General features: G+C 30.6%; 105 protein-coding genes, 1 tRNA gene, 2 other RNA genes, 2 riboswitches and 1 other annotated feature (2 of these 111 only partly in view). Of the genes, 17 read left to right on the top strand and 91 right to left on the bottom strand.

Annotated elements, in window-relative coordinates; translation table 11 throughout:
* Together K292_RS0101700 and K292_RS0101695 are read right to left on the bottom strand one after the other, a co-directional pair.
* Positions 1-972, bottom strand: partial view of a methyl-accepting chemotaxis protein gene (locus K292_RS0101700; RefSeq protein WP_027398392.1) — the 5' portion only. Its footprint begins 444 nt before the window's first position; 972 of the gene's 1,416 nt are visible here — the first part of the coding sequence; the start codon lies at positions 970-972; its stop codon lies beyond the left edge, outside the window.
* A 292-nt stretch (positions 973-1,264) separates the two neighbouring features.
* Positions 1,265-1,828: an NADPH-dependent FMN reductase gene (locus tag K292_RS0101695; protein ID WP_027398391.1), complete on the bottom strand. Its 564-nt coding sequence runs from the start codon at positions 1,826-1,828 to the stop codon at positions 1,265-1,267.
* 406 nt (positions 1,829-2,234) lie between these two features.
* On the opposite strand from K292_RS0101695, the gene K292_RS0101690 reads away from it, so the two are divergent.
* On the top strand, positions 2,235-2,570 hold the full coding sequence (locus tag K292_RS0101690) for a PadR family transcriptional regulator (RefSeq protein ID WP_330364875.1): 336 nt from the start codon (positions 2,235-2,237) through the stop codon (positions 2,568-2,570).
* Positions 2,563-3,240: a DUF1129 domain-containing protein gene (locus tag K292_RS0101685; protein WP_027398389.1), complete on the top strand. Its 678-nt coding sequence runs from the start codon at positions 2,563-2,565 to the stop codon at positions 3,238-3,240. Before K292_RS0101690 ends, K292_RS0101685 begins: the two co-directional genes overlap by 8 nt.
* A gap of 97 nt (positions 3,241-3,337) precedes the next feature.
* Here the strand turns inward: K292_RS0101685 and K292_RS17600 are convergent, their stop codons facing one another.
* The 4 genes from K292_RS17600 to K292_RS0101660 all read right to left on the bottom strand — a co-directional run bounded on the left by K292_RS17600 (position 3,338) and on the right by K292_RS0101660 (position 7,418).
* Positions 3,338-4,435, bottom strand: coding sequence for a stalk domain-containing protein (locus K292_RS17600; RefSeq protein WP_051280133.1), 1,098 nt, complete (start codon positions 4,433-4,435; stop codon positions 3,338-3,340).
* A gap of 485 nt (positions 4,436-4,920) precedes the next feature.
* A complete protein-coding gene (locus K292_RS0101670; protein ID WP_156900438.1) occupies positions 4,921-5,595 on the bottom strand; it encodes a hypothetical protein in 675 nt (224 codons plus the stop codon).
* Between the two features lie 243 nt (positions 5,596-5,838).
* Positions 5,839-6,183: a hypothetical protein gene (locus K292_RS0101665; RefSeq protein ID WP_027398387.1), complete on the bottom strand. Its 345-nt coding sequence runs from the start codon at positions 6,181-6,183 to the stop codon at positions 5,839-5,841.
* A gap of 2 nt (positions 6,184-6,185) precedes the next feature.
* Positions 6,186-7,418 (bottom strand): MBL fold metallo-hydrolase, encoded by a 1,233-nt coding sequence (locus tag K292_RS0101660; RefSeq protein WP_027398386.1) that lies wholly within the window; start codon positions 7,416-7,418, stop codon positions 6,186-6,188.
* A gap of 523 nt (positions 7,419-7,941) precedes the next feature.
* On the opposite strand from K292_RS0101660, the gene K292_RS0101650 reads away from it, so the two are divergent.
* Positions 7,942-8,835 (top strand): hypothetical protein, encoded by an 894-nt coding sequence (locus K292_RS0101650; RefSeq protein ID WP_027398385.1) that lies wholly within the window; start codon positions 7,942-7,944, stop codon positions 8,833-8,835.
* A 3-nt stretch (positions 8,836-8,838) separates the two neighbouring features.
* Entirely contained in the window at positions 8,839-9,624 is a 786-nt protein-coding gene (locus K292_RS0101645; RefSeq protein WP_027398384.1) for a hypothetical protein, read from the top strand.
* A gap of 470 nt (positions 9,625-10,094) precedes the next feature.
* Here the strand turns inward: K292_RS0101645 and K292_RS0101640 are convergent, their stop codons facing one another.
* The 5 genes from K292_RS0101640 to K292_RS17595 all read right to left on the bottom strand — a co-directional run bounded on the left by K292_RS0101640 (position 10,095) and on the right by K292_RS17595 (position 14,159).
* Positions 10,095-10,796, bottom strand: a complete 702-nt coding sequence (locus K292_RS0101640; protein ID WP_027398383.1) for a hypothetical protein — start codon at positions 10,794-10,796, stop codon at positions 10,095-10,097.
* An 82-nt stretch (positions 10,797-10,878) separates the two neighbouring features.
* Entirely contained in the window at positions 10,879-11,487 is a 609-nt protein-coding gene (locus tag K292_RS0101635) for a recombinase family protein (protein WP_027398382.1), read from the bottom strand.
* A 271-nt stretch (positions 11,488-11,758) separates the two neighbouring features.
* Positions 11,759-12,406: a hypothetical protein gene (locus tag K292_RS0101630; RefSeq protein WP_027398381.1), complete on the bottom strand. Its 648-nt coding sequence runs from the start codon at positions 12,404-12,406 to the stop codon at positions 11,759-11,761.
* A 30-nt stretch (positions 12,407-12,436) separates the two neighbouring features.
* Complete coding sequence (locus K292_RS0101625) at positions 12,437-13,495, bottom strand: zinc ribbon domain-containing protein (protein WP_027398380.1); 1,059 nt, start codon at positions 13,493-13,495, stop codon at positions 12,437-12,439.
* A 100-nt stretch (positions 13,496-13,595) separates the two neighbouring features.
* Positions 13,596-14,159, bottom strand: a complete 564-nt coding sequence (locus K292_RS17595) for a hypothetical protein (protein WP_027398379.1) — start codon at positions 14,157-14,159, stop codon at positions 13,596-13,598.
* A 147-nt stretch (positions 14,160-14,306) separates the two neighbouring features.
* On the opposite strand from K292_RS17595, the gene K292_RS0101615 reads away from it, so the two are divergent.
* The gene (locus K292_RS0101615; RefSeq protein WP_027398378.1) at positions 14,307-14,516 is read left to right on the top strand and encodes a helix-turn-helix domain-containing protein; all 210 of its coding nucleotides are present in this window, start codon (positions 14,307-14,309) and stop codon (positions 14,514-14,516) included.
* A 461-nt stretch (positions 14,517-14,977) separates the two neighbouring features.
* Here the strand turns inward: K292_RS0101615 and K292_RS0101610 are convergent, their stop codons facing one another.
* The 8 genes from K292_RS0101610 to K292_RS0101575 form a co-directional block, all read right to left on the bottom strand.
* Positions 14,978-16,117 (bottom strand): hypothetical protein, encoded by a 1,140-nt coding sequence (locus tag K292_RS0101610; protein ID WP_027398377.1) that lies wholly within the window; start codon positions 16,115-16,117, stop codon positions 14,978-14,980.
* 526 nt (positions 16,118-16,643) lie between these two features.
* On the bottom strand, positions 16,644-18,383 hold the full coding sequence (locus K292_RS0101605) for a DEAD/DEAH box helicase family protein (RefSeq protein ID WP_027398376.1): 1,740 nt from the start codon (positions 18,381-18,383) through the stop codon (positions 16,644-16,646).
* A 16-nt stretch (positions 18,384-18,399) separates the two neighbouring features.
* Positions 18,400-18,612, bottom strand: coding sequence for a DUF5659 domain-containing protein (locus K292_RS0101600; RefSeq protein ID WP_027398375.1), 213 nt, complete (start codon positions 18,610-18,612; stop codon positions 18,400-18,402).
* A 17-nt stretch (positions 18,613-18,629) separates the two neighbouring features.
* Positions 18,630-18,845: a DUF5659 domain-containing protein gene (locus K292_RS0101595; RefSeq protein WP_027398374.1), complete on the bottom strand. Its 216-nt coding sequence runs from the start codon at positions 18,843-18,845 to the stop codon at positions 18,630-18,632.
* Positions 18,846-18,980: 135 nt separating this feature from the next.
* Positions 18,981-19,568: a hypothetical protein gene (locus tag K292_RS0101590; RefSeq protein ID WP_027398373.1), complete on the bottom strand. Its 588-nt coding sequence runs from the start codon at positions 19,566-19,568 to the stop codon at positions 18,981-18,983.
* Between the two features lie 6 nt (positions 19,569-19,574).
* Entirely contained in the window at positions 19,575-20,108 is a 534-nt protein-coding gene (locus K292_RS0101585) for a hypothetical protein (RefSeq protein WP_027398372.1), read from the bottom strand.
* A 41-nt stretch (positions 20,109-20,149) separates the two neighbouring features.
* The gene (locus tag K292_RS0101580; protein WP_027398371.1) at positions 20,150-20,407 is read right to left on the bottom strand and encodes a hypothetical protein; all 258 of its coding nucleotides are present in this window, start codon (positions 20,405-20,407) and stop codon (positions 20,150-20,152) included.
* A 231-nt stretch (positions 20,408-20,638) separates the two neighbouring features.
* The gene (locus K292_RS0101575; RefSeq protein WP_027398370.1) at positions 20,639-21,241 is read right to left on the bottom strand and encodes a hypothetical protein; all 603 of its coding nucleotides are present in this window, start codon (positions 21,239-21,241) and stop codon (positions 20,639-20,641) included.
* 271 nt (positions 21,242-21,512) lie between these two features.
* Between K292_RS0101575 and K292_RS0101570 the strand changes: the two genes are divergently transcribed.
* Entirely contained in the window at positions 21,513-22,529 is a 1,017-nt protein-coding gene (locus tag K292_RS0101570; protein WP_027398369.1) for a hypothetical protein, read from the top strand.
* Between the two features lie 1,132 nt (positions 22,530-23,661).
* Here the strand turns inward: K292_RS0101570 and K292_RS0101565 are convergent.
* The 9 genes from K292_RS0101565 to K292_RS0101525 form a co-directional block, all read right to left on the bottom strand.
* Positions 23,662-23,946 carry a hypothetical protein gene (locus tag K292_RS0101565; protein WP_027398368.1) on the bottom strand — a complete coding sequence of 95 codons (285 nt, stop codon included), beginning with the start codon at positions 23,944-23,946 and terminating at the stop codon, positions 23,662-23,664.
* A gap of 11 nt (positions 23,947-23,957) precedes the next feature.
* A complete protein-coding gene (locus tag K292_RS0101560; RefSeq protein WP_051280131.1) occupies positions 23,958-24,893 on the bottom strand; it encodes a tyrosine-type recombinase/integrase in 936 nt (311 codons plus the stop codon).
* Positions 24,894-25,022: 129 nt separating this feature from the next.
* Positions 25,023-25,107, bottom strand: a tRNA-Leu gene (locus tag K292_RS0101555).
* Positions 25,108-25,264: 157 nt separating this feature from the next.
* Positions 25,265-25,822 carry a hypothetical protein gene (locus K292_RS0101550; RefSeq protein ID WP_027398366.1) on the bottom strand — a complete coding sequence of 186 codons (558 nt, stop codon included), beginning with the start codon at positions 25,820-25,822 and terminating at the stop codon, positions 25,265-25,267.
* A 236-nt stretch (positions 25,823-26,058) separates the two neighbouring features.
* Positions 26,059-27,663: an ABC transporter substrate-binding protein gene (locus K292_RS0101545; protein ID WP_027398365.1), complete on the bottom strand. Its 1,605-nt coding sequence runs from the start codon at positions 27,661-27,663 to the stop codon at positions 26,059-26,061.
* A 14-nt stretch (positions 27,664-27,677) separates the two neighbouring features.
* A complete protein-coding gene (coaE, locus tag K292_RS0101540; protein ID WP_027398364.1) occupies positions 27,678-28,271 on the bottom strand; it encodes a dephospho-CoA kinase in 594 nt (197 codons plus the stop codon).
* Positions 28,272-28,288: 17 nt separating this feature from the next.
* Complete coding sequence (polA, locus tag K292_RS0101535) at positions 28,289-30,973, bottom strand: DNA polymerase I (RefSeq protein WP_027398363.1); 2,685 nt, start codon at positions 30,971-30,973, stop codon at positions 28,289-28,291.
* A 30-nt stretch (positions 30,974-31,003) separates the two neighbouring features.
* Positions 31,004-32,014 (bottom strand): anti-sigma factor family protein, encoded by a 1,011-nt coding sequence (locus K292_RS0101530; RefSeq protein ID WP_027398362.1) that lies wholly within the window; start codon positions 32,012-32,014, stop codon positions 31,004-31,006.
* A 65-nt stretch (positions 32,015-32,079) separates the two neighbouring features.
* Positions 32,080-32,658, bottom strand: a complete 579-nt coding sequence (locus K292_RS0101525; protein WP_027398361.1) for an RNA polymerase sigma factor — start codon at positions 32,656-32,658, stop codon at positions 32,080-32,082.
* A 335-nt stretch (positions 32,659-32,993) separates the two neighbouring features.
* Here K292_RS0101525 and K292_RS0101520 point away from each other — a divergent pair, with 335 nt between their 5' ends.
* The gene (locus tag K292_RS0101520; RefSeq protein ID WP_027398360.1) at positions 32,994-33,794 is read left to right on the top strand and encodes a histidinol-phosphatase HisJ family protein; all 801 of its coding nucleotides are present in this window, start codon (positions 32,994-32,996) and stop codon (positions 33,792-33,794) included.
* 107 nt (positions 33,795-33,901) lie between these two features.
* Here K292_RS0101520 and K292_RS0101515 read toward each other — a convergent pair whose 3' ends face one another.
* From K292_RS0101515 to K292_RS0101490, 7 genes are all read right to left on the bottom strand, one after another.
* Positions 33,902-34,864 carry a P1 family peptidase gene (locus K292_RS0101515; RefSeq protein ID WP_027398359.1) on the bottom strand — a complete coding sequence of 321 codons (963 nt, stop codon included), beginning with the start codon at positions 34,862-34,864 and terminating at the stop codon, positions 33,902-33,904.
* Between the two features lie 12 nt (positions 34,865-34,876).
* The gene (locus K292_RS0101510) at positions 34,877-36,535 is read right to left on the bottom strand and encodes an OPT/YSL family transporter (RefSeq protein WP_027398358.1); all 1,659 of its coding nucleotides are present in this window, start codon (positions 36,533-36,535) and stop codon (positions 34,877-34,879) included.
* A 72-nt stretch (positions 36,536-36,607) separates the two neighbouring features.
* A complete protein-coding gene (locus K292_RS0101505; protein ID WP_027398357.1) occupies positions 36,608-37,453 on the bottom strand; it encodes a bifunctional 5,10-methylenetetrahydrofolate dehydrogenase/5,10-methenyltetrahydrofolate cyclohydrolase in 846 nt (281 codons plus the stop codon).
* Positions 37,454-37,488: 35 nt separating this feature from the next.
* Positions 37,489-39,168: a formate--tetrahydrofolate ligase gene (locus K292_RS0101500; RefSeq protein ID WP_027398356.1), complete on the bottom strand. Its 1,680-nt coding sequence runs from the start codon at positions 39,166-39,168 to the stop codon at positions 37,489-37,491.
* Between the two features lie 99 nt (positions 39,169-39,267).
* Positions 39,268-39,446: non-coding RNA, 6S RNA (gene ssrS / locus K292_RS18145), on the bottom strand.
* A gap of 136 nt (positions 39,447-39,582) precedes the next feature.
* Positions 39,583-40,569, bottom strand: coding sequence for a stalk domain-containing protein (locus K292_RS17590; protein ID WP_051280129.1), 987 nt, complete (start codon positions 40,567-40,569; stop codon positions 39,583-39,585).
* 11 nt (positions 40,570-40,580) lie between these two features.
* Positions 40,581-40,665: riboswitch (cyclic di-GMP riboswitch) on the bottom strand.
* 233 nt (positions 40,666-40,898) lie between these two features.
* The gene (locus tag K292_RS0101490; RefSeq protein WP_027398355.1) at positions 40,899-42,260 is read right to left on the bottom strand and encodes a putrescine aminotransferase; all 1,362 of its coding nucleotides are present in this window, start codon (positions 42,258-42,260) and stop codon (positions 40,899-40,901) included.
* Positions 42,261-43,332: 1,072 nt separating this feature from the next.
* Here K292_RS0101490 and K292_RS19490 point away from each other — a divergent pair.
* Positions 43,333-43,476 carry a putative holin-like toxin gene (locus K292_RS19490; RefSeq protein WP_408605241.1) on the top strand — a complete coding sequence of 48 codons (144 nt, stop codon included), beginning with the start codon at positions 43,333-43,335 and terminating at the stop codon, positions 43,474-43,476.
* Between the two features lie 175 nt (positions 43,477-43,651).
* Here the strand turns inward: K292_RS19490 and K292_RS0101485 are convergent, their stop codons facing one another.
* From K292_RS0101485 to K292_RS0101465, 4 genes are all read right to left on the bottom strand, one after another.
* Positions 43,652-49,147, bottom strand: a complete 5,496-nt coding sequence (locus tag K292_RS0101485) for an AAA family ATPase (RefSeq protein WP_027398354.1) — start codon at positions 49,145-49,147, stop codon at positions 43,652-43,654.
* Between the two features lie 274 nt (positions 49,148-49,421).
* Positions 49,422-49,775, bottom strand: coding sequence for an RsiV family protein (locus tag K292_RS0101480; protein ID WP_084145854.1), 354 nt, complete (start codon positions 49,773-49,775; stop codon positions 49,422-49,424).
* 345 nt (positions 49,776-50,120) lie between these two features.
* Positions 50,121-50,852 carry a YebC/PmpR family DNA-binding transcriptional regulator gene (locus tag K292_RS0101470; RefSeq protein WP_027398352.1) on the bottom strand — a complete coding sequence of 244 codons (732 nt, stop codon included), beginning with the start codon at positions 50,850-50,852 and terminating at the stop codon, positions 50,121-50,123.
* A 181-nt stretch (positions 50,853-51,033) separates the two neighbouring features.
* A complete protein-coding gene (locus K292_RS0101465) occupies positions 51,034-55,260 on the bottom strand; it encodes a 2-hydroxyacyl-CoA dehydratase (RefSeq protein ID WP_037372121.1) in 4,227 nt (1,408 codons plus the stop codon).
* Positions 55,261-55,379: 119 nt separating this feature from the next.
* On the opposite strand from K292_RS0101465, the gene K292_RS15530 reads away from it, so the two are divergent.
* A complete protein-coding gene (locus K292_RS15530; RefSeq protein WP_051280124.1) occupies positions 55,380-55,955 on the top strand; it encodes a hypothetical protein in 576 nt (191 codons plus the stop codon).
* Between the two features lie 37 nt (positions 55,956-55,992).
* Here K292_RS15530 and K292_RS0101455 read toward each other — a convergent pair whose 3' ends face one another.
* The 11 genes from K292_RS0101455 to K292_RS15520 form a co-directional block, all read right to left on the bottom strand.
* Positions 55,993-58,020: a YcdB/YcdC domain-containing protein gene (locus K292_RS0101455; RefSeq protein ID WP_027398350.1), complete on the bottom strand. Its 2,028-nt coding sequence runs from the start codon at positions 58,018-58,020 to the stop codon at positions 55,993-55,995.
* Between the two features lie 122 nt (positions 58,021-58,142).
* Positions 58,143-59,540: an MATE family efflux transporter gene (locus K292_RS0101450; RefSeq protein WP_027398349.1), complete on the bottom strand. Its 1,398-nt coding sequence runs from the start codon at positions 59,538-59,540 to the stop codon at positions 58,143-58,145.
* 341 nt (positions 59,541-59,881) lie between these two features.
* Positions 59,882-60,232, bottom strand: an RNA gene (gene rnpB / locus K292_RS17610) — RNase P RNA component class A.
* An 11-nt stretch (positions 60,233-60,243) separates the two neighbouring features.
* Positions 60,244-61,041 (bottom strand): Nif3-like dinuclear metal center hexameric protein, encoded by a 798-nt coding sequence (locus K292_RS0101445; protein WP_027398348.1) that lies wholly within the window; start codon positions 61,039-61,041, stop codon positions 60,244-60,246.
* A gap of 23 nt (positions 61,042-61,064) precedes the next feature.
* Positions 61,065-61,814, bottom strand: coding sequence for a tRNA (adenine(22)-N(1))-methyltransferase (locus K292_RS0101440; RefSeq protein ID WP_051280122.1), 750 nt, complete (start codon positions 61,812-61,814; stop codon positions 61,065-61,067).
* A 59-nt stretch (positions 61,815-61,873) separates the two neighbouring features.
* Positions 61,874-63,022 carry an RNA polymerase sigma factor RpoD gene (gene rpoD, locus K292_RS0101435; protein ID WP_027398346.1) on the bottom strand — a complete coding sequence of 383 codons (1,149 nt, stop codon included), beginning with the start codon at positions 63,020-63,022 and terminating at the stop codon, positions 61,874-61,876.
* 2 nt (positions 63,023-63,024) lie between these two features.
* Positions 63,025-64,833, bottom strand: a complete 1,809-nt coding sequence (dnaG, locus tag K292_RS15525; RefSeq protein ID WP_037372118.1) for a DNA primase — start codon at positions 64,831-64,833, stop codon at positions 63,025-63,027.
* Positions 64,834-64,995: 162 nt separating this feature from the next.
* Positions 64,996-66,006 carry a deoxyguanosinetriphosphate triphosphohydrolase gene (locus tag K292_RS0101425; protein WP_027398345.1) on the bottom strand — a complete coding sequence of 337 codons (1,011 nt, stop codon included), beginning with the start codon at positions 66,004-66,006 and terminating at the stop codon, positions 64,996-64,998.
* 23 nt (positions 66,007-66,029) lie between these two features.
* A complete protein-coding gene (locus K292_RS0101420; RefSeq protein ID WP_027398344.1) occupies positions 66,030-67,022 on the bottom strand; it encodes an inorganic phosphate transporter in 993 nt (330 codons plus the stop codon).
* Positions 67,015-67,638: a DUF47 domain-containing protein gene (locus tag K292_RS0101415; RefSeq protein WP_027398343.1), complete on the bottom strand. Its 624-nt coding sequence runs from the start codon at positions 67,636-67,638 to the stop codon at positions 67,015-67,017. Before K292_RS0101415 ends, K292_RS0101420 begins: the two co-directional genes overlap by 8 nt.
* A 126-nt stretch (positions 67,639-67,764) precedes the next feature.
* The gene (locus K292_RS15520; protein WP_037372115.1) at positions 67,765-68,994 is read right to left on the bottom strand and encodes a catalase; all 1,230 of its coding nucleotides are present in this window, start codon (positions 68,992-68,994) and stop codon (positions 67,765-67,767) included.
* Between the two features lie 204 nt (positions 68,995-69,198).
* Here K292_RS15520 and K292_RS0101405 point away from each other — a divergent pair, with 204 nt between their 5' ends.
* Positions 69,199-69,687 (top strand): DUF134 domain-containing protein, encoded by a 489-nt coding sequence (locus K292_RS0101405; RefSeq protein ID WP_027398342.1) that lies wholly within the window; start codon positions 69,199-69,201, stop codon positions 69,685-69,687.
* A 29-nt stretch (positions 69,688-69,716) separates the two neighbouring features.
* Here the strand turns inward: K292_RS0101405 and K292_RS0101400 are convergent, their stop codons facing one another.
* From K292_RS0101400 to K292_RS0101380, 5 genes are all read right to left on the bottom strand, one after another.
* Positions 69,717-70,352, bottom strand: a complete 636-nt coding sequence (locus K292_RS0101400; protein WP_027398341.1) for a GntR family transcriptional regulator — start codon at positions 70,350-70,352, stop codon at positions 69,717-69,719.
* A gap of 132 nt (positions 70,353-70,484) precedes the next feature.
* Entirely contained in the window at positions 70,485-71,198 is a 714-nt protein-coding gene (locus K292_RS0101395; protein WP_027398340.1) for a DUF169 domain-containing protein, read from the bottom strand.
* 38 nt (positions 71,199-71,236) lie between these two features.
* On the bottom strand, positions 71,237-71,860 hold the full coding sequence (locus K292_RS0101390; RefSeq protein ID WP_027398339.1) for a DUF1847 domain-containing protein: 624 nt from the start codon (positions 71,858-71,860) through the stop codon (positions 71,237-71,239).
* Positions 71,861-71,965: 105 nt separating this feature from the next.
* Complete coding sequence (locus tag K292_RS0101385) at positions 71,966-72,385, bottom strand: iron-sulfur cluster assembly scaffold protein (RefSeq protein WP_027398338.1); 420 nt, start codon at positions 72,383-72,385, stop codon at positions 71,966-71,968.
* A 38-nt stretch (positions 72,386-72,423) separates the two neighbouring features.
* A complete protein-coding gene (locus K292_RS0101380) occupies positions 72,424-72,819 on the bottom strand; it encodes a metal-dependent transcriptional regulator (protein ID WP_027398337.1) in 396 nt (131 codons plus the stop codon).
* A 215-nt stretch (positions 72,820-73,034) separates the two neighbouring features.
* Between K292_RS0101380 and K292_RS0101375 the strand changes: the two genes are divergently transcribed.
* The 7 genes from K292_RS0101375 to K292_RS0101345 all read left to right on the top strand — a co-directional run bounded on the left by K292_RS0101375 (position 73,035) and on the right by K292_RS0101345 (position 78,022).
* Entirely contained in the window at positions 73,035-73,292 is a 258-nt protein-coding gene (locus K292_RS0101375) for a DUF5320 domain-containing protein (RefSeq protein ID WP_027398336.1), read from the top strand.
* A 60-nt stretch (positions 73,293-73,352) separates the two neighbouring features.
* Entirely contained in the window at positions 73,353-73,718 is a 366-nt protein-coding gene (locus tag K292_RS0101370) for a DUF134 domain-containing protein (RefSeq protein WP_027398335.1), read from the top strand.
* 121 nt (positions 73,719-73,839) lie between these two features.
* Complete coding sequence (locus K292_RS0101365) at positions 73,840-74,196, top strand: NifB/NifX family molybdenum-iron cluster-binding protein (RefSeq protein ID WP_027398334.1); 357 nt, start codon at positions 73,840-73,842, stop codon at positions 74,194-74,196.
* Between the two features lie 17 nt (positions 74,197-74,213).
* A complete protein-coding gene (locus K292_RS0101360) occupies positions 74,214-75,071 on the top strand; it encodes a nucleotide-binding protein (RefSeq protein WP_027398333.1) in 858 nt (285 codons plus the stop codon).
* Positions 75,049-75,912 carry an ATP-binding protein gene (locus K292_RS0101355; protein ID WP_027398332.1) on the top strand — a complete coding sequence of 288 codons (864 nt, stop codon included), beginning with the start codon at positions 75,049-75,051 and terminating at the stop codon, positions 75,910-75,912. Before K292_RS0101360 ends, K292_RS0101355 begins: the two co-directional genes overlap by 23 nt.
* An 18-nt stretch (positions 75,913-75,930) precedes the next feature.
* Complete coding sequence (locus K292_RS0101350) at positions 75,931-76,752, top strand: MBL fold metallo-hydrolase (protein WP_027398331.1); 822 nt, start codon at positions 75,931-75,933, stop codon at positions 76,750-76,752.
* A 31-nt stretch (positions 76,753-76,783) separates the two neighbouring features.
* Complete coding sequence (locus K292_RS0101345) at positions 76,784-78,022, top strand: iron-sulfur cluster carrier protein MrpORP (RefSeq protein ID WP_027398330.1); 1,239 nt, start codon at positions 76,784-76,786, stop codon at positions 78,020-78,022.
* 116 nt (positions 78,023-78,138) lie between these two features.
* Here the strand turns inward: K292_RS0101345 and K292_RS0101340 are convergent, their stop codons facing one another.
* The 36 genes from K292_RS0101340 to frr all read right to left on the bottom strand — a co-directional run.
* Positions 78,139-78,507, bottom strand: coding sequence for a NifB/NifX family molybdenum-iron cluster-binding protein (locus K292_RS0101340; RefSeq protein WP_027398329.1), 369 nt, complete (start codon positions 78,505-78,507; stop codon positions 78,139-78,141).
* A gap of 88 nt (positions 78,508-78,595) precedes the next feature.
* Positions 78,596-78,934 (bottom strand): C-GCAxxG-C-C family (seleno)protein, encoded by a 339-nt coding sequence (locus tag K292_RS0101335; protein ID WP_027398328.1) that lies wholly within the window; start codon positions 78,932-78,934, stop codon positions 78,596-78,598.
* 44 nt (positions 78,935-78,978) lie between these two features.
* Positions 78,979-79,395, bottom strand: a complete 417-nt coding sequence (locus tag K292_RS0101330; protein ID WP_027398327.1) for a sulfurase — start codon at positions 79,393-79,395, stop codon at positions 78,979-78,981.
* Positions 79,396-79,447: 52 nt separating this feature from the next.
* Entirely contained in the window at positions 79,448-79,945 is a 498-nt protein-coding gene (locus tag K292_RS0101325) for a flavin reductase family protein (RefSeq protein ID WP_027398326.1), read from the bottom strand.
* 143 nt (positions 79,946-80,088) lie between these two features.
* Positions 80,089-80,595 carry a dCTP deaminase/dUTPase family protein gene (locus K292_RS0101320; protein ID WP_027398325.1) on the bottom strand — a complete coding sequence of 169 codons (507 nt, stop codon included), beginning with the start codon at positions 80,593-80,595 and terminating at the stop codon, positions 80,089-80,091.
* A gap of 87 nt (positions 80,596-80,682) precedes the next feature.
* Entirely contained in the window at positions 80,683-81,936 is a 1,254-nt protein-coding gene (locus K292_RS0101315; protein WP_027398324.1) for a M16 family metallopeptidase, read from the bottom strand.
* 53 nt (positions 81,937-81,989) lie between these two features.
* Entirely contained in the window at positions 81,990-82,733 is a 744-nt protein-coding gene (locus tag K292_RS0101310) for a polysaccharide deacetylase family protein (RefSeq protein ID WP_027398323.1), read from the bottom strand.
* Between the two features lie 43 nt (positions 82,734-82,776).
* Positions 82,777-85,149: an S-layer homology domain-containing protein gene (locus tag K292_RS0101305; protein ID WP_169515402.1), complete on the bottom strand. Its 2,373-nt coding sequence runs from the start codon at positions 85,147-85,149 to the stop codon at positions 82,777-82,779.
* Between the two features lie 234 nt (positions 85,150-85,383).
* The gene (gene thiC / locus K292_RS0101300; protein WP_027398321.1) at positions 85,384-86,697 is read right to left on the bottom strand and encodes a phosphomethylpyrimidine synthase ThiC; all 1,314 of its coding nucleotides are present in this window, start codon (positions 86,695-86,697) and stop codon (positions 85,384-85,386) included.
* A 48-nt stretch (positions 86,698-86,745) separates the two neighbouring features.
* A riboswitch (TPP riboswitch) is annotated at positions 86,746-86,845 on the bottom strand.
* Between the two features lie 129 nt (positions 86,846-86,974).
* Entirely contained in the window at positions 86,975-89,077 is a 2,103-nt protein-coding gene (locus K292_RS0101295; protein WP_037372110.1) for a polyribonucleotide nucleotidyltransferase, read from the bottom strand.
* Between the two features lie 121 nt (positions 89,078-89,198).
* Positions 89,199-89,465 (bottom strand): 30S ribosomal protein S15, encoded by a 267-nt coding sequence (gene rpsO / locus K292_RS0101290; RefSeq protein WP_027398319.1) that lies wholly within the window; start codon positions 89,463-89,465, stop codon positions 89,199-89,201.
* Positions 89,466-89,633: 168 nt separating this feature from the next.
* The gene (gene aroA / locus K292_RS0101285) at positions 89,634-90,905 is read right to left on the bottom strand and encodes a 3-phosphoshikimate 1-carboxyvinyltransferase (protein ID WP_027398318.1); all 1,272 of its coding nucleotides are present in this window, start codon (positions 90,903-90,905) and stop codon (positions 89,634-89,636) included.
* A gap of 32 nt (positions 90,906-90,937) precedes the next feature.
* Positions 90,938-92,059, bottom strand: a complete 1,122-nt coding sequence (locus tag K292_RS0101280) for a bifunctional chorismate mutase/prephenate dehydratase (RefSeq protein WP_027398317.1) — start codon at positions 92,057-92,059, stop codon at positions 90,938-90,940.
* Positions 92,046-93,146, bottom strand: coding sequence for a chorismate synthase (gene aroC / locus K292_RS0101275; RefSeq protein WP_027398316.1), 1,101 nt, complete (start codon positions 93,144-93,146; stop codon positions 92,046-92,048). Before aroC ends, K292_RS0101280 begins: the two co-directional genes overlap by 14 nt.
* Before the next feature lies 1 nt (position 93,147).
* Positions 93,148-94,221, bottom strand: coding sequence for a 3-dehydroquinate synthase (gene aroB / locus K292_RS15515; RefSeq protein WP_051280119.1), 1,074 nt, complete (start codon positions 94,219-94,221; stop codon positions 93,148-93,150).
* A gap of 2 nt (positions 94,222-94,223) precedes the next feature.
* Positions 94,224-95,237 (bottom strand): 3-deoxy-7-phosphoheptulonate synthase, encoded by a 1,014-nt coding sequence (aroF, locus tag K292_RS0101265; RefSeq protein WP_027398315.1) that lies wholly within the window; start codon positions 95,235-95,237, stop codon positions 94,224-94,226.
* 72 nt (positions 95,238-95,309) lie between these two features.
* Positions 95,310-95,570 (bottom strand) — a binding site (T-box leader).
* Between the two features lie 71 nt (positions 95,571-95,641).
* A complete protein-coding gene (locus K292_RS0101260) occupies positions 95,642-96,565 on the bottom strand; it encodes a bifunctional riboflavin kinase/FAD synthetase (protein ID WP_027398314.1) in 924 nt (307 codons plus the stop codon).
* Between the two features lie 113 nt (positions 96,566-96,678).
* The gene (gene truB / locus K292_RS17585) at positions 96,679-97,716 is read right to left on the bottom strand and encodes a tRNA pseudouridine(55) synthase TruB (RefSeq protein ID WP_051280117.1); all 1,038 of its coding nucleotides are present in this window, start codon (positions 97,714-97,716) and stop codon (positions 96,679-96,681) included.
* A gap of 9 nt (positions 97,717-97,725) precedes the next feature.
* Entirely contained in the window at positions 97,726-98,682 is a 957-nt protein-coding gene (locus K292_RS0101250) for a DHH family phosphoesterase (protein WP_027398313.1), read from the bottom strand.
* Between the two features lie 4 nt (positions 98,683-98,686).
* A complete protein-coding gene (gene rbfA, locus K292_RS0101245) occupies positions 98,687-99,085 on the bottom strand; it encodes a 30S ribosome-binding factor RbfA (RefSeq protein ID WP_027398312.1) in 399 nt (132 codons plus the stop codon).
* A 3-nt stretch (positions 99,086-99,088) separates the two neighbouring features.
* A complete protein-coding gene (infB, locus tag K292_RS0101240; RefSeq protein WP_027398311.1) occupies positions 99,089-101,521 on the bottom strand; it encodes a translation initiation factor IF-2 in 2,433 nt (810 codons plus the stop codon).
* 25 nt (positions 101,522-101,546) lie between these two features.
* Entirely contained in the window at positions 101,547-101,852 is a 306-nt protein-coding gene (locus K292_RS0101235; protein ID WP_027398310.1) for a L7Ae/L30e/S12e/Gadd45 family ribosomal protein, read from the bottom strand.
* Entirely contained in the window at positions 101,836-102,111 is a 276-nt protein-coding gene (gene rnpM, locus K292_RS0101230; protein WP_027398309.1) for an RNase P modulator RnpM, read from the bottom strand. Before rnpM ends, K292_RS0101235 begins: the two co-directional genes overlap by 17 nt.
* A 41-nt stretch (positions 102,112-102,152) precedes the next feature.
* Complete coding sequence (nusA, locus tag K292_RS0101225) at positions 102,153-103,298, bottom strand: transcription termination factor NusA (RefSeq protein WP_027398308.1); 1,146 nt, start codon at positions 103,296-103,298, stop codon at positions 102,153-102,155.
* Between the two features lie 19 nt (positions 103,299-103,317).
* Positions 103,318-103,800, bottom strand: coding sequence for a ribosome maturation factor RimP (locus tag K292_RS0101220; RefSeq protein ID WP_027398307.1), 483 nt, complete (start codon positions 103,798-103,800; stop codon positions 103,318-103,320).
* 296 nt (positions 103,801-104,096) lie between these two features.
* On the bottom strand, positions 104,097-107,861 hold the full coding sequence (locus tag K292_RS0101215) for a PolC-type DNA polymerase III (RefSeq protein WP_027398306.1): 3,765 nt from the start codon (positions 107,859-107,861) through the stop codon (positions 104,097-104,099).
* A 17-nt stretch (positions 107,862-107,878) separates the two neighbouring features.
* Positions 107,879-108,808 carry an SPFH domain-containing protein gene (locus K292_RS0101210; RefSeq protein WP_027398305.1) on the bottom strand — a complete coding sequence of 310 codons (930 nt, stop codon included), beginning with the start codon at positions 108,806-108,808 and terminating at the stop codon, positions 107,879-107,881.
* A gap of 29 nt (positions 108,809-108,837) precedes the next feature.
* Positions 108,838-109,290, bottom strand: a complete 453-nt coding sequence (locus tag K292_RS0101205) for an NfeD family protein (RefSeq protein WP_027398304.1) — start codon at positions 109,288-109,290, stop codon at positions 108,838-108,840.
* Between the two features lie 24 nt (positions 109,291-109,314).
* Positions 109,315-110,403, bottom strand: coding sequence for a flavodoxin-dependent (E)-4-hydroxy-3-methylbut-2-enyl-diphosphate synthase (gene ispG, locus K292_RS0101200; RefSeq protein WP_281168520.1), 1,089 nt, complete (start codon positions 110,401-110,403; stop codon positions 109,315-109,317).
* Positions 110,404-110,428: 25 nt separating this feature from the next.
* On the bottom strand, positions 110,429-111,436 hold the full coding sequence (gene rseP, locus K292_RS0101195; protein WP_027398302.1) for an RIP metalloprotease RseP: 1,008 nt from the start codon (positions 111,434-111,436) through the stop codon (positions 110,429-110,431).
* Positions 111,437-111,465: 29 nt separating this feature from the next.
* On the bottom strand, positions 111,466-112,602 hold the full coding sequence (locus K292_RS0101190) for a 1-deoxy-D-xylulose-5-phosphate reductoisomerase (RefSeq protein ID WP_027398301.1): 1,137 nt from the start codon (positions 112,600-112,602) through the stop codon (positions 111,466-111,468).
* 161 nt (positions 112,603-112,763) lie between these two features.
* On the bottom strand, positions 112,764-113,132 hold the full coding sequence (locus K292_RS0101185) for an ACT domain-containing protein (protein WP_027398300.1): 369 nt from the start codon (positions 113,130-113,132) through the stop codon (positions 112,764-112,766).
* A gap of 79 nt (positions 113,133-113,211) precedes the next feature.
* Positions 113,212-114,003, bottom strand: a complete 792-nt coding sequence (locus K292_RS0101180; protein ID WP_027398299.1) for a phosphatidate cytidylyltransferase — start codon at positions 114,001-114,003, stop codon at positions 113,212-113,214.
* Positions 114,004-114,005: 2 nt separating this feature from the next.
* Entirely contained in the window at positions 114,006-114,716 is a 711-nt protein-coding gene (locus tag K292_RS0101175; protein ID WP_037372109.1) for an isoprenyl transferase, read from the bottom strand.
* Positions 114,713-114,904 (bottom strand): PASTA domain-containing protein, encoded by a 192-nt coding sequence (locus tag K292_RS0101170; RefSeq protein WP_027398297.1) that lies wholly within the window; start codon positions 114,902-114,904, stop codon positions 114,713-114,715. The genes K292_RS0101175 and K292_RS0101170 overlap by 4 nt, the downstream gene beginning before the upstream one ends.
* A gap of 4 nt (positions 114,905-114,908) precedes the next feature.
* Positions 114,909-115,343, bottom strand: partial view of a ribosome recycling factor gene (frr, locus tag K292_RS0101165; RefSeq protein ID WP_027398296.1) — the 3' portion only. 123 nt of this gene lie beyond the right edge of the window; 435 of the gene's 558 nt are visible here — the last part of the coding sequence; the start codon falls outside the window, past its right edge; it ends in the stop codon at positions 114,909-114,911.

Here is a 115,343-nt window from a genome sequence, read left to right as displayed (position 1 = left end):
CTCTTCTATATTAGCAATAGAAATAGAGATTCCATTTATTGAATCGCTGATTCTTTTTAATTCTTCAGCAGATCTTGATAGATTTTGTATATCTTCATTAACCGACTCAAGAGCAGTTGATGATTCTTGCAATGATTCGTTTATTACTTTACTTGTTTCTGCTGCTTCGGAAATACGACTTGTAATACTACCGGTTGCACCTGCACTTATCGCCATAACATCTGATACTGATTCTATACTTCCACTAATCTTTCCAATAGAGCCTATTGTCTTTTCTACGCTGCTTTTACTTTTATTTGAAGCATTATTCATCTCAATCAGAAGTTCATCAATATTGACAGTCAATTTCTTTGTTGTATCAGACAAAGTTCTTATTTCATCTGCTACAACACCAAAACCCTTTCCATATACGCCAGCTTTTGCAGCTTCAATTGATGCATTAAGAGATAAAAGCTTTGTTTGATCAGAGATTTTATTTATACCCTTTACAGCTTCATTTATCTTATGTATTACAATAAGAAGATCTCTAATACTTTCATCCATATCATTAGAAAAAACCATCATCTCTGTATTTTCCGACTTAATGCTCTTTAGTATTTCGTTACTTTTCTCTGTATTCTCATTAAGTATTTCCGCATCTTCTGATATCCTACCAATAGTATCAGATAATTCAGAGTTAGAGTTAACTATTTGATTAGTAGAAATCGAAATTTCTTCAGAAGAATATGCGACTTTCGAAAACATGTTACTTAAATTATCAGATGAATCTTTAATTTTACCACTAAAAAAAGAGAGTCTAAGATCAAAATCACTTATCATGGTTGCAATATTAAATACTCCCTTAAATATATGTGCTGCTTTTTTGTTTGCATCTCTTGCCATTTTTATTTTAGAATTTGTATTAAGTCTTTTGTCAGAAGAGATCTTGGGCTGGTTCTTTTGTTTTTCCGTTTTTTGCTTAGTAAATAACATTATTTTATCCTTCCTTTTCATAGTCTGTCTTTTTTATTGTCTGATTTTTGGAATTTACCTCATAAAATTTTATCATACTTCATCTTCTTATTTGTAGTCTCTGTAAAGATAAATTTCAAAATACAATATTTATCATACCCTCTTCCAATATTCTTCAGTTATTCTAATTTCTGAAAAAATATGATGTACTATTATTATATATCCACAAAGCTAACAACACAACATATAATTAAAGTATAAATAAGAAGGTTTATGAGGTAAAATTTTTATTTAAAAACTAATTAAATAAGGCTTAAAATCTTTTACTCTGTATGAAATTTATAAAAGCATCTGCTTGCTTTTGTAAATAAGGAGTGCTATCTGTCAACTCAAGCCTGTTATCTTTATTAATCTGCTGTAATGCATTTGGTATTGTTAATCTAGGCGAATTCATTACATTCATATTTAAAAAACTTATTAGTGTTACTAAATGGTCCTGTGCGATACCTGTTCCGGACATACCAGGGGTAATACCACTTACAGCAGCTGGTTTCCCCTTAAGCACCTGTGCTTCATTTTTACTTATAGGTCTTGATAACCAATCAATAAGATTTTTCAGTACACCTGAAAAGAAATGATTATATTCCGGCGTAAAGAACCATATACCATCTGCTGATTTAACAATTTCACGTACACGTTTTACAGATTTAGGCGTTGGAAATTCAATATCCTCATTAAAAAGTGGTATATCTGCATAATCAAGCAGTTCAAACTCAGCAATATCATTGACCATTTTCTTAGCTGTTGCTGCCAACTGACGATTATAAGAGTCTTTTCTTAACGAACCTACAATTGCGACTATTTTTAGTTTCTCCATATTATTTATCCCTTCTTTATTACAATTTTAATATTAATAATTATAACTTTTTATTTTCTTTTCATCTTTCTGATACTATCTGCACATTTTATATATTACTTTAGCTATTAATAATATCTCTTTATATAAAATACCCATAACTTAAAATATAAACAACAAAATAATAATATAAGTTGAAAATTATTATTTTTTAAATATAAAAGTTTAGTTCAATTTATTTTTAATTTATACATGAACACATTCAAAAACATAAATTCAATATTTCAAATATATTAACCAACAAAATAAAAAATTGAATATGGAAGCTTTAATGTTATATTTAAAAATCTTGACAGGTTATCTACTATGTATTACAATATAGATAGTATATTGCAATACATAATAGTGCTGAAAGAGGTGAATAAATTTGATTCCATCACAAATGCTTAAGGGAACATTAGAGGGATGTATTCTTAAAGTTATAAGCCATAAAGAAACTTATGGTTATGAAATTTCTCAAGAATTACAAGAATATGGCTTCTCAAATATTTCAGAAGGGACAATTTATCCCCTTTTATTAAGACTTGAAAAAAATGAATTGATTACAGCACAGTATAGAGAGTCACCACTTGGACCTAAACGTAAATATTTTTCTATTTCACAAGCAGGTAAAAAAGAATTGGATAATTTTTATAAAAATTGGCTGGAACTTGAAAATGCTGTAAACATGCTGTTTGAAAAGGGAGAAGATAATAATGAATAAACAAACAAGAGAGTTAAATCGTATCAACAATGAATTAAACAAACAAGTAAATTATGAAAACAAGGAAGCCTTTACCGATATAGTTTGTTATTTACGTGGAGCAAATATATCAGAATACAATCAGGAACTAATACGGCAAGATTTACTAGAAATGATCTTATCTGCACAAAAAAGAAGTGAAGATATTAAAGCAGTCATAGGAGAAGATTATAAAGTTTTTTGTGATAATATCATTGAAAACTTACCACCTAGAACTATAAAGGAAAAATTCTTAAACTTTATTGATATCATCTGCTGGTGTATATCTATTCTTAGCGCAATAAATATTATTATTTCAAATGATACAATATCTTTAATACGTAATCTCATAAAAGGAGGACCTGTAAATTTCCAACTTTCAGTCTCTATAGGAAACGTAATCTCTGCAGTTATTATTGTAGCTGCGGCTTTTATTATAGTTGAAACTATTTTAAAAAACTCTTTTAAAATAGGCAAAAATAAAAGTATTAATAAAGTAAAAGTATTTTTAATATGTGCAAGTATTATGGCAATATTTTTATTAATTGCTTGGCTTGGAAAAACCACATTGTTTACTGTGAATATATTTACTGCATGTACTTTTACTCTTATACTATATATAATTCACAAGATACTTTCAAGAATTCAGTAATTTTATATACTTTATTCTATTACGTTAGTATAAAAACCTTGCAGTTTTAATAGTTGCAAGGTTTTTATATTAAAATAAGTTAATATGTTTGTCTGCGTTAATTTTCATTTTTAGTATCTAATCTTATTGCTCCGTAATAACATTTGTCAAAATATACATTCGACATATTACTGATTTCAACACTTCCACCAGACTGCGGAGAATGAATAAACTTTCCGTCACCTATGTAGATTCCCACATGACCAATTTTGTTTGAACTAACAGAAGATTCAAAGAAAACTAAATCACCCAATTGTAAGTCCGTCTTTTCAATTCGAATACCACAATAATACTGTTCACTGGAAGAATGAGGAAGATATCCATCAAAATGTGCAGCTACATACTGTGTAAAACCTGAGCAGTCAAAACCCTCTGGAGTTGTACCTCCGTAAGCATAAGGAACTCCAATATATTCTTTTGCATATTCTACAAATTCCTTTGCTGTACAACCTAAAGAAATGGTTCTTTCTCCACCTCTTGAAATTATCTTAGTTTGTGGATCTGTTTTGCTTTCAGATTCTACCTTTGATGCAGGCAAGTCATCTTTCTTTGCCACTAACGATAAAGGAATATTAAGCTGCTGATCAATTGTTAGCTTGTCCGGATTCAATCCAGGATTTACTTCTAATATATTTTCAATACTCACACCATATGCCAAAGCAATGTCCCAAAGGGTATCTCCCGCTTTAACATTATAGACTGTATTGTTATTCTCTGTAGAAATCAATACGCTATTTTGTGAAGAGTCCCAATTAACTAAAGCTCCAAACTGTTCTGAAACAAATCTCAGTGGAACCATTGTTCTGCCATCTACGATTAGAGGGGCCACATCCATAGAATTTGTAACTTCATTTTTTACCACTTCAGTACTTCCAATAACTAATTTTATATTATCAGACCCTTTAGTTATAACAACCATCCCAGTATCACTTTTCCAATCTACAGAAGCTCCAAGCTCTTCTGAAACAAATCTAACAGGCACTAGTGTCCTGCTATTTGATATGTATGGTTTTGTATCGGGGAAATCCACAGCATTACCGTTAATATATACTCCAACGCCGACGGTTTCTGCAAATGCGAAGTTATTATCTTCAAAAGATGATAAAATAACTAAAATAAACAAAGTAATTATTAATAATATTTTTAATTGCTTCATTGAACCTATATCTCCTACTACCGCTTTTTTTATAAGATTATTTATATTCTTAAAATAAGTACTGCTCTATAAATTATTTAATTTATGCTCATAATTTAATTAATCCATTACCTTGAAAACAGGATTTATTTTATGTTCTAATTATTATTTAAGCATAGATTTAAAATTTCAATATTAATAAAAATTTTACAATTTTCATCATTTTCAGAGTTATTTTATATGACTTTTTAATTATAACACATATTATCTTTATATATAACTTTATAATTTACATAATTTTTATAAAATTTCAGGTCATTATATTTTGCTTTTATTATTATATAAAATTATATATATCTTTCTATCTTTGAATCCTAAATTTTCTGCAATCTTTCATAAACAGGTACAGACACTCCAAGTCTCCTGCCTAATCGAAATGAGCACTTTTAGTTTGTTTTCAGGACAGATATCCGCCAGAAGTGCATCACACCTCATAATAAATTGCTTCATTTTAGCTTTATCAAAAATTGCGAAGATGTTTCATAATCTTCAAAGGTGTAGATAATTCCATTTTCCTGAACGTTTTCTCCTTTTAAAATCTTGGTCATTACTGCTGTCACTTTGTCAGATGACCACTTTGGATTTAAAGCACTTACAAACTTCATTGCACTCATAGGAATTCCTTTTGAACCGCTTGCAGAAGTTAAAATAATGGATTTTACATGACTATTTTCTTCTTCAATTTTGCATTGAATACCGTTTGGCCTAGGTGTGTCATTCGGTCTGTCTTTGACATAAATCAAATATGCATTATCCGACATAGTATCCGTGGCAACCAACTGATAGCCAACTGGCTGCATAACATCAGACAAGTTTTTCATTAACTGCTTTTGTGTAATGCTTGCCGTGTTTTCACCGGGAACTGCAAGGGCAATTGTAAGAAGAATAATCGTAACAACAGCGGGTACTATCTTGGGTTTTCCTTTTACAGTACGGAAAATCAGCCAGCCACAGGCAGCGAAACCTGCAACAAATGCTATGCCGCAGATACCAAAACTCTTTATCAAATAATATAAGACCCCAACAAAAACCAGACCTGCAATGATTCCTTTCTTCGGTTTTTCCTTTGTTGACGATTCTGTAAATTGTCCCGCTTGTGATGCCGTTTCTGATGCAGTCACTTTCGGGGTGTTCAGCGATTCTTTATTATCATGCATAATATCTCCCTAACTTTTTAAAATATGGTTCTGAATACCTTTTGAAATTCTATATATCACATCTAGCGCTTCATTTTAGCAGCAACGAACGCAGACTGCGACATATTTCACTTCATTTCGGCTCAAATAATTCGCCAGCTTTTCCGCTTCATCTTCTTTGATCATTCTTTCTCAGATGTGGGCTTTTTCATTCTTGTTCAGTTTTTTTTACTCTCCATCGGTTAATATGCTTAAAAGCCACATGATGGCACCTCCGAACAGGATCAGCCACAGCGTCATGAGAAGACCGTGCAGTACGCTTTTGGAATCCTGATAATTTGCGAAAAACAGCAGAAGGAAAATTATTGCTGCAATCAAAAACAGAATGACTCCATGCATGGTACTATCAGCACCTTGCACAGCTAACCACAAAAACAAATCCATAATACCGCCAATCACTCTCCAAAATGTGAGCGCGGAGCATCCATGGGTACGCATTAGCCATGAATTGTAGTACACGCCGAATGACACAATGCCAATCACTGATAAAATAGCAAGCCAGCCTTCCAACATCTTTATACCTCCCATCTTTTGCCGTCGCGCATCATCAGGCAATTCGGATGAAGCTCCTCAAACTGCCTCCGGTCTTGCGATTCACAGTGAATGGGAATCAAGGCTTCTGGTCCAAGCACGCGAATCAACTCTTGTATGACACTGCGGTAAGCATGTCCGCTGCAATGCAGGTACGACACATCTATCCCATAAGCGTCGCAAAAATCCAGCAGCTCTTTAATAGGGCGGGTTTCCCGGTATCCTTGCCACATGGAATAGAGGAGCAGATTCTTTTCATCAGGGCAGCAAGCCAAATAGTTCATTAAAAATGGAAGCATGGAGGTGCGCACAAAAATCACCTTTTTCCCCGGATGCTTTGCAAGGCTTTCCGCACCCAAGAGCTCCTGCCGCTCAAAATGGTGCTGAAAATAAGCATATGTACGAGGCGTTTTTTCCTCACTTGTGTAATGCGCTACAAAGCGAAGGGTATTTTCTTCCCGGCCCGTGCGAACCACAGTTAAAAATAAATCCTCACACACAGTTCTACCTACTGCTTTCGCCGCCTGATGCATGACACGGATTCGTTCTTCATTTGTGGAAGAACATAAAACAAATACCGTTCCGCTGTATTTCATCATCAATTGGCAAGCCCGCTGTCCTACCTGCTTTTCATTCTGCGGGGTATTATTACTTTGCTTTTCCGCGCGGATATTGGTTCCCTCGCTAATAAGGACATCCAGTTTTTGCCCTCCAAGCAGCTGCCTGATTTGTGCGGGAATATGCTCCGCCGAACGGTAATCCCCGGTATAAAGCACATTTTTTCCATCTGCCTGAATCAAAAACATATAGGCATCCACTGCGGAATGATCCACCCCGATCGGCGTTACCCGCATATCATCCAGTTGGATAGGCTGACAATTCTTAAAATGAAAATGGATTCCCGGACGGGGCGAATCGGTAAAATCAGAGATTACATCTAAAATTCGATGGGTCTCTTCTCCCGAAAAAATCGGGATACCAGGCAGAATCCGTTCCACAAGCCCGCAGTGGTCGTTGTGATGATGGCTGATGAACACCCAATCAAATTCAGGCTTTCCGTAAGTAAGCCCCTCTATTTCGATGAGGTCTTTATCTTCTTTTCCGTCAAGTGACGGCAGATTTGTCCCTGCGTCAAACAAGATTCTAGTTTGTGCCGTTCCGATATCAATTAGATTTCCGCCAATTTGCGAGGTTCCACGATGAATTTTTATGTACATTCACTTCTCTCCTTCTTTATAAGAATGACTTCGCTCAGCAATTTTCGCCTGTTATAAGTTTAACATATCACATTTGGCTAAAAAAGACATACATATTGTCGCAATCTATATACGATTCATCTTTTTTTATCTACAAGCTTTACAGAAGACACTCCATTACTTAACATATCATTATTCGCTCTTTGTTTGAAAAAGCTAACTATGCAAAATGCTTTTCTATCGTTTCGGAACATCCTATTAGAATCAGACAAATCTTTCTTGAGAATTTAAAAGCATGTATTATACCTTACAAATATTTTTTGAGAAACTGAATCTGAATTTGCTGTAAATAGTTGTATTCCTGACCGGCATATGCTTCAAGGAACATCCTATCCTCCAATCGCAAAAAAATAGTAAGCTTTTGAATGGAGTATATCGCAGGCTGCGCTCTGGATTCAGACACATGTAATGACGTGCATCTTGCTTTTTTGGTAAAATATGATAAAATCTTGTTATAAAATCTTGCACTATTGGAGGCGTTTATATGGGAGAATTTAGACGGGATTTGTATAAAAGAGAACATGACAGGCAACTGGCAATTGAGCAGCTGCAGAAAATGCAGGAAATGCCGTGGTTCAAACTTCTAAAAGAAGATGTCGAACGAGGAGAGGTATTCCCGGCTCTTCGCTATAGCGGAGAAATTGATTTTTACTATCGGGGCGCGCTACTTTGTAAATATAAAGGGAATCTAAAAGGAGAACCAACGACAAGCAGAAATAATGGGCCTTTCAATCCCGAAAATCCGGATGACTACAAAAAGACGAAAGAAAGCTGTGAGGAATGGGGCAAGAAAGCAAGTGGTAAAGCCAACGAGCGCGCTACGCTGTCTGTGCTTTACGGTAAGTTTTCGCCATACATCAAGCCGACCCTCAGTATGATCCTGCTGGATATTGAAATTGGTTTTCCTACACTTTGCGAGGAAAATTATAAAAACACACAAGTAGATTTACTTTTCCTTGACAAGAACACTGGTATGCTCTACTTTGTTGAGGCAAAGGATGCCGGAGATAGCAGAATCAAAAGTATGGATACAGGAAACTCGTTGTATGAATTATTTGACCGCGAAGAAGTTTCGAAGCAACTAAAAAAATACGATATGAATTTAGAAACCAGAAAGAATGAGATTCTTGACGCATATAAAGAATCCTTACGTATCATGAGTGAAATTTTTGGTTGTGAGATTTATTCAGGAAAGCTTTCGCTGTATAAACGTACCAAATTACTGGTTTATGGAAAATCCACTGAAAACGGGATTCAATCTCTTAAGGCAATCCGTGCGAAACTTGACAATGATTTAATCGTCTTTGAGAACGGCCTTGATATGGTTGATGACTTGCCAGAAAAGATTACTGCCGGTTCATTTTGTGAGGAACCGTAACTCTTGATTGAAAGAAAAGGTGAAAGAATGAATACCGTATGGATGATTCGTAATGACGGCAAGGCTTTTCCTTGTCCACAGTATATTTACGCCAATGCTCATAACGTGGGGAAAACCTTGTTTGCGGCACAGTGGCTGTATGCAAATACCCGGCACGAGGAATCTCGGCAGCTTGCTCGGGAAATGGTCGCGGCATGGATGGCTTCTGATTCTTTTGGCGGCGATGTTGTTTCTGATGCGCCCGATTCCCTTTTACAAAAGCCCGGTTGCCTCTTGTTGCATGAGTTTGTAAAGGCACACACAGAGGAAATCAAGGCGATTAGCACAGAAAATCTGGATTTAAACGCCTTGTGCAGAGAGATTACTTCTGAACTCAACCAAGAGTTTCTGTGGGCTCAATACGGTGATGTACATCATGCGAACGAACCATCCAAAGAGCTGTTCTTCCACATTTCCTCCGTCGGCTTTGATTGGTACAAAATCCTACATCATTTTATCACCACTGCTGATTTTCCAATAGAATTTATCATAATTGTTCGGGATGAGGAAAATAATTGCGCAGAAAGTGGGCTCCATCTTAGATTATCGACAGAAACATTTCTCGCGGAGCGACCAATCCAACTTGCACCTCCGAGTCTGAGTAAACTTAAAGGGGGCGTAATGGTACGCGAAATATTTGCACATCTATCATATGGAAGTTCTCTAAGACATATTTTGGGAGATCTGATGATTGATGCAAGAGGTCTTGCCAATGCTCTGACAGTTATTTCTGATTGGGAAAATCAGTGAGGAATTGAATCGAACTGAATTACGGATTCTTACAGCAACAGATCAACGCTTATAACAAAAATGACGAAGGTAGTTGAACCCTCGTCATTTTTGATGTTACATTGTTAGAAATAAAGCAATAATCCGAACCCATCCCAAACAGAGACAAGGTTCGGATTATCATGATTTGGTGCGGTCGAAGGGACTTGAACCCCCACGATGTTACTCACACGGCCCTCAACCGTGCCAAATATATAATCCATTTTTTCACCAATTATTTATTGAAATTTCAACGTTTTTATCACCACTATACACGGTCTTTTTGATTTTTGCTCACACGGTTTTGACCGTGATATAGTTATAATAATATGGGTAAACTTGGCGGTTGTCAATCCATATATTATTAAATATCTAATCCATTCTTGTCCAGATTATATATACAAAATAAAAGAGAGCTTTGCTTGCCCTCTTCATTCTTTAAACTTTAATGCTTACTTTTTGAATATACTTAAAATGGAACTATTGATTTTCTTTGAAACACTCTTAACTAAACAATATTCATATTCATCTTTATCATATTCATATTCAAATGTATTTTTATATCTATTTGAATAAAAATCATCAAATTCAATATCAAAAATAATACTATAGTAATTTGTATAATTATCGAGTAGATTTATCTCATCATAGATTGACACTTTACTTGTAATTATCCCATTATGACTACCCTTTGTATCTTTTAGTTCATTCTTAAGTTCTTCTAGTTTGTTAACGATTTCATAAAGTGGCTTTATTAATTCAGAGTTAATTACATCAAGACTTGCACAAGCTTCTTTATAAAATGGCTTTTTATCTCCTCTTTTATAGATTTTAATATCAATATTATATGCTTTTCCTCTACCCGTATTAGTTATCTCATAGTCCAATTCATTTCTTGTATCATCTATTAAATCAATGTCAGTAATTATAATATCAGGTAGAACCATTTGGAAATTTTGTTCTTTAGATGTTATTAAAACACTAAAAGTTAATATTACTAATACTATTGTTACGATGGTATATGTTCCTTGTATCATTGTATTTACTTTTTGTAATTCTGGTTCATCTGATAAAAAAATAATTGTACACATAATAGTTATAGCAATCAGAAGTAGCAAGCAAAACAAAATAGTAAATTTATGTATTAATTTCATTGTTTCCCCTCCTGCCTATTAAAATTTGTAATATGCATCCATTATAAATTTAGGCTTATTATTTTTTATTCTTTTACAAAATTTATCTGCCCTCTTCATACATCTTAACCAACTTATAAAAGGTAGTCCTTTTCATATTCATTTGTTCCATAGCCAATTTAGCAGTTATTTTATTATCTTTCCATTCATTATAAACCACTTCCCAATTATCAGGATATTCAGCTTTAGGTCTACCTAACTCTTTACCTTTAGCTTTTGCAACTGCAATGCCCTCAGCTTGTCTCTGTCTTATTGTCAAACGCTCTTGCTCTGCTATGCTACTTAATACTTCAATTAGAATATTATTTATCATTTCAAATACCCATTCCTGACCTTCAGGAAGTTCTATCATAGTAGTAGGTAAATCAATGACCTTTAATCTTATATGGTTGGACTTGAAATATTCTAATTCTTCTTTTATATGGCACTTGTTACGGCTCAATCTATCCAGTGACTTAATGATTAAGGTATCCCCTTCTCTAAGCAGACTATTTTTTAACGATTGGTAGCCATCACGATTTAAGTCTTTACCGCTTGCCTTATCAGTGATAATATCTCTTTCATCAATTTCACATTGTTTTAATGCTTCAATCTGTCTATCAAGATTCTGCTCCGTTGTACTTACCCTTGCATATCCGTAAATCTTTTTCATAATGTATACCTCTCGTTCTTCATTTGATATATACATTATACAATGTTTGTTCGCAATAGTCAATTATTTTACGAATATATTCGTATTTATTTTTATATATTTTGCAAACACTATTTCATTTAAAAAAGAACCCCTTTTTATATGTTCGTCAAGGTGTACCTTTATGGATATAAAAACTATAGGTTCCTTTTATTAGAACCTATAGTTTAAACATAATCCCTATCAATTTACGATTACCTAGTTTTTTTAATACGAAAAATAGGCGTTAATTTTACTCATCTGCATTCTTTATAAGCCATTCTACATAATTTTCATATTCTTTAAATTCTTTGTCTGTCATTTCATCTGGTGTCTTATGCCACCAACTAGGTAAATTTACATCGTTATCATATCCTGTGCTATTATAATTATACTTCGTATATGACGACTTATTTTTAGTTGGAATAGGAGCTCCATTAATAAGTTCTTGATTTTCTTCACTTAAATAACTATGTTCCCATTCATCAAGAGTACCAAAAACCTCTAATGCAGTTTGTCTAACTTCCTCTGCTAAAACACCATCATAATCTGGGGGAATTTTAGCCATATTATTTCTGAATGCGATTTCGTTGTTAGAATCTTTATAACAATCCAACGCAAAAGAATATGTATCAATTACATAATATTCCATATCTGCATCCATCCCATTCTTATATGCATTACACCTTAGGCCTTCATCATATCCCTCTTTATAAACATTATATTCTTCTAATTTATCACTAATAACATAGCTTTCTTCACCATTTTTTAGCATTTCGATAGCTTCATTTAAAATTCTTTCTCTATCACTTAATGGTGGTGAAGATTCTTTTGTACTACTACAAGAACTTAGCAATAATAATAATATAAAAATTAATAATATTAATATGTTTTTTTTCATAATCCTTATTTCCTCCTTTATTACATTTTACTAGTTCCAATTATACGTCCATTTACCGTCAGTACCGTATATTTCTAAGTAATACCATCCATCATACGGAACACTTACTGTTTTATCTGCCACATAATCACCTATTTCATTGACAATTACTTCTACCAAATCTTGATTTGAATCTGATAATTTTGCAATAAAGTTACCACTTCCTTCATATGTTCCAGTAAAATGAAATTTTCCATTTGATATATATATCTTCCAAATTTGTTTCCCATTAGAATCAACTATCTTTTGTGGTTCATACTTTTGCCTTTCAAGTTCAGCAGCTTCTTTTTCTGCTTTACGCTTTTCTTCTGCTTTTTCATTTAAAATTTCAGTATATTTTTTATTATATAATTCCTTTAACTCTTTTGCTTCATTTTGATTTGAATCATATGTTAATGACTTTTGTATAAAATCATACGCTTCTAAATAATAGTTTTTACTGTAACTATCTTTTGCTTTTGTTAAATACTCTTGAGCTAATATTGGCTTAATTTCTTCAATAATTTTTTGAGATTCATTATATTTAGGATATGATGTATTTAATAATGATAATGATTCATATGCAGATTCGTAATCTTTATTTTTATAAAATTTCATTCCTTCTTTATATTTTTCATCTAATTCAGCCAAATCCATTGCTAATTCAATATTTTCCTCTGCTTTACTATTTTTACTCTTTTCAAGGTAATTTACTGCTTCTTCATAGTTTCCATTTTTTATAGATTTAATTCCTTTTGAATAATTAATACTAGAATTTATAACATATGTTCCTGATAGGATACAAATAATAATAAGAATTGAGACCATTATCAAATTAATTTTATTACTTACTAAGGTACATAATTTAGTTCTAAAATCCAAATTGCATTCTTTTTCAGTATAATCTTCTATAATTTCTGAAATACCATTATCTTCTACTTTACTTTCAATGTTATCATCTTCGGGAATCTCATCATTTTTAAAGACTTCAATCTTTTCTCCACACTCAAGGCAAAATTTTGAATTCTCTGGTATTTCACTTCCACAGCTTGGACATATTTTTAAAGACATATTTATTTCCTCCATATTAGCTAACACAACACTATATGTATTTATATAAGTTACACACAATACGATATTATTGTAAATAAAGTTATAAATTTTGACTAATTCATTCACGATTTTCATTTTGTGAAATAATCGCCCTTACAGTAGCATCTAATTTTCTTGCAAAATCCATTGTATTTCTATAAATGATACTATCTGTTTTTATCTTTGTTCTATTAAGTATTATTCCTATTTGAGGATTACTAATACAATTTGTATATATGACTGCGTTAATATTCGATACCATCTTTTTACCAGTGTTTGAACCAACTATTGCACCCACTCCGCCAAATAATGCTCCGCCTACTACTGCCCTACCTATACCATTGGTGCTTATACCATCTTCAATAATTTCCATTCCAATAATATTTTCAAATTCTAAAACATTCTTCATTTTATTTAACGTATTTAGTAATATCATTCTTTTGCTACTTTCATCTATGTATATGGTATAGCCTAACGAACCATTATAAAATGTCAAATCCGAGGTTACTTTAAATTCATTATCTTCCATCCATGTTTTAATTTCATTTGTAGCTTCATTAATTTTTTCTTTATTTTGGCTTGCCTGATTCATTGCAATCACTAAAACAATGAAGAAGCATCCAATTATAATCGCTATAACCATATTTCCTTATCCTCCTTAAATTAGTACAAAAGCTATAATTCCAACATTATCCAATTATATTATAGTCGCTTTTTCGAATATATTCAATATAAACATTTCCATCTATACTTTTTTATATAATATTAAGAAAGGTAGGTGCAAACACAATTGATAAGCTATGAGCCATTTTGGCAAACTTTAAAAGATAAAAATATAAGCACCTATACATTAATTCAAGAATATAAAATTAGCAGTTCTACTATTTCAAGACTTAGGAACAACAAAGGAATATCAACTACAACTATTAATGACCTTTGTCAGATTCTCAATTGTAAAGTTGAACAAATAATTAAATATATCCCTGAAGAGGAATTTTAAAAACCATGCTTTGCTATAATAGCTCTGCATGGTTCTTTTTTGGTATTATTTCTTAATATTTAGTGTATTATTGATATATAAAAGCATAGAATCATTGAAATGCATGGGTTTTTACGAAAAGTAAACGATGAGTAATTTCACATTTTTTACATTATTCAAACTATTGTAGAATAGTAATTTATATCTTATATACAAACACTAAAATGTCATTATCCGTTGAAATTAGTGGGTTATATGCTTATATATAATAAAGCAGTATTTCTAACTTTTTTATATGTCATATTGAAAAATACCCCTTATGCCTTAATTATTATTCTCTTTCGGTTTCGACCATAACATGAACGCACGTTTAGAAGTGTTCTATTTCACCTTATCAACTCACCTTCAATTGAACATAAGTACTATATATCATATATCCTCTGTCACTGGTATTGCAAAATCTGCAACTCCATAATTTATACCTATTTGAATTTAGCGGTAACTTCAACACCATCATCAATATAAGCTTTTCCAGTGACTAAATTCGCCCTTAGAACTGGTACATCCCCTAGCAATAAAGTAATTGTTCCGTCTGCACCGTCACGAATTTTAAATAAATCATAATTATCTCTTATATTTCGGTATAGTAAATCAGAATAATGATTGTCCGCACTTAAAGTCAGTTTTGCTATCCCATCAGAATCCAAATATTCTGCACCATAAAACTTACCTGCTTGAATATTAGGAGAATATATATAGTTCCCATTAATAAAGGTCTTACCTGCCTTTGTATATTCCCCTCTTGCCAATGCATCAATATCATTTACTGCATCTGTAGTTTTAGGGTCTGAATTAACATTATTCCAGTTGATGTTACCGCTATTCATATTAACGCTTCCACCATTGTCTATCGAAAGTGTCGTTTCTCCTGTTCTATCATTTATGATATTTAATCCTTTTAAATTGCATACCTCTCTATATTTTTCAGACAATCTTCTATAAGTTTGTTTGTCTTTTATCTGATATTTGAATTCAGAAATAACCTCTTTAGAAGATAATTCATATATTGTAGCAATTCCACCAACTTGATAACTATTTGCTTTTTGATAGATATTATTGAAAACTGTAATGGCATCTTCAGTTGTTTCACATTTAGCAATATTGTTGTAATAGAAATGCATTAAACTTTCATCGTATGCCCCTACTATTGCCCTTCCTCCTGATTTTTCATTAAGCCGTATGGGCTTATATTCACATGCATCTGTTACTACATAATAAATTACCTCATCATTTTCTACTGTAGCTAAAATAATTGCTGTCATTAGCTTTTTCCTTGATTCTTCAATTTCACTCTCTGGAATTGATTCAATATTCCTCTTTAAAATCTTAGCCAAATTATCAGGACTTTTATCTAATACATCTTTGAAGTCGTCTATAGTTTTCATTACTAGATAAGCCATACCCGAAACAAATGCAACTGTTTTATCATCTATTTTACATATCTTTTCAGTAGTATCATTTGAAATATATTCCACTCCATTTTCATCATATGTACACGCTCTGCTGTCACCTGATATCATTAAATTTCCATTATCTAAATATTTTATTAAACATAAACTCATATTTTCTTTCTCCTTTTTACAAATTATTTAATATAAAAAATGATGACTATTTGCTACTTTTAAATGTAGCGCAGCGAAATTTAAAATAGCGAATAGTGCAATAATTCAAACGTAAGGTTTGGATTATTGGTATGCCGTAGGCTATAATATATTTCTTTCATATCTTTTATATCTATATTTTTTCTATTATCCGTTTTCTCTTAATTCTTTTTCATATAGTTCTATTGACTCTATGACTGTAGAAAAACAAAACTTATGAATCTATTGTGCTGTATAATCTTGACAGCACTACATTTCATAAAAGTTATAAAATTACGTTCCGCTTACGCTACACTATTTTATATCCTTTTATTCATTCCGCTTGTCTTCGTCACAAAATATAAAAAACGTATTATTGTCATTACGCTTACGCTACATTCCAAAATACTTATTTTTCTAATTTGCTCCGAAATATATATTTTTGTTATTTCCATTTAATTTTAAAAAACTCGTACCCATCCCTATTAAATATTCTATATAGAAATCCCTACGACTTTTGGGGTAAAGTTATGAATTGTCCACTCAAAGATATATTCCTCTGTTTACAATACTCTATAACCTCAGTTTTACTTGTTATTTGATGGCTAAAATTAGCACTGTCAATATTCAGATATTTACAGATAACTTTTTTTCTGTACTTATAGTCTTTGTCTTCAAGTTCACTATGTTGTCTATCTAATAATTCAGCCATTAGTTGAATAAACTTTGAAGCATAACTATTCTGTTTTAATTTTCCAATGTACTCATTCCTTTTAGAATAATTAAATTCAAAATTCAAATCATCTATAGTCTTCACCGTACAATTCTTTAATTTTTCTACCACCATATTAACTGCATTTGTATTATTGCAAATCATGTAGCATTTTGTATCATGTAACATATTACGATTCACTCGTTTTATCGCCTGATAGATTTCATTAGCAATCCATTTTTCTCTTATTTTTTCAAATTTTGAAGATACAAACTCCCAACGGCTAGTTAATCCATTACCTATCAACCGTCCTTTTGGATTAGGTTTATCAATTTCATCTCGATAATAAATTAAATATCGTAAAATATAATCAATATCAGTCAAATTGGGAGTATGTACTACCACAACATTCTTTAAATCACGGTAATCATTTGAACCAATTAAATCGCCAAAATAGGCTTTATGTTCACAATCGTAATACTTCAGCTCATCTTTTTTACATACTACTAAGCAATCTTCATTATCCATAATAATTTGATTCACTATATCGTAATAGTTAATAATCCTTTCTTTTCCTGCCGATGTGCTGTTTGCAATTAAATTATAAATTATCCATTTCCCATGATTTAAAACTGCTGGCAAATTCTCTAATTTGTACATTCCATTGTCAGACTTATATGCAATTTGAAGGTCACCTGAAGCATCCAGAATAATGTTATTGTCCAACAACCACCTTTGATATTTTGAATTTGTGGTGTATATAGTGCCATTATCATAAATACAAGTACGGTTATAAAATTCTTTTATATTGTCCAGATGATTACATACAGCTTTAACCGTTATATTTTCAGCAAACGGCTCTAATATATTAAAATTGCTTCTTACAAGTCTTTTTAACTCATCAATTTTCGATAGAATACCTACCTTCTCAAATTTTGGAAACTCTCGCTGAGTATTAGTATTTGCCAACAGATAATCCTTTAAAAGCAATATTATCTCATCATAATATCCAATCATAGTAGTATCAACTTTTAATATAGTCTTGTACTTATCAAATAAATTTAAATCTATTGATAGTTTTTCTATATCATTGGGAAATTCATCAATTACTAGAGTATGTCTACCTTTTGCAAAGAACTTTCTATTTGATTTATCACTTTGCAAAACCAGATATTTCTGATGAGTTATACAGAGAACACGATAATTATATAATTGCTTTTGAACTTCATATCGTTCTTCTTCCTTAACATCTTCATTATTAAATACAAAGGCAATTTGTTGTTTGCATAGGTCGTTTATTCTCCGTGCAGATTCTCGGCATTGTTCTTTTGTCATTCTTACAAACAATGCGTTTCTATTTGTTTCTGTAACCATCTTTGCCAATGCCTCTTCGGAAGTAAGAGTTTTACCAGTTCCACATTCTAAGTCAAATACCCTGATTTTTTCATTACTTCCATAAACAATTTCATTGATTAGACTCTTCTTCTGTTGTTCCAAGAGTTCCGTGTCACAGTTTACTATTTTTGTATTATACATTCGCATCCTCCCAAAGCTATTTTCTATTCAAGAAATTTTGAATAGACAGCTTTATTTGTGGAGTATCACGAAAATAAAATACATTCCGATTAGGGGTTTTAGTGTTTGGTGCAATATCAACAAGTACAAAGCCTTCTTGCATTAAATATCCTGCTAACTTCTGCTTATAAACTGGAAATGTTCTACTATTTTTATTATTAAGGGAATAACCTACTTCTTTATTAATCAATTGATAAATTTCCTCCCTTAACTCAAAGCCAACTGCTCATTGTAATCCTCAATAAGCGTTTCTATTTCCGAACTGTTTTTAAATATGTAGACATTCTTTGAGAAGTCTTGAATATCTGGTCGAACTCTAAGCAATTTTATATTATTTATCAGCAAAAACGCTGCGAGCTTATCCGAAAATACCATAAACGGTTTTTTCAAATCTTTTTCTCTATCTGTATTTAAGTCTTTCAATTTTCTTTCTCCTTGTTTTATTTCAAATCTTTGCATCTTATTTAACTTAAAAAGCCTTTAAAATGCAATTTTTATATCCTATATGGAGTGGAAGGTTGCTATCCCTCAAACTCCATTATTATTCTTAATTAAGTATCAGTTTTTACACTTTGTATGTTGTTCAGTTTGATTCTCCATTGAATTCAAATAAATAATCTTATTATCATCTTCTGTCAAGGTTCTATTATTTATTAAATTAACTGATTTAATAATATCTTGTAGATTTTTCATATCATTAGAAGCAATTATAAAGTTATTCACAATACTTGGAGTAGAGGTTTCTACTATATTGTCTTTATTTTCTTTTTTCTCTGTTTTATCAGATACCTCTTTTTTCTTTTTCACTTCTTTATCTACCACTATACAATTTTCAGCAGAGAATCCCTTATTTTTGTTACTTCTAATTAACTTAGATTTTCCTTTAATATACCCTGAATCCATATGAAAAATATAATACCTTAACCACCCTAATTCACCCAACCACTCAGGGCAAAAGGTTATTCCATTTTTTATAAAGGTTTCTCTCCTATCTGGAGAATCAGGGTCACAATGCCTTTGATTCGCTACCCATGAAGCTCTAATATCCTCATAATAAGGTAATCCTTCTGTATGTACAGACGGTATTTCTCTTTTAACTTTAGTTTCTTTTGTTTCTATTGCTCCTGTGCTCTTTTTTCTTCCCATATTTAATTAAATCATTTCCTTTCTTTCATATTCTTCTGCTTTAGTATATTTTGCATTACACTTCTTTTTAAACTCAATAGCTTCATCAACCAACTTATTAAATAAGGCATTGATTTTTGCATTAGGGTATAGAATTTTGCTCATAAGAATATCCGCTTTATTTTTCATAATGTTAAAATCGTCTTCCGTGCAAAATAGAGTATCATAGATATAATCTTTGCAACCATTCTGGATTTTTTCTAGCTCTTCTATATCCATTGAGAATAGATTTTCTTTAATCTCCTCAATTTCTTCTTCTGTAAAATCTTCCACCGTATCAAATACCCTCTTTGCAAAGATATCCAAATTCTTTTCCAATTCTTCAATCCTAGTCTGATTAACCTTTATCAAGTTATATACACTAATAAGAATATTTTCCAATGGAAGTTCTTGTCTTTCTAATGGCTCTAACTGTTTAGTTTTTGATGAATCTCCTATTGTAATTCGACCGCATTCTTTATTGAAAATACCTTCTAATTCTTTTAAAATCCTATTATTCATAATTTGTTTATCCTTTCATATCTGTTTGTTATTTTAATTAGTTAAGCTACTTGAGCCCTTTTCAATATGCCAATAATTTCCTCGTACACCGTTTTATCTCCATAAGGGGTATTACTCTTCATTTCTTGCTTTAAAGTTTTTATTTGATTTGATATTTTGGTTTTATCTGTGGTTAATAGTGGCTTCAAAAGGCTACATTTAAGATTTAGTACCTCTATGTTTCGTCTTTTATTTTGCTCTGCTATTTCATCAAGTTGAGCCGAATAAGCCTCCCACATTTTTTCTTCATCTATATTCATTTGATTTTTCTCCTATAATTTATCTTGAATAAAAGCTACGTTTTAGGGTATACTGTTAATTGAATTATTTTATATGAGCCTATTCAAAATAGATGTGGGGACATCTATTCATAAAGAATATGGCTTTTTTATTTACAAATATTAATTACAATCAATCGCATCACATCCTTTCAATTTACTATTCATATAAACAAACAAAAATCGCTTGTCTATATACACTAATTTCAATTTTTAAAATTGTACGCAAATAATCTTTGATTTTCTCCTCTCCATAACCACATCATAATTTTTCCTAAACATTCTTCTCTCTTGTTCTTCCGTTGGTCTTTTATCCCCAACCTTAAACCCTTTACTTTCTAAATACCTGTCCACTATATAGAAATAAGTATGATTTTTACATTCTCTTTCCCACAGGTCTAAAAAGTCTTCCCAATCTTTCTGATATTGTATAACCCGTGCTAATGTGTTATAAGTATCAAAACCCCACTCATATCTTACTATACCAACTTCTTTAAGGACTTTCCTTATTGCCATAATCTCTCGGATATTGTCCTTATATTTTATAAAATCTTTAACAATAAGTTTTGTTGCATAGTCCTCTTCCATAGTGTTAAAAAACAATTTTAAATTAATAATTTCTCCAGCAGAAAGTTCTTCTTTCATCAATTTCTTCTTATCAGCCTTAGTCCATTTATTTGAGTCAATTATAAATGTTTGTCTAGCGCACTCAGTTATATCTATTAATTCTTCTAGTGATGTCTCTGCTGTGAATTTACTCTCTAAGTCTCTTTTAAATTTTTCAATGTTGATTAAATTCATTTCGTTCTTTCTCATCTTTCATATCCTCTACTTTCTTTTCGCAAATATCTTGTATCTTGAAAAGTTACCTTATCAAGTTCACATTATAATATATCGTTGTCAATAATATATCACGGTATTTTTAATATGTCAAACATTATTTTCGGTATATTTTTTAGGTAATTATTTACCTTTATAATAATAAGCTATTTAATGTGTAATCATATATTGTTTTACCGTTATAATATTGACTATTTATTTTTTATAGTATATACTTCTTTGTAATGATAACTGGAGGTAAAATAATATGAGTGACATTTTTACAATAGAAGAAATCTCTCTAACCAAAGAGTTAGGTATGTTAATAAAAAACTTTAGAATTGAAAACAAAGTAACTGCTAGAAGCATAATTGATGAATTTAATAAATCTTCCTCTTATATATCTAAATTAGAAAAGGGTGAAATAAAAAAAATTAAAACAGATTTTTTAAATCAACTATGTAATTTTATTACTAAAAACGATAGAGGAATTAAGGAATTATTAATGCTTGGTGCACAAAAAAGTGATACTTATACACCATTTACTAAAAATATTATTTCAAATATAGATGAACTGGTTATAGAGCACACCATACCAAATGATTTAGTAATAGAAATAAATAATTACATGCAGGATAAGAATATAACTACTGAAAATTTAATCAATATGATAAATAGGAATCAAGATTTGGAGCAATATGAAATTGATATTATTAATAAAATACCATATAATCAATGGTATTATGTAGAAAGCCTTAATAATGACTTAATAAAAATATCAATGCCCTTAGAATATTTAAATAGTTTTTTATCATCTAATTTAGAAACTATACATTTGGTTATAATTGAAGTTATTCTATATACTTTGTACCTTTTAGGTCAAGAAAAAGATGCAAGAAATTTAGCAGATAGCAAATTAAAATTCTATAAAATTAAACGATATAGCTCAACAGTCTTAATTAAAGTTACAGATAAAAATATTGATGAGTTATTTGGTGGAATGCCAGATGTACAAATTAAAGCTTTGAAACAAATAACCACTGGTTTAAAACTAATATCAATTATTAATAAAGATATAGGGCTAAAAAAGCTACAACAAATAAATGATAATCTTCATGTGGACTTAGCTTTTTATTTTGCTTATATATCACAAGATTTAACAGAATTAGAAAAACAATCAGTTGAAGTGAAACAACAATTTTTAAAAGATTTAAAAGAGTTAATTGAAAAAACAGTAAATCAAAAAAAAGAAATTACTCAACCTAATTTAACTGATTATTTATAAAAGAATAAAAATATAAATATTACATGAAGCATTCTACTTGATAGAGTGCTTTTTTGTACGTAAGCACCTCAAAACCCGTTAAAATTTATGGATTCAAAGGTTCTCAAAATAAAATAGTGTAAGAAGTATATAATTTACAACATCACATTCTAACAGCATTTAGAGAAAATGCAGACAAAATATTATGCTGCTTCTCATCTGCAAAGATTCTCATATCCATTATAAACGTTTAAATTTCAATGTTTATTTTGTATTACGGTATTTTCTTTAATAAATTAATAGTAATAAAAATATAAATATTATAGAAGAGACTAGCCGTTAGTATCTTACGTGTGTTTTTCTAATAGGCTTTTTTCAAGGTGAACTTATTATACCAAACTCATATAAAAATCCAAAATAGACCCTTAATTTTGCTTATTACAACGTAAATTATGATATAAGAAATTGTATTCCTTTATGGGTATGAAACTAAAAGAATAGGTATTTTACTTACCTCATGTGTATGATTTTTATACACATGACATTTTCTAATTACCTTTTCATACGTACAGAGCAATATTCTGACCCTATATATAGACTGATTTAATGACAAAATATAAAAATCTACGATAGGTACAGGGAGGTACACCCCTTCTATAAGGTAAATCAAATTTCGTCCCCTTTTACATGAAGCGTTAAATTTGACGTACCTTGTAAGTAGCGATATTAAAGTCGTACCTTTTGTAGAGAAGTTTCTTACTATTATCACAAATAATATAAAAAGTAATATATGGAATATTATATCATTTTCAAAGACTAAATCGCATAAAATAAAACCTATTTTCATTTTAATTCTACTTTTGGTACAATCTATCCTCTTCAAAATTAAATAGCTTAATTCTGCCATAGAACCATATTTTTTATATGTGCATCGGTTTAAAAAATAACCTTGCGGTGTGTTCAGAAGAGATTATGGTCTGTGGAAATATGAAATTTTACCATTAATTGTGAAGTACCCCCCTATGTGTTGAACTCAGTATTTATTAATGAAAAAGCCACTTATTAGTCCTAATTTCAAGTTTAATTACCTTTTGGTATTATCTATCCATTAGAAATATAAAGTGGCTTAAATCTTTATGTAATCTTATTTATACTATGTATATAGAAGTTCTTTGAATAATCTAATTCCTGAAATCATTCCTTCTTCAAAGTGTTTTTTACTACAATGCTCACCGTAATCTATAATCAAATTAAAAAGATTTTCTGCATCATCATAAGCTAATTTAGCATGTAGCTGTTTATTTAGTTTTGATAGTGCAGTATGTATTAATTTCTCATAGTCCTGCTCTATTGGTAAATCTAATTGCTCTGAATGATAGATTGCACAGGCTATGTTTGATAATGTTACATTGTCAATTAATCTTTTTTTATTTTCCATGATTGCACCACCTATCTCATTCTAATAGAATTATTTTTATTTACTAACTGCTCTAAAGGATTATACACTTCAAAGTCCTTCTCTAAATCTTCAAGGGATAAATTCAGATATTCTTTTGTGGTGGAGATATCACTATGTGTCATTAGTTTCTGAAGTCTAAATACATCGCCACCATTCATGAGATAATTATAAGCAAATGTATGTCGAAACATATGAATTGAAGTCTTTTCAATTCCTCTTGCCCTATTATAATTTCTTATAGCACAAGTGATACAACCTCTGCTCATTTGTTCTTCAGTGCTATTACAAAATAAATAATCACTTGTTTCACCTCTTCTATATTTCATATATTCTTTTAAAATATCAACCAGTGAAGAACTTAAAGGAAGTATTGTTTCCTTTCTATTCTTTGTTACTCTTAAAAATACAACGGAATTTAATAAATCGATATCTTTAATTTTAATATTTATAATTGAATTCAAGCGTTGCCCTGTTCCAACCAAATAATTCACGAGTACCCAATTTCTATATTCAGTAAAACCGCATTTCTTTAAATCAGGCTTTTTTAATAATATAGCAAGTTCCTCTTTGGTATAGATATTTTTAATCGGCTTTTCAAATTTAGGCATCTTAATAATAAAGGTTTCCATCCAACCTTTCTCCATAAAGAAACGAAATACGGTTCGCAGACCTCCTATATAAGTTTTGATTGTCTTTCCTGCAATACCTTTATTTTTTAGAAATAGTAGATATTTGTTTACAATGAATTCCGTAACCTCTGCAATATCATTATCCAAATTATAAAAGAGTTCAAAATTATGAATTACATTTTCATAATACTTAATCGTATATTTTGAATAGTTTCTTACTTTACACATAAGTAAAAACTCTTCAAAACCCTCCTTTATACTTCTACTATTGCCATTGCACATTTTAATTTTAGGCATAATAAAAACCACCTTTCTGCCTTACACGGCTCAATGTTTTTCACAAAAGACCGTGTGTACTGAATTAGTGGTTTATTTTTACATATTAGAAATAAAAAAACCTGAAATCGTTTAAATCTCAAGGTTTTATGGTGCGGTCGAAGGGACTTGAACCCCCACGATGTTACTCACACGGCCCTCAACCGTGCGCGTCTGCCTATTCCGCCACGACCGCATGAATACGGTTAAACCGTATACTTTCTTAATTATAATACCCAACTTTTTATTCATTGTCAATGATAAATAAAATGATTTGCCTATTCTTATTACTTTGAAATCACGTTTTTTATAGGCATAATTTACTTATTTTTAATATAATCTAAATTATCATTTTAACACTTATTATATTTAAAAAATAACTTTGCCCTTCCTAATCTAGCAATTTCCTTTTTTTGAGTAATAAGTTCCTTGCTTCCAAAATACCCATTATATAGAGCTTCCCAAAAAAATACATAGCCTCCAATATAAACACCTTTTACAGGTACTTCATACCAAAGTTCATTAGGCAGCTTTTTTTCTAGTATGGCATTTGCTAATATGAGCATAAGAGCGATTATAGCAAGAGCTATTGAACTATAGAAATTTCCCTTAATCTTTTTTTTCTTAATTCTACAGAAAAAATTATAATAGTTATCATAGCTTTTTAATATGAGTTTTTCCATTTCCTCATTTTTATCTTCATTGGCAACACAAAAATGAATTTCTATATCTTTTTTTAGAGGAATATCTTCAGAACATAAATCTAGAAATTCCACCAGTTCAGGATGTATATCTCTTTTCCTAAAAGAAGTATTATCCCATTCATGAAAAAAATCGTAGTATCCATCAAGAGCTATGTCAATTATATATTTTCCTGTTTCTGAATTCTTCCGATACATTGATTCATACATTTATTTATCTCCTATTAAACTATCGTAGTATTAACTATTTCCTATATCAATTACAGCTTTACACTATACGTTTACAAGTTTTAAATTATTTATTTTTTATCTATTCAAATAAGCTTTCCTTATAAACAATGCTATGTTTTTTCCTTCTTTCTCTCTAATAAACAAATATTTTTCCCATTATACCATCTTTTGTGATATTTCTAATATAGGAGATATAAATAAATTTAATGATTTCTCTACTCTTCTCCCTCCTGCTTCTCATAAATACATTTCCAATCCCCGCAATCTCGATAAAAATCATTAAACATTGGGTATAATTCTCCTTTAAAGGATTTAGGTGTAATTGCACCATATGTTTTATAAAGCAGACAATAATAAGGAATTTCATCGTCTAATATTTTTTTAATCTTTTTAAATGTGGATAATTTTTCCTCTTTACTTATACCAGATTGCATTTTATCTAATAATAAATCTAAATTAGGATTGGAATACCTTATTATATTTGAAAATCCTGAATGAAGCATAAATCTCATATCATAAATATCTTCTATTTTATATCCACCTATGAAAATGTCGAAATCACCTTTCTTTAATGAATTGTTATATACATCCCATTCTTGATCTATTATATTTGATTCTATAGGTAATTTATCTAACCCGTTTTTAATGCTTTGTGCAGCAACAACTCTGGCAGGATTATTATTAACAAGAATATTTACACGTAATACCTCACCATCTTCATTCTCTACTTTTCCATCACCGTCATTATCAACATATCCTGCTTCTGTAATTAATTCAGTTGCTTTATCAATATCATAATCATATTTATCATTACTGCTGTCAACTCCTAAATAATTAGGATAATAAATATTATCATTGACTACACCGCTTTGATAATATCCGGTTTCTATTATATTTTTTGTATCAATTGCATGTGCTATAGCTTGACGTATTTTTTTATTTTTTAAATATTCATTACTAAAATTAAATCCTATAAATTCTACTTCATTTGACGGAAAAGATGTAACTTCCACATCCTTATTTGTATAATCTGTATCCCTATCAATTTCTTTAGCAAATGATATAGACACAGTATTCATATCAATTAAGTTTAACGCATCCTTTTTATCTCTCATCACTTGAAAAAGAATTTTATTATTTGCTGTTTTTCCGAGATTATATTCCTCATTAGCAACAAGAACCAATTCAAAATAACTGTCATAATCTTTTACTTTGTATTTTCCGGTACCAATAGGAATAAAATTAACATCTTCCTGCGTACTTTGAGAAATATTTTTAAATTGATGCTTTGGAATAATAGGAAATATAAAATTTTCTATTGCTACATTTTTATTATTATTAAAATTAACAACTACAGTATTTGAATTTTTAGCAGTAACACTGCTTATATTATTTACATAATTATGATATATACACTTTGTTCCTGCTGATTTATATGCATCAATGGTAAATTTTACATCATTTGCAGTAAAAGAATTTCCGTCATGCCACTTAATACCGCTTTTTAAGTAAATTGTTACAGAATATCCATCATTGGTATAATTATAACTTTCAGCTAATACTGGCTCAATTTCTAAATTATTATTCAGCTGAAATAATCCATCATATATTAATTTATTTATATAATAAGCATCTTCATCTTTTGATACTATTGGATTTAAAGTTCTTAATTTTTCTATTGGAATGTATATATCCGAAGAAGTTACTTTTTCCGTATTATTATTTGCTCCTCTACCTAAAAAGCCATCACTTCGATCACATCCCGACAAACTTATTACCATAACTAAAACTATAGTAATTGTAATAATTTTTTTCAGCATCTTCTTTTATTCTCCTAATTATAGATTTTCTCTAATAAGTTCTCAATTTGAATATAAAGCTCTTTTTTATTTCCCGTATTGTTTATAATTTTATCTGCAAGTCTATTCTTTTTTTGCCGGCTCATTTGATTTGCAATTCTGTTTAAAATCTCATCACGGCTTAAATCATCTCTTTCCATAATGCGATTAATTCTAGTTTCATCCTCTAAATCAACGACCCACGTTTCATTTGCATATTTATTTAAACCTGATTCAAACAATAATGGCGCATCAATAAAAATTACAGACTCATTTAAATCCTTCATTTTATTAATCTTTTTTTCTATTATTTCGATTACCTTCTCATGCATTAATTTATCTAGCATTAATTTTTTTTCCGTATTAGAAAATACTATAGAGCCTAATTTTTTCCTATCTAAAGAACTATCTTCCAAAAGAATATCCTTACCAAATAATTTTGTAAGCTCAACTAATGTCTGTGATCCAGGTTCTACAATATCCCTTGCAATTCTGTCAGCATCTATAATAGTAAACCCTTTATGTCTAAGATAATCAGAAACAGTAGATTTTCCGGCACCTATACCCCCTGTTAGTCCAATGATTTTCATATAATAGCCTCCAATAACTATTTTAATTCGTACCAATTATCTCCTGTATTTAAATCAACCGATAATTTTACGCTTAGCTTCACAGCATTTTCCATATTTTCAACAAGTAATTTTTTCACTTTTTCAAATTCATCTTTATGTGTTTGTATAATCAATTCGTCATGTACTTGTAATATTAGTTTAGATTTCGCCCCTTCTCTTTTCAATTCATTATAAACTTTAATCATTGCAATCTTTATAATATCAGCAGCACTACCTTGAATTGGACTATTCATAGCTAAACGCTCTCCAAGCTGCCTAACCATATAATTACTTGCATTAATTTCAGGCACATTTCTTTTCCTATTCATAATTGTAGAAACAAAACCATCTTTTTTACATGAATCTACTAAACCATCCATAAATTGTTTTACTTGAAAATATTTTTTAAAATATTCATCAATATATTTTTCTGCCTCTTTTCTTGTAATATTTAATTCTGTAGATAAGCCAAAACCGCTCATACCATAAATAACTCCAAAATTTACAGCCTTTGCATTACTCCTTTGAAGACTTGTAACTTCATCTTGCGGGATACCAAATACTTTTGAAGCTGTTAATCTGTGTATGTCATCACCATTATTAAAGGCTTCAATAAGAGATGTATCTTGTGACATATGAGCAAGAACTCTAAGTTCAATCTGTGAGTAATCTGCACTTACTAATGTGTATTCATTACTTTCAGGAATAAAAGCTTTTCTTAATTTTCTACCCATCTCCTGTTTTATCGGTATATTTTGAAGATTTGGCTCAGTACAGCTGATTCTTCCCGTTGCCGCAACAGTTTGCTGAAAATGTGCATGAATTTTTCCATCTTTATGAATTAAAGGTAACAATCCTTCTATATATGTGCTGTTTAATTTAGTAAGAGTTCTGTATTCTAATATATAATCAATTATTTCATGTTTGTCTCTAAGTTTTTCAAGAATTTCTGCACTTGTAGAATAACCTCTTTTTGTTTTTTTACCAGCCGGAAGCCCTAATTTTTCAAATAAAATATCTCCAAGCTGTATAGGTGAATTAATATTAAATTCTTCACCTGACAACCCATATATTTTTCTTGAAATTTCTTCAATTTGCAAAGAAATAAACTCTTTTGCATCTGTAAGCTCTTTTCTGTCTATAGGAAAACCTATGTTTTCCATGGATGCCATTACTTCAATTAGAGGTAGCTCAATATCATTTAAAACATTAATAAGTCCTTCTGATTTTAATTTTTCATTTAAAACCTCTATTAAATCCATTACTGCCAAACACCACTTTGTACCATACTGTGAATATTTTGTATTAGATTCTGTCAAGAAATCCATCTGCCCGTTTTCCTTGAAAAATTCTGATTCACTTGGAAAATCTTGATTAAAATTTTCTAATAAAATACCTTTTAATTCGTAATTGCTTCTGGATGGTTCTAATAAATATTGTGCTATTTCAGTATCAAAATAAGTATTAAATCCTCCTGTAAAACCATTGGTCATTAATGCATAATAGTCAGATTTCAAATTATGCCCACACAGTTTTATATCTGATTTAGTAAGTAATTCTATTGTTTTACTCAATAAATCAGTTCCTTCGGTTTGAATAAAATAGGATTTGTTAGTTAACAGAATACTTATACCGTAAACCTTTGGAATGTCCTTATGATTCTGGTCATGAAATATTTTAAGTGATGCTAATTTCTCTTTATGAAACTCATTTTTAAATTCTTTAAATTTACCATCATCAGATACAATAACAGTTTCTATTTCTCTGTTTTCATTTTTACTTGTGTCTGCATTTTCATTTTCTAGTTTTCCGTTTGGTACTTTTAATTTTTTTAAAAAACTATTAAACTCAACTTTTAAATAGAACTTAACTAATTCATCATAATTAGGTTCCTCTGCCTTAAATTCATCAAAATTTATTTCTATAGGTACGTTTGTATTTATAGTTGCTAACCTCAAACTCATAAGTGCTAATTGAGCATTATCCTCAATTTTTTGTTTTAATTTTTTATTAGTCATATTCTCTAAATTTTCAAGCAGATTCCCAATACTTCCATATTCTAAAATAAGTTTTGTTGCAGTCTTTTCTCCAACGCCCGGAATTCCTGGTATATTATCAGACTGATCTCCCATCAAACCTTTATAATCAATAAATTGCTTAGGAGTAAACCCATATTTCTCAAGCATTGCATCTTCATCATACAAATCAAAATCCGAAATACCTTTCTTCGTTATAAGAACTTTAGTTATTTTAGTTACAAGCTGAAGTTCGTCTTTATCCCCTGTAATAATAAGAGGTGCAAGTCCATTTTCTTCTGCATCTCTTGCTATTGTACCAATTAAATCATCTGCCTCAAATCCATCCATTTCAACAATTTTGATATTCATTGCTTGTAGAGCTTCTTTTAATAATGGCATTTGCATAGCAAGTTCAGGAGGCATCTTCTTTCTTCCTGCTTTATATTCTTTATATTCTAAATGCCTAAAAGTAGGCGCTTTCTTATCAAATGTAACAGTGATATAATCAGGCTCATAATCCAAATATATTCTATTAAGTATATTAAGAAAACCGTACACGCCCTGAGTGTACAGTCCATCTTTTGTAATCATAGGTTTTTGCATTGCATAATATGCTCTGTTAATTAAACTGTTTCCGTCAATTATAATTATTTTGTTGCTCATAAATACCTCAAATTCTTTGGAGTTAATATCCTATAATCCCTTAATTTCATCTTCAGATAAAATTTCTATAGTTCCTTCATTTCCAACTATCTCAATCTCTTTATCTATAATATTACCATCTTTTCCTTTAAAGATAAAGACTTCAAAGTACCACTCTCCATTATTTTTATTACTGCTTTCTTTAATTTCATATTCAAAATCTTTCAGTTTTTCATTTATTAACTCTTCATAAAATTCCTTTTCATAAACGTTTTCATTTAAAACATTACCAGTATTATCTTCATTACTTTCTATATTGGAATTATCCTCATTAGTTTCAATACTTGAAGAGGCTCCTGCTGCTTCGGATTTCATAAAAATACGCATTTTATTTTCTTCAGAAGACATCAACGTATTTTCTTTATCTATGTTACCTTCATCACTTTCATACGTCTCAGGAATATCATTTTTATTACTAATATTATTATCACCTATATCTGTATTTGAATTTTGATTTGAGCTTAATTCCTGCTTTTTTCCAACCTCTTTTTTTTCTTCTTCACTATCATTTTCTTTATTTATATTTGTTTTTTTATCATCTGAATTGTCAAGTTCTTTTATACTATTATTATTTGTCTTATCTTTAGTATCTTCTATATAATTACTGTTTTGATCATGTAATGATTTTTCTATATCATTAGGTAAAAAAGTCATATTATCTAGTGCAGCATATGATATTAGTCCTACTAAAAAAACAGCTGCAATAGAACTAATCATTTTCCAATTAATTTTTTTCTGTTTTTTTAAATTTTTTTCTCTTATTTTTTGTCCTTCTTCAACTAAAGCTTTTTTTAATGTTAAATCTATATGTTTTGGAATTTCCACCTCTGAAAATTCTCTTAGTAACTCCGATATTTTCAGCATTTGCAAATACTCCTTTTTACATGATTCACATGATTCTAAGTGAGTTTCTACAATGCTAATTTCTTCTGCGCTAAGTTCTTTATCAATATAAAGCGAGAGTAATTCTCTTACTTTATAGCATTTCTCTTTATTGTTCATTTTACTCTCCCTTCATTTTATAATTTTCTTTAATCATATTTTATAGATATAAATTAGACTTTATTTCATTCATTTAGTTCCACATTTTCGAAATAAATTTTCCGAAGTTTATTTCTTGCTCTGTTTAATCTGGATTTAATTGTACCAACTGTACATTCTGTAATTTGGCTTATTTCATCATAAGAGAAGCCTTGAATATCTCTTAGAATAATTATTTCCTTATGCTCTTTTCCTATCTTATCTAAACAGCTCATAACATAAGACATATTTTCTTTTCTTATAACAACTTCTTCTGGAGTTGGGCTGCTGTCTACTATAGGTATTTCATCCTCATACCCCTCATCTCCTTCATAATGAAAATTAAATTCTTTTCTGTTTAAATTTTTTCTAATTAAATCATTACAAGTATTAACTACAATTCTATATACCCATGTGTCAAATCTACTGTTATAATTAAATTTATCTAAATGCCTGAAAATCTTAATAAAGCTTTCCTGTAAAACCTCTCCTGCGTCTTCTTCATTTCTCATATATCTAAGTGCAATATTATATGCTTTTCCTTTGCATGATAAAATAAGGGTTTCAAAACTGCCCTCATCTCCTTTTTTTGCTTTTTCAATTAAGATCTTTTCCTGAAAATCCATAGATACTCTTATATACCTTTTTCCACCTAATTAAAACTAGAATACTAAACCATTGCATAGTTGTTATTTACACTTATAAGTAAATTTTGCTATAATATTATAGCATGTATATATTCACTTTAGTAAAATTCTTATATGGTATTTTAAAAATATAATATATAAATTTATTCGTAAGCCTTTTGCGTAGTATAATAATTCATCCTTTACAGTAACGTATCTTTAAGGATCTATTACCGAAATCTTAAAGAGATATATTTTAATGATTTCTTCATTAATTCAATGCTGTTTTAATAAATGAATTATTATATAAGAAATAAAATTAAGGAGACTAAAAAATGTACGATTATCACACACATACTAACTTTTCTGATGATGGCGATGTAGAAATGAAAGATATGGTTCAAACCGCCTATAATAAAGGAATTTTTGAAATTGCAATAACAGATCATTATGATCCAGATTATCCCGATAAAGCTTTCCCTTTTCTTTTAAATTTTGAAGAATATCATAAAACACTTGAAAATATAAGAAAGCAATTTAAAGATAAAATAAAAGTAATCAAAGGAATTGAAATTGGAATACAACACGGTACAACTATGAAAAAAATTTCAGAAGCAGTAAACAGCTATAATTACGATTTTGTATTAGGATCATTTCATTGTGCAGAAGGGTTTGAATTATACGGAGAAAATTTCTTCAAAGGCAGAAGTGTGGAAGAATCTTATGAAGCCTTTTATCGTTACATGTTTGATTGTTTAGATCAATATAAAGATTATGATGTATTAAGTCATTTTAATATTATTGACCGTTATTCATCTTACGTCGCAAAACCTTCTTTATATATGGATATAGTAGAATCAATATTGAAGAAAATTATTTACGATGGAAAAGGTATCGAGATCAATACTTCTAGTTTTAGATACGGTATGGGAGAAAGAACAACTCCCGCACAAGAAATTTTGCAACTATACAAAGATCTAGGCGGAGAAATTATTACCACAGGTTCAGATGCCCATGAAATGTCATATATAGGACACATGCTTGATTACGCACAACATATGATAAAGAGTGTTGGTCTAAAATATATTACAACATTTGAAAACAGAAAACCTACATTTATAAAATTACCTGATTAATTATATGGTTTCTTTGATATTTTTCCAATTTCCGCTAGGTGATATTCCCTTTATAATAAAAATGTACCTTATAAAAAGAAATCTCTTTTTCAGGTACATTTTATTTATTATTTAAAATCAGAAGCGGATTTTAATCCATAGGCAGATTTTGCTTTAATAACTGCTCTATTAATTGCTCTAGCCATAACTTCAGAACTAAGTGCTCCTACAGCATCTGGAAAAACATCAACTTCACCTGTGGACATAACAAAAATAGTATCTCCATCAGCCATAGTATGAACCGGTCTTATTGCCCTTGCATATCCATTATGTGTAATAGATGCAATCTTATTTGCCTGAGATTTTGTAAGTTTCGCATTTGTAATAATACAACCAATTGTAGTATTTCCGTTGAATACATTTACATTATTTGAATACTTCTCATACATGGTTTCTTCCGTATTTGAAATTTTTGTATGATCTTTATTTAATAAACCTGCAATGCGCTTTCCTGTATCCACATCTATTACATCACCCAATGCATTAACAGATACAACTGCTGCAACTTGTAACTCTCCAATCTTCAAGGCATAAATACCTATACCTGACTTCATCATATTGGAAGTTCCTAGAAACTTACCTATAGTAGCTCCAGTTCCCGCGCCTACATTTCCTTCTTCAATTTTACCCTTTTCTGAATTTATGCAAGCATCATATCCCATTTTTTTATCAGGTCTGCATTTGGGATCTCCTACTACTAAATCAAACAAAGATGCCCCGCATACTATTGGCACTATTCCTACGCCTACATCAAAACCTGCTTTATGTTCTTCCAGATATTCCATCACACCGGAACATGCATCAAGCCCATAAGCACTGCCTCCGCTAAGCAAAACTGCATGAATTTTTTCCACCATATTGACAGGATTTAATAAATCGGTTTCCCTTGTAGCAGGTCCGCCTCCTCTGACATCAACTCCTGCACATGCTCCTTTTTCACATAAAATTACCGTACAGCCTGTTCCGCCTTCAAAATTTTGAGCATGTCCTATCTTTATTCCCTTAATATCTGTTATCTTTATTTCTTTCATGCTATATTCTCCTTATAATGCTGACATACCTTGTACTGCTTGTATAAGTGCTATAACAACACCAATTATAGCCTCTCCGCCAAGAAGACCTGAAGCGATAATAAGTCCAGTACCTTTTTTATCCCACTGGGGAGCAAGTTTTTGAATAATAAATTTCAAAACCCCGCCAATAAAAGCAGTTGCCGACAAATAAAAAGGTAAATAAATTCCAAGACCTAAAGTCATAACAGGAAAATTTATTACATATAGAATCAAACCAGCTAATAGTCCAATTATAAATGCTGCTGTATTAGGAATACCCCCTACCATAGCAGCTACAACTCCTGCCTGTGGAGCAACAAAAACTCCACCGCTGCCAAATGCATTATTACCATAAGCTTTAAGTATAATAAAAAGTACAAAAACAGACACAATTGCTCCAATAATACCTCCGATTACTTCTGCGAACCATTGAGCCTTAGGGTTGGATTCTAAGATATATCCTTCTTTAAAATCATTCATAACATCTCCAACCAGGCCACAAGCTATAGCAACAACAGCTGCTACGAAAAAAGCTTCCACATGTCCGATCTGTGATGTGACTTTAACTGCAAGCAAGACAATTATTCCAAAAACTTCCATCGGATTAATTCCGGATTGTCCCACAACTTGAGCAGACATAGAAGTTGCAAGCCATACACCAAGAATAGTTATAATACTAGGTAAGAAACCCATTTTTGAAACAAAAGTAAATAAAAAAGCCAAAAATACCATTGCAAGTGGTGCCCATCTTAAATTTACTATACCACCATGTCTGTTTTTTTTGAAAAACATAGGTCCAAAGATTTCTTTAGCTTTTGGCAGAATACCCTTCACTATAATTCCAACTCCGGTACCTACCATAACACCGATACCAAGTGAAGTTTTTATACCTAAAGCCTCATTTAAATCAAATAAGCCTAAATTCACTCCACCTATAACAATACCAAAGTCTCCTAATATTGCACCTAAAAACCAAACACCTAAAAAAACAGGTCCAATAATATATCCTACTGCAATAAGCATAGGTGACAGCCATAATTGACAAGCAACGCCTTTACTTATCATAGATTGATTTAAATTAATTGTTACAGGAATAATTTTCCCTGAAAACCAATCACGTATAAAAGTAAATAGTGCAGATGCACCCATAGATATAAATAGTACGCTAGATTTTTTTCCACCTTCATCACCTGCAAGAAGTGTTTCAGCAGCAGCTTGTCCCATTGGATAAGGCAATTCTTTTACTTCCACAAAATAAGTTCTAATTAATGCCGTGAAAATAAGTCCGAGTATAACACCGCCTATAGTAATTACTAATAAAGAAATCATCTCTACTTTAGCTTCAGGATCTAAAATCCAGATTCCCGGTGCTGTAAAAGCAAGACCTCCTGCAACCATAGCTCCCGCAGACATGGCTGTATGGGTTACATTAATTTCATTAATATTTGTATTACCCATCAACTTAAGCGAAAACATGGATACTAGTGCAACGAATATAATCGGCCATGGAAGTGCGCCTAGTTTTAATGCCACATACATAGAACTGATAGTTAGTATAATTACACCAATGCTGCCTATTATCATACCCCTTAGTGTAAATTGTTCTTTGTATGAGGATGCAAACTTTACGCCTTTTTCATCAGACTTCATAAATCTCCTCCTTTAAATATTTAATTATTTCTATTCTTATATAATAAAAGAATAAACGTAAATAAGTAGTAGCTATATTTTAAGCTGTAAATTTATACCTTTTATTACATGTTTTAATAAAATCATAGATGTAACAATGCCAACACCACCCGGAACTGGAGTAATTGAATCTACAAAATTTTCTACTTTATCATAGTCAACATCTCCACACATGTTACCACCTTCAAAGTTTATTCCCACATCTATTACAGTTACTTTATTTGTAAAATATTTTTCATTAAAGAATTTGCCTCTGCCAATACCCGTAACAACAATATCTGCCCTTGATAAAATCTCTCCTAAATCCTTTGTTTTAGAATGACAAATTGTAACCGTTGAGTTTTCTCCTATAAATAACATTGCTAAAGGTCTTCCTAAAACCATGCTTCTATTTACTATAGCAACATTTTTACCTGCTAAATCGTATTTATAATATTTTAAGATTTCTATTACTGCTTCAGGAGTACAAGGAGCAAAACCCTCTTTGTCTCCTATGAATACTTTTTCTGTATTAACAGGACTCATACAATCTACATCCTTAAGCGGATTTATAAATTTACAAATTTCATCTTCTTTTAATTGTTTAGGTAAAGGTCTGAAAATAAGTATTCCATTAATATTTTCATCCTCATTTAATTGTTGTAACACACTTAAAAAGTCTACCATATTAATTTTATCGTCAACCTTTACAATCTGCGATTCGATACCAACTGTTTTACAATTTTTTATTAATCTGGATTCATACGCTATATCGTCAGGTCTTTCTCCAACTCTTAAAATTGCCAATTTAGGTTGTATACCGTCTTGACGATACTCATTTACCTTCTTTATTATATTTCCCTTTATTTCATCAGCTACGGGTTTTCCTTTTAAGATCATATTTAAAGATTACCTTTCTAATAATTTATAATTTCTTAAAACAATCCGATAATTTTTCCTGTTTTGTCTACATCTATTTTTTCCGCTGCAGGGACCTTCGGAAGGCCAGGCATTGTCATAATATCACCAGTCATTGCAACAATAAATCCTGCTCCTGCAGAAGGTTTTACATTTCTTACACTTACTCTGAATCCCCTAGGTCGTCCTAATTTTTTTGCATCATCAGAAAGAGAATATTGTGTTTTTGCCATGCAAACCGGTAGATTTCCTAAATCTAAATTTTCAATTTCTGCAATTTGTTTTTCCGCATTTCCTATATAATCAACGCCATCTGCGCCATAAATCTTTTTAGCAATTGACTCAATCTTCTCTTTAATAGAGAGTTCATCTTCATAAGCAAATCTAAAATTTTTCTTATCTTTTTCAATAATTTCCACTACTTCTTTTGCGAGTTCAGTTCCTCCTGCTCCACCCTTTGCCCAGACTTCAGATAAAATAACATTTACACCTAATTCTTTGCAACGATTTTCAATTGATTCTAATTCCAAAACTGTATCTGTAGGAAATCTGTTTATAGCAACAACAGCCGGAAGGCCATATACTTCTGTGATATTTTCAACATGTTTTAGGAGATTTTCAATTCCTTTTTCAAGTGCTTCTATATTTTCATTATTTAAATCTGCTTTTGCAACTCCTCCGTGTAATTTAAGAGCTCTTGCTGTAGCCACTATTACTACTGCATCAGGAGTTAACCCACTTAGCCTGCATTTAATATCCAAAAACTTTTCTGCTCCAAGATCCGCACCGAAGCCTGCTTCAGTAACTACATACTCACCTAATTTTAAAGCCATTTTTGTAGCCATAATACTATTACATCCATGAGCTATATTTGCAAAAGGTCCTCCATGAACAAATGCTGGAGTATGTTCTAAAGTCTGTACTAAATTTGGCTTTAATGCATCTTTCATAAGAGCTGCAACAGCACCCTCTGCTTTTAAATCTCCTGCTGTTACAGGCTTTCCTTCAAAAGAATATGCTACAATAATTTTTGAAACCTTTTGTTTCAAATCCTCTAAATCATTTGCTAAACAAAGAACAGCCATTATTTCTGATGCAACAGATATATCAAATCCATCTTCTCTTGGCATACCATTTACTTTACCTCCAAGACCATCAACAATAAATCTAAGCTGCCTATCATTCATATCAAGACATCTCTTCCAAATGATTCTTCTTGGATCAATCCTCAAATCGTTTCCCTGAGTTATATGGTTATCAAGAAGTGCTGCAATCAAATTGTTTGCTGACGTAATAGCATGAAAATCTCCTGTAAAATGAAGGTTAATATCTTCCATAGGAATTACTTGTGCATATCCTCCCCCTGCTGCTCCGCCTTTTATACCAAAAACCGGACCAAGAGATGGCTCTCTAAGTGCAATAACTGTATTTTTACCAATCTGGCTCAATGCATCGCCTAAACCAACTGTAGTTGTGGTTTTTCCTTCTCCTGCAGGAGTTGGATTTATGGCAGTAACTAAAATAAGTTTTCCATCTTCTTTATCTTCATACTTATTTAAAATATTATAATCAATTTTTGCCTTATTTTTTCCGTAATATTCAAGGTAATCTTCGTCAATTGATAATTTATCAGCAATTTTTTTTATATGCAACGGTGTTGCTTCCTGCGCAATTTGTATATCACTTTTATAATCCATATCTTCTTATTAACCTCCAATTTGCACTTCTAAAGTATATTTCTTTGATAATTCATATTACACTGTAATACTATAAAAATCAAGTATATACAAAAAATAGAAAATCCCGATATGCCGTCAGGATATAATTCACACCCTATCTTTAAATAGGGGGGTACCCTATTTCTGCTTCTGTCTTCCTCTCTTAGGAGGCCTGACATAGGCTTAACGAAAACGCGGGTTCCCAAGGTCAAAACGTAGGTTGAATTATAATACCTTAACAAACACTTCAGGATTTAATTTTATTATATGATTTTTATATAATTTTAAACTGTTTATTAGTTTCCAATTTATACTACATATTATATATAGTTTTTTATCGGAAATTCAGTTTAACATAATTGATTTATAAAATCAATAGGATTTTTTTTACAATTATAAAGATGTATTGATAGCACTATCTGAAGTAGTTTCATCTGCAGTTTTATCATCTTCATTATCAACAGTATCACTATTTACATCTGTTTCTTCACTATCATTTATTTCTGATTCAGTATCTCCTTCTCCTTCTATTATATCATCTTTATCTTCAATTTCAACTATCCCATTATCATAACTCACTTGCTTATTAAAAGTTTCCATGATAAATCTTAAAGGTACATAAGTCCTCTTATTCATAGTATTAGCTTTTGTATCAAGTGTTACTTCTTCTCCATTGACAATTGCAACATTATTTCCAAGTGTCAACGTTATTGTGGTATCATCTTTAGTAATTGTAACTTCTTTACTTTCCGAATTCCAATCCACTTCAGCTCCAAAGCCTTCCGTTATAGCTCTTACAGGTATTAACGTTCTGCCCTCTTTAATAACAGGAGGGGTATCAAATTTAAATTCTGTTTCAGATGACAAAATACTTGTTACATCTAATACTTTTACACTTGAATCCTCACTTTGAATATTTTCAGTAGCTTCTTCTATGTCTGTAATTTCTTCTTGAGTGTAATTTTCGAGAACTAATTTTTGTCTTTCACGAAGATTTGTTTTAATTTGCTCTTTTGCTTCCAAATATTCATTCTTTAATTCCTGCAATTGAACTTTAAGTTTATTTTGAAGTTCTTCATCTCCATTTTCAATAGCAGATTCCAATTCTTTTTCAATTTCGGTTGTTTGATCTTCAATTTGACTTTTTTGAGATAATAATTGTTTTTTTGTTTCTAAAAATGCTTCTTTTTTTGTTTTAATTTCATTTTTAGCTTCAGCTTTTAATTCTTTTTTTTCTGCTTTGATTTCATTTTTTGCTTCGTTTTGTAAGGTTTCAGCTGTAGCTTTTGAGCTTTTGCTTTTACTTGAATCAGCAAAAACAAAAGATGCTGAAGCTACAATCATAGTCAAAACCATTACAATAGATAAAATTTTTTTCATTTCAAACTCCTTTCGGCAGCCAGGCTGTCTTTCACTAAGTGTTAGGACCCTTTAGCTTTGCGTCCTGATTTTTCAACCAGTTTGCCTTTATCGTATAGAATTAATTTTCAATATTATAACACATAAGGTTTTTAATTACAATGTTATGATTTATCTAAAAATAACTAAATAATTCAAGAAAAACAGTTATTAAAATTATTTTTAGATTTATAATTAAGAAATACAATAAATAATAAAGTTATAACCCATAAAACCCCTTCTTGTAGGGGTTTTATGGGTTATTATTATATTATTACTATTTTAATTTAAATTTAGTTTGTTTTATTCAATTATAAATTGAATTCTTTCTTAACGTCTGCAAGTGCTTCGTCAAGACTCTTAATTACCTTATCAATTGATTCGTAAGTTAATACTGCAGGTGGCTCAATTCTTACTGTCTTCGCATTTACAAGAGTACCAGCTACCATTATGTGTCTGTCGAATAGACCCTTAGTTACTGCATATCCAACTTCTGCTTCTGGGAATTCCATACAAATAAGAAGTCCAGAACCCCTGTATTCTCTTAGAACTGTAGGGTACTTTTTCTTTAATTCTTCTAGTTTACCCATGATGTAATTACCTTTTTCTTTTGCCATTGCAGGAATATCATTTTCAAGCATATAAGCAATTGTTGAAATTGCAGCAGAACATGCAAGAGGATTTCCACCGAATGTAGGTGATCCAAGAATCCATGGATTTTCAATTAATTTTTGACCCCACATGCAAGGTCTAGCAATGATACCAGTAATAGGCATGATACCACCACCAAAAGCTTTACCGTAAGTCATGATATCTGGAGTAACATCTTCAACTTCACATCTCCACATAGTACCAGTTCTACCCATACCAGTTTGGATTTCGTCGCAAATCATTGCTACGCCATATTTATCACAAATAGCTCTTACAGCCTTTAAGTATCCAGTTGGAGGAATGATTACACCAGCTTCACCCTGGATAGGTTCGATTATAACTCCGGCAACCTTTTCTCCTACTGTCTGTAAGTTCTTGATTGCAGTTTCCATAGCATCAGCATTACCATATTCAACGTGCTGTACTTGCTGAACCATTGGAATATAATCTTCTCTATAAGCGCCTTTACCACCCATTGAGATAGCACCCATTGATTTACCGTGGAATGCACCAGTAGTTGAAATGTACCATCTTCCGCCAGTAGCTAATCTAGCTAACTTAAGAGCCATTTCTACAGCTTCAGCACCACCGTTTGTAAAGAAACAATATTGTAAATCTCCTGGAGTAATCATTGCAGTTAATTTTGCAAGATATCCTCTTAGTGGATCTACCAATTCTTGTGAATGTAGAGCATATTTATCTAACTGTGCTTTTACAGTTTTTAAAATTGCAGGGTTTCTGTGTCCAGCAGTAAAGATACCAAATCCACCTAAACAGTCAATAAATTGTGTTCCATAAAGGTCTTCAAAATGGTCAAGAGAGTCTGTCCATTCTACAAATGCAGCATCAGTTGATACGGACTTTCTATACTCTAACCAACCAGGATTAACATTTTCATTGAAGTTAGCGATAGAATCTTTTACGATAGTATCCTTTTGTTCTTTTGTTAATTCTGCACTTTCAATATAGCCTACTACTCTTTTTGCCTCTTTTAAAGCTAATTCTTTGTTACATACAGTCATGGTATGTACCTCCTTACTTTTTTTCAGAAACATCTTCTTATGTGATTATAGGAAGATATCATGATTTCGTATCTTTATTCTTTCAAATACCATGCCAAAATTAAAATCAACTTATTAAAAAATTATATAATTTTCTGAAAATAAAAGTTATTTCAACGATTTTTAATATATATTTTTTTCTGCTTTATAAAATATATTTATAATCTAATATAAAATTTTAAGATTATTCGTATCATTTGTAAGAATATTCTCAACAGGTCGTATCATTAGTGAGAATTGTCAGATATATTTAAGACATTTTTAGAATATATGCTCTTTTTTAAATATTCATATTATGTTATGACAACTTAATTCTCAATATAAAAAACTCCCACATTATTTAAACATGAACCGACCCCCAAAAGTTAGACTTTTCAGCGTAGCAGTTTTAATATATGCTATTACATTCATTATTTTTCTGGTTTGATTCATATTACCTTTAAATAAATTAATAATACACACTACACTTCTAAAAGATTTTACTATTTAACTTTTTCAAATAATATCCCAGTATTAAATTAAAAGTTTTATATCATTACAACATAGGGTTAAAATTATCACAAAAATAAGAATATTAAAATCTATAATAAAATATAATTGATTTCTTCTTTTTATTATATCGTAAACATTTGTTCGTAGCGTTATACTATATTAGGGCTTACCACTTGGTGGCTGGTCACTTTCCTCTATAAGGAGGTGATGCTATGTACGTTCATATGATGGGCTATTTACTTATTCTCTTGTTAATGTAAGGATTATTTCCCTTCGTGTAACAATTTGTATTGAAAATATTAAAATACAAAAAATAGTTCAGCCACCTAAACTGGCAATTTAGATGGCTGTCTATTAAACTCTTGTTTATAGGACTAACCACCATTGCAAAAGCGGTAATCCTTTTATTATCTATGTTATATAATTTTATTCGTCAAATAGTAATTCCTAAATTATTAGATATTATAAAAAAATATGATTAATATCTTTTGTCAATTATATCTAATTTTTTATTATTTCATCTTGTAAACATTTGTTCGCAATGGTATACTATTTTCAGGATTACCGTTTGGCGGTTGGTCACTCTCGAAAGGGGGTGATAGTTATGATTACATATTCAGAACTGTTTCAGTTTGGTTTATTAATTGTAGCAATTATTTCCTTATGCTTGCATAATAAGAAATAAAAGAAATACCGCCTAATTCCTTTTCGGTTTAGACGGTTGTTTCTTAAATCTCTGTATTTATAGATTAACCGCCATGCGAAAAGCGGTAATCCTTTTGTTATTTATATTATAAGATATATCACTTTATTCGTCAAATTATATTTTATTACTCGTTTCTAATTATAATTTTTATTATTTAATTATATATATCCGAAAACTCTATGTTAATTTTTTCTATTTGACTTTTGGATAGTTTTTCACAATATTGAATTCCCTTATCTTCAGTATTAACTGTTATGCACGGCAGATATATAATAAACTCAGAGCCATGTTCCTCACTGCTTTTAAGTAATATTTTCCCATCATGAATTTCTACCAGGTCCTTAACAAGTGAAAGTCCTATCCCACTGCCTTCATGATCTCTTGTAAAAGATTTATCAACCTGAACAAACCTCTTAAATATTAAATCTTGCTTTTCTTTTGGAATACCTCTTCCGGTATCTTTTACCCTTATACAAATATTTTCAATACCATCATGAATATAAACTTCAATATTACCTCCTCTTGGCGTAAATTTTACTGAATTTGATAGTAAATTAAGAATAATTTTTTCTATCTTTTCCGGATCGCAGGCAATAATTTTTTCTTCCACATTTGTATCAAAAGTAAGCAATATACCCTTTTCTTCAATATAATCAGCTACAGAAACTGTTATATTTTCTATAAGACTAACAATATTGATATTTGTTTTATTTATACTAATATAACCCGAATCAATTTTGGTAATATCAATCAAATTATTAATTAATCTTAATATACGGTAGCAGTTTTGCTTCATTATATGACCATATTTATAGCAATCCTTTACCTCACTTTTATACTGACATTCTTTTATTTTAAACATATGTATTTGTAATGCAGAAAAAATAACATTAATTGGAGTTCTTAATTCATGAGAAATATTTGAAAAAAATTCCATTTTTATTTTATCATATTCCTTAGATAAAGTAATTTGCCTTTCACTTTCTTCTAAAGCTTTTTCAGTAGTTTTTCGATTTATAATTTCTTTTTCAAGAGTAGAATTTGATTCTTTTAACTTAGAAATCGTGTCTTCAAGCAGCAAAGTACGTTCCTTTACTTTTCTTTCAAGTTTCGAATATAAAAAGGCATTTTCTATGGAAATTGCAGCTTGTGATGATATCATTTTTAATACTTCAATATTATTATTATTTTTATTAAATGCTCCTGACAAAATATTATTCTCCAAATAAACTATACCTTTTAATGTATTTTGCTGCAAAATAGGAAGGCACATGGCAGATTTAATATTATTAGATTCAAAATAATTATCATAAATAAATTGGCTTGCAGAAACATTATCAATTATTAATACTTCTTTTGTCATAGCAACATAATTAATCATAGAAACTGGTAAAATTTTCAAAGAATCTTTATGGTTTAAATCTACTTCTTTATGAGTAATTATTAATTCTGTATTGTTATTTAAATTACCAGAAACTAATAAAATTATTTTATTTTCATCTTTTAGAAATATATGACCCATTGTACTTCCCGAAGTCTGTATTACTATTTCCATTAATTTTTCAAGAAGTTTTTTTGTTTCTATTTCACTTGAAATAGCCTGAGACACATTTATTATGGCCTTTAAATCTATACAATTTAAATCATTATAACCCATCGATAATAATTGAGAATTACTATTTGAAAATAAAACCTCCCTGTATCTTTTTTTCATCCATTCAACTTTGCCAGAAGCTTTCCAATCTTGAAATCCCAAATATGCCTCTTTAATATAAAAATTAGCTGTTTTTTTTATACCCATTTCCAAATATTTCTGACCTGTCATTTCACAAATTAATGCATAATGATAAGGTCTTTTATTTTGTTCTGCTTCTACCATAGCCTCTTCATATAATCTAAAAGCTTCATTACACTTTCCTTCCAATGCTTTTATTTCAGCTTGTACCAAACTATAAAGATGTTTAAAATTAAATGGTGCATCTTTTGCTCTTTGATACATCCATATTTGATTTTCTTCTAATAAGTTTTTCATTTCTTCTTTTTGATTAGAAAATTCTTCCTCATTTATGCTTTTACAAATAGAAATAGCAGTTAAGAAACGAAATAATGCTATTATATAAAAAGCCGGTGGAACATGAGATAAATAAAATGCAGCTTTTTTTATAATTTTATATGCTTTTTTAAAATCACTAAATATCACAGATAAAAATGCTTTATAAACATAGAAATAAAATACTGCAATTTTATTATCATGGATTTTAATTAAGTATTCTTCTTCATTAAAATCATTATCATTAAAACTTCCATAGCAAAAAGTCTCTCCCTTTAATCCTTTTATCAATTGGAAGAAACTAACAAAAGCTTCTTGAGAATAAAGATTACCTGTTTGTTTTGTAAAGGTTAAGGCCGCATCTACTTCCTCCTGCATTTCTTCTATTGAATTGCAAAATTCTAATATACCTGTTTGAGAAGTGAAAAAACTAAAACAAGAAAATTCAAATTCTCCATTTTCCACATTCCCCTTATAAGCTTTATGTGCATATAAAACAGCCGTTTCTAAAGGTTCATACCAATGGCAATTCAATAGACTATGCGTATGATATATCCTATTTAATTCTTCCTTAAAACCCTTTTGCTCTAAAATAGATATCAACTTTTTCGAAAGTTGATATCCAGTATAATAATCATTTTTAAGAGGAACTAACGCTAATGCTATAGTAGCTAAATTTTCTAAGGACAAATTTGTAACGCCCTTTTCAACCATTAAATTTACACTTACAAGAACAGTCCAAAATGAAGCTAGTGGATTAAAAAATACACTTGCAGCTGTAATCCTATTTAAAAGCTTTGCTATTGCTTTGTCTTTTTCATCTGAAAGCATTTCTTTTTTTTCTAGTTTTTTAATACTTCCGTCTTGCAAATATAAATAAAATTTTTCAACCTCTTTTTTTATAACAACTTCTATATCATTCTCAGGATAAATTACTCCAAGCTTTTTAAGGAGAGATATTCCAAGGACAAAAGCTTCTGTATATCTGCTTCTGTTTGAAAGACTTATTAATTGAACACAGCATGCATCAACCATTTCAAGCGGATTTTTCGTTATTTTTTCTATTTTGTAATAAATCTTATCTACCTCTTCAAAATCTGCTAAGCTAAACAATACCAAATGATATTCTGTATATAAAAGTTGTATAAAAGAATCATCATTTTTAAGAGACTGGGGCAAAATATTTATTATAAGTTCAAGATATTTTTTGGCAATATCATACGCCGAAGTAACTCTTGCTGCTTTTGCTGCTTTAAGAAAAATATTGATTATTTTTATAAGCTCCTCATTATCAATATTACCTAATAATTTAGAATAAAGCTCCGCTACTAAAAAAAGATTTGCATTATTTGTTAAGCCTTCTGTAGTTTCATAATAATTTGCTATACTTCTATAAATAAGTTTCTTTTTTTCCTCTTCTAATGCCAAATATGCAGCTTGCTGAAATTTATCATGGCAAAATAGGAATTCAACTTTTTCAGAATTTAACTCATTTTTTCCTAAGACATAAATCATTTCACTATCTATAGCAGGTTTTAAATCTTCATTTATTTTTTTCAAACTTTTCCCTGAAATTGCCGAAAGAATTTTTATATCAAAACGATTGCCAATACATGCAGCTATTAAAATTAATTCTCTTGTCGCTTCCGGAAGTGTTTTTATCTTACCTATCAAAAAAACAACAACATTATCAGATATTTTACTTTTCTTTATGTCCAGTTCATTACACATCCATTTTTTTTCAGATATATTATAGTAAATTAATTTTTTAGCATTACAATACTTTAAAAATTCAATTATATAAAATGGATTCCCCAATGTTTTTTCATGAATTATTTTTGCCAAATTATAAACTTCATCATTATTACAATTGAAAACTTTATGTATAATTTGAGAAATGTCATTAACATTTAAATTATCTAAATGTATATGTTCTATGCAACCATCCTCTTTTTTTATTCTTTTAATAGATTTCATTAATGAATGTGTTGAATCTACCTCATTTTCTCTATAAGTACAAATAAACATTAGCCCTCTTATAGTATCATCAAATATTATTTTTTCAAATAATTCCAATGAATCAACATCAATCCATTGAAGATCGTCAATAAAAAATACAATTGGATGTCTTTCTGATGAAATAGCCTTCAATAAATTTTGCAAAGCAATACTAAATTTGTTTTGTACCTCTATAATAGAATCTTTAACTAGTTTAGGTTGATTACCTATAATTAATTTCAGCTTTGGGATCACTTCGATAAGTAAATCACCATTATCGCCCAAAGAATCTAATATTTTTTTCTTCCAATTTTTAACCTCATCTTCCGAATCAGATAAAACATAGTTGCAAAATTGATCTAATGCGTTAAATAATGCGGAATAAGGAACATTTTTATTATACTGATCACATTTCCCAGAAAGAAATATTCCATGACTTTTCAATATAGGTTTATGAAGTTCATTTACTATTGCTGTTTTGCCAATTCCAGAATATCCACTTACAAAAACTAACTCTGCCCCTCTTTTAACCGATCTTGCAAAAATATTAAGTAATTTTTTTATTTCTTTATCTCTTCCGTATATCTTTTTTGATATTTCAAACTTATCTAATCTATCATTTTTACCAAGTTCAAACTCATCAATAATACCTTTTTCTTCTAATTGATTTAGACATTCTTGTAAATCAAGTATAATTCCATCGGAGCTTTTGTATCTATCCTCAGGCATTTTTTCCATAAGTTTTAATATTATTTTAGATACAATACAAGGAAAACTTGGATTAATTTCATTTATAAATACCGGCGTCTTTGCCATATGAAAATAAACAATATCAGCTGCATCAGTAAAGTTAAAAGGTAATTTTCTGCAAGCTAATTCATAAAGTGTTATACCTAAGGAATAAAAATCTGTTCTATAATCTATTGGTCCGTTCATTCTTCCCGTTTGTTCCGGCGATATATAATATAACTTGTCATGAAATATATTAGGATTTAGTGCTTCTAAAGTTTCAAAAGAAAATTCAGATGAATTTTCAAAACCAAACAACTTTATCATATTATTATGAGGATTATAAAGAATATTTAATGGGCTTATATTATTATGTATAATATGTTTACTGTGAATAAATCTAATGCATTTTGTTATTTTTAATGCAACTTGAAGAAACTCTTTTAATTTAAAGCAGTGATTATTTATATATTGGGATAAGGGAATTCCTCCAAAATCCTCGAGTACAACGGAAAAATTATTATTAAACTCAAGATAACAATTAACCTTTATAACATATTTACTTTTAATCTTCTTTAACAAATCATATTTGTTTTTAATCTTGGATACATTTATTGGATTATTAAATTCAGTATTTAGAACTTTAATTATATAACTTTTATTCTCTTTAATATTTAATGCTTTAAAAACTGTTGTATACTGATAACTATAAATTTCTTTTATAATTTCATAATCTTTTTCTGTATTTACTACTCTTTCATTATATTTATGGCTTAGTTTCTTTATATTATTTATATCTTGTGGTAATTTATAAAATACCTTTACATTATTGGATAATTTTTTATTATATTTATTGCAATGTATAAAAGACATAAAATTTTCCTCCTAATACTAACATTCTTAATTCTAATATCCACTCATTTACTATTGTTTCATTATGTGTCTCCTTATAAACCCTTTAAAACTATTATAATTTAATGAGTATTAACATTCATTATTTATTTATAAATTTACATAATTAACATAATACAAAAGAATCTTAATAAAATAAATAATTAATATTCAAATCAATAGAATCTTTATAACTGGAATTACAGGCAATCATTAATATGCTTTTTTATATTCATCTATGTCATAGCTATATTTTTTACATAAATAAAAACCCCCTATATCTTTTTATAGGAGGGTTAAAAAACAAAACATATGTTTGAAATATTGATTGCTTTCTGATTGCTTTAATAAGTTCATCTGGAATAGTAAATTCCACATGGCCCATAAAGCCAGGACCTAATTTGTATTCATCAAAAGCAATTATCAAATTCTTATTTTCATCAATAAAATAAGTCTGATCTTTTTTAATTTTTTTAAACGGTGTAGTTTCATTGACTAAAAAATATACAATATTTTCATCTTTTTTCATTTGTTCCTTCATCTGAGTTTTAATATAATCACTTATTATTCCCACATAATCTGCGTTATCCTTAAACTGATCTCCTTTAATTCAATCACCTTATTATTCACCAAATCAATATTAATTCCTTTTATTGTCTCATATCCAGATGCCTGTACTTCTAAAGTTGTTATTTTTACAGACAGAACTCCATCTTTACATGAAATAACATCAATAAACATAATAATTTTAAGTTTTCTTTAGATATGTCACAGAAAAGTAAATAACAATATAAAAACCTCTTATACTTATTATTTCCAAAATATAAGAGGTAAAATTTATAATATATACAATTTGCAGTATCTCATAACAAACGCATTTAATTATATATCATTATTTAAAATGAAAAGTTATATAATTATCAATTCAGTATATCTTACAAACACTGAATTTCAACTACTCAATATCATCTAAATCTAAGCTACAGTTGTGGTGGACCTTCTGTACATCGTCGTTTTCTTCAAGAAGATCAATCATTTTCTTAAGCTTTTTGATATCATGCTCATCTTTTGGGGCCGATTCCATAGATGGAACATATTCAATATCAGATTCAAGTAATTCATAACCTGCAGCTGTTAATGCACTATGTACATCGGTATATGCTGACGGATCTGTTTGAATTTCAAAAGAATCATCATGTACAATCATATCCTCTGCACCTGCTTCAAGAGCAGCTTCCATTAAAGTATCTTCATCAACGCTGTCTGTCTTTTCTATAATAACAATACCTTTTCTGGCAAACATATAAGATACACATCCCGGCGCTCCAAGGTTACCACCAAACTTATCAAAAGTTGATCTTACAGATGCAGTCGTTCTGTTTTTGTTATCAGTTAATGCTTCAACAATAACTGCTACACCACCTACTCCATATCCTTCAAAATTTAATTCTTCGTAGGTTTCCCCTTCAAGTTCTCCCGTTCCTTTTTTAATAGCTCTATTAATATTATCATTTGGCAAATTAATGCTCTTAGCTTTTTCTATTGCAACTTTAAGTGATGCATTATATTCCGGATCTCCACCATTCTTTGCTGCCACTGTTATTGCTCTTGAATATTTTGTGAACATTGCTGCTCTTTTTGAATCTTGCGCTGCTTTTCGTCCCGCAATTGTTCCATGTCTTCCCATATTTAATTCTCCTTTATGTTATATACTTGGTTATGTCATACATTATTTCATATTAATAACTAAATTATTAATGAGATAATTTGCCATGTTCTTTAGCTTTTGTAAATCTTATACACGGTCTTTCATTCAAATCTAACCAAATTCATTAAAAAATTATATCATAACATATACTATTTTTCAATTAATTCTCCATATTTCTATATGCTGTAGACATCATAAGCTTTATTCTATTTAGCTGATTTACATCACTGGCACCCGGATCATAATCTATGGCCGCGATGTTTGCCAAAGGATTATATTTTCTAAGTGCCTTCATCATACCTTTACCAGTAACATGATTAGGAAGACATGCAAATGGTTGTAAACATACAATATTTTCTACACCACTATCTATCAGTTCTATCATTTCCGCTGTAAGTAACCAGCCTTCACCATATTGATTACCAAGTGAAGTTATTTTTTTAGCTTTTTCAGCTAATTCTTGAATATATAAAGGAGCATTGAAACGTTTGCTTTCACGGAATGCCAGTCTAGCCGGTTCTCTAAAAAATTCCACAACTTTAATTGCAATGGTATTTCCAAGCATAGTACTATATTTACCTGAAAGATATTTAAAATTATATTCCTTACTATACATTCCATATAAAAAGAAATCTATCAAGTCAAGTACTACCGCTTCTCCCCCTTCTTCTTCTATAATTTTAACTATATCATTATTTGCATTAGGATGATATTTAACAAGAATCTCACCTACCACTCCAATTTTGGGTTTTTTAATATCTTTAAGAGGAATGTTATCAAAATCTTTTACAATAGCTTTCAAGGTTTTTTTATATGAACTTATATGACCTTTTTCAATAATTACTTTACACTTTTTATTCCACTTCTTATAAAGATTATCCGCCGACCCTGAAACCTCTTCATAAGGTCTTGTAGCATATAAAACCCGCATAAGTACATCACCTAGAATAAATGCCATCAATGCTCTTTTAATCATGCACATTGTTATTTTAAATCCCGGATCTTTATCCAATCCTGCCATATTTACTGAAACAACAGGAATCTGATCCATATTAAGATCAACCAGTGCTTTTCGGAGCAAGGCTACATAATTACTTGCACGGCAACCTCCACCGGTTTGTGACATAAAAACTGCACACTTATCTAAATTATAATTACCAGACTTCAAACTGGATATAATCTGACCTAGTGTTACAATTGTCGGATAACAAGCATCATTATTAATATACTTTAATCCCTCTTCTACAGCATGTTTATCCACAATTGGAAGAAGTTTTACATTATATCCACAACTTTTTACCGCAGGTTCTAATAGTTCAAAATGTATTGGTGACATTTGAGGAATAAGCAGAGTATAATCTTTTTTCATATTTTTAGTAAATATTTTTCTTTTAAATACACTCTGATTATTAATATAATTTACATTATTCTTTTCCCTTTCATCCATAGCAGCTTTTAAAGATCTGATTCTAATCTTAGCAGCGCCAAGATTAGATCCTTCATCTATTTTTAATACGGTATACAGCTTATTTTTTTTCTCTAATATTTCTTCTACTTGATCTGTGGTAACAGCATCAAGTCCGCATCCAAAAGAGTTAAGCTGTATCATCTCTATATTCTTATTTCTTCCAACTACTTCTGCTGCTCTGTATAATCTTGAATGATACATCCATTGGTCCAAAACTCTAAGCGGTCTATTAATTTTTGTAAAATGGGCAATTGAATCCTCAGTTAATACAGGCATACCAAAAGAGGTTATAAGCTTATCTATACCATGATTAATTTCTGGGTCTATATGATAAGGTCTTCCTGATAAAACTATGGCTTTTTTATTATGATGATTTATATATTTTATAACTATTGCACCTTGCTTCTTAATATCATCTTTAAATTTCTTTTCTTCTTTTCTCGCAGCTTTTACTGCTTTTATAATTTCATTTAATCCAAAATTTAAACTTCTCATTAATTCATAAAGTTGTTTTGAAAGCCTTTCATCATTATCATACGGTAAAAATGGATGGCTGAATTTAACATCTTTTTCTTCAAAAACATCATCCATATTTTTTGCTATAACTTCCGGATAAGTTGCCACAATTGGGCAATTATAATGATTTGGCGCTGTATTGTCTTCTTCAATCTCATAGTTAATACAAGGATAAAATATCCATTTTACCCCATTATCTACTAACCACTTAACATGGCCATGAACAAGCTTTGCCGGATAACATACAGTATCAGATGAAATAGTTTCCATACCCATCTCATAAATAGACTTTGATGATACAGGGGATAATACTACTCTAAATCCCAAGTTGGTAAAAAAGGTAAACCAAAATGGATAATTTTCATGCATATTTAAAACTCTTGGAATTCCAATAACACCTCTTGGTGCATATATCTCTTCAAGTGGCTCATATCCAAAAACCCTCTTATATTTATAATCATATAAATTTGGAATTTCCTCTGATTGGGATTCCTTCCCTGCACCTTTTTCACATCGATTGCCTGTAATAAATTTATCACCGTTACTAAATTGATTTATTGTAAGCAAACAATTATTTTCACACCTTTTGCATCTGGTATTTGTATTTTTTACTGTAAAGCAATTCATATCCTCTAGCTTAATAATATTAGAGTCTGTATTTTCCACATAATTTTCTTTTGCAATAATTGCAGAACCATAGGCTCCCATAATTCCTGAAATATCAGGACGTATCACATTCTTTCCTATTATTTTTTCTATACTTCTAAGGATAGCATCATTTAAAAAAGTACCACCTTGTACTACTATTTTTTCTCCCGCTTCTTCTGGATTTCTTAGTTTAATTACTTTATATAAGGCATTTTTTATTATCGAATAAGATAAACCTGCTGAAATATCACCAATAGTTGCACCTTCTTTTTGAGCCTGTTTTACTTTTGAATTCATAAAAACAGTGCATCTAGTTCCTAAATCTACAGGTTTTTTAGCAAAAAGTGCTTCTTTTGAAAAAGACTCAATATCCATATTAACTGACTTTGAATAGGTTTCAACAAAAGAGCCACATCCTGAAGAACAAGCTTCGTTCAGCATTATATTATATATTGCGCCATCTTTTATTTTCATACATTTCATATCTTGACCGCCAATATCTAAAATAAATTCAACTCCCGGCTGAAACTCTTCCGCGGCCTTATAGTGGGCCATGGTTTCAATTTCGCCCATATCCACATTAAAAGCAGCCTTTATTAAGCCTTCTCCATATCCGGTAACAACAGCATTTGCAATATAGGCTGTCTCAGGCAGCAATGAATAAACCTCTCTTAGCATTGTCATTGTTGCTTCCAAAGGCTTTCCTTCGTTATTTCTATAAAATGAATATAATAAATATTTTTCATCATCAATCAATGCAGCTTTCGTAGTAGTTGATCCTGCATCTATGCCTAAAAATACTTTTCCCTTTGCTTTTTTTAATTCACGACGTTTAATTCTGTTCTTATCATGCCTTGATTTAAATTCTTCATATTCTGTATAATCTTTAAACAAAGGTTCAACGTGCTTTGTTTCCGAAAACATTTCATGTTTTGCATTTTGTATTTTTTCTATAATAGTTTTAAGAGCAATAGGATCATTTTTACTAGAAATAATAGCTGCCCCTATTGCTACATAGTATTTAGAATCTTCAGGAAATATAATCTGCTCATCTTTTAATCCTAATGTTACAATAAAACGATTTCTTAATTCAGATAGAAAAGATAATGGTCCTCCTAGAAATGCCACATTCCCTCGTATAGTTCTTCCACAAGCTAAGCCACTTATAGTTTGATTTACAACGGCCTGAAATATGGATGCTGCTAAATCTTCAATCTTTGCACCTTCATTTATTAAAGGTTGAATATCAGTTTTAGCAAAAACACCACACCTTGCGGCTATTGGATAAATTAAACTATGATTTTTTGCACTTTCGTTTAATCCTTCTGCATCAGTATTTAGTAATACTGACATTTGATCTATAAAAGCACCAGTACCTCCAGCACAAGTACCATTCATTCTTTGCTCTATAGTAGCTCCATAAAAAGTAATCTTGGCGTCTTCACCGCCAAGTTCAATAGCAACATCTGTTTCTGGTATAAAATTTTCTACGGCTGTACTGCATGCAATAACTTCTTGTTCAAAGGGGATTCCTAAAAGAGTAGATAATGAAAGTCCACCGGAACCTGTAATAGATACAGTAACAGATATATCCTTAAAATTTTCATAAAGTTCCTTCATAAGCTCGGAAACTTTTTCAAATATACTGGACATATGCCTTTCATATCTATTAAATACTATATTATTATCGTTATCTAATAAGACAACTTTAACAGTAGTTGAGCCTACGTCAATTCCTAGTTTCATCATATTCATCCACTATCCTCCCAGATAAAGTTATTATATTATAGCATGTTAATATTCCAAAATCAAAAAAAAAATTTTTCACTTAAAGACTTATTCATATACTAAATATAGTGTATAATACTTTTATTATGAAAAGTTCTATTAGAAAAAATACATATAAAGCAATTTACAGACTACTAGATAGGGTCAGTCCCCTCAATTATGATTGTGGTAAGCTTTGTGGTGCTGCTTGCTGTTCATGTGGAGGAGATGGCAGCGGCGAAGATAGTCTGGATTATGATATGGGAATTTATCTTCTTCCTGGAGAAGATAAGTTATTTACAATGAAAGAAGCTTGGTTGAAATGGAACATAGAATATGCCGAAGATTATGATTTTCCTGAGTCATGGTTTGGTAAAATATATTTTGTCAGATGTAAAACGCCGCCTCATTGTCCTAGAGAAATGAGGCCTCTGCAATGCAGATTTTTCCCTCTGTCTCCTTACCTGACTGAAGCTAATGAGCTTAAACTTGTTCTTTCAACAGTAGAATTACCATACTCATGTCCTCTAATTACCGATAATATTAAGCTTGAGGAAAGATTTATAAAAGCTACTTATACGGTTTGGAAACGTCTAATATGTGATCCCCTAATTTTTGATTTAGTACAAATGGATTCTGAAGATATAAGATTAAGTTCAAAGAATATAGTCTTCATAAAATAAGCGATGGACTAAAAATCCACCGCTTATTTAGTTTACTTTACTGTAGTAAATTATAAATGATTGCAGATGCTTCCGCATTGCTTACTACATTATTACCATTAAACCGTTCTTTTTTATCCCCCTTCATAATTCCTAATCCATAGCATATTGCTGCATATCCTTTATATTCGTTTTCTACTTTATCTTTAAACGGATTTAAAAATATTTCAGGATGTTCTGCAGATTTCCCCTGACCCATATATCTTACTGCAAATTTTGCAGCTTCATTACGTGTAATATTTTTATCTTTATCTATTTCATTTTCAAGAATAATATCTCTTGACTTAAGCATATCATAAAATTCTTCATCATCATAATATGATTGTTCAGGCGAATATAAATACCTTAAAAATTTTATCTGAGTTATTTTACTGTTTGGGTTGAATTGTTCCCCTTCAATATAATAACCACTTTCAAGCAAGCTGTTTACATTTTTTTCACACCAATGCCCTTTTATATCAGTATACTCAGGTATTTCTTTTTCTCTATAAGTATCACCTTTCCAATCAAGTTTTTCTCCTGTGACAGGATCAATATAGTAATTTACAGAATCACGAAAAGTATATACAAGAGAAGATTTATCTTTATCTGTCTTTACATACATTAAATCATAATTACAATACTTATCATATGTATCAAAAGCTTTATCCTTTACCATAGCTTTATCTATAGAAGGAAATTCTGCATTATCATACCATTTACAATCATATTGAAGAATTTTACCATCTGCTTTGTTTACGGTAATATTGATAGAATTATCTGCAAAAGGAATTCCATTAACAATTCTCTCATATTTAAAACTATAATCTCTTAAATCATCTTCTTCATTTACATAAGGCACAATTTGAGAGTCTTCACCTAAAGAAGTTTGCTCAAATTTTTCATTATCAATTTTTTTTGCAAATGATTCTGCAATACTCTGTGCTTTTTCTTTTGAAATGCCGCCCTTTACATCATTATCATAATCTCTGTATATGTAGAAAGAAATCAATTTACCAGACTTTGCATTTAATTTCGCAAATGCTTTATCAAATCCAATTCTCCAAATATATTGTTCCTTATCAATATAATTCTTCGTAAGATGCGAATTAGTTACTTTCATAGATGAAGTAATTCCCGGTACAATACTTCTACACAAACTTTCTGCTTTTTCTTTTGAAATGAGGGAAGATACATTGTCTATGGCTTCAAGTTCTTCTCTCGTCAGTTCATTACCGGCAGCAGTATCCATAGATGCTTCCTTCATTGAAGTTGAGCCGTATATATCACCATAATATATATTTACAAATTCACCTGTCTTTGCATCTACCGCTTTATTCTTATTTGATACAGAATACGCCGGAAATATTTTTAATGATTCTTTTTTTCCATCATAATAGGAATAATATTTTAATTGGACTCCTGAATTATCAAGAAAAGTTTTTTTCGCAGTCTCTTTGTCAATAATACCATCTTTATCAGGAAATGACGGGAAAGTAGAATCTAATCCATAATAATCGATAACTTCCCCGGTGAACTTATCAATTTCAACCGTTGCTTCCATGAAATCAACAGGAATATTATTTTCATAAAGCTGATACTCAAAATTAAAAATAGATGTATTTGAATCACTAGTTTCTTTTAATTTCATTTTTTTTGCTAAATCAGGCCTTGCTTTTAATAAAAATTCTTCCGCTGTTTTTATTGCCATCTCTTTTGTAATACTCCCAAGGCCATCATTATTATCATTATATAAATTTTTACTGTATCTTAAAAGATATCCATCATTGCTCACAACAACATAAATTTCTTTATCGTTTTCTTTATTACTCCATGTTAAGTCCCACTTTATCTCCTTACCTCCTTCCTCATTATATTCATCCTTTGAGTAGTTAAATTCTGTATAATCGCTTGGAATTGTAATTATACTTTTAACAGTTTTAATAGCTTTTTCCAAGCTTATACTATCATCACTGCCTGCATAAACAGGTATACCTGTTATAATAAGTAAGGCAATGATTAAGATTATACTAATTGGTCTTTTCATCTCCTTCTTTCTCCTTTTCTTTTAATAATATATATTTATGACGTATAAGAAATAAAAAAGTTCCAATTTTTATAAAAAAAATGGAACTTTTATGTAATATTTAATTATTTTCTTTCCAGACACTATACAGAATCTAAATTTTTTATCTCTTTATTATAAATATGCTTTAAAAATATAGCTATTGTAATGGTACTGAATATTTCCGCAAGGGGAAACCCAAGCCAAACATAGTCCAAACCATAAAAATAAGATAGTGCATATGATAATGGTAAAATTAAAATTAGTTGTCTCAACAATGAAACAATCAAACTAAGCAGTCCATGACCTGTTGCTTGAAATAAAGTAGCTGTTATAATTCCAAATGCAGCGAAAATAAAACAAGTACTGATAATTCTTAAAGCTCTTACTCCAATTTCAATCATGTCTGAAGAAGCATTAAACAAATTAAGTAAGGAAGCTGGAAATAATTGAAATACAATCACTCCTATAAACATAATAATCAAGGATGTTATTAACGCCAATTTATATGCATGAATTAATCTTTCCTTATTCCTTGCCCCAAAGTTATATCCTAAAATGGGCATGGTTCCTTGCATAAGACCAAAAACAGGCATAAAAATAAATGATTGAAGCCTAAAATATGCACCTAATACTGCAACCGCAGCTTCTGAAAATGAAATTAAAATTATATTTAAGCCCCCTATCATTACTGAAGCTATAGCTTGCATTATAATAGCAGGCAAACCTACAGAATAAATATTACTTATGGTTCCCCAGGAAATTTTAAAATTTTTATAACTCACATGAACTTCGTTTTTTATTAAAAATAATAACATTAAACCTATAACCATTGACACAAACTGACCAATTACAGTTGCAATCGCTGCACCTAAAACTCCTAATTTCGGAGCACCAAGCAATCCGAATATTAAAATAGGATCCAATATAATATTTGTAATAGCCCCTACCATATTGGATATCATAGGAGAAATCATATTTCCTGTAGCTTGTAAAATTTTTTCAATATTTAACTCTATAAAAATAAATAATGAAAAGATCGTTACAACCTTACAATAATCAATTGCATAATCTATAATTTGCGGACTGTCAGAAAAAGCTTTTATAAATACTTCAGAAAAGAAAATTCCAAATATGGCGAAAAAAATCCAATTTACAAAGGCTAATAAAATTCCATGGCTTGCTGCACTATTAGCCTCATCATATTTTTGTTCACCTAATCTTCTTGATATTAATGAATTTAATCCTACTCCTGTCCCCACGCCAACTGCAATTAAGAGAAGCTGTATGGGGAAAATAAGAGTTACGGCAGCCAAAGCAGTTTCATTTATATGACCAACAAATATACTATCTACTATATTATATAATGCTTGTATAATCATTGAAACCATTGCCGGTAACGACATGGTAAAAAGTAATTTACCAACGGGCATAATACCCATCTTATTTAATTGCAGACCTTCTTTTTCTGTTTCTAGTTTTACATTGTTAATTTCATCCATATATTTTAATCTCCTCCCTTTAAATAGTTATGTCTTGAAAGCTTTTATTACTAAAAAATGTGGCTTAAGCCACTTTTCACTTACCTTATTAAACAAGAAAATTTTATATGTATTTCTTATTATTTAAAAAAATCCCTAAAAATAGGGATTAATTAAAATCAATTTAATAAAATTTTATCTATAAGATATAAACATGTATACAATTTGAAATACGTAGATACACTTTAGGTCGTAAAACATCTCATTTTATTGATATTATATCATTCTTTTTCTCATAGTGTCAACTTATATATTAATGTAAGAATTATATTCTACATATAAAAAATCTCAGTTATTATGTAACTATGAGCAAGCCTATAAGCCGGGTTCTGTATTAGACAATCATCTATCTAAGGCGTACTGTTACCAGACGCTCATGCGGCCTACCATACCGGGCAGCGACGGGCCGCCGCTTTTCATGCCCTATTTGGCCTTGCTCCAGGTGGGGTTTACACGGCCAGCATGTTACCATACTGCCGGTGAGCTCTTACCTCACCATTTCAACCTTACCACGACAAAAGTCGTTAGGCGGTATGTTTCTGTTGCACTTTCCCTAAAGTCACCTTCGCCGGACGTTATCCGGCACCCATGCCCTATGGAGCCCGGACTTTCCTCAGGTATAATATTATACCCGCGATTGTCTGGCTTACTCATTTGGTATTAATTATAACATAAATCTAAATGGATTTAAATCTTTTTTAGATAAAAATATTTGTATATTTGTGCCAATTAAATTTTTAAGTTTTTTAGCAAAATTTTCTACAAATATTTTTTCAGTTCCATAATGTCCTGCATCAATTATACATATTCCCGATTCTTTTGCATTCTGAGCTTCATGATAGCTTACATCACCTGTAATAAACAAGTCACAATTATATTCTATTGCATGTGTAATAATATCTCCCCCAGCCCCAGTGCATAAACCTATTCGTTTAATCAATTTATTAGGCTCACCGACAACTTTAATACCATCGGAAATATTTAATACGTTACATATATGCCTGCATAATTCTTGCAAAGTCACATTTTCTTTAAGTTCTCCAAATCTTCCTATAATATGTTCAGCAGGATTTTTTGATTCAAAAAATTTAACTTTCTGTAATCCTATAAGTTCTGCCATATAATCATTATTTCCGCCAACTACTGAATCAAAAGTCGTATGTGCAGAATATACAGAAATTCCTGCTTTTATTAATTCTATCACATAACTTCCAATAACTGAATTATTGTCAACCATATTTAATCTATTAAATATTAACGGATGATGAGTTATTATAAAATCTGCATTAAGTTCTTTAGCTTCAGTTATAACCTCTTTTGTTATTTCCAGGGCAATAAGAATTTTATTTATTTCCTCTTTTGCCACATTAATTTGTATTCCACAGTTATCCCATGTTTCTTCTAATTCCTTCGGAGCAATTTTTTCCACATTTGAGATTAATTCTTTATAACTAATACCCATATTATTACCTTTCTGTATAATATTTAAATTTCATATGCTTTTTTTAATGCAAATTCTAACTTAACTATTCTTTCCTTAATTTTATTTACCTTATCCTTATTTTTTATATTCTTAGAATTTGAAATTGCATTAAGAATCTTCTCTTCTATTTTAATTTTGTTCTTTATAAAATCCACTAATAATGGATCTTTTTTTTCATACAAAATAGAACTTATCTCTAAATCAATTGGATCAGTAATTTTATCTTTATTTAAAACTATTTTAAAATTATTAATATTATTATACATTAATTGATTTTCAGGAACAGCTAAAAAGATTTCCCAAATATATTTTCCTTCTCTCACTAAACATGAATCAAGAATATAAAACCCATTTTCCAAAAGCCATTTTTTTAATTTTTCTGGAGCATTTCTCGGTTGAAAAATAAACTTTTTATAACTCTTAGACTTATTTACATCAGAAGATAATATATTTATAATAAGAAGACCTCCCATACCGGCTATTACTATATCATCAACCTCTCGTAGTTCTAATTTTTCTAAACCACTTCCTAATCGAACATCAAAACTATTGTCAGGACAATATATGTTAATATTATTATCTGCCTTTTCCAGTGGACCTTTATTAATATCACTTAAAATAACATGCGGGCAAATATTATTTTGCCATAAATATATAGGTAAAAATCCATGATCAGTACCAATATCTGCCATCGTTTCACCTTTATCAATAAAATCTGCTATCTTTTGCAATCGATCTGTCAACTTTATCATTTTAAGGTCTCCTAACTATAATAGTCCAGTCTATTAAATAAACTGGACTATTAAATAACTTATTCAAGATAGTCTTTTAATTTTTTACTTCTACTTGGATGTCTCAGCTTTCTTAATGCTTTTGCTTCAATTTGTCTTATTCTCTCTCTTGTTACATCAAATCTTCTTCCAACTTCTTCTAAAGTTCTTGCTCTACCGTCATCAAGACCAAATCTAAGCTTAAGAACTTTTTGTTCTCTATCCGTTAGAGTATCTAAAACTTCAACTAACTGTTCTTTTAACATTGAAAAAGCCGCTGCTTCAGCTGGCGCCGGAACATCATCATCCGGAATAAAATCTCCTAAATGACTATCCTCCTCTTCACCTATTGGAGTTTCTAATGAAACAGGCTCTTGAGCAATTTTTAAAATTTCTCTAACCTTTTCCTCGGAAATATCCATTTCTAAAGCAATTTCTTCAGGGGTTGGTTCCCTTCCATATTCTTGTAATAGTTGCCTTGAAATTCTAATTAATTTATTTATTGTTTCAACCATATGCACCGGAATTCGAATTGTTCTGGCCTGATCTGCTATAGATCTTGTAATAGCCTGCCTAATCCACCAGGTAGCATATGTACTGAATTTATATCCTTTTCTCCAGTCAAATTTATCTACCGCTTTAATTAACCCTAGATTACCTTCTTGAATTAAATCTAAAAATAACATTCCTCTTCCTACGTATCTTTTAGCTATACTAACTACCAATCTAAGGTTAGCTTCGCAAAGCCTTTTTTTAGCTTCATCATCACCAAGTTCCATTTTCTTTGCTAAATTTATCTCTTCGTTTGCTGTAAGAAGAGGAACTTTTCCGATTTCTTTTAAATACATTCTTACAGGATCATCTACTGCAATACCCTTTGGCAAAGTTGATTCTAAGTCGATCTCTCCTCCGGCAGCAACAATATCAGCTTCACTTACAACATCTTCTTCATCTTCCTCTTTCTCAAGTGCCAATATTTCAAAGTCATCCGGATCAACCTCAGATACAATTTCTACACCCATAGCATTTAAAGAATCATATAAATCATCCATTTGGTCTTTATCCATATCGATGTTATCTAAATAGTCTGATATCTCTCTATAGGTTATAGCACCTTTACTTTTGGCTTTTTGAATAAGCGTATTAACTAATTCAAACTTCTTTTCAGCGCTTGTTTCTTCGTATGCCATATTTAAACCCTCCTATTCCTTCTGTCATTTTTTTGGGATTGAATTTCCATAAATTCCTTCATAAGATCCTCAATACTATATTCATTACCATTATCATCTAATTTTTTATTATCTTCTTCATCTAAAACAGATAATATTTTTATAATTTGTTTTTCCCTTTGAGCAATTTTTTTATTTTCAATACTTGCAACACAATCAAGAAAAACATCTTCTTCTTTATCAGCTAAATAAATATTATCTAAAATTTCCTTTAACATTTCATTTTCTTCTGGTTCTAAGCTATCCTCAACCTTTTTAATATCAATTTCCTCATCTTCATTGTATATTGACAAAATAATTTGGTAAATTTTAGATGTAACTTTCCCAGAAAAAATATCTTCATAAGGAATAATTCGAGGAATATAGCTACTTTTCGTCAGCATAAGCTTAATAAAGTTTTTTTCCAATAAATTAATTTTTTTTGTACTCTGTATATTTTTTTCTTGTTTTTTATGTTTATTATAAATTATAATATTTTGATTCAAATTATCTTTTTCTGTGTTATTATTGCCATAAATTTCAAGTCTTATAGCCCCTTCTGAAATTTTTGTTTCTTTAGCTATTTTTTTTATATAAATATCCGCTTCTATAGGACTTAGCCTCTGCAATATTTTTGCCGTTTCTTGTAAAAATATTACACTACCTTCAGTTGTATTAATATCATATTTATTTTTTAAAATTGATATTTTATAGTCTACAAAGGATAAAGCCTTTTGTATTAATTTTAAATATTCATCTTTACCATTTTTTTTGATAAATTCGTCAGGGTCTTTACCATCACTGATATTCAATGCTTTTACTTTACATCCTGTCTTGTGCAAAATATCTAAACCTCTTAAAGTAGCGGCTTGTCCCGCATCATCAGAATCATATGATAATACTATATTATCTGTATATCTTTTCAGCATTATCGCCTGGTTATCTGTAAGTGCAGTACCTAATGATGCTGAAACATTCCTAATACCATTTTGATAAAGTGAAATTACATCCATATACCCTTCAACTAAGACAGCAAATTTTTCTTTACTTATTTCCTGTCTGGTCAAATTTAATCCATATAAATTATTTTTTTTATAAAAAATCGGTGACTCGGGTGAATTTAGATATTTTGGAATACTATCTCCAATTGCCCGTCCCCCAAATCCAATAACCTTTCCTCGAGTATTTATAATAGGAAACATAACTCTATCTCTATATTTATCAAAATATTTACCCTTTGAATAAGATATAAGTCCTAATTCTAAAAGCAATTCAGCTTTAATTCCTTTATTAATAAAGTATTTATAAAGGCTGTCCCATTTAGAGTCAGCATATCCTATCCCAAATTTTACAAGAATTTCATCACTCAACCCCCGCTTTTTCATATATGAATATGCCCGATTATATTTATTCTTAAAATTTCTGTAAAAGAATGCTGCTGCTTCTCTATTAATTTCATATAATTCATTCTTATTTCTATCTTCCCTTTGTGAGTAATTTTTTATTTCTATTCCATATTCTCCTGCCAATTTTTCTATAGCTTCCTGAAAATCCAAATTATAATATCGTTCAACAAAAGCTATTACATCACCTGTAGCTCCGCACCCAAAGCAGGTAAATATCTGTTTGCTTTCTGACACGACAAAAGAAGGTGTTTTTTCATTGTGAAAAGGACATACTCCTTTATAATTACTCCCTGTTTTTTTCAGAGACACATGACGACCTATAACGTCAACAATATTACACCTGCTTTTTATTTCATTAACTAAGTTTTCATTAAAACCAATGCTCACAAAATTTCCCCACTTTATATCATTGATAAAAAATAAACGATTACCATGAGTATATATTCGACAAAAGTTGTGGCATTCCTTTTTTTAAATAAAACTTTTTATTAAATTATTTTTTATTATGATAAGAAATATCTTTTTGTACTATTAATTAAATATAAACTACTACTTCCACCCTTTAGGTACAAATAATTGTGTAAAGATTTTTATTGCATAACGATCGCTCATACCTGCAATCTGATCTTTAACAACTTCTTCAATACCAAATTCATCAATCATCTTTCTGCTTTCTTTAGGTAATTTATTAGGATTTTTTTTATAATATTCATATAATGAATAAATCATATTTCGTATTTTATCTAACTCTTCATCCTTTTTAACGATTTTACTATGATAAACATTTTCAAACATAAAATCTCTTAATGTATCCATATATTTCAAACAGTTTTTACTCATAATAATACATTCTTTATTATCACTGTTTATTATCAAATCCTTTACTAGGGTATCTATTCTCTGCCTATGGTTGCTACCAAGATTTTCAATACAATCCTTTGGCAAATCCTCTGATTTAATAACTCCGCTTCTTAAAGCATCGTCAATATCATGATTAATGTAAGCAATCCTGTCACTTATTTTGACAATTTGACCTTCTAATGTAACAGGAATCCCAGTTCCTGTATGATTTAAGATTCCATCTCTGACTTCATAAGTAAGATTCATGCCTCTCCTGTCTTTATTGCTTTCAAGGATATCCACTACTCTGAGACTCTGAACATTATGTTTAAATCCATCTTTATGAATCTCATTTAAAAAAGTTTCTCCATTATGACCAAAAGGAGTATGGCCTAAATCATGACCTATGGCAATTGCTTCTGTTAAATCTTCGTTTAAAGACAAGGCCCTAGCAATTGTCCTTGCTATTTGTGAAACCTCCAATGTATGAGTCAATCTTGTTCTAAAATGATCTCCCTCTGGAGCTAGAAAAACCTGTGTTTTATGCATAAGTCTACGAAATGCTTTTGAATGTACAATTCTATCTCTATCTCTTTGATAGTCCGTTCTTACTTCACATTTATCCTCTGAAATTTCTCTTCCTCTGCTTTCTGCCGATTTTGCAGCAAACGGCGAAAGAATTTCATATTCACGTTGTTCTAAGTTTTCTCTTAAAATCATTTTTATATCCTCTATAAAATCTATTATATAAACAACTGAAATATAAATACTATGAAACCACCTAATATCATAGTAATAGGTAACGTAACAATCCATGCTACTACTATATTTTGTGCTATTCCCCACTTAACTGCAGAAAATCGTTTTGCACTTCCAACTCCCATTATAGATGTAGTTATAACCTGAGTCGTACTGACAGGTGCTCCTATAAAAGAAGCAGCTTCAATAACTAATGCAGACGCAGTTTGTGCTGCAAACCCATTAGCCGGCTGAAGTTTTGTAACACTATTCCCCATTGTTTTCATTATCTTCCATCCACCAATTGAAGTACCAAGTGCCATAGTTATTGCACATGAGATTTTAACCCAAAGAGGAACACCAGAAGTTGAATTTAAAACTCCTCCGCTTATTAAAGCCAATGTAATTATTCCCATTGTTTTTTGTGCATCATTATTACCATGAGAATACGCAACTAAAGCTGCGGATAAAATCTGCAATTTCAGAAATACTTTATTAACATGATTTTGTGACCAGTTCTGGAATATATTAAATAATGTGGTCATTAAAATAAATCCTACAAGAAATCCGACTACTGGAGAAGAAAATAAAGGAATAACTACTTTATGTAATACGCCTGTCCAAATTACATGCTCTGTTGATGCTGTAAATACAATTGTTGCACCTAGAAGTCCACCTATCAAAGCATGTGATGAACTGCTTGGTATACCAAGAATCCAAGTAATTAGATTCCAAATGATAGCCCCTATCAATGCTGCTAAAATTACATATTGTTCAAGCTTTATATCTACCAATCCTTTTGAAATAGTCAGTGCTACTTTTTCACTGACCAAAGCTCCGATAAAATTCATTACTGCCGCCATTATTATGGCATTTTTAGCTGTCAATGCTCTTGTATAAACTGAAGTAGCAATGGCATTTGCAGTATCATGAAATCCATTAATAAACTCAAATATTAATGAAAATATGATAACACAAATTAAAACTGTACTAAGCATGCTTCATTACCACTCCTTCAATAATATTTGCTACTCCTTCACACGCATCTAATGCATCCTCTAAAAGATCAAATAACTGTTTCCACTTTATAATTTCAATAGGATCTTTTTCTGTTCTAAATAATACTGTTAATGCTTCTCTATATACCAAGTCCCCTTCATTTTCTATCCTATTTACTTCAATTACTTGATCCATAATTATTTTACTTTTTTTTATGTACTTGAGATTATCAAACAAAATTTTTAATTCTCTTAAACAAATAGTTATTAGTTCTGTCATCTGCAAGGCTTCTTGCTTTACACTTTTTACATCAAAAACTATGAATCTGTTTGCTATTTCTTCAAGAATATCTACAATATTGTCCATTTCTTTTGCAATATCATAAATATCTTCTCTGTCAAATGGAGTTATAAAAGATGCATTCAGATTTTTTAAAATTTTATGTGTTTGTACATCACATTCTGTTTCTAATTCCTTAAGATTTAATACTTTTTTTTCCACATCAACAAAATTTTTTACTAGATCATTAAAAGCATCTCCGGCTGTCATAATTTTACTGAATGCCTCACAAAACAAGTCAAAAAATATCTCTTCCTTTTTCTTTACGCCAATCATTTAAATTATACCTCTTTATTTATATATATTATAATAGTTATTTCTGTCTAGATCCTATTCTATTTTACATTGACTTCTTCTAATAGTAAAGTGTTATTATGATAAAGAATATATGAAGGGCTTACTTTAAAAGTTAAGCCCCATAGCAACAATTGCACCTAATTCTTCATCTGCCTTCGATAAATATCCAACTACTTTTTCTTGAATGTTATCTTCAACAAACATAATATTATCTAAGATATTTTCAATTAAATGATTTTTTTCCATATCTTTTAAAGAACGGTAGAAATCACCCGCCTGAGTAAAATCATCAACTTTGTAATTGATTTCTTTAGTGTCTATAGCTAGAACACTAAGTTTTTCTGATTCCCTGCTGATTCTTCCAATATGATTATCTGATAATGATCCTAATCTATGTCTTTGTGCATCTGTAAAAGCAAAGGACATCATATTAAGCATTTTATCTGCGGAAAGTTCGATACCGGGAACTGTATTTAATGGATTGAATGCAATTTCTTCAACTTCTTTTTTATAATTAGTTGGTGGTTTATTTAATATCATTTTACCAATTTTAACTGATGGGGCAAGTTTTTCTGACCATATCTTTGTTACATCTAAAATATCAAAATCATATTTATATTTATCCTTTGCTTTTATTAATTGAACAGCAAGTTCATAACTTACTTCTTCTCCTCTTTCAAAGTATTCATATAAATCTCTTGTTGCAACGTCAGGATCAAAACCTGCTAAGAATTCACTTTCTTGTCTTGTAATGCATTTTATGCCCGACATAGGAATCCAATGATATCTTACAAAGTAAGTATCTCCTGTTTTGGAAATCCATAAATAAGTATTAACACTAAAGCCTTCCATATGTCTATAACTTTTTACAGTACCTTTATCTGAAAATAACCAAAGCAGCATCTGAATTGTTTCTGGATTTTCTGAAATAAAATTCCAAAAATCTTCTCTGTTTATTAAATTAGTATCATACGACGGTTTTAATGAATGAATTAATTTAACAATTTTATTTGGATCTCTTATAAAAAATACAGGCATGCTGCTGCATAATAAGTCATAATTTCCTTCTTCTGTATAAAATCTAGTAGCAAATCCTCTAAAATCTCTATTTGTATCTGCTGTTCCCTTAGATCCAAGTGCCGTTGAAAATCTAACAAAAACAGGAATCTCTTTTTCTATATCCTGTAAAAAATTGGCCTTTGTATAATCACCCATAGGCATATATAATTTAAAAATCCCATGAGCTCCTGTACCTTTTGCACAAATAACTCTTTCAGGTGTTTTTTCACGGTTAAAATCAGCAAGCTCTTCTATCAGTTGCATATCTAATTTCATTTTTTACCGCCCTTTCTATATCAATATATTTTCAGTATATGAAAATATATAAAAATAGACACAGAATAATCAAAGGTATGTCTTTAATACTTACTTTTTTATATATTTACAAATTTTTACTATTCAACTCACCGTTGACATGTATATTAAATATCTATAAACTATAATTATAAAAATATCATAATAAAAATGGAGTTGATATTATTGGCAAGACCAACAAAACTAAGAAAAATTGAAAATATACCCACAATACCTTATTTCATTCCTTCTGATAAAGATATCCCCTCAGTGCAACGAAATATATTAAAATTGGAAGAATTAGAAGCCATAAGATTAAAAGATCTTGAAGGTTTAGAGCAAGAAGAATGTGCTGCAAAAATGGAAGTATCACGTCCGACTTTTCAGCGAATCTTAATTTCTGCAAGAGAAAAAATTGCTGACAGCCTAATAAATGGAAAAATCATTCATATTGAGGGAGGCAATTTTACAAGGAATATTTGTTCTGTTAGATGTTCTAACTGCGGAAAAGAGTGGCTGGAAAGCTATGAAAATCTTGAAGCTATTAATAATGGAGAATATTCTTGCCCATCTTGCGGCTCATTAAATATTACATGCAGTCAGACTTGTAAGGGAAAATTCTGCAAAAAAAATTGTTGGAGACATGGAAATAATATAAAAAAAGAAAACACTTAATTTATTTAATAATTAAGTGTTTCTATAATTTATACTTTAATAGGGTATAAAAAATTTCTTACTCTTTCTGAACAATCTTCATCACCTACAAAATAAAATATATCTTTTTCATAAAAAACTGCATATGGTCCAGGCGACATTAACAAAGAATTTCTTCTTTTTATCGCAATTATTGTGGCAGAAGTATTATGCCAAAAATTCACATCTGCTGCTGATTTATTAATAAAAGGTGTTTCACAAGTTACTTCTATCTGAAAAGGAACAAAAGGATTAATAGACCTAAATCTATCGGTTTTATCAATTAATTCAGAAAGACAATTAGAAAAAATTTTCATCTCACTTTTTTGCCTCTCCACACTTTCAATAAGTTCACCTTTTAAATTATTTATAGTTTTAATATCATCATATTGCTTTATAAATTTAATTGCATTATCATACGATTTTATAATTACACCACTGCCTTTTGTAGTATCTACAATATCCAAATCTGACAAAACACATATAGCTCTCCGTGCCGTTTCAGATGATACTCCATATTGACTAGCAATAGATGATCTAGCATAAATTTTATCTCCGGTATTATATTTGCCTTCAGCAATCTTAGCAGCTATATCCGCAGCAATCTGCTGATATCTGGGACTTGTAATTTTTAAATTAGTTTTCATTTATTTTCTCCTGTTTGTATATACTAACTACAAATATATCATATTTATAGAAAAACGCCTATATTATTTTATAAATGATAATAATTATTTGCAGTTATTATAATTTACAGGTATTATACTCTTGTATATTAATTATTTAAGACGTGCATATGCTCTTTTTTCTCTTGTTCTTGGCATAGCCTTTTCGCTTATTTTTTCAAGAGAATCTATAATACCTTCCAGTTGTTCTCCCGGGAATCCTGCAAGTAAATGTTCATCAGGTATACTAGTGGCATTTCTACATCCATAACATCCTAGACTAACATTAAGTTTTTTAGTTTGATAAGGTACTACAGTCATGTCTACACAAGTACCATTTGAAATACTTGAGCTAAAATTTAATCTGCCACCTTCTTTATAAATCGCAGCTAAACTTAACCACATAAGATGTTCTGGAACTGTTTCCAATACAATAATATCCGGATTAAAATCTACTTTTGATAAAGGAGATAAAGCAATACCTGTAAACTCATTTTGTTTAAATCGAGGCATTTGCTCCATTGTAACTTTTGCCCCTTCCTTTTCAAAATTACCTAAATTTGATAAAAATTCGCCACTAAGGAGTTTTTCTGGTACAGGAATAAAACCTAAAGCTGAACATCCGTTTGCACATGCTATGTTTTCAGAATCTGCAAGAAGCTTATTTCCCTCCCTTGCCTTCATAATAAACTGACAAAAAGTAAATTTTTTCTCTTTATCATATCCTTCTATTACTTCATTATTCTTAAGAAGCTTAATTCCAACTGCCTCATTCTTCATGCCTAATACTTTATATAGTCTTTGTGATAATAATTTGTAATCTAACATAATCTTATCCTCCATAAATTTAAAAATTTAATATATTTTTATTTATATAATACATTTTTATAATAGCTATCCGATAGATAAAGAGCCCCTAACGGGTTATGCGCAAGAACTCTATCTTTAACTGCAAAAACAGTCACCGGTGCATTGCAATGTTTTATAAATAAAGAATCATGACCTACGCATAACCCTAAAACTATATTAAAGTCTGTTTTTGCTTTATTCAAAAACTCTGCCTGTCCTATAGGATTGCACATTGGTTCATAAGTACCTGGTTTTATTTTTTCTTCATCTTTTATACCTAAAAATTCTTTAGGTATACTTCCATTTTTACATATAATAGAATTTACCTCAAAATTGTGATATTTTAAAATATCACATAAAATTTTTGCTTCCTTACTCAATCCTATGCAAAACGCAATACCTAACTTTTTAAAATTACACTTATTTGCAAATTCTATAGTTTCTTCAAGTCTTGTTTTTTTACAATATCCTTCTGCCTCAGTTTTTGCGGAATTATATGCTAATATATAATTTTCATCTTTAAGATATAATTCTTTTACATTTTGCTTTTCTTTTTCATCATTACATGGGCAGTTTTTAGGAGCATTATCCAATTGTCCTGTTCGGCAATTATGTACTTTACACATAGCACATGTATACATTTTTTTCACCTCATTATTTCATTTACTTTTATCTTTATTTTTATTTCTCTTATTTATATTAAAATAAATAGGAAATTAAATGTTTTCATATAAATTTTTAGGCAGCTAAAAATTAACTTTATTCTCAATTAAACATTTTTTTAAATCTGATATTTTATCATAATAATTTTTTATTGCAGATTTTAATCCTGATGGTCCTAATAAAGAACAATGTATTTTATTTTCAGGTAAACCCCCGAGCGACTCTATAACATCCATATCCGATATATTCAATGCTTCTTCTAAAGTTTTCCCCTTTACAAGTTCTGTAGTTATACTGCTTGTTGCTATAGCACCTACACATCCAAATACTAAAAAACCGATATCAACTATTATATTATTATCAACTTTTATATATATCTTTATATAATCACCACATTCTGGATCTCCCGCATATCCTTCTCCGTTAAAATCATCTAATTTACCAACATTTCTAGGAAACTTAAAATGGTCAATAGCCTTATCTGTAAAAGAACCATAAGACATAACATCATACCTCTTTAAAATTAGTTACAAAATATAATCTATTTTTTATTTACATTCAAATATTTTTCATCATTTAAATGCTTTGCCAACTTTTCTTCGGTTTCTTTACTAATTACATGTTCCATTCTGCAAGAATCTAACTCTGCAATTTCAGGTGTTACACCTAAAACGTTTATAAGATAATGTTTTAGCAAATTACGCTTTTTCATAGTACTAACAGCAATATTCCGACCACTTTCTGTCAAAGTAATTGTACCATATTTTTCTTTCATGACATAACCTGCATCTTTTAAAACGTTCATCATTCTGCTTATACTTGCTTTTGATAAGCCAAGTGCACAAGCAAGATCCATTGAATGTATACTATCACTATGTTCAGACAGTTCAAGTAAAACTCTTAAATAATCTTCTTTTGACTGAGTTATTTTTTTCATATTAAATAGCTCTCCTGCGCATACGTTTAATTATATTCTCTAACTAAACATTTCATAAGTAAATTAACATATCTTTATATTTATATATTAATTAGGTTATGAGCATATGTCAATAAAAAATAAAATTATTTTCCAAATAGTTATTGACATATGCTTAAAATGGATATACTATAACTGTAATGGACATATGTCAATATTGTCAAGGAGGTGATATTATGCCAAGAAGAGATGGAAGTGGACCAACAGGACTTGGATCAATGACAGGCAAAGGTTTTGGTTTTTGCACTGGAGTTAATACTTTTAGAAATGGTTGTGGATTTGGTCTTGGATTAGGCTTGCGTAATGGGTGCAGACAAAATTACAGATTTAATTCAAATTCACCTAAAACACAAAAAGAATTGCTCTCTGAACAAAAAGAGCTTTTAGAAAACAGACTAAATTTTATTAAAGATCAATTAGATAGTATTTCTTAAAAAATCATATAACAGTGGTGCACCACTGTTATATGTATTAATATATAAAGGAATAAAATTATGCCTAGACCTAAAAAATACAGGAAAGTATGTTGCTTGCCTCAAAAAAATTTATTTGGACCTCTTAATGTAAATAATATAGATACGGAAATTATTTTAATGACCGTGGAAGAGTATGAAACAATACGTTTAATTGATTTTGAAGGTCTGACACAAGAAGAATGTGCCGAAAGAATGAATGTAGCACGTACAACTATACAAAGAATTTATAATAATGCTCGTAAAAAGCTCTCTCAAACTTTAGTTAATGGAAATTTACTAAAAATTGAAGGAGGATGTTACAAATTATGCAGCGAATGTGGACAAAATTATGACTGTGAACAATGTAACAGGCATAGATTTGGAAAAAATAAGACAAAATATTAGTAAAATAATTTGTCTTATTTAAAATCCACAATTATTTAGTATTAAAATGTAAATAAATATCTCAATATTTATATTCCATTTAATAAAATATAATATAACATATATAACTAAGGAGGAAATTATGAAAATCGCAATTCCAGTAGATGAAAACAATGAAGAAACTAAAGTATGTATATCCTTTGGACGTACTCCCTATTTTCTAATTTATGATACTGATTCAAAAGAAAAGACTTATCTTAATAACAGTGCTGCTGCCAGCCAGGGAGGTGCAGGAATTAAAACTTCACAAGTACTTGTAGATAATGATATAAATGCTATAATAACACCTAGATGCGGTGATAATGCAGCAGAAGTACTAAAAGCTGCAAATATAAAAATATATAAAACAAAGAACGACTCTGTAGACGATAATATTAATTCTTTTTTAGAAAACAATTTATCTTCTCTTGAAGATATACATGAAGGATTTCATAATTAATCCAAGGAGAAAATAATATGAAAATAGCTGTACTAAGTGGCAAAGGCGGCACAGGTAAAACATTTGTATCTGTAAATTTAGCAGCGTCTTCTAAAAAATCAATATATGTAGATTGTGATGTTGAAGAACCAAACGGACACCTTTTTTTTAAACCAAATAATATACAAACAAAAAATGTTTCTGTTTGTATCCCCTCTGTTGATTCTGCTATTTGCAATGGCTGCCGTAATTGTGTGGATTTTTGTAAATTTAATGCACTTGCTTATATTCTTAATAAGGTAATTGTATTTGAAGAAGTTTGTCATTCTTGTGGTGGATGCATATTGTTTTGCCCTACTAAAGCTTTGTCAGAAAAAGAAAAAATAATTGGTAAAATAGAAAAAGGAATATCTGATAATGTATCTGTTTACACGGGGATATTAAATACCGGGGAAGCAACGGGAGTACCTATTATAAAATCATTATTAGAGGATACAAAAAACAGTAATGAATTAACTATTATTGACTGCCCTCCCGGAAGTGCTTGTATTGTAATGGAAAGTATCAAAGATGCTGATTTTTGCGTATTAGTAGCTGAACCTACAATATTTGGAGTACACAATCTTAGCATGGTATATGAACTTGTAAATTTATTTAAAAAACCCTATGGAGTTATTTTGAATAAATGTCTTGATGTACCAAATCCTGCTGAAGAATTTTGTATAAAGAATGACATTAAAATTTTAGAAAAGATACCTTATGATAATGATTTAGGCACTTTAAACTCTAATGCATTAATTTGTGCAAGAGAAAATTCAAAATATAAAGATTTATTTAAAACTCTGCTTGCGAAAATTATTAAGGAGGTGCCAAATGAAACAATTACTGATTCTTAGCGGTAAAGGCGGCACAGGTAAAACTACTGTGGCAACTTCCTTTATAAAGCTTTCAAATGCAAAAGTTTTTGCAGATTGTGATGTAGATGCACCTAATTTACATTTACTGACATCTGGAATGTCTGATCCTAAATATACAAACTATTTTGGACTTCCCAAGGCAGTTATTGATTCAAATAAATGTATCAAATGTGGCTTATGCAAAGAAAATTGCAAATTTGATGCTATTGAAAATATTAAGGATTATCAGGTTGATTGGTATGCTTGCGAAGGCTGTGGTGTTTGCGAAAAACTCTGCCCTACTAAAGCTATAACATTAATACCTGCTAAAGCCGGTGATTTAATACTATATTCTGATATAGACAAAGCATTTTCCACTGCTAAACTTAAAATGGGAAGCGGCACTTCAGGTAAATTAGTTACCGAAGTAAAAAAACAGATGAATTCAGTAACAGTGAAATCAGACTTAGCTGTAATTGATGGCTCACCTGGAATAGGTTGTCCTGTAATAGCATCTCTTAGTGGTGTTGACATGGTATTAATAGTTGCCGAGCCTTCTATTTCAGGAATTAATGATATGGAACGAATTATAACAACGGCACAAAAATTTCATACTAAAATTGCTGTCTGCATAAACAAATATAATACAAATCAGTCTAATACTGATAGAATTATAGAATATTGTAAAAATAGCAATATCCCTTTTGTTGGAAAAATTCCTTTTGATAAAAAGGCAGTTACTGCAATTAACAGTGGAAAAAGTATTGTAGAAATTGATTGTGAAGCAGGTATTTCAGCAAAAGAAGTTTATAAAAAAACAATGGATATACTTTTTAATTAAATTTAAAGGAGACAAATTATGATAATAAAAACATTAGTTGAAGATACGTCTGTCTCTCCTGAATATAGAAATGAACATGGTTTTAGTTTATATATTGAAACGAAAAAACATAAAATATTATTCGATTTAGGTGCAAGTGATTTATTTTTAGAAAATGCAAAAAAAATGAATGTTGATATTAAAAATGTAGATTTAGTAATAATTTCACATGGTCATTATGATCATGGCGGTGGTTTAAATGCATTTTTACAAAATAATTCAAAGGCTAAAATATATATTCATAATAAAGCTTTTGAAGGACATTTTTCCAATAGAAATAATGGCATTTCATATATTGGCATTGATGATTCTTTAAAGTCAAACAACAGAATAATATATACTAAAGATTATTTATATATTGATGATGAATTAGAACTTTTTTCTAATGTAAAAGGTAGAGAATTTTTCTCATCTTGTAATAAAGTTCTCTTAACAAAATCACGAGATAAATATATTGAAGATACCTTTGAACATGAACAAAATCTTATCATAAAGAATAATAGTAAAATCATTTTAATTGCCGGCTGTGCACATAACGGAATAGTGAATATTATAAATCATTTTAATAAAATATGCTCAAGTCCTGCAGACTATATAATTGGTGGATTTCATTTGTATAATTACAGTGCAAAACAAAGTGAAGATCCAAAAACGGTAAATCAGATTGCAAAGATTTTAAATGAAACAAAAGCAAATTATTATACTGGACATTGTACTGGACCGGAAGCATTTAAGCAATTAAAAGAAATAATGGAAGATAAAATTCAATATTTAGCTACTGGCAGTGTAGTTGAAATATAAAAAAATATTTTAATTAACAAAGGAGAAAATCATGAGCGAAAATTGCAGCAACAATTGTAATACATGCAATGAAGATTGCAGTGAAAGGAAACAAAATCCAGAGAGTCTTTTAGAGAAGCCTCATTATTTAAGTGAAGTAAAAAAAGTAATAGGTATTGTAAGCGGTAAAGGTGGAGTTGGCAAATCCTCTGTAACATCTATGCTGGCTGTTTCTATGAACAGAAAAAATCATAAAACTGCCATTTTAGATGCTGATGTAACAGGTCCTTCTATTCCTAAAGCTTTTGGACTTAAGAAAAAATCCGAAGCAAGTGAAATGGGAATATTCCCTGTTAAAAGTACTACCGGTATTGATATAATGTCAGTTAATTTAATTTTAGAAAATGATACTGACCCTGTAGTATGGAGAGGCCCTGTGATATCAGGAGTAGTAAAACAATTTTGGACAGATGTAATCTGGGGTAATGTTGATTATATGTTTATAGATATGCCTCCTGGTACAGGCGATGTTCCACTAACAGTTTTCCAATCTATCCCTATTGATGGCATTATTATTGTAACTTCACCTCAGGAATTAGTTTCTATGATAGTTTCTAAAGCTGTCAAAATGGCAGAAATGATGAAAGTCCCTGTTATTGGTGTCATTGAGAATATGTCATATTTAGAATGTCCTGATTGTCACAAGGAAATAAAAATATTTGGTGAAAGTAATATACAAAAAATAGCCCACGAATATAATATAGATGTACTTGCTAAACTACCTCTTAATCCAAATATAGCAAAAGCCTGTGATGACGGTACAATTGAAGAATTTGAAGGCGGTGATTTATTAGATAAAACTATTAGTATTTTAGAAAACATGGAAAACAATAAAAAAGATAATATAAAAGAAGAAAATGGAGGTATTAAAATGAAAATAGCAGTTGCAAGTGAAGGTAAAATGGTTACAGAGCATTTTGGTCATTGTGAAAGTTTTATCATATTTGAAACAGAAAATGATCAAATCGTAAACAAAGAATCTGTTGCTAACCCAGGACATAAACCAGGATTTTTACCAAATTTCTTAAATGATATGGGAGTAAAGGTTATAATTTCCGGTGGTATGGGCGGAGGTGCAATAGATATCTTTAATGAAAAAGGTATTGAAGTTATTACAGGTGCATCAGGAGATGCTGAAGCAGTAGTTAATGAATACTTAAAAGGAAATCTAAAAAGTACAGGCAGCGTTTGTCACGATCATATGCATAGTGATGAATGTGGCAATCACTAAAAATGTTTTTTATAACTTTTAATAAAAATTCCTTATTGCAAAATACAGCAATAAGGAATTTTTAAATTTATATATATAATTATAATTTTTTTAAATTCTCTTTTTTCTATATGTTTCTAGTGAACATGATGATGACTTCCATCACATTCATCTGTACCTTCATAATTTCTAATTAATTTCAATATCCTTTTATCCATTAAATCAAGGGCAGTATCTGCGCTATATCCGACCCCTATATATCTTGTTACACAAGCATCTGCCAATATATCAAATTCCGAAGGTTTTAATTCTCCTGTAATAATGGCCTCGCAATCATATTTTAAAACCTCATTTGCTAATTTTTCTCCGGTATTATCATCCGAATTTTCTATTGAAACAAAACTTAAATCATCCATATTAACTATTAATAAATACTTACATGATTCCAATTTTTCTGATACCTGACTTTTTAAAGAATTTCCATTCGTACTTACAGCTATTTTCATAATTTCTTATATAATGTATTTACAACTTAAATACATCAATCTGCTCCTTTCTTTTAAGTAAGTAAATTATTTTTTGCAATACTATTATTTATAAATATTCTGCACTTTTTTCTACACAACCTAAACATGATAATTTTCTATTTGATCTAATCTCATGACATTTTATGGAACCTGCTTGATCTATAAAATATTTTTCAAAATCCTTCAATTTTTCCGGATTCTTTTTTTCAAGGGCAAATCTAGCAGCAAAATAAGCTCCGCAAATTCCTTCCGGAGCTCTTCCACTACCATACAGTCGAAACAGTTTAACCGTATCATCGTCAATATCATATTTTTCTTTAAATGCATTTATAACAGCTTGCGCACAATTCATACGTTTATGCCCATTTTTTCCAAGAAAATGATTTATTGCTTTTTTTATAGGCATTATTACCTCCTGGTTTTTATATATAACTTTTATACTGTTATAAATTAAACTTTTACTGTATCTCCTATTTTTATACTGCCGCCTTTAATAACTTTGCCGAATCTGCCTTCTCTACTGACTATATACGGTCTTCCTTTTTCTTTAAATTGATCTTTTCCTATATGATAAATTTCAACCTCGACTTCATCTCCTAGCTTAACAACAGTACCAATATTTAATTTTTCAAGTGGGATACCTGATATAGTAATATTTTCTGTATACCCTCCATTTAATACTTCATCCATTTTGTCAGCGGGAACCTTCTTTATAGCTTCTATAGGGAAAATACTTATTTGACGACTTGTTTCATCTGCATGTGCATCACCTTCTAATCCCCAATTCTCAAGTACCTTGATACTTTGAACGCTTTCTTTTTCAGTTCCTTTTTCCAAACTAATATTAATTGATAAAATTTCTGCCATAACTTTTTCCTTACTTCTATTTAATTATAATAACTTATATTATATTTTCCTTTTAAATAAAATTAATTTGTGAAAAATCAATATTACCTTCATCATCTACTAATTTTGAATCTGCATGAACGTACTCAACTTTCCCAACAAACATTTCATGTGAACCAGTCATAATAGAGTCAACAATTTTACATTCAATATTTACGGGGCAATCAGGTAATATTGGAGCATTTACTTTTTTTCCATTCTCAAGCTTAACTTTCATAACAGCAAGTTTGTCCTCATCTCTTTTACTATGAGTCCCTAAATAATCAAAAGTTTCTTTATAGTTTTGATCAACAAGATTTACTACAAAACATCCTGATTCTTTTATCATTTTATAAGAATAACGTGATGGCACAATTCCAACCATAACCATTGGAGGATCATAGCTGCAATTTCCACAATATCCTACTGCAAGGACATTTTCTTCTCCGTCAAGTCCTCTGCATGAAACAAGGACCTTAGTTTGTGGCTGCATACATGATTTTTTATTTCCTTCTATTTTTTCTGGTTTCATTTTTTACTCCTTATATAATAATATTTAGGTTTATAAAGGTAGCCTATAACCCTATATTAACTGAATTAATATATTTTTATTTTATTTCAATTATGAGCATATGTCAATATTTCATTCATAACAACCTTTATTAATTTATATTCTTACTTGTTTGTACTTCCAAAACCTCCATCTCGTATTTCCGTTACTTCATCATCTACTGTTATGCCATATTCCATAAATATTCCCTGTGCAAACCCTTTATTTTTATCTATTATAATTTCTTTCCCTTCATTACTATTATTTGTTATCTTAATCAAAATATGACCTTCATTTTTAGAATAATAATAGTCAGAATCTATAATACCTACAGTGTTGTCCAATTGTAAGCGATATTTAAAACCAAGACCTGACCTTGGATAACACAAAAGAACCCAATTCTGATCCATTTTAACTCTAATTCCCGTGGGAACTATTATTGATTCATCAGGTCTTAAACTTACATCAAATGGTATAAAAAAATCATAACCTGCTGATCCTTTTGTAGCTCTTTTAGGTAAAATGATACCATCATATATATTTTTTACATTTTCAGAGTCCCCAAAAAGATTAAAAATATCTTTTTGAAATTGATTAAAACTGGTTTTTTCAAATTTAGCTATCCTCTTCATATTTATAAACCTCATTATAAAAAAAAGAATGATTTAAGCTGATAGCTGATAATTTACCAACTTTACTCATTCTCTTTTTAAAGTATTTTAACAATTTTGAATAGATTTTTTAAGATCTATCTTTTTACCACCAACTAATACAGCAGAATAATTTCTAATATCGGCAATAATATCTGCTACTTCTCTAAGATTATCTAAAGTAACAGAATCTATTTTAGAAATTATTTCTTCTTGAGAAAATACTTTATTAAGAATTAAAGTATTTTTACCGTTTGCAAACATTCTACTGTTTACATTTTCCTGACTAAATATATAAGTAGATTTTAATTGTTCTTTAGCAGTTGATAATTCATCCTTTATAATACCATTGTTTTTTAGTTTTTGTAATTCTTCTCCAATGCCACATATAGCATCGCTTACTTTATCATGGCTGACTCCTGCATATATATTAAAATATCCTGCTGTTGAAAAAGAACTAGCCATAGAATACACAGAATAAGCCAATCCTTTTTCCTCTCTTATATTTTGAAATAATCGTGAACTCATACTACCGCCCATTATATTGCTAAGTAGTGACATTGAATAATATCTATCATCTGCTAAAGGAATTCCCTTAACACCTAAACAAAGATGTGACTGTTCTACATCCTTTATTTTAATTTTATAGCCTGGTTTATATTCAGTTTCAATATGCTCTTTTACTTTTTTTGTAGGATTTAAATTTTTTAATTTTCCTTCAAATAATTTACAAAATTCGTTTTCGTCAAAATTTCCTGCAATTGAAATAACAATATTGTCTTTTGTATATTCTTCATTTAAATATTTTCTAATTGCATTCTGCGTAATTCCTTTTAAAGATGAAGGTGTTCCTATAATTGATTTGGATAAAGGTAAATCCTTAAATACAAGCTCACCAATAATATCATGAGCATAATCTTCAGGAGAATCTTCTATCATTTTCATTTCTTCGTATATTACTCTCTTTTCCTTTTCCATTTCAATCTTATCAAATTTTGAATTTAGAAACATATCCGTTAATATATCACAAGCAGCTTCAATATTTGAAGCTAATGTTTTAATATAATAGCACGTTGCTTCTTTTCCAGTAAAGGCATTTATTTGTCCGCCTATCTTATCAACATCTTCTGCAATTTGCTTTGTATTTCTTTTTTCTGTACCTTTAAAAAGCATATGTTCAATAAAATGTGAAATTCCTGAATTCTTTGCAACTTCATCAACTGCACCTGCTTTAACCCAAATTCCTATAGATACTGATTTAACATAAGGAATCTGTTCCATGACAACTCGGATTCCACAATCTAATGTTTTATTTATTACCATATAATTTACCACTTTCTTTTCTTTTTTTCGTAATTAATTATATAGTATTCCCATTATGTTGGCAACTTATTAAATGGAACAATTTCAATTCCTTGATTTTTTATTTCTTTAATTAAACCAGGTAAAGCTTTTACCGTTTCAGGTTTCGGATGCATTAATACAATAGTCCCATCTAAGGGTTTTTGTAATATTCTATTTTTAATTACATCTGCCGTGGAATCTTGCCGCCAATCAATTGTATCCGAGCTCCATAATGCCATCTTATATCCCAATTCTTTGCATATAGCTACTGTTGATTCATTATAGTCACCCGATGGCGGTGCAAAAACTGTTGTTTTAACACCAATTGTATCTAAAATAATAGCCTCTGTTTTTAAAATTTCATCTTTTACGGTTTCTTCAGAAACTTGAGTGCATAATTTATGACCGTATCCATGACTTTGTATCTCATGCCCTTCAGCATACATTTTTTTAAGAAGATCTGGATTGTTTTCAGCCCATCTTCCACTTACATAAAAAGTAACTTTAATATTTTCTTCTTTAAAAATTTTAAGCATATCAGGGATAACATCTTCACCCCAATCTACATTACAATTAAATGTAAGCTTATTACTTCCCTCTTTTCCATTTCTTATTACAATATCTTCCTCCTTTATTTCTCCTTTGCTATTTGTATTATTCATTTCAACTGTTTTACTATTAAATAAAAGATTAAAGATTGAATATAATTGAAAAACTAAAAATAACAGCAATAGTATAATTGCTGCAATATATAATTTCTTTTTATAATTTTTCATAAAAACACCCCCTAGACACTTTATGTATAGGGGGCTTTCTTTATTACTTATTCATACTATCTTTAATTTCACAAAATTTATATATTACCTTTGCTGCTTGTGCTCTTGTTGCTTGGCCCTGCGGATCAAAGTTCCCCTCAGGGTATCCACCTATAATGCCTGCACCAACAACTTTATTTATTTGCTCTCCTGACCAATCACTGATTTTTTCCGCATCTGTAAATGCATTATCTGCAACTGTATTAGGGAGTTCTATATCTAAGCTATCAGCAAAATTAACAAGCATTACAGCCATTTGTTCTCTGCTGATTTGAGAATTAGGAGCAAAGGTTTTTTCATCCATTCCCTTTACTATTCCACTAGCAAATCCCCAATTTACATAATTATAATACCAGTCTGTAGATAATACATCTCCAAAACCTGCTGAAGGGCTTTGACTTGGATCTAATCCACTACTTGTATTTGCAAGCATTGTTAAAAATTGCGCCCTGGTTAACGGTGTATCAGGTAAAAAGTTATTATTACCCATTCCTTTTACAATACCTCTAGCCGCTAATTTTTCAATATATTCCTTAGCCCAATGTTTTGTTGTATCAGCAAAAGTAACAGACAAATCTCCTACTTGTACAGGAATAGTCAAAGTTTTATCTTTATATGTAATGGTTATATTTCCTGAATATCCACCTTGAGAAGATGCTGTAAATAAGCCATTTTCATCAATAGTTCCAATATTGGAATCACATTTCCAAGTAAAAATACTATCTTGACTTATAACTGGTGCATACCCATGATACACAGAAACATTAATGTCATATGTTTCTCCTGGTTTTAAATTTAAATTTTGTACATTAGCATTAAGTGTAACGTCTTCAGGTACATCTATTTTTATACTAGTTGCTAAATTCCCGCTTAATGTATTGATATTAACAATTCCTGTAGAGCTTCCTGCTGTAAATAAACCGCTGCTATTGACGCTCCCCTTATCACTATCATCTACACTGTATTCTATATTTTGAGGTAAATTTACTTTTTCATACATACTATCTGAAGCATATGTATTTAGTTGTACACTGGCCCCTGGCATAACAAGAGGATTGCTTACATATGTATGCAGATGTTCCGCAGATTTATTTCCTTGGCCTTTGTATACTAAGAACAAGCCATTTGTTACTCTTCTTTGCGCTTTATCAGAAGGTGAATTTTTTAAAGTTGCTTCGGTTTCTTGCCCTGCAAGCCTTGCAGCCATCATAGAAGATCCTCCTCCATCAAGATTAGCTACAGTGGTACATCCTAACGATACCATATGCTTTGCAATATCCGTAAGCCCAAGTCCATTTGACCAGCTTGATTGTCTGCCATCAAGGACATATATCATAGTTGTTCCATCCGGCTTAATTCCTATACAAGTTCTTGGATTTAAATTAGTACCATTTGATATAAATTGACCATTGTCATATAAAAGGTAATACATTCCAATACATTCTCTGCTGTCATTCAAATTCGCGCTGCCTTTATTTGTAGTTGTTATTTCAACAGTTGTTCCTGGAGCTAGCTGTGCCAATTGAGCCGCATAAGGCGAATCCATTGCTGCGGATAAGACTATTTGATTTTCTCCAATAGGAGTATTTGTCGTACTTGCTTTGCCCCCTACTACTGTACCTTTAATTGTTTTTCCAACACTAGGCTGTGCTGCTTCTGCACTTTCAGTATCAATTACAACTTCGACACTTAGGTCGCTCACTTTTGTAGAAGCGGCATATTGTCTATTAAAAAGATGTAATGCTTTACCTCCGCCATGTGGTACATTTACATATCCAATAGTTGCTGAATATGGCTTCTGTTCATATATTACCTGTTCTTTTGCTGCATCCGCTGTACCATCTGTTGAAACTGCAGCAGTTGTGGTTGTTGGAACATTTATTGTACCTTTTACTGTATATTCCAAGTTTACTTGAGCCAGAGAAGCTTTGCCATCTTTATCAAAGCTAATTACATATTCGGGAGCATATCCTGAACTTTTTATTAATCCCTCATGAATGGTTAAACCCTTTGGGGCTCCTGACGATGTATCAAATAAATCTCCGTTAATACCTGTAACTACTGTATATCCTTGCTGTTCTATATAATCAATCATAGAATCTAATGTATATTTTCCCGTAATTTCTCCATTAAAAACATATGGTTCTAAAATAGAATTTTCTAAATTAGATGTAACAAAAAAATTTCTTTCTACTCCATTAGGACTATGTCCTGCAAATTGTTCATAATAATATGTACTGTCAAAAATTTGTGTTTGTTTTTCATAGTAAACATTTTGTATTCCATCTTGATATGTAAAACCCGTAAAAAATGTACCAGCCAATAAGGCAAGTACCAAAATTCCTCCCATGAAGCACCTGCTTCTCCGTAATTTCATTCTTTTATCCCCTTTCATTAGAGCTTATTATTTATCATCCGCCTCTATTTTATCAATCTAATTTACCCATTTCAAGTTACACTTATATTACTTATTTTATTTAATTTCGATATAAGACATAATAATAAAAGCATAGCTTAAATAAATATACTTTTAAAGCTATGCTTCTAATTATTCATATATGAATGATACACCTTTTTAAATAAAATATTTTTAAGTTTAATAGTTTATAATTTAATCATCATTTCTTAAAATATTAATATCTTCTCCTTCAAGGACTTTATTTAGCGTTCTTACTGCGCACATTTTGCCACACATGGTACATGTCTTTTCATCTTCCGGATTACTGCTCTTTCTATATTTTTGAGCTTTTTCCGGATCAATAGCTATTGAAAGCATAGTATCCCAATCAAGTTTCTGTCTTGCATAACTCATTTCATTATCTCTTTTTCTTGCACCCGGAATTTTCTTTGCAATATCTCCAGCATGTGCTGCTATTTGAGTTGCCACAATTCCCTCTTTTACATCATCAAGATCAGGAAGTCTAAGGTGTTCTGCCGGAGTTAAATAACATAATATATCTGCACCGTTTGCAGCCGCTACAGCACCGCCTATGGCTCCCGTTATATGATCATATCCAGGAGCTATATCACTAACAAGAGGACCAAGAACATAAAATGGTGCTCCGTGGCATAACCTCTTTTCCAACATCATATTTCCTGTTATTTCATCAAGGGCCATATGTCCGGGGCCTTCTATCATTACTTGTACATTCCTATTCCAAGCACGTTTTGTAAGTTCACCAAGAACAATAAGCTCCTGCACTTGACTTGCATCTGTAGAATCTGCTATTGCTCCCGGTCTGCATGCGTCACCAAGACTAAGTGTAATATCATACTCTTTACAAATATCCAACAACTCATCATAGTACTCATAAAAAGGATTCTCTTTATTATTTAATTTCATCCAAGCATACATAAGAGAACCACCACGTGAAACTATATTCATAAGCCTAGGATTTCTTTCAAATATTTCTGCTGTGTGCCTATTCATTCCCGCATGTATAGTTATAAAATCAACTCCGTCTTTACCATGTGTTCTAACTACATCTAAAAATTCTTTATCTGTAATATCTTTAAGCTCTTTATCATAAAAACCCAATGCATCATAAACGGGAACCGTACCTACTATAGAAGAAGACATATCTATAAGTTTTGTTCTAAACTCTCTTGTTTTGCCGTAATTACTAAGATCCATAATAGATTCTACATTCATATCAATTGATAATTGTGCTTTTTTAAGTTCAAGATCTATATCATAGCAATCTTTCGAAATACCTATATTAGCATTAACCTTAGTTTTAAGCCCCTTACCTATACCATAAGCCTTTAGATTTTTATGATTTTTATTTGCCGGTATTATAATTGTACCTTTTGCTATATTTTCTAATAAATATTCTTCTGTAACATTTTCATATTTTGCGACTTCTTTCATTTGAGGCGTTACAATGCCTTTTCTTGCCGCATCCATCTGAGTTGTATAATTCATAATTAAAACCTCCTTATTTAAATAAAAACGTGCTACAATAATAGCACGTAAAAAACACAATATATATTCCTACGCTGGCATTATCCAGATCAGGTTAAGGGTCAGAACAAATCTTTCTCAGCCTATAAAAGCTCCCCTTTATTTAATTAAGTTTATTATAATACAACAAATAAATTTATGTCAACAAAGGAATATTTTTTAATCTAAATCTCTTTTTATATGTATTATAAAACACGCTTTACAGCGTGTTTTTTAACTTAATAGTTTACATAAAATATTAATCTAATAATTCTTTTCTTGAAAGGTTTATTCTGTTTTGACTGTCGATTTCAGTTACCTTAACTTTAACAACATCTCCAATATTCATTTCATCTTCTACCTTTTCAACTCTATGCTTTGCCATCTTAGAAATGTGTAATAAACCTTCTTTACCAGGTAAAATTTCAATAAATGCACCAAATGCCATTATTCTCGTAACTTTACCTTCATAAATTTCTCCAACCTCGACTTCTTTAACAAGAAGCTCAATTTCTTTTACACCTTTATTAGCTGATTCCATATCCGGAGCAGCAATATAGATTAGACCTGCTTCATTAATATCAATCTTGACTCCTGTATCATTTATGATTTTATTAATAGTCTTTCCTCCAGGCCCAATAACAGTTCTGATCTTATCAGGATCAATCTGCATAGAAATAATTCTAGGTGCATAAGGAGACATTTCTGCTCTAGGCTCTGCAATTTCATCAAGCATCTGATCCATAATGAACAATCTACCCTCTTTTGCCTGAGCTAAAGCATCTTGCAAAATTTGCTTTGATAATCCATGAACTTTAATATCCATCTGTATTGCAGTGATACCCTTTTTTGTCCCTGCCACTTTAAAGTCCATATCACCAAGAAAATCTTCCATACCTTGAATATCACTTAGAATAGCAATCTTACTGCTTCCATCTTCTTCCACTCTTTCAATAAGCCCCATTGCAATACCTGCAACCGGTGATTTAATCGGAACACCTGCATCCATTAAAGATAGTGTACTTCCACAAACTGATGCCTGAGATGTACTTCCATTTGATGAAAGAACTTCAGAAACAACTCTGATTGCATATGGGAATTCTTCAATGCTTGGTAATACAGGAAGCAACGCTCTTTCAGCCAACGCACCATGTCCGATTTCTCTTCTTCCCGGACTTCTCATAGGCCTTGCTTCACCAACTGAATAAGGCGGGAAATTATAATGATGCATATATCTTTTTTCTACTTCATCACCAATACCATCAATAGTCTGTGATTCACCCATAGGACCTACTGTTGTTACAGATAACACTTGGGTTTGACCTCTCTTAAATAATCCTGTTCCGTGAGTTCTTGGAAGAATTCCTGTTTCACACCAAATAGGTCTGATTTCTTTAGCTTTTCTGTTATCAGGTCTAATCCCATCATCTAAAATAAGACTTCTTACTTGCTCTTTTGTTATGCCGTATAATACTGCTGATATATCTTTTCCATTATCAGGATATATTTCTGCAAAATGTTCTTTAGTTTCAAATTCCACTGCATCCATATTATCAAGACGTTCCTGCTTTTCATAAGTTTGAATTGCAGCTCTCATTTTATCAGTGGCAAACTCTTTAACATCTGCCTCGATTTCTTCTGGAACCTTATATAATTCCACTTCTCTTTTTGCTTTACCTACTTCAACTATTATTTGATCAATAAATTCTATAATTTTTTTAATTTCTTCATGAGCAAACATTATAGCTTCAAGCATTACATCTTCATCAACTTCTTTTGCTCCAGCTTCTACCATCATAATAGCTTCTTTCGTTCCAGAAACTACTAAATGAAGAGTACTTTCTTCTCTTTCTTTTAATGTTGGATTTACTATAAATCTTCCATCTATCAACCCAATTAAAACCGATCCTGTGGGACCATCAAAAGGAATATCTGAAATGGATAAAGCAACAGATGATCCTATCATTGCCGCAATCTCAGGCGAACAATCAGGATCTACACACATTACTGTAGCCACAACCTGTACATCATTATAAAACCCTTTTGGAAATAGAGGTCTTATAGGTCTGTCTATTAATCTTGAATTTAAAATTGCTTTCTCAGAAGGTCTACCTTCCCTTTTAATAAATCCTCCCGGAATTTTTCCGGCTGCGTACATTCTTTCTTCATAATCTACACTAAGGGGGAAAAAATCTATATCCTGTCTTGGTGCTGCAGATGCAGTAGCTGTAACATTTACTACAGTATCTCCATATTTTACCATAACCTGACCACTTGCCATTTCACAAACTTTCCCTATTTCTAGTTCCAAAAGTCTTCCGCCTACTGCAGTTCTAAATGTTCTATAATCTTCAAATCTCATTAACAACTTCCTCCTGTTAATTTGCTCTTTATAATATATATGAAACTATGTTGTCCCATAATATGCAAGATTATTCTTGCTTAAAACAAAAGCGGGGTAAATCCCCGCTTGTATTTTCCAGTTATTTTCTTAATCCTAAACGAGCAATAAGACCTCTATATCTTTCAAGATCTTTTTCCTTTAAGTAATTAAGAAGATTTCTTCTTTGACCAACCATTTTTAAAAGTCCTCTTCTTGAATGGTGATCTTTTTTATGAATTTTTAAATGTTCGTTTAAATCGTTGATTCTGTATGTTAGAATAGCGATTTGAACTTCCGGAGATCCTGTATCTCCTTCTTTAGTTTTGTATTCAGCAATAATTTCTGCTTTTTTAGCCTGATCAATCATTTTTTATTCTCCTTTTCTTATTTCTCCTTTATCCGTGTTTTACGTCGGAGTGTCGAAAAACTCAGTTAAAGGTATATACTGACAATTCATAGTACCATAATTACATATTATTGTAAAGAACTATTTTTTAAGCTATAATTTAAAATTGTACTTTTAAAATGGTATTAACTATAAAGAAATTCGCCTTAGTGTATCAAAAAACTCAGGATATGATATTTTAATACAATCAGGATTTTGTATTTTACTTTCTCCATCTGCTGCCAGAGCTAATATTGTCATTGACATTGCGATTCTATGGTCATTATAAGTTTCAAAATTAGCTCCTAACACATTTTTTCCTCCATTTATTATAAAACCATCATCAGTACCAATAATATCAACATTTGCCTTTTTCAGTTCATTTTCCATAGCCTCAATTCTATTTGATTCTTTTACTTTTAACTCTTCTGCATTTTTTATGACAGTGGTACCTTTTGCAAAAGCCGCTGCTACTGCAATAATAGGGATCTCATCAATTAATCTGGGAATTAAATCGCCACTTACCTCAATTCCTTTTAATTCTGATGACTTTACAATTATATCCGCTGACGGTTCTATTTCATTATTAATATTTTCTATAGTTATACTTCCTCCCATAGATTTTAAAACATCAATAATACCTGTCCTCGTTTTATTTAATCCCACATTTTTAATTACAATCTCAGAATTTGGAACTATCAATCCACCTACTAGAAAAAAAGCGGCAGAAGAGATATCACCTGGCACGGATATTCTATTACCATATAGTTCTTCTACCGGGTTAACAATAACAGCGTTATCGTCACTTCTTATATTGCCTCCAAATCCATTGAGCATAATTTCTGTATGATTTCTAGAGGATATAGGCTCTTTTATTTTTGTTTGTCCGAAAGCATAAAGTCCTGCTAAAATAATAGAAGATTTAAGTTGTGCACTTGCAACGGGCATAGTATACTCAATTCCATTTAATTTTGAACCTTTTATATGAATTGGTGCGTACCCTGCGTTTTTTCCTTCAATATGAGCTCCCATTTCAGATAGAGGTTTTATTACTCTATTCATAGGTCTCTTTCTAATGGATGCGTCACCATCTATAGTAGAATTAAAGTTTTGCGGTGCCAATAATCCACAAAGAAGTCTTGTCGTTGTTCCTGAATTTCCTGTATACAAAACTTCATTAGAAGCTTTTAAACCATGTAAACCATTGCCTTCAATTGTAACGCTGTTGCCTTTGATAATTATTTCGACTCCCATCTTTTCAAAACATGAAATGGTAGATAAACAATCTTCACCCATTAGAAAATTTTCTACTAAAGTAGTTCCCTTGGAAATAGCACCAATTATAACCCCTCTATGGGATATTGATTTATCCGAAGCTACATTAATTTCTCCACGCAATCCTTTTACTTTATTTATTATCATAATCTTCTCCTATTTCATATCCCAAAATTTCTTTATTGCTCACTTTCATAACTACCTAGTATTTTTAAAAATGGTAATTCTTCTGTTAATTGAAATAATAAAGCCTTAATATTATTTTGCATAAGATTGCCGGTAAAATCCACATAAAATAAATATTCCCATGATGTTTTACCATCAGGTCTTGAATGTATTTCAGTTAAATTGATACCATGCTGTGCAAAAATTCCAAGAACACTTGCCAAACTTCCGCTTTTATTATCACATGCAAACACAATTGCTATTTTATTATGATTTTTATTACAAATCAATTTTTTTGAAACTGCTATGAATTTTGTGGCATTTTCTTTATTATGATTAATAGCATCCGCCAATATTGTTAATCCATATCTTGTAGCTGCTTCTTTAGAGCAAACAGCTCCGACTTCAAGTGATTTTTGATTTGCTACAAAGTTTGCTGCTACAGCGGTATTACTGCTTATAATTGGTGTCATTTTATGCTCTTTTAAAAATTCCTTGCTTTGCTCAATTCCCTGTGGATGAGAATATACCTTTTTAATACATTCAACCTTTGCACCGTTTAAAGCTGCAAGACAATGATCTACTTTTGTTATACAACTATAATTAATGTACAGATCATATTTAAGAAGTAAATCATAAACTTCATTTATATTCCCTGCAGTAGTATTTTCAAGAGGTACAATACCTGTTTGCGCATTTCCCTTATTCACTTCTGCAAAAACATTCTCAAAGGTATCAACATTAAAAGCTTCAACATCAGGGAACATAATATTTGTAGTAATTTCAGAATAAGAACAAGGTAAACCTTGATAACAAACCTTATCTACTCTAGGTTCTTCACTTACACAATTAATTTTAAAATCCATTCCAAGATTCAGCAGTTTTCTATATTGATAAGTTCTGCTAACCTCTATTATATTTTTAATAAAGAAGAGATACTCTAACTTATATTCTTCTTCCATATCTTTCGTAAGATTTTCTATAATCTGAATTTCTCTTTCTGGTTTTAAAATTTTATCTCCATTTTTTGATTTTATTTCTGCTACTTTGCCCGAGACTTCCATCCTTTTTAAAAAGAGATCTTTAAGCTTTAAATCTAAATCATTTATTTCCTTTCTTACATCATCTAGCATCATATCCGTAAGCCTCCAAATGTAAATCCATAATTGCAATGGCCATTGCACATTCAATCACAACGGGAGAACGAAGTGCAATACAAGGATCATGTCTGCCTTGTATTATAAGCAGTTCTTCTTCTCCTGTTTTTAAATTAAGTGTCGATTGCTCTTTACTAATTGATGGAGTTGGCTTAAGAGCAACTTTAACTACAATTGGCATTCCTGTAGTAATACCTCCTAAAATACCTCCGTTATAATTTGTCTTTGTTACTATTATATCTTCGTTTTTACTAAAACAATCATTTACTTCTGAACCTTTTTTTAATGACATTTCAAAGCCTTCTCCGAATTCGATTCCTTTTACTGCCGGGATTCCATATAATATAGATGCAATCCTGCTTTCTACATTTTCAAACATTGGACTTCCTATTCCGGCACAAATTCCTGTAACTGCACATTCAATTATGCCTCCAATAGAATCTTTTTGTATTCTAGCTTCATCAACAGCTTCTTTCATAACATCTGCTATATCTTCATCCAACACTGGTAAATTCATTTTTTGAAGAGATTTTAGTAAACCTTCATTAACCCCTGCTAGATCAAAGCCTTCATCTTTAACAGAACCTATACTATATATATGTGAACCTATTTCAATTCCTTTAGCTTCTCTTAAGAATTCCTTGCACAGTGCACCTGCAAAAACTAACGGTGCTGTCAATCTTCCAGAAAAATGGCCGCCGCCTCTTATATCATTTTTACCATTATATCTAAGTTGACCAGTATAATCACTGTGACTTGGTCTTGGAACTACTCTAAGACCTTCATAATCCCTGCTTTTTGTATCTGTATTATTTATTATAATACAGATCGGGGCACCTGTGGTAACTCCATCTAAAACTCCTGATACTATATTAGGCAAATCCTTTTCTCTTCTGCCTGTAGTCAATTTGCTCTTTCCAGGTGCTCTTCTATCCATTTCTTTTAATATGTTTTCCATATTAAAAGAAAAACCTGCCGGGAATCCATCTATTACAGCACCAATTCCCATGCCGTGAGATTCGCCAAAAATACTTATTTTTAAATTGTTACCCCATGTACTTCCCATATTATTCCTCTCTTAATACTTTCATAATTTCTTTTAATTCGTCTATTGGTGTCATAACAATTTCTGCCTTGCCATAATCTTTCATATAAATAAAAGCTATACTGTTTCCTTTCTTTTTTTTATCTGATAATACAGTTTTGTAAACATCTTCTATATTATAGTTTAATGTTATTGGTAATTCATATTGCTGTAAAATCTTACCAATTCTTTCCGTGGCTCCTAAAACAGTAATTCCCATTTTCTCTCCCATTTTCAATGCAGCAACTATACCTACAGATACAGCTTCTCCATGAGATAAATCTTTATAATTTCCGAGTTTCTCTGCTCCATGTCCTATAGTATGACCAAAATTCAAAATTCTTCTTAAACCTGTTTCAGTCTCATCCTCTTCAACTACCTTACGCTTTATATCTACACATTTAATAACTGTATCTTCTATATTTTCCTTAAAGTCAGCTTTAGAAACTTCATCTAATATACTTGAATCCCATATACAGCCATATTTGATAATTTCTGCAATACCCGCGGCATAAATATCTTCGGTTAAAGAATCTAATACATTTACATCTATTATAACCTGATTAGGCTGCCTAAAAGCTCCTACTAAATTTTTGCCTTGCAAAAGATCTACTCCGCATTTTCCTCCTACTGAAGAATCAACTTGTGCTAATAATGTAGTAGGAATTTGCACTAGATTTTTAATTCCTCTTAAATATGTTGCAGCAGCAAATCCCGCGATATCGCCTACAACACCGCCCCCAAGGGCAATAATCATATCGTTTCTGTCAATACCATTAGATACTAAAGTATTGTAAATATCAGAAACCGTATCTAATGTTTTATATTCTTCTCCTGCTTCAATAATATGACATGAAACGATTATTCCTCTTTTTTTAAAGCTTTCTTTGATTTCATTCAAGTATAAATCTTTTACATTGGTATCAGTAATTATACAAATTTTAATTTCCTCTTCCTTTTCTTTAGGCAGTACAATATCTGGCACTTTTGAAAGTATTCCTTTTTCAATTAAAATATGTGATTCAATTTTACTCCCATGTAATATTAATTCTTTCATCTTTATAATTCTCTTCCAACTATTTTTGCAATACCTTTCAACTTTTTCATAGTTTCTTCAAACATTTCATAAGTTAAACTCTGCGCACCGTCACTTAAAGCATTTATAGGATCATTATGAACCTCTATTAACAGTCCGTCTGCACCAGCTGCTATAGATGCCATAGAAAGAGATTCTACCATCCAAGCTTTACCTGATGCATGAGATGGATCTACTATAACCGGCAGATGGCTTAACTTTTTCAGAGCAGGAATAGCACTGATATCTAATGTATTTCTCGTAAATGTCTCACAAGTTCTAATTCCTCTTTCACAAAGAATTACATTTTCATTTCCACCACTCATGATATATTCTGCTGACATTAAAAATTCTTCTAATGTATTTGAAAACCCTCTTTTTAAAAGAACAGGAACTTTAGTTTTTCCTAATTCCATAAGAAGTTCAAAATTTTGCATGTTTCTTGCTCCTACTTGGAAGCAATCAACTTTTCCCATAAATTGATTAATATGCATTGGATTTGTAATTTCTGTTACTATTGGAAGCCCTGTCTCCGCTTTGGCAATATTCAATAAATCAAGACCTTCTGCTTTTAAACCTTGGAAAGAATATGGGGAAGAACGAGGTTTCCATGCTCCTCCTCTTATAATTGAAGCACCAGATGCTTTTACATTTTTAGCGATCTCTACAATCTGATCTTCACCTTCTACAGAACATGGACCTGCCATAATTATAAGGTTTTTACCGCCAATTTTAACTCCGCCAACATCAATTATCGAATCTTCAGGATGCATTTTTCTGTTTACCCTCTTATAAGGCTCCTGTACTTTCATAATTTTTTCAACATGTTCACTTAAATAAGCAGAGTTTGTATCTACTGCTGAAGTATCTCCAACGATTCCTAAAACTGTTGCATTAGAACCGACAATTTTATTAACTTCCACATTATACCTAGAAAGCCAACCTGCAATTTTATTTATTTCCTCTTGTGGTGTTCCATTTTTCAATACGATAATCATTTTATTCTCCTCTTCTATTCTTATTTTATAGTAAAAAAGATCAATTGTAAAACAAAAAACCTTTCGCCCCTATAAAAGGACGAAAGGTTATAAATTCTTCCGCGATACCACCTAAATTCAGTATAATAATACTGCACTCATTCAAATACGAAGCTTTTTGCTTGATATTCTATCCCGATAACGTAGGAATACGCCACAGCCTACTACTTATAATTTCAGCCTGGAGCTCAAGAGGGAACTTCAAAACATTTCGATTAATATCCACTTTCAGTCAAGTGATGGATAATCCCTGATAATTTCCAAGTTTCTACTTTCCTCTGTCATTGCTTTTTTACTATATCTTTTTCATATGTTACTATTTATTTATTGTTTTGTCAAGCAATATTCTAAATAATATTTTTATTTTATATATCATGATATTTTTTTGCTGTCAAACAATCATTTTTTATTTGATCTGAAAGTTGATCTACATTTTCAAACTTAATTTCATTTCTTATCTTTTCTAAAAATTCAACTCTTATTTTTTTTCCATAAAGTTCTTTATTAAAATCAAAAATATGAGTTTCTATTGTCTTTTTATTATCTCCAATAGTTGGTTTAATACCTACATTTGTAACACTGGGATGACGAACTCCATTGTAATTGCAATAAGTGATATATACACCATGTGAAGGGGTTACCATAGAATCATCAATTAAAATATTTGATGTTGGAAACCCAATGGTTCTACCTATTCTATTTCCAACCACAACTTCTCCGCCAACAGTATAATTTCTCCCCATATATCTCTCGCACTGGTCAACTTTACCTTCTGCTATAAGTTTTCTTATAAATGTACTGCTTACTAAATTATCATCTATTTTAAACGGCTCTAAAACATGAATTCCAAATCCTTCTTTTATTCCTGTTTTAATTAGAAGTTGTGGATTTCCTTTTGCTTTATAACCAAAATTATAATTAAAACCACAATATGCTTGTCTCATCTTAAAAACATCTATCAAAAGTTTTTGAATAAAATCTTTTGCAGACAAATGTTGAATATATTCGTTAAACTCTAAAGAGAAAAGATAATCAACATGCAAAGATGCTATTATATCTGCTTTATCTTGTGGATATAAAATGTTTTTAATTACAGGTTTTCCTGCTAAAACATTTTTAGGATGATTTGTAAATGTAAATACCGCACTTTTTAGTCCTGCCATTTTAGCACTTTTTACAGTACGTCTTATTAATTCTTGATGTCCCTTATGGACTCCGTCGAAATTCCCAAGCGCTACTACAGTTTCTTCAATATCTTTTATTTCTTCTACTGAATTAAATATTTTCATTTTTATGTCCAATCTTTTTAATTAATTATAATTAAAGTTGTTATATTAAAAAACATTTTTCATCTGATATTCTGCCTTAATTTTAATGTGTTAATTTCTTTTTTTATATATTTTTATCTTAAGATAACATTTGATCTATTATAAAAAATTTTATTTGCCACCAACTTTTTATATTGCTCATTATAAAAAGCAACGCCTAAAAATAAATCTTCATTTTTATCAGTTTTAAAATATATATTATATGCTTTTTTATATTCTTCTTTTAAATTAAAATTTAATGAATTTTTAAATTCAGGTTCTTGTATTATTTCAACTTCCGACATTTTCAAATGCCCTCCGTTAATAAACCATAAAGCTCTATCTTTGTTTACATAACTTCTGCCAAAATGAATAAGTGGATAATCTGAATTTAATATATATCTATTTAAAATTTCATGGGGTATTCTTGCATAAGAAATATATTTTCCCGTAACAGGATCTTTTATATCTTCTCCAATTCTATTCGATAATAATTCTTCTATGGTAATTGTATCTTCTATGGTAAATATTCCGCTAGCAGTCCTAATCAAACAGCTCATAGCTGCTTTACAGCCTAGCTTATTTCCAACCTCATGACAAATTGTCCTAACATAAGTACCTTTTGAACATTCTATATCAAAAGTTGCCCTACCTGATTTTGAATCAAAACGTATCAATTCTATATTTTTAATATGAATTTTTCTTGATTTCACAGTTACTGTCTGTCCTTTTCTAGCATATTCATAAAGTTTCTTCCCGTTTACTTTAACAGCTGAATAATTTGGCGGAATTTGCTCTACAATGCCACTAAATTCTTCTAAAACCTTTGTAATATCTTTTTTTGTTATACCAGAAAAAGAACTTGTATTTAAAATTTCTCCCCAAATATCTTGAGTGTCCGTCTCAATTCCAAGCTGCATTTCACATCTGTATTTTTTATAATCTAAATCTAAGTATTCTGTTATACGCGTAGCACTACCAATGCAAATAGGTAAAACTCCCACAGCCATAGGATCAAGTGTTCCTGTATGTCCTACTCTCTTAATACCTGAAATCCTTCTTACAAATTGTACTCCATCATGGGATGTCATACCTGCTGGTTTTAATAAATTAATAATTCCTTCTTTTATCATATCTTAAACTTACTTTTTATCAAGTTGTTCCTTAATTGCATCTTTGACCATATCAAGTGATTTAGAAAGCGGCGCAAAAATAGTACATCCTGCTGCTTTTTTATGCCCTCCTCCACCAAACTTTTTAGCAATAATTGAAACATCTCCATAGGTTTTAGCTCTGAACCCAACTTTAATTTTATTTTCTTCTTGTTCTTTTAAAAATGCTGATATCTCTACACCATTTATATTTCTTAATGTTTCAATAATACCTTCTGTTTCATCCATTGATGCAGCGGTTTTATTTAACATATCAAGTGTAACATAAGCAATATCAGCTTTTCCGTCACATATCATCTCAATAGTATTTAAAGCTTCATTTGTAATCAAAATCTTTTCATGCCTAATGTTTTGATAAAGTTCTACACTTACTTTTTCTAAATCTATTCCATAATCAAAAAGCTTTGCCACTATAAGATGAGTATTTTTTGTTGTATTTGTATATTGAAAATTTCCCGTATCTGTTGTAATTGCAGCATATAATGCTTCTGCAATTTCTTGATCCATATCAATTTTTAATTTTTTTAATAATTGATACATAATTTCGCCGGTTGACGAAGAATCTTCTTTTACATAATTTAACTGTGCAAAATAATCATTAGTAGTATGATGATCTACACAAATTGTAATTTCACCTTGAAAAAATTTATCCTTTCGCATACCTAATCTGCCAATATCGCTGCAATCTACAGCTACACATATATCTGGTTTTTCAATTATATTAAAATCATAGCTACAATAATCTTTATTTAAAAAAGCAAGGTAAGCAGGAATATTATCCTCAATGAGAATATAAGCCTGTTTACCAGCTTTTCTTAATTGTTTGCATAGGGCAACAGAAGAGCCTAAGGTATCTCCATCCATCAGAATATGCGTAAAAATTAAAATTTTTTCTGCTTCAATTAAAACATTTGCAATATTTTTCAAAGAATTATTCTTCATCTTCTTTTACCGTTTTTTCTATTCCAAGTTCATCAATTAATTTAGAAATATGTCTGCCATACTCTTGAGAAGTATCAAATTTAAATAATAAATCAGGTACATGTCTTAATTTAACTTTTTTACCAATTTCTTTTCTTATTAAACCCTTTGCACTTTTTAATGCATTTATTACATTATCTTTTTCCTCAGAACTAACTTCATCTTTAGCATTTAAACCTAAAGCAGTAATATACAAAGTTGCATAACTTCCATCTTCAGTAACGTCAACTGCAGATATGCTAACCATGCTCTTTGTAAGCCTTGGATCTTTTATTTCTCTGAGAAGTAAATCACTGGTTATTTTTCTTATTTCTTCACCAAGACGACCAGCTCTGTATCCTTTTCCCATCCCTTATTTCCTTTCAATTTCTTCCATTTTGAAGGCTTCTATTATATCTCCTTCTTTAATATCATTATAATTCTCAATGCCTATACCACATTCATACCCCTGTGCAACTTCCTTTGCATCATCTTTAAATCTCTTTAAGGATGAAATTTTACCTTCATGAATTACTATACCATCTCTGACAAGTCTAATTTCAGCATTTCTTTCTACTTTTCCTTCTAAAACATATGCTCCGGCAATTATACCTACACCCGGTACCTTAAATGTATTTCTAACTTCTATCTTACCCAGAACAACTTCTTTAAATTCAGGGTCAAGCATTCCTTTCATAGCAGCTTCAACTTCATTAATAGCATCGTAGATAACTCTGTATGTTCTGATTTCAATACCTTCTCTATCTGCCAGCGTAGAAATTGTCGTACTTGGCCTTACATTGAAAGCTATAATAATTGCATTTGCAGTAGATGCTAAAGTAACATCTGATTCAGTAACAGTTCCTACTCCTGTATGAATAATTTTTACTTTTACATTTTCATTTTTTAATTTTTCTAGTGATGCAGTTAAAGCACCAACAGACCCTTGAACATCACCTTTTATTATAAGATTAAGTTCTTTTATTTCACCTTCCTGAATTTGACTGAATAACTGTTCAAGAGTAGTGCTTGAATTTCTTGCCATAACATCTTCTCTTAATTTTATTCTTCTATTTTCAGCAATTTCTCTTGCTGCTTTATCTTCATGTACTGCATTAAAGGTATCTCCTGCCTGAGGTACTTCCGTAAGCCCTAGAATTTCTACCGCTGTAGCTGGACTTGCTTTTCTTATATTATCACCTTTAAAGTTTGTCATTGCTCTGATTCTTCCGCTGCATGTACCTGCTACGACACTCATTCCTGCCTGCAAGGTACCATTCAATACAAGTAATGTAGCTACAGGACCTTTTGATTTATCTAGCCTAGCTTCAATAACTGTTCCAAGAGCAAGCCTATTTGGATTTGCTTTTAATTCTAACATTTCTGCCTGTAGTAATACCATTTCAAGAAGAGTTACAATTCCTTCACCCGATTTTGCCGAAACCGGCACGCAAATTGTATCTCCACCCCATTCTTCAACGAGTACACCATGTTCTGATAAATCCTGTTTTACTCTATCTGGGTTAGCACCTGGCTTATCCATTTTATTAACTGCCACAATAATTGGAACACCTGCTGCTTTTGCATGGCTAATTGATTCTATAGTCTGAGGTTTGACACTATCATCTGCTGCAACTACAAGTATAGCGATATCTGTAACATGGGCACCTCTCGCTCTCATTGCCGTAAAGGCTTCATGTCCAGGGGTATCTAAAAATACAATTTTCTGCCCGTTTAAATTTATTTCAGAAGCTCCAATATGCTGAGTAATTCCACCGGATTCTGTGGATGTAACGTTTGTTTTTCTGATTGCATCAAGAAGTGAAGTTTTACCATGGTCAACGTGCCCCATTACAGTAATAATAGGCGGCCTTGGCTTTAAATCTGATTCCTTATCTTCAAAATTTTCAATACCCTCTTCAACAATTTTTTCTTCAACTTTATCAATTAAAATTGGAATACCTAAGCTCTCTCCTAAAATAACAGCTGTATCTTCATCAATACTTTGATTAATATTAGCCATTACACCTAATTTCATCAGTGTCATTATAATTTCAGAGTTTGATTTTCCCACCTGATCTGCAAATCCTGCCACAGTAATGGGAACACTGATAATCTTTGTGCCTGGTTCTAATTCTTCTAAGTTAATTTCAGGTTCAACAGGCTTTGTAACCTTTTGTTTTTTAGGTTTATTTTGACTTGATTTTTGTAAATTAAGAGTATTAGGTTTATGTTGTTTTTGGCTATTATCTTTATGCTGATTTTGAGTATTTGATTTATATTTATTTTGCGTATTTGAATTTTGCTTATTTTGTGTATTTGATCTATATTTATTTTGTGTATTTGAATTTTGCTGATTTTGAGTATTATGCTTTTGATTTCCTTGATCGCTCTGTATTTTTTGGTTTCTATTATTATTATCACTTTTTTTATTTTGAGCTGATTTATTTTCATAAGATTTTTTTTCACCAGACTTTTTTTCTTGGTTAATCTTTAATGTTTGGGTTTGATTTTTTTTATTAGTTTTCGTCGTATCTTGAATTACTTTTTTATCTTCTTTTTTATCCTCTTTTTTATCTTGGTTATTGTTATTTTCATTTAACTTTTTTGAAGCAACCTTAACAATCTTTGTTTCAGAACTACTCTTTCCGCGCGTAATAGTGTTTCTAACAGCAGTTGCATCTATATCTGAGAGTACACTCATGTGACTCTTTACAACAATCCCCATATTATTAATTTTTTGTATCAACTCTTTACTGCTAATATTCAATTCTTTTGCTAGCTCATGTACTTTCATATTGGACATAGGAACACCTTCCTTTCTTTTTTATTTATTCCTTATCTATCTCTTTTAATATTACTTCAGCAAATTTTGTATCTGTAATGCCAAAAATTCCACGTTCATTACTCCCCGTTATATTACTTAATTCTTGTGATTTTCCATAGATACGATAAATCACATTTTTATTCTTTGCCAAATTTATCATTTTTTTTATTGTATTGTTAGATAAATCTTGAGTAAGTATTAAAAGTTTAACTTTTCTTTTATTAATAGCGAATATGCATGTATTATATCCAGTAACTAGATTTCCGGATTTTTTTGCAAATCCTAAATAGCTATCAATTTTTTTCCTCATATTGTGAAAGCTCCTTAAATAAAAGATTTAACTGTTCTTCATTTAATTCTATATTTAAGCTTCTATTTATGGATTTTCTTTTTTTTGCTTTTTCAAAGCAATCCACACTCTTACAAAGATATACACCTCTGCCGTTAGCTTTTCCTGTTGCATCTAATTTTACTTCTCCATCATAGGTAACTATTCGAATTAATTCTCTTTTTGGTTTTGATTCCATGCAACCTACACATCTTCTCATTGGTATTTTTTTTGTTTTCATGAATATCCTAATTTACCTTCTTTTCTGCCAGTTGGCTAGTTTTATTCAATCTCAATTATTTCGTCATCATAATCAATGTCTGATGATGTTTCTTCTTCAGAAGTTTCTTCATCATACATTTCAAAATCTTCTGCTTCTTTCTCTTCATTTTCAGAAAAATATTGTGAATGACTTTTAATGTCTATCTTCCAACCACAAAGTTTTGCAGCAAGTCTCACATTCTGACCTTCTTTACCAATAGCTAATGATAATTGATAATCAGGCACTATAGCTATAGCAGATTTTTCTTCTCCTAATATAATTACTTTTTCAACTTTAGCAGGACTAAGAGCACTGCTTATAAGTTCCTCCGGATCTTCGCTCCAATTGATGATATCAATCTTTTCACCAAATAATTCATCTACTACCGCCTGAACTCTTGTGCCTCTTGTACCTACACATGCTCCTACAGCATCAACACTTTCATCAGAAGCATACACCGCCATCTTTGTTCTTGATCCTGCTTCTCTTGAAATACTTTTAATTTCAACAATACCATCTTGAATTTCCGGAACTTCAAGTTCAAATAATCTTTTTACCAAACCTGGATGAGATCTTGATAAATAAACTTGCGGGCCTTTAGTTGTCTTTTTTACATCCATAATAAATACTTTTATTCTACTGTTTATTAAATATTTTTCTCCCGGAACCTGCTCTGTAGCAGCTAATATTCCTTCTGTCTTACCCATATTGATAAACACAGTATCATTGCTTATTCTTTGAATTACACCTGTAATAATTTCACTTTGCTTATTTGAATAATCATCATAAATCATTCCTCGTTCTGCTTCTCTAATTCGCTGAACTACAACTTGTTTTGCAGTTTGTGCCGCAATTCTTCCAAAATCTCTAGGTGTCACTTGATACTCAACAACATCTCCAACTTCATATTTAGAATCAATTTCCCTTGCTTCTTCAATTGAAATTTCACAAAGATCATCTTCTACTTCATCAACAACATCTTTGCGCATAAAAACATCTATATCTCCAGTTGTTTTATCAATATTTACCCTTACATTTTGAGAAGTTCCATAATTTTTTTTGTATGCAGACACTAATGCAGATTCTATTGCTTCAATTAACAATTCCTTTGAAATTTCTTTTTCTTTTTCTAACTCTTCTACTGCCTTAATAAATTCTCTGTTCATTTTTTCTCTTTACGCCTCCTTAAAAAACAACAGTAAGTTTAGTTTTAACTGCTCTTTCTTTTGGTATTTCTATTCTATTTTCTTTATCATCTGTTATTACAATATTTCCATCAATAAGACCAATTAATCTGCCTGTAATGGTTTTTTTACCTTCTATTGCCTGATAGAGCAAAACATCAACCAGTTTACCTGCATATTTCTCATAATCTTTATCTTTTAAAAGTGCTCTGTCTATTCCAGGAGAGCATACTTCTAAATAGTAATTTTGTTCAATAGGATCAAGTTCATCCAATCGTGAGCTTAAAAATCTACTAACTTTTTCACAATCCTCTGTACCTATGCTTCTACTTCCATTACAACTTTCAGCCCTGTCAATATAAACTCGTAAGTACCAATCCTTAGCTTCTTTTACAAACTCTACATTATAGAGTTCCAAATCGTTCTCTTCTAAAAATTGTGAAATTTCATCAGCAATAATATCTTTAATTCTCTTTTTTCCCATTTTATCCCTTTCATTAATTTAGTAATTTAAAATCAAATTTTTCTATCCACACACGGGCAATTTAACATTTTATTCTTTTAGCAAATGTTTATTTGATTTTTGTAAACTGTCCATATACAATAGGAATATTTAAGATTTATTCTTGTTTAAACAAAATTCAAAGAGTGGGTTTTCCCACTCTTTGCTTTCGTACCATCTAATTCTTAAATATAATGTTAACACACATACGTTGGAATTGCAAGATGTTTTCAATTATTATTAGACTTAGTACATTAATATATACTACTTTCTATCAATTAAAACAAACTTAGCTGATCTGATTCAGGAAGACCTTTAAGTACTTTATGATTACTCAATGCTTCTATGGCTGTTTTATTAACTTTGGCTCTGTTTCTCATATCATCTACTGAAATAAAAGGCTTTTTATTAAATTCTTCAACAATAGCCTTTGCCGCACTTTCACCTACTCCTGCCAATGCTACAAATGGAAGAAGTACTTTCCCATCTAAAACTTGAAAATTAGTAGCATGAGATTTACCAAGCTGTACCTGCGCAAAGTTATAACCCCTTGCATACATCTCATATGCCACCTCTAGAACTGTAACTTCATCTTGTTCTTTTTTTGTAGCATTTTTACCCATTGCTTCAATTGCTACCATACGCTCCATTACTGCCTTTGGGCCATTAAGAATTATTTCTGCATTAAATTCACTAACCTTTGTTGTAAAATATACAGCATAAAATGGTGCAGGATAGTATACTTTATAATATGCAATCCTGTATGACATCATTACATAAGCTACAGCATGTGCCTTAGGGAACATATACTTAATCCTTCTGCACGATTCAATATACCACTCTGGTACATCGTTTTCTTCCATTAATTCAACATCCTCATCTGTCACACCTTTACCTTTTCTTACTTTTTCCATAATTTTAAAAGCAGATTTATTAGGTAAACCTTTGTGTATTAAATAGTTCATTATGTCATCTCTTGTAGATATGGCATCTGTTATAGTAGCAGAACCATTTCTAATAAATTCCTGCGCATTATTAATCCATACATCTGTTCCATGTGAAAATCCGGAAATTCTAACTAAATCTGCAAATTTAGTAGGAGTAGTATCGTCAAGCATCTGTCTTACAAATTTAGTACCGAATTCAGGAATACCATAGCTTCCATGTGTCCATTTATAATCAGTATCTTTTATATCTAAGCCTTCGATACCATTAAATATGCTGTTTACCTTCTCATCTCTAAGGGGCACATCTAAAGGATTAACCCCTGTCATATCTTGAAGTTGACGAATCATAGAGGGAACGTCATGCCCCAATATATCTAATTTCAATAAATTTTCGTCAATTGAATGATAATCAAAATGTGTAGTAATAATATCCGTCGAAGTATCATTTGCCGGATGCTGAACAGGACAAAATTCATATATTTCATGTCCTCTTGGAACAATAATAATTCCTCCAGGATGTTGCCCAGTAGTTCTTCTTACACCTGTACAACATTCAGCAAGTCTATCCACTTCAAACTTATTAGTAGGCTGCTGTCTATCTTCATAATACTTCATAACAAATCCATAGGCTGTTTTCCCTGCAATAGTTCCTATAGTTCCTGCACGATATACATTTTCTTTACCAAAAATTTCTTCTACATATTTATGCGCTACAGGTTGATATTCTCCTGCAAAATTAAGATCTATATCGGGCTCCTTATCACCTTCAAAACCCAAAAATACTTCAAATGGAATATTAAATCCATCACGTTTATATAAAGTTCCGCAATTTGGACAAACTTTATCAGGTAAATCGACACCACAATCATAGCTTCCGTCTAAAATAAATTCAGAATTCTTACAATTAGGACAAACATAATGCGGAGGCAGAGGATTTACTTCAGTAATACCACCCATAGTTGCTGCAAAAGATGAACCTACAGAACCTCTTGAGCCTACCAAGTAGCCATCTTCCAATGATTTCTGAACGAGCATTTCTGCTGAAACATACATAACAGCATATCCATTGTTAATAATTGAATTTAACTCTCGGTCAAGTCTGGCTTGTACGAGTTCAGGAAGTGGATTTCCGTAAATTCCCCAGGCAGTTTCCATGCAGCGGTTTCTCAGTCTTTCCTCTGCGCCATCTATTTTAGGAGGGAACTTTCCACTTGGCACAGGTTTAATATCTTCAATCATATCTGCAATTTTGTTAGTTGCATTAATAACAACTTCTTCAGCAAGTTCTTCGCCAAGGTAACTAAATTCTTTAAGCATTTCATCGGTAGTTCTAAAATAAAGCCCTTGTTCTCCGTCAATATCTTTGTATCCTTGTCCAGCCATGAGTATTTTCCTATAAAGTGCTTCCTCTAAATCTATGTAATGTGCATCACATGTAGCTACTACAGGTTTATTATATTCTTTACCCAAGGAAATAATCTTCCTGTTTATATTTTTTAATTCCTCTATATTTTCCACAGTTCCGTTATCTACGAGAAATTGATTATTTATTAAAGGTTGTATTTCAAGATAGTCATAATACTTTATTATGTCAACAATTTCATTTTCAGGTAACTTCTTGAGTATACTTTGATAAACTTCACCTGCTTCACAAGCAGAACCAATAATTAATCCTTCTCTATAATTTGATAAAATTGATTTTGGGATCCTTGGTCTTTTATAAAAGAATTCCAAATGAGATCTGGATACCAGCTTATATAAATTTTTTAAACCTTCCTGTGTTTGCGCTAAAATTATAACATGATATGTCTTTTTAGCTTTATAATCTATAACATCACCCTCTGAATCAGAGTCATCAAAGAGATAACCTTCTACTCCAAATATTATTTTTATATCTAATTTACCATATAGTGCAGCTTTTGCAGCTTCAGGAAAAGCCTGAACTACACCATGATCTGTAATAGCAACTGAGGGATGACCCCATGCTGCTGCGGTCTTTACAAGATCTTTTACTTCACTAAGCCCATCCATTGCACTCATCTTTGTATGTGCATGAAGTTCTACTCGCTTTTTTTCATATGTATCTTTACGATTTTCTTTTTCAATTTTTTCAATATCTTTTGCCATTATAATAAGAACATTCTCATAAGTATCCCATTCTGCATTACCTCGTATTTTTACATAATTGCTTAATTTTAAATTATTATCGATGTCATTCCATTTTTCTTCTGATGTAAAACATTTTATGCATAAAGAAGTTTTCTTATCTGTAATAAGCAAAGTAACAAGTCTTTTATTATTTTTTATAGTCCTTGAATCTTTTTTGAACAACATTCCTTCAACAGTTACCAGACCGCTATCAACAGTTACACTGGAAATTTCAATTGGATCATCGTAATTATTTTTGCCCATAATTCGATTACCAACAACAGGAGTTTCTTTTTCTCTTCGCTTCCATTGTCCCCCATTAGCTGGCTTATTACTACCATTTAGACTTTTAGAGGTGCTTCCTCCACCTAAAGAAGCTGCTGATTTTTGCATCTTAGAAGCCTCTAATAATTCTTTATCCATAGTCGCTTCTTGTTTTCTTGTAATATCCTCATATGTATCTGCATGATTTTCAAATTTAACTTTTGCTATAATTCCAAAGTTCTCTTTCAAAAGCTTTTCAAAAATCTTAGAAACTTTTGTATTTAGTACTTTAACTGCAACATCTCCCAGAGCTTTAATAATTAACATTTCATCTACATATTTAAATTCTTCTGTAAATATGGCTTTTGTAATAGGAGTAAGTTCTCCCTTTATTTCTTCAATCATATAAGGAATATATAATTTTATAATTTCAGAATCTGTTAAAATAACATCTTCATAAATAAACTGTAATTTAACATCCTTTAAATCCTTAAATTCACTGAGTATAAGCTGACATATTCTCTTCATGTCTTGATAAGGAATAATAAAATTAAGCCTAATATTCATAGAAAGGGCAGTCGTTTCTTTACAAACAACTGCCTTTTCAAGTGAAAAATTATAGAATTCTTTTGAATGCTTTCCTATTTTTGTCCAATTTATTGTATTTTCAATTAAAGCCTTCAATGCTTGCCTCCATATAATTATTTATTTCCTTCACTCTTTAATATATTGTTTCCGTTATCATCTTTCATAATTTCTGTAAGTGAAGTTGCAAGTCCTGCCAGACCCTGTATTTCTGATGGTATAATGATTTTAGTAGCTTTTCCATCTGCTGCTGCTGTGAATGCTTCCAAGCCTTTAATAGCAATAACTTGCTGGGTTGGATTGGATTCAACTATCATTTTAATACCGTCTGCAGTAGCCCTTTGTACTAATAGAATTGCTTCTGCTTCACCTTCAGCTGTTCTAATTTGAGATTCTTTTCTAGCTTCTGCCTGCAAAATTGCAGCTTGCTTTTCTCCCTCTGCTGTTAATACCGCAGCCTTTTTCTCTCCTTCGGCTCTTATAATAGCCTCTCTTCTTTCTCTTTCTGCTCTCATTTGTTTTTCCATAGCCTGCTGAATATCTTGAGGAGGTAAAATATTTTTTACTTCAACTCTATTAATTTTAATGCCCCAAGGATCAGTGGCCTCATCTAAAACAAGGCGTATCTTTGTATTTATTACTTCTCTGCTTGTAAGAGTTCCATCTAGTTCCAATTCACCAATAATATTTCTTAAAGTTGTTGCGGTAAGATTTTCAATTGCTGCCATTGGGTTTTCTACACCATAAGCATATAATTTAGGATCTGTAATTTGGAAATAAATAACTGTATCAATTTCCATAGTTACATTATCTTTTGTAATTACAGGCTGTGGAGGGAAGTCAATAACATGCTCCTTTAAAGATACTCTTTTTGCAATTTTATCTATTAGTGGAATTTTAAAATGAAGTCCTACTTGCCATGTTTGATGGTAGGCTCCTAATCTTTCTACAACATATGATTTTGCCTGAGGTACAATTTTAATGTTTGCTACCACCAAGTATATTAAAATAATAAGTAATATAATAACTGTAATAAAATCACTCATAACATTTCTCCCTTTTAATTAATCTCTTTTTAGTCATTTTCGGAAACAGGCTCAACAATAAGTTTTACACCTTGAATTTCAACTACTTTTACTTTTAATCCTTTTAAAAGTGTTAAGTCATTATTATTTGATACTGCTGACCATATTTGACCATTTAATTTAACTTGACCAACATTAAACGGCAAAATGTCATCCTTAACTATGCCAATCTGCCCAATAATATTTTCTACTATATTTTTTTCATGACCAATTTTTAATTTTCTTACTGCAAGAGGTCTGGTAAAATACAATAAAACTATAGATACTACTAAAAATATAATAATTTGTAACACCAATGAACCACCAAGCAAAGCAACAATACAAGCTGCTACTCCTCCTACAGTAAACCAAATGGTAGTAAGTCCTAAAGTAAAAGCCTCAATAACAGCAAAGACAACAGCAATTATAATCCAAGCTATAGGCTCTGAAATCACAAAATTCACTTTTTATCACTTCCTTTTAACGAATTATATTAATACTTTTTCTTGATTAATATACTTTATTAATTCCTTAACTATTTCTGTTTCATTTACAGTATCAATAACTTCTCCTTTTTTAAAGATTAGTCCTTTACCATTTCCGCAAGCAACACCAATATCTGCTTCTTTTGCTTCTCCTGGTCCATTAACTTCACAGCCCATAGCAGCAACAGTAATAGAATCCAAACCTTTTTCTTCTCTTTGTTTTTCAATAATCTTTAATTCTCGTTCTAATTCTGTTGTAATTTTAGATAGATTCACACGACATCTTCCACATGTGGGACATGATACTAAATTAATTGTTCCCTTACGTAAATTTAGTGCTTTTAAAATTTCCTTTGCAAAATATACTTCATTTACAGGATCTCCCGTTAAAGAAACTCTCATAGTATCTCCAATACCGGAAAGCAATAATGAACCTATTCCAATACATGATTTTATCTTTCCACCCCCTTCTGATGTTCCAGCTTCTGTAATCCCTATGTGCAGAGGATAAGATATTTTTGAGGAGATAAGCATATGAGCATCATAATTTAATTTTATGTCTGAAGCTTTCATTGAAACGATAATATCATGAAAACCCATTTCTTCAATTAAATTTACATTTCTAATTGTACTTTCAACTAATCCCTCGGCGGTAACACCTTTATATTTTTTTAAAATATCTTTTTCTAATGAACCTGAATTAACTCCTACTCTAATTGGTATTTGATATTCCTTTGCAACATCAACTACAGCCTTTATACGTTCTTTATCTCCAATATTTCCAGGATTAATACGTACCTTATCTGCACCGTTTTTAATTGCAGCAATTGCAAGTCTATAATCGAAGTGGATATCTGCTACAAGGGGAACTTCAATATTTTTTTTAATCTCTCTAAAAGCTTCCGCTGCCTGCATATCAGGTATAGCACAACGCACAATGTCACAACCTGCTTCAATTAGTCGTTTAATTTGACTAATTGTTTTTTTTACATCCCGTGTATCAGTATTTGTCATCGATTGAATTGAAATTGGAGCATCTCCACCGATTTCAATACCTCCGCATATTATTTTTTTACTTTTTCTCATCTCTATTCTTCTATTTTGCCACCCTTTCTATTTATAATATAAATCTACCTACATCTTGGAAAGTTATATAGATCATTAAAGTAAATAATAATAGTATACCAATTAAATGAATTTTGCCTTCTAATTCATCAGAAATTGCTTTTCCTGTAAATAATCTGATAACCATAAACAAAAGTCTTCCTCCATCTAATGCCGGAAACGGTAGCATATTTACTATTGCTAGGTTTAAACTAATAAAAGCAGTAAGCTGCGCCACGTAAATTATTCCAAGTTTCGCAGTATCTCCTACTATATGGATAATTCCCACAGGTCCGGTTAAAGCGTTTACAGATATTTCCCTGGTTACTAATTGGCCGATTACTTGAATCATATTTAATCCCATATCGTAAGTACTTTTAGCGCCTAAAACCACCGATTGACCTAAATATGAAAAATCTCTTTCATATTCGGGTGATATCCCAATCACTCTTCTGTTATCTTCTCCTGTAATAACGGCACTTTCTAACGTCATTGTTTTTCCGTCTCTTTCAATTCCAATAGTAATGGAATCTCCACCGCTTTCACTTATTGCAGAAGTTAAATCATCCCAATTTTTAATATTATTGTTATCTATTTTGATAATTTTATCACCGCTCTTAAGCCCTGCTGCTACAGCCGGATAATCAGGTGTAACTTCTTTTATAATATTATTTGGAACTCCAATATAGAAAACTATTATCGATAAAATAACTACGGCTAAAACTAAATTCATAAATGATCCTGCAACTATTACTATAGCTTTAGCCCAAAACGGTTTATTATTAAATGCCCTCGGACTATCTGATTCCTCATCTTCTCCTTCCATCTTACAATAACCGCCGATGGGCAATGCTCTAAGGGAATATTCCGTTTCACCCTTTGTAAAATGTAAAAGTAAAGGTCCCATTCCCAATGCAAACTCATTAACTTTAATCCCTACTGCTTTTGCTGTAATAAAATGTCCGAATTCATGGATAAAAATTAACAAACAAAATATTAATATAGCATAAATTATCATCATAATTTTTTACTACCCCCATTTCTGCATAATTAATTATTTTTTAAAGATTCTCTTATTTTTTTATCAATATCTAAAATTTTACACAGATCCAAATTATATGTTGGATTGTGATCTTGCAATACTCTATCTATAGTATTCTGAATATCTATAAAGTTAATCCTTTTTTTTAAAAATTGCTGAACCAAAATTTCGTTTGCAGCATTTAAAACTACAGGATAACTCCCTCCAAGCTTTAAAGCTTCATATGCAAAGGATAAGCATTTAAATGTTTTTAAATCAGGTTTTTCAAAAGTCAATGTTTTAATTTGGAAAAAATCTACTGATTCGAAAGCATTTTTTATCCTATTAGGATATGAAAGAGCATAGCTAATTGGAATCCTCATATCAGGAACCCCAAGTTGAGCAATAATTGAATGATCTGCATACTCTATCATAGAATGAATAATACTTTGCGGATGAATTACAACTTGTATTTTTTCTCCAGGTACATCAAAGAGCCATTTCGCTTCAATTACTTCCAATCCTTTATTCATCATACTGGCAGAATCAATTGTAATTTTATTACCCATAGACCAATTAGGATGCTTTAAGGCTTGTTCCAAGGTAACATTTTCAAGTTGTTTAAGGTTAAATCCACGAAATGGTCCACCTGAAGCAGTAAGTAAAATTTTATTTATCTCTTTACCTTTATTTCCTTGTAGAGATTGAAAAATAGCACTATGTTCACTGTCTACAGGAAGAATTTTTATGCCCATTTCTTTTGCAGCATCCATTATAATCTCTCCCCCGGCTACCAAAGTTTCTTTATTTGCCAGAGCAATATCTTTTCCTGCTTTAATAGCATGATATGTAGGTTCTAATCCTCTCATACCCATAAGTGAATTCAATACAATATCACAGTCTGTCTTAGAAGCTGCACTGATTAATCCTTCCATTCCATATAGGAACTCAGTTTTTGAATATTTTTTACTTAAATTTATTGCATCCTGCTCATCTTCAACAACAGCATATTCAGGATTAAATTTTTCAATTTGTTTTGATAATAGTTCTATACTGTTTCTGCAGGAAAGCACATTAACTTTAAATTTGTCGGGATTATTTTCTATTACATTCAAACTTTGTTTCCCGATTGATCCTGTAGATCCGAGTATGGCAATCTTTTTCATTTTTTATGTAAATCTCCTAAATTACTTAAAATAAATGTCATACAAGGCTTATACATAGTATTGCATGGCATTTTAATTTTAATTAATACTATAATAAATTGATTATACCATAATAATAGCTAGTTTAATAGATAAATCAAACTAGCCACATTATACTTATTTTAATTTATAAAACAATAACCTCTTTTTTCTAATATATTTACTGCTTTATCTAAATTTTCTTCTTTAACAAGAATATAATCAGTATTAAAAGTAGAAACTACAAAAATACCAATTTTATGCTCAGCCAATATATCAGAAATTTTAGATAAAATACCAATTAAAGAGAAATCCAATTCTCCTTGAATTCTAAACCCTTTCCATCCATCTTCTCTTGAAATAGTATTTTGAGGAACATATTTTGCATTGCAAACTAAAGAAAATTCCTCATCTGTTTTACCAATAAAAACGAATTCATCATCAAAATTTATATCTTTAATATTATTTACTTTACATATAGTGAAATTACTTTCAATTATCTTTAAATCCATATATCCCCCTTATATATTTCCTTTTATAAAATATCTGCATATTTCTTCATCATTTTAATCACGCCTTGCAGCAAGCTGTTTAAATCATAGGAATTATTAACATAACATAGTAGTAAATTAAAGGTGCTGTAAAAAGTACACTATCAAATCTATCTAAAATCCCACCATGACCCGGAATTAAATTTCCATAATCTTTAATTCCTATTTTACGTTTAAAAATCGATGCTGTTAAGTCTCCAAATTGTGAGATAATTCCTCCTAATGCTCCAATAATCATACAATGTAAAAATAATTCAGGAATAAAAAAATGTCCGAATAATCCGCATAAAACTAGACTTCCTATTATTCCTCCCACAGAGCCTTCTATAGTTTTTTTAGGACTTATTTTAGGGCATAATTTATGCTTCCCTAGTAAAAATCCTGTAAAATATGCCATAATATCCGTACCAAAAGCTGTTAAGAAAACAAGCCACACAAGAATTCCATATTCTGGTATTTGTTCTACTAACGTAACATGAAAAGAAAAGAATATTACATAAAATACTCCTGTAATAGTAACTAAAGTATCTATTAATTCTCTCTTTTCAATCTTAAATAAATAAAGTAATGACATTACTACTACTGCAAAAAACCAAAACATGTATATTTGATAATTATTTGGAATAAATAAATTAATTGCATATAACATTAAAATACTAATATTTGAAACCCAGTATGAGGGTTTTACATTTATACTTTCAAAAGCTTTAAAAAATTCCCTTATTCCCATAAGACCTATGATAAAGCAAGCTATTAAAAGAACTCTGCCTCCAAAGTAAACAACTGCTAAAAGAGGCAGCATTATTAATCCAGATAAAACTCTTGTTTTCATTTTTATCTTCCTCCAAAACGTCTTTTCCTATTTTGAAACTCCATAATTGCTTTTTCAAGTTCTTCAGGTGTAAATTCTGGCCATAATACATCTGAAAAAACAAGTTCACTATATGCGCTTTGCCAAAGTAAATAATTACTTAATCTTTTTTCACCGCTTGTTCTTATAAATAAGTCAGGATCAGGAATATCTTTTGTATAAAGGTTATTGGAAATAGTATCTTCTGTTATATTTTCGATATTAAGTTTCCCATCTGACAGTTCTTTAGATATTAATTTAAAAGCACGCAGAATCTCTGCTCTGCTGCCATAATTTAAAGCTATATTAAAACAAAGACCTGTATTATCTTTTGTAATCTCCAAAGTTTTTTCTATACTTGCAATAGCTTCTTTGGGAAGTTTTTTATAATCTCCTAAAACTTTGACTTTTACATTATTTTCATGAAGTTCTTTTAATTCTTTTTCGATATAAATTACCAATAATTTAAATATACCTCCAACTTCTTCAACTGAACGTTTCCAATTTTCTGTTGAAAAAGCATATACAGTAAGATTCTCTATATCTAACATAGAACACTTTTTTACAATTTCTTTCATAGCTAACATACCCGCATTATGTCCTGCTATTCTTGGAAGCTTTTTCTTTTCTGCCCATCTGCCATTACCATCCATGACAATGGCAATATGTTTGGGGATTCTATTTTTATCAATCATATTTTACATACCACTACTTTAATTTCATAATTCTCTATTATACTTACTTTAATAACACGAAAAATACCTTTTTCATTTGTAGGTTTTGTAGATTTTGTCTCTATTATACTATAAACTAACCCTTCCGTTTCCAGAAGGGTCTTTGCATCATCTAATTCCATGCCTAAAATATCAGAAATGTCTTTCAATGGATTAAACCTCCATAATTTCTTTTTCTTTATTAGATACGATGCTATCAATATCTTTTATACACTTATCTGCCTTTTTCTGAACATCATCTAGTTCTTTCTTTAGATCATCTTCAGTGAGATCTCCTGATTTTTCTTGTTTTTTCAACTCGTCATTAGTATTTCTTCTTTCATTTCTAATAGCAACCTTTGCATCTTCTCCATATTTTTTAATAGATTTACAAAGTTCTTTTCTTCTTTCTTCTGTTAACGCAGGAATAACCAATCTTATTACTTTTCCATCATTAGAAGGATTTATTCCAACATTTGCGACATTAATTGCTTTCTCCACATCGGAAATTGATTTTGGATCAAATGGTGAAATAAGAAGTGTTCTTGGATCTGGTACAGATATATTAGCAAGATTCTTTAGTGGAGTCGGACTTCCGTAATAATCTAC

Source organism: Anaerovorax odorimutans DSM 5092 (assembly GCF_000426305.1).
GTDB classification, from domain to species: domain Bacteria; phylum Bacillota; class Clostridia; order Peptostreptococcales; family Anaerovoracaceae; genus Anaerovorax; species Anaerovorax odorimutans.
Note: the sequence above shows the minus strand (reverse complement) of the source record. Positions and strands in the feature narration are given on the sequence as shown.

What these genes read in the sequence shown, in the direction of transcription:
- K292_RS0101695 (WP_027398391.1), bottom strand. Translation starts at nt 1,828, where the DNA reads ATGGAGAAACTAAAAATAGTCGCAATTGTAGGTTCGTTAAGAAAAGAC.
- K292_RS0101685 (WP_027398389.1), top strand. Translation starts at nt 2,563, where the DNA reads ATGAATAAACAAACAAGAGAGTTAAATCGTATCAACAATGAATTAAAC.
- K292_RS17600 (WP_051280133.1), bottom strand. Translation starts at nt 4,435, where the DNA reads ATGAAGCAATTAAAAATATTATTAATAATTACTTTGTTTATTTTAGTT.
- K292_RS0101665 (WP_027398387.1), bottom strand. Translation starts at nt 6,183, where the DNA reads ATGTTGGAAGGCTGGCTTGCTATTTTATCAGTGATTGGCATTGTGTCA.
- K292_RS0101660 (WP_027398386.1), bottom strand. Translation starts at nt 7,418, where the DNA reads ATGTACATAAAAATTCATCGTGGAACCTCGCAAATTGGCGGAAATCTA.
- K292_RS0101650 (WP_027398385.1), top strand. Translation starts at nt 7,942, where the DNA reads ATGGGAGAATTTAGACGGGATTTGTATAAAAGAGAACATGACAGGCAA.
- K292_RS0101640 (WP_027398383.1), bottom strand. Translation starts at nt 10,796, where the DNA reads ATGAAATTAATACATAAATTTACTATTTTGTTTTGCTTGCTACTTCTG.
- K292_RS0101635 (WP_027398382.1), bottom strand. Translation starts at nt 11,487, where the DNA reads ATGAAAAAGATTTACGGATATGCAAGGGTAAGTACAACGGAGCAGAAT.
- K292_RS0101630 (WP_027398381.1), bottom strand. Translation starts at nt 12,406, where the DNA reads ATGAAAAAAAACATATTAATATTATTAATTTTTATATTATTATTATTG.
- K292_RS0101625 (WP_027398380.1), bottom strand. Translation starts at nt 13,495, where the DNA reads ATGTCTTTAAAAATATGTCCAAGCTGTGGAAGTGAAATACCAGAGAAT.
- K292_RS17595 (WP_027398379.1), bottom strand. Translation starts at nt 14,159, where the DNA reads ATGGTTATAGCGATTATAATTGGATGCTTCTTCATTGTTTTAGTGATT.
- K292_RS0101610 (WP_027398377.1), bottom strand. Translation starts at nt 16,117, where the DNA reads ATGAGTTTATGTTTAATAAAATATTTAGATAATGGAAATTTAATGATA.
- K292_RS0101605 (WP_027398376.1), bottom strand. Translation starts at nt 18,383, where the DNA reads ATGTATAATACAAAAATAGTAAACTGTGACACGGAACTCTTGGAACAA.
- K292_RS0101590 (WP_027398373.1), bottom strand. Translation starts at nt 19,568, where the DNA reads ATGGGAAGAAAAAAGAGCACAGGAGCAATAGAAACAAAAGAAACTAAA.
- K292_RS0101585 (WP_027398372.1), bottom strand. Translation starts at nt 20,108, where the DNA reads ATGAATAATAGGATTTTAAAAGAATTAGAAGGTATTTTCAATAAAGAA.
- K292_RS0101580 (WP_027398371.1), bottom strand. Translation starts at nt 20,407, where the DNA reads ATGAATATAGATGAAGAAAAAATGTGGGAGGCTTATTCGGCTCAACTT.
- K292_RS0101575 (WP_027398370.1), bottom strand. Translation starts at nt 21,241, where the DNA reads ATGAGAAAGAACGAAATGAATTTAATCAACATTGAAAAATTTAAAAGA.
- K292_RS0101570 (WP_027398369.1), top strand. Translation starts at nt 21,513, where the DNA reads ATGAGTGACATTTTTACAATAGAAGAAATCTCTCTAACCAAAGAGTTA.
- K292_RS0101565 (WP_027398368.1), bottom strand. Translation starts at nt 23,946, where the DNA reads ATGGAAAATAAAAAAAGATTAATTGACAATGTAACATTATCAAACATA.
- K292_RS0101560 (WP_051280131.1), bottom strand. Translation starts at nt 24,893, where the DNA reads ATGCCTAAAATTAAAATGTGCAATGGCAATAGTAGAAGTATAAAGGAG.
- K292_RS0101550 (WP_027398366.1), bottom strand. Translation starts at nt 25,822, where the DNA reads ATGTATGAATCAATGTATCGGAAGAATTCAGAAACAGGAAAATATATA.
- K292_RS0101545 (WP_027398365.1), bottom strand. Translation starts at nt 27,663, where the DNA reads ATGCTGAAAAAAATTATTACAATTACTATAGTTTTAGTTATGGTAATA.
- coaE (WP_027398364.1), bottom strand. Translation starts at nt 28,271, where the DNA reads ATGAAAATCATTGGACTAACAGGGGGTATAGGTGCCGGAAAATCTACT.
- polA (WP_027398363.1), bottom strand. Translation starts at nt 30,973, where the DNA reads ATGAGCAACAAAATAATTATAATTGACGGAAACAGTTTAATTAACAGA.
- K292_RS0101530 (WP_027398362.1), bottom strand. Translation starts at nt 32,014, where the DNA reads ATGAACAATAAAGAGAAATGCTATAAAGTAAGAGAATTACTCTCGCTT.
- K292_RS0101525 (WP_027398361.1), bottom strand. Translation starts at nt 32,658, where the DNA reads ATGGATTTTCAGGAAAAGATCTTAATTGAAAAAGCAAAAAAAGGAGAT.
- K292_RS0101520 (WP_027398360.1), top strand. Translation starts at nt 32,994, where the DNA reads ATGTACGATTATCACACACATACTAACTTTTCTGATGATGGCGATGTA.
- K292_RS0101515 (WP_027398359.1), bottom strand. Translation starts at nt 34,864, where the DNA reads ATGAAAGAAATAAAGATAACAGATATTAAGGGAATAAAGATAGGACAT.
- K292_RS0101510 (WP_027398358.1), bottom strand. Translation starts at nt 36,535, where the DNA reads ATGAAGTCTGATGAAAAAGGCGTAAAGTTTGCATCCTCATACAAAGAA.
- K292_RS0101505 (WP_027398357.1), bottom strand. Translation starts at nt 37,453, where the DNA reads ATGATCTTAAAAGGAAAACCCGTAGCTGATGAAATAAAGGGAAATATA.
- K292_RS0101500 (WP_027398356.1), bottom strand. Translation starts at nt 39,168, where the DNA reads ATGGATTATAAAAGTGATATACAAATTGCGCAGGAAGCAACACCGTTG.
- K292_RS17590 (WP_051280129.1), bottom strand. Translation starts at nt 40,569, where the DNA reads ATGAAAAAAATTTTATCTATTGTAATGGTTTTGACTATGATTGTAGCT.
- K292_RS0101490 (WP_027398355.1), bottom strand. Translation starts at nt 42,260, where the DNA reads ATGACTGTATGTAACAAAGAATTAGCTTTAAAAGAGGCAAAAAGAGTA.
- K292_RS19490 (WP_408605241.1), top strand. Translation starts at nt 43,333, where the DNA reads ATGGTATACTATTTTCAGGATTACCGTTTGGCGGTTGGTCACTCTCGA.
- K292_RS0101485 (WP_027398354.1), bottom strand. Translation starts at nt 49,147, where the DNA reads ATGTCTTTTATACATTGCAATAAATATAATAAAAAATTATCCAATAAT.
- K292_RS0101470 (WP_027398352.1), bottom strand. Translation starts at nt 50,852, where the DNA reads ATGGGAAGACATGGAACAATTGCGGGACGAAAAGCAGCGCAAGATTCA.
- K292_RS0101465 (WP_037372121.1), bottom strand. Translation starts at nt 55,260, where the DNA reads ATGAATATGATGAAACTAGGAATTGACGTAGGCTCAACTACTGTTAAA.
- K292_RS15530 (WP_051280124.1), top strand. Translation starts at nt 55,380, where the DNA reads ATGAAAAGTTCTATTAGAAAAAATACATATAAAGCAATTTACAGACTA.
- K292_RS0101455 (WP_027398350.1), bottom strand. Translation starts at nt 58,020, where the DNA reads ATGAAAAGACCAATTAGTATAATCTTAATCATTGCCTTACTTATTATA.
- K292_RS0101450 (WP_027398349.1), bottom strand. Translation starts at nt 59,540, where the DNA reads ATGGATGAAATTAACAATGTAAAACTAGAAACAGAAAAAGAAGGTCTG.
- K292_RS0101445 (WP_027398348.1), bottom strand. Translation starts at nt 61,041, where the DNA reads ATGGGTATTAGTTATAAAGAATTAATCTCAAATGTGGAAAAAATTGCT.
- K292_RS0101440 (WP_051280122.1), bottom strand. Translation starts at nt 61,814, where the DNA reads ATGATAAAGTTGACAGATCGATTGCAAAAGATAGCAGATTTTATTGAT.
- rpoD (WP_027398346.1), bottom strand. Translation starts at nt 63,022, where the DNA reads ATGGCATACGAAGAAACAAGCGCTGAAAAGAAGTTTGAATTAGTTAAT.
- K292_RS0101425 (WP_027398345.1), bottom strand. Translation starts at nt 66,006, where the DNA reads ATGATTTTAAGAGAAAACTTAGAACAACGTGAATATGAAATTCTTTCG.
- K292_RS0101420 (WP_027398344.1), bottom strand. Translation starts at nt 67,022, where the DNA reads ATGCTTAGTACAGTTTTAATTTGTGTTATCATATTTTCATTAATATTT.
- K292_RS0101415 (WP_027398343.1), bottom strand. Translation starts at nt 67,638, where the DNA reads ATGATTGGCGTAAAGAAAAAGGAAGAGATATTTTTTGACTTGTTTTGT.
- K292_RS15520 (WP_037372115.1), bottom strand. Translation starts at nt 68,994, where the DNA reads ATGAAATTAGATATGCAACTGATAGAAGAGCTTGCTGATTTTAACCGT.
- K292_RS0101400 (WP_027398341.1), bottom strand. Translation starts at nt 70,352, where the DNA reads ATGAAAACTAATTTAAAAATTACAAGTCCCAGATATCAGCAGATTGCT.
- K292_RS0101395 (WP_027398340.1), bottom strand. Translation starts at nt 71,198, where the DNA reads ATGTTAGATTACAAATTATTATCACAAAGACTATATAAAGTATTAGGC.
- K292_RS0101390 (WP_027398339.1), bottom strand. Translation starts at nt 71,860, where the DNA reads ATGTATACATGTGCTATGTGTAAAGTACATAATTGCCGAACAGGACAA.
- K292_RS0101385 (WP_027398338.1), bottom strand. Translation starts at nt 72,385, where the DNA reads ATGTCTTATGGTTCTTTTACAGATAAGGCTATTGACCATTTTAAGTTT.
- K292_RS0101380 (WP_027398337.1), bottom strand. Translation starts at nt 72,819, where the DNA reads ATGAAAAAAATAACTCAGTCAAAAGAAGATTATTTAAGAGTTTTACTT.
- K292_RS0101375 (WP_027398336.1), top strand. Translation starts at nt 73,035, where the DNA reads ATGCCAAGAAGAGATGGAAGTGGACCAACAGGACTTGGATCAATGACA.
- K292_RS0101370 (WP_027398335.1), top strand. Translation starts at nt 73,353, where the DNA reads ATGCCTAGACCTAAAAAATACAGGAAAGTATGTTGCTTGCCTCAAAAA.
- K292_RS0101365 (WP_027398334.1), top strand. Translation starts at nt 73,840, where the DNA reads ATGAAAATCGCAATTCCAGTAGATGAAAACAATGAAGAAACTAAAGTA.
- K292_RS0101360 (WP_027398333.1), top strand. Translation starts at nt 74,214, where the DNA reads ATGAAAATAGCTGTACTAAGTGGCAAAGGCGGCACAGGTAAAACATTT.
- K292_RS0101355 (WP_027398332.1), top strand. Translation starts at nt 75,049, where the DNA reads ATGAAACAATTACTGATTCTTAGCGGTAAAGGCGGCACAGGTAAAACT.
- K292_RS0101350 (WP_027398331.1), top strand. Translation starts at nt 75,931, where the DNA reads ATGATAATAAAAACATTAGTTGAAGATACGTCTGTCTCTCCTGAATAT.
- K292_RS0101345 (WP_027398330.1), top strand. Translation starts at nt 76,784, where the DNA reads ATGAGCGAAAATTGCAGCAACAATTGTAATACATGCAATGAAGATTGC.
- K292_RS0101340 (WP_027398329.1), bottom strand. Translation starts at nt 78,507, where the DNA reads ATGAAAATAGCTGTAAGTACGAATGGAAATTCTTTAAAAAGTCAGGTA.
- K292_RS0101335 (WP_027398328.1), bottom strand. Translation starts at nt 78,934, where the DNA reads ATGCCTATAAAAAAAGCAATAAATCATTTTCTTGGAAAAAATGGGCAT.
- K292_RS0101330 (WP_027398327.1), bottom strand. Translation starts at nt 79,395, where the DNA reads ATGGCAGAAATTTTATCAATTAATATTAGTTTGGAAAAAGGAACTGAA.
- K292_RS0101325 (WP_027398326.1), bottom strand. Translation starts at nt 79,945, where the DNA reads ATGAAACCAGAAAAAATAGAAGGAAATAAAAAATCATGTATGCAGCCA.
- K292_RS0101320 (WP_027398325.1), bottom strand. Translation starts at nt 80,595, where the DNA reads ATGAAGAGGATAGCTAAATTTGAAAAAACCAGTTTTAATCAATTTCAA.
- K292_RS0101315 (WP_027398324.1), bottom strand. Translation starts at nt 81,936, where the DNA reads ATGGTAATAAATAAAACATTAGATTGTGGAATCCGAGTTGTCATGGAA.
- K292_RS0101310 (WP_027398323.1), bottom strand. Translation starts at nt 82,733, where the DNA reads ATGAAAAATTATAAAAAGAAATTATATATTGCAGCAATTATACTATTG.
- K292_RS0101305 (WP_169515402.1), bottom strand. Translation starts at nt 85,149, where the DNA reads ATGAAATTACGGAGAAGCAGGTGCTTCATGGGAGGAATTTTGGTACTT.
- thiC (WP_027398321.1), bottom strand. Translation starts at nt 86,697, where the DNA reads ATGAATTATACAACTCAGATGGATGCGGCAAGAAAAGGCATTGTAACG.
- K292_RS0101295 (WP_037372110.1), bottom strand. Translation starts at nt 89,077, where the DNA reads ATGAGATTTGAAGATTATAGAACATTTAGAACTGCAGTAGGCGGAAGA.
- rpsO (WP_027398319.1), bottom strand. Translation starts at nt 89,465, where the DNA reads ATGATTGATCAGGCTAAAAAAGCAGAAATTATTGCTGAATACAAAACT.
- aroA (WP_027398318.1), bottom strand. Translation starts at nt 90,905, where the DNA reads ATGATAATAAATAAAGTAAAAGGATTGCGTGGAGAAATTAATGTAGCT.
- K292_RS0101280 (WP_027398317.1), bottom strand. Translation starts at nt 92,059, where the DNA reads ATGATGCTAGATGATGTAAGAAAGGAAATAAATGATTTAGATTTAAAG.
- aroC (WP_027398316.1), bottom strand. Translation starts at nt 93,146, where the DNA reads ATGGGAAGTACATGGGGTAACAATTTAAAAATAAGTATTTTTGGCGAA.
- aroB (WP_051280119.1), bottom strand. Translation starts at nt 94,221, where the DNA reads ATGAAAGAATTAATATTACATGGGAGTAAAATTGAATCACATATTTTA.
- aroF (WP_027398315.1), bottom strand. Translation starts at nt 95,237, where the DNA reads ATGATTATCGTATTGAAAAATGGAACACCACAAGAGGAAATAAATAAA.
- K292_RS0101260 (WP_027398314.1), bottom strand. Translation starts at nt 96,565, where the DNA reads ATGAAAATATTTAATTCAGTAGAAGAAATAAAAGATATTGAAGAAACT.
- truB (WP_051280117.1), bottom strand. Translation starts at nt 97,716, where the DNA reads ATGATAAAAGAAGGAATTATTAATTTATTAAAACCAGCAGGTATGACA.
- rbfA (WP_027398312.1), bottom strand. Translation starts at nt 99,085, where the DNA reads ATGGGAAAAGGATACAGAGCTGGTCGTCTTGGTGAAGAAATAAGAAAA.
- infB (WP_027398311.1), bottom strand. Translation starts at nt 101,521, where the DNA reads ATGTCCAATATGAAAGTACATGAGCTAGCAAAAGAATTGAATATTAGC.
- K292_RS0101235 (WP_027398310.1), bottom strand. Translation starts at nt 101,852, where the DNA reads ATGAGGAAAAAAATTGATAGCTATTTAGGATTTGCAAAAAAATCCGGA.
- rnpM (WP_027398309.1), bottom strand. Translation starts at nt 102,111, where the DNA reads ATGAAAACAAAAAAAATACCAATGAGAAGATGTGTAGGTTGCATGGAA.
- nusA (WP_027398308.1), bottom strand. Translation starts at nt 103,298, where the DNA reads ATGAACAGAGAATTTATTAAGGCAGTAGAAGAGTTAGAAAAAGAAAAA.
- K292_RS0101220 (WP_027398307.1), bottom strand. Translation starts at nt 103,800, where the DNA reads ATGGGAAAAAAGAGAATTAAAGATATTATTGCTGATGAAATTTCACAA.
- K292_RS0101210 (WP_027398305.1), bottom strand. Translation starts at nt 108,808, where the DNA reads ATGAGTGATTTTATTACAGTTATTATATTACTTATTATTTTAATATAC.
- rseP (WP_027398302.1), bottom strand. Translation starts at nt 111,436, where the DNA reads ATGATGATAATTTATGCTATATTAATATTTTGTTTGTTAATTTTTATC.
- K292_RS0101190 (WP_027398301.1), bottom strand. Translation starts at nt 112,602, where the DNA reads ATGAAAAAGATTGCCATACTCGGATCTACAGGATCAATCGGGAAACAA.
- K292_RS0101185 (WP_027398300.1), bottom strand. Translation starts at nt 113,132, where the DNA reads ATGGATTTAAAGATAATTGAAAGTAATTTCACTATATGTAAAGTAAAT.
- K292_RS0101180 (WP_027398299.1), bottom strand. Translation starts at nt 114,003, where the DNA reads ATGAAAACAAGAGTTTTATCTGGATTAATAATGCTGCCTCTTTTAGCA.
- K292_RS0101175 (WP_037372109.1), bottom strand. Translation starts at nt 114,716, where the DNA reads ATGATTGATAAAAATAGAATCCCCAAACATATTGCCATTGTCATGGAT.